87 protein-coding genes, 17 pseudogenes and 1 riboswitch are annotated in these 114,657 nt (G+C 69.3%); of the genes and pseudogenes, 51 read left to right on the top strand and 53 right to left on the bottom strand.

Annotated features, from left to right (window positions below; all coding sequences use genetic code 11):
* Positions 1-741 precede the first annotated feature (741 nt).
* Positions 742-903 (top strand): hypothetical protein, encoded by a 162-nt coding sequence (locus tag FHS34_RS36835; RefSeq protein WP_184973820.1) that lies wholly within the window; start codon positions 742-744, stop codon positions 901-903.
* 590 nt (positions 904-1,493) lie between these two features.
* Here the strand turns inward: FHS34_RS36835 and FHS34_RS36830 are convergent.
* The 3 genes from FHS34_RS36830 to FHS34_RS36820 all read right to left on the bottom strand — a co-directional run bounded on the left by FHS34_RS36830 (position 1,494) and on the right by FHS34_RS36820 (position 4,229).
* Positions 1,494-2,345 carry a lipase family protein gene (locus tag FHS34_RS36830; protein WP_184973817.1) on the bottom strand — a complete coding sequence of 284 codons (852 nt, stop codon included), beginning with the start codon at positions 2,343-2,345 and terminating at the stop codon, positions 1,494-1,496.
* A gap of 874 nt (positions 2,346-3,219) precedes the next feature.
* Positions 3,220-3,579, bottom strand: a complete 360-nt coding sequence (locus FHS34_RS36825; protein WP_184973815.1) for a DoxX family protein — start codon at positions 3,577-3,579, stop codon at positions 3,220-3,222.
* A gap of 167 nt (positions 3,580-3,746) precedes the next feature.
* Complete coding sequence (locus FHS34_RS36820; RefSeq protein ID WP_184973812.1) at positions 3,747-4,229, bottom strand: cupin domain-containing protein; 483 nt, start codon at positions 4,227-4,229, stop codon at positions 3,747-3,749.
* An 81-nt stretch (positions 4,230-4,310) separates the two neighbouring features.
* On the opposite strand from FHS34_RS36820, the gene FHS34_RS36815 reads away from it, so the two are divergent.
* Positions 4,311-5,162, top strand: a complete 852-nt coding sequence (locus FHS34_RS36815; RefSeq protein ID WP_225817798.1) for a LysR family transcriptional regulator — start codon at positions 4,311-4,313, stop codon at positions 5,160-5,162.
* 172 nt (positions 5,163-5,334) lie between these two features.
* Here FHS34_RS36815 and FHS34_RS36810 read toward each other — a convergent pair whose 3' ends face one another.
* A complete protein-coding gene (locus FHS34_RS36810; protein ID WP_184973810.1) occupies positions 5,335-5,916 on the bottom strand; it encodes a hypothetical protein in 582 nt (193 codons plus the stop codon).
* 789 nt (positions 5,917-6,705) lie between these two features.
* On the opposite strand from FHS34_RS36810, the gene FHS34_RS36805 reads away from it, so the two are divergent.
* On the top strand, positions 6,706-6,867 hold the full coding sequence (locus FHS34_RS36805; protein WP_184973808.1) for a hypothetical protein: 162 nt from the start codon (positions 6,706-6,708) through the stop codon (positions 6,865-6,867).
* Complete coding sequence (locus FHS34_RS36800; RefSeq protein ID WP_184973806.1) at positions 6,864-7,652, top strand: peptidoglycan-binding protein; 789 nt, start codon at positions 6,864-6,866, stop codon at positions 7,650-7,652. Before FHS34_RS36805 ends, FHS34_RS36800 begins: the two co-directional genes overlap by 4 nt.
* A gap of 23 nt (positions 7,653-7,675) precedes the next feature.
* Here FHS34_RS36800 and FHS34_RS36795 read toward each other — a convergent pair whose 3' ends face one another.
* Together FHS34_RS36795 and FHS34_RS36790 are read right to left on the bottom strand one after the other, a co-directional pair.
* Positions 7,676-10,618, bottom strand: coding sequence for a tetratricopeptide repeat protein (locus tag FHS34_RS36795; protein ID WP_184973804.1), 2,943 nt, complete (start codon positions 10,616-10,618; stop codon positions 7,676-7,678).
* Positions 10,619-10,626: 8 nt separating this feature from the next.
* Positions 10,627-11,049 (bottom strand): hypothetical protein, encoded by a 423-nt coding sequence (locus tag FHS34_RS36790; protein ID WP_184973802.1) that lies wholly within the window; start codon positions 11,047-11,049, stop codon positions 10,627-10,629.
* Between the two features lie 642 nt (positions 11,050-11,691).
* Positions 11,692-11,822: riboswitch (FMN riboswitch) on the top strand.
* A gap of 252 nt (positions 11,823-12,074) precedes the next feature.
* On the opposite strand from FHS34_RS36790, the gene ribB reads away from it, so the two are divergent.
* Both ribB and FHS34_RS36780 read left to right on the top strand, forming a co-directional pair.
* Complete coding sequence (gene ribB / locus FHS34_RS36785; protein ID WP_184973800.1) at positions 12,075-12,731, top strand: 3,4-dihydroxy-2-butanone-4-phosphate synthase; 657 nt, start codon at positions 12,075-12,077, stop codon at positions 12,729-12,731.
* Between the two features lie 233 nt (positions 12,732-12,964).
* Positions 12,965-13,433, top strand: a pseudogene (locus tag FHS34_RS36780) (glutaredoxin domain-containing protein).
* 389 nt (positions 13,434-13,822) lie between these two features.
* Here FHS34_RS36780 and FHS34_RS36775 read toward each other — a convergent pair.
* The 6 genes from FHS34_RS36775 to FHS34_RS36750 form a co-directional block, all read right to left on the bottom strand.
* Positions 13,823-14,371 (bottom strand): DUF4142 domain-containing protein, encoded by a 549-nt coding sequence (locus FHS34_RS36775; protein WP_184973798.1) that lies wholly within the window; start codon positions 14,369-14,371, stop codon positions 13,823-13,825.
* 394 nt (positions 14,372-14,765) lie between these two features.
* A complete protein-coding gene (locus tag FHS34_RS36770) occupies positions 14,766-15,836 on the bottom strand; it encodes a polyprenyl synthetase family protein (protein ID WP_184973796.1) in 1,071 nt (356 codons plus the stop codon).
* Positions 15,837-16,154: 318 nt separating this feature from the next.
* Positions 16,155-16,472, bottom strand: a complete 318-nt coding sequence (locus FHS34_RS36765; RefSeq protein ID WP_184973794.1) for a putative quinol monooxygenase — start codon at positions 16,470-16,472, stop codon at positions 16,155-16,157.
* 303 nt (positions 16,473-16,775) lie between these two features.
* Positions 16,776-17,534 carry an SDR family oxidoreductase gene (locus tag FHS34_RS36760; RefSeq protein WP_184973792.1) on the bottom strand — a complete coding sequence of 253 codons (759 nt, stop codon included), beginning with the start codon at positions 17,532-17,534 and terminating at the stop codon, positions 16,776-16,778.
* A 673-nt stretch (positions 17,535-18,207) separates the two neighbouring features.
* Positions 18,208-19,818, bottom strand: a complete 1,611-nt coding sequence (locus FHS34_RS36755) for a GMC family oxidoreductase (protein WP_184973790.1) — start codon at positions 19,816-19,818, stop codon at positions 18,208-18,210.
* 74 nt (positions 19,819-19,892) lie between these two features.
* A complete protein-coding gene (locus tag FHS34_RS36750; RefSeq protein WP_184973788.1) occupies positions 19,893-21,329 on the bottom strand; it encodes an aldehyde dehydrogenase in 1,437 nt (478 codons plus the stop codon).
* A gap of 295 nt (positions 21,330-21,624) precedes the next feature.
* On the opposite strand from FHS34_RS36750, the gene FHS34_RS36745 reads away from it, so the two are divergent.
* Positions 21,625-22,209: a TetR/AcrR family transcriptional regulator gene (locus FHS34_RS36745; protein ID WP_184973786.1), complete on the top strand. Its 585-nt coding sequence runs from the start codon at positions 21,625-21,627 to the stop codon at positions 22,207-22,209.
* A 34-nt stretch (positions 22,210-22,243) separates the two neighbouring features.
* On the opposite strand, the pseudogene FHS34_RS36740 reads toward FHS34_RS36745, so the two are convergent.
* The 3 genes and pseudogenes from FHS34_RS36740 to FHS34_RS36730 form a co-directional block, all read right to left on the bottom strand.
* Positions 22,244-22,374 (bottom strand): annotated as a pseudogene (locus FHS34_RS36740) (IS5/IS1182 family transposase); the annotation flags it as partial.
* A gap of 102 nt (positions 22,375-22,476) precedes the next feature.
* Positions 22,477-22,984 (bottom strand): annotated as a pseudogene (locus tag FHS34_RS36735) (DUF6584 family protein).
* A gap of 119 nt (positions 22,985-23,103) precedes the next feature.
* Positions 23,104-24,060: an ArsR/SmtB family transcription factor gene (locus FHS34_RS36730; protein WP_184973784.1), complete on the bottom strand. Its 957-nt coding sequence runs from the start codon at positions 24,058-24,060 to the stop codon at positions 23,104-23,106.
* 66 nt (positions 24,061-24,126) lie between these two features.
* Between FHS34_RS36730 and FHS34_RS36725 the strand changes: the two genes are divergently transcribed.
* The gene (locus FHS34_RS36725; RefSeq protein ID WP_184973781.1) at positions 24,127-25,692 is read left to right on the top strand and encodes an MFS transporter; all 1,566 of its coding nucleotides are present in this window, start codon (positions 24,127-24,129) and stop codon (positions 25,690-25,692) included.
* Between the two features lie 45 nt (positions 25,693-25,737).
* Here the strand turns inward: FHS34_RS36725 and FHS34_RS36720 are convergent, their stop codons facing one another.
* From FHS34_RS36720 to FHS34_RS36705, 4 genes are all read right to left on the bottom strand, one after another.
* Positions 25,738-26,190 (bottom strand): DUF6098 family protein, encoded by a 453-nt coding sequence (locus tag FHS34_RS36720; protein WP_184973778.1) that lies wholly within the window; start codon positions 26,188-26,190, stop codon positions 25,738-25,740.
* A 25-nt stretch (positions 26,191-26,215) separates the two neighbouring features.
* On the bottom strand, positions 26,216-26,443 hold the full coding sequence (locus FHS34_RS36715) for a DUF5133 domain-containing protein (RefSeq protein ID WP_184973776.1): 228 nt from the start codon (positions 26,441-26,443) through the stop codon (positions 26,216-26,218).
* 365 nt (positions 26,444-26,808) lie between these two features.
* Positions 26,809-27,618, bottom strand: coding sequence for an SDR family NAD(P)-dependent oxidoreductase (locus FHS34_RS36710; RefSeq protein WP_184973773.1), 810 nt, complete (start codon positions 27,616-27,618; stop codon positions 26,809-26,811).
* A gap of 35 nt (positions 27,619-27,653) precedes the next feature.
* Complete coding sequence (locus tag FHS34_RS36705) at positions 27,654-28,259, bottom strand: flavodoxin family protein (protein ID WP_184973771.1); 606 nt, start codon at positions 28,257-28,259, stop codon at positions 27,654-27,656.
* Positions 28,260-28,526: 267 nt separating this feature from the next.
* Between FHS34_RS36705 and FHS34_RS36700 the strand changes: the two genes are divergently transcribed.
* The 3 genes and pseudogenes from FHS34_RS36700 to FHS34_RS43580 form a co-directional block, all read left to right on the top strand.
* Entirely contained in the window at positions 28,527-28,853 is a 327-nt protein-coding gene (locus FHS34_RS36700; RefSeq protein ID WP_184973768.1) for a plasmid stabilization protein, read from the top strand.
* Positions 28,854-29,200: 347 nt separating this feature from the next.
* Positions 29,201-30,417, top strand: a pseudogene (locus FHS34_RS36695) (cytochrome P450).
* Positions 30,418-30,457: 40 nt separating this feature from the next.
* Positions 30,458-30,649 (top strand): annotated as a pseudogene (locus FHS34_RS43580) (Ku protein); the annotation flags it as partial.
* 128 nt (positions 30,650-30,777) lie between these two features.
* Here FHS34_RS43580 and FHS34_RS42945 read toward each other — a convergent pair.
* Positions 30,778-31,632 (bottom strand): 5'-methylthioadenosine/S-adenosylhomocysteine nucleosidase family protein, encoded by an 855-nt coding sequence (locus FHS34_RS42945; protein WP_225817801.1) that lies wholly within the window; start codon positions 31,630-31,632, stop codon positions 30,778-30,780.
* A gap of 969 nt (positions 31,633-32,601) precedes the next feature.
* Positions 32,602-32,676, bottom strand: a pseudogene (locus FHS34_RS43900) (Mobile element protein); the annotation flags it as partial.
* Here FHS34_RS43900 and FHS34_RS43895 point away from each other — a divergent pair.
* Positions 32,675-33,003: pseudogene (locus tag FHS34_RS43895) on the top strand (IS630 family transposase); the annotation flags it as partial. The pseudogenes FHS34_RS43900 and FHS34_RS43895 overlap by 2 nt on opposite strands.
* A gap of 42 nt (positions 33,004-33,045) precedes the next feature.
* Here FHS34_RS43895 and FHS34_RS36675 read toward each other — a convergent pair.
* The gene (locus FHS34_RS36675) at positions 33,046-33,840 is read right to left on the bottom strand and encodes a class I SAM-dependent methyltransferase (RefSeq protein ID WP_184973840.1); all 795 of its coding nucleotides are present in this window, start codon (positions 33,838-33,840) and stop codon (positions 33,046-33,048) included.
* Between the two features lie 729 nt (positions 33,841-34,569).
* Between FHS34_RS36675 and FHS34_RS36670 the strand changes: the two genes are divergently transcribed.
* The gene (locus tag FHS34_RS36670) at positions 34,570-34,776 is read left to right on the top strand and encodes a hypothetical protein (protein WP_184973766.1); all 207 of its coding nucleotides are present in this window, start codon (positions 34,570-34,572) and stop codon (positions 34,774-34,776) included.
* Between the two features lie 593 nt (positions 34,777-35,369).
* Here the strand turns inward: FHS34_RS36670 and FHS34_RS43575 are convergent.
* The gene (locus tag FHS34_RS43575) at positions 35,370-35,492 is read right to left on the bottom strand and encodes a hypothetical protein (protein ID WP_263978481.1); all 123 of its coding nucleotides are present in this window, start codon (positions 35,490-35,492) and stop codon (positions 35,370-35,372) included.
* Between the two features lie 9 nt (positions 35,493-35,501).
* Positions 35,502-38,732, bottom strand: coding sequence for an RHS repeat-associated core domain-containing protein (locus FHS34_RS36665; RefSeq protein WP_225817795.1), 3,231 nt, complete (start codon positions 38,730-38,732; stop codon positions 35,502-35,504).
* Between the two features lie 662 nt (positions 38,733-39,394).
* Here FHS34_RS36665 and FHS34_RS36660 point away from each other — a divergent pair.
* From FHS34_RS36660 to FHS34_RS36645, 4 genes are all read left to right on the top strand, one after another.
* The gene (locus FHS34_RS36660) at positions 39,395-41,074 is read left to right on the top strand and encodes a serine/threonine-protein kinase (RefSeq protein ID WP_184973764.1); all 1,680 of its coding nucleotides are present in this window, start codon (positions 39,395-39,397) and stop codon (positions 41,072-41,074) included.
* A gap of 242 nt (positions 41,075-41,316) precedes the next feature.
* Positions 41,317-41,703: a nuclear transport factor 2 family protein gene (locus FHS34_RS36655; RefSeq protein ID WP_184973761.1), complete on the top strand. Its 387-nt coding sequence runs from the start codon at positions 41,317-41,319 to the stop codon at positions 41,701-41,703.
* A 2-nt stretch (positions 41,704-41,705) separates the two neighbouring features.
* A complete protein-coding gene (locus FHS34_RS36650; protein ID WP_184973759.1) occupies positions 41,706-42,479 on the top strand; it encodes an alpha/beta fold hydrolase in 774 nt (257 codons plus the stop codon).
* 436 nt (positions 42,480-42,915) lie between these two features.
* Positions 42,916-44,496, top strand: a complete 1,581-nt coding sequence (locus FHS34_RS36645; protein WP_184973757.1) for a right-handed parallel beta-helix repeat-containing protein — start codon at positions 42,916-42,918, stop codon at positions 44,494-44,496.
* A 412-nt stretch (positions 44,497-44,908) separates the two neighbouring features.
* Here the strand turns inward: FHS34_RS36645 and FHS34_RS36640 are convergent, their stop codons facing one another.
* The gene (locus tag FHS34_RS36640; protein ID WP_184973754.1) at positions 44,909-45,055 is read right to left on the bottom strand and encodes a hypothetical protein; all 147 of its coding nucleotides are present in this window, start codon (positions 45,053-45,055) and stop codon (positions 44,909-44,911) included.
* An 8-nt stretch (positions 45,056-45,063) separates the two neighbouring features.
* Between FHS34_RS36640 and FHS34_RS36635 the strand changes: the two are divergent.
* Together FHS34_RS36635 and FHS34_RS36630 are read left to right on the top strand one after the other, a co-directional pair.
* A pseudogene (locus tag FHS34_RS36635) lies at positions 45,064-45,166 on the top strand (IS5/IS1182 family transposase); the annotation flags it as partial.
* A gap of 192 nt (positions 45,167-45,358) precedes the next feature.
* On the top strand, positions 45,359-45,862 hold the full coding sequence (locus FHS34_RS36630) for a DUF1062 domain-containing protein (RefSeq protein WP_372478637.1): 504 nt from the start codon (positions 45,359-45,361) through the stop codon (positions 45,860-45,862).
* A gap of 175 nt (positions 45,863-46,037) precedes the next feature.
* Here the strand turns inward: FHS34_RS36630 and FHS34_RS42925 are convergent.
* Positions 46,038-46,456: pseudogene (locus FHS34_RS42925) on the bottom strand (helix-turn-helix domain-containing protein); the annotation flags it as partial.
* Positions 46,457-46,568: 112 nt separating this feature from the next.
* Between FHS34_RS42925 and FHS34_RS36620 the strand changes: the two are divergent.
* The 7 genes and pseudogenes from FHS34_RS36620 to FHS34_RS36590 form a co-directional block, all read left to right on the top strand.
* Positions 46,569-46,683 (top strand): annotated as a pseudogene (locus FHS34_RS36620) (IS5/IS1182 family transposase); the annotation flags it as partial.
* A 326-nt stretch (positions 46,684-47,009) separates the two neighbouring features.
* The gene (locus FHS34_RS36615; RefSeq protein WP_184973752.1) at positions 47,010-47,339 is read left to right on the top strand and encodes a hypothetical protein; all 330 of its coding nucleotides are present in this window, start codon (positions 47,010-47,012) and stop codon (positions 47,337-47,339) included.
* Positions 47,336-50,158 (top strand): tetratricopeptide repeat protein, encoded by a 2,823-nt coding sequence (locus FHS34_RS36610; protein WP_184973750.1) that lies wholly within the window; start codon positions 47,336-47,338, stop codon positions 50,156-50,158. Before FHS34_RS36615 ends, FHS34_RS36610 begins: the two co-directional genes overlap by 4 nt.
* A gap of 31 nt (positions 50,159-50,189) precedes the next feature.
* Positions 50,190-50,642 (top strand): tetratricopeptide repeat protein, encoded by a 453-nt coding sequence (locus FHS34_RS36605; RefSeq protein WP_184973747.1) that lies wholly within the window; start codon positions 50,190-50,192, stop codon positions 50,640-50,642.
* A gap of 225 nt (positions 50,643-50,867) precedes the next feature.
* Positions 50,868-51,107 (top strand): TIR domain-containing protein, encoded by a 240-nt coding sequence (locus tag FHS34_RS36600; protein ID WP_184973845.1) that lies wholly within the window; start codon positions 50,868-50,870, stop codon positions 51,105-51,107.
* 222 nt (positions 51,108-51,329) lie between these two features.
* Positions 51,330-52,877: an MFS transporter gene (locus FHS34_RS36595; protein WP_184973745.1), complete on the top strand. Its 1,548-nt coding sequence runs from the start codon at positions 51,330-51,332 to the stop codon at positions 52,875-52,877.
* On the top strand, positions 52,874-53,482 hold the full coding sequence (locus tag FHS34_RS36590) for an acyl-CoA-like ligand-binding transcription factor (RefSeq protein WP_184973743.1): 609 nt from the start codon (positions 52,874-52,876) through the stop codon (positions 53,480-53,482). The genes FHS34_RS36595 and FHS34_RS36590 overlap by 4 nt, the downstream gene beginning before the upstream one ends.
* Before the next feature lie 244 nt (positions 53,483-53,726).
* On the opposite strand, the gene FHS34_RS36585 is transcribed toward FHS34_RS36590, so the two are convergent.
* The 3 genes from FHS34_RS36585 to FHS34_RS36575 form a co-directional block, all read right to left on the bottom strand.
* Complete coding sequence (locus tag FHS34_RS36585; RefSeq protein ID WP_184973835.1) at positions 53,727-54,524, bottom strand: hypothetical protein; 798 nt, start codon at positions 54,522-54,524, stop codon at positions 53,727-53,729.
* 514 nt (positions 54,525-55,038) lie between these two features.
* On the bottom strand, positions 55,039-55,803 hold the full coding sequence (locus FHS34_RS42920) for a ZIP family metal transporter (protein WP_225817793.1): 765 nt from the start codon (positions 55,801-55,803) through the stop codon (positions 55,039-55,041).
* Between the two features lie 88 nt (positions 55,804-55,891).
* Entirely contained in the window at positions 55,892-57,322 is a 1,431-nt protein-coding gene (locus tag FHS34_RS36575) for a selenium-binding protein SBP56-related protein (RefSeq protein ID WP_184973741.1), read from the bottom strand.
* A gap of 194 nt (positions 57,323-57,516) precedes the next feature.
* Here FHS34_RS36575 and FHS34_RS36570 point away from each other — a divergent pair, with 194 nt between their 5' ends.
* A complete protein-coding gene (locus FHS34_RS36570; protein ID WP_184973738.1) occupies positions 57,517-57,927 on the top strand; it encodes a Na+/H+ antiporter NhaA in 411 nt (136 codons plus the stop codon).
* 102 nt (positions 57,928-58,029) lie between these two features.
* On the opposite strand, the pseudogene FHS34_RS44240 reads toward FHS34_RS36570, so the two are convergent.
* Positions 58,030-58,216, bottom strand: a pseudogene (locus FHS34_RS44240) (SDR family NAD(P)-dependent oxidoreductase); the annotation flags it as partial.
* A gap of 1,091 nt (positions 58,217-59,307) precedes the next feature.
* Between FHS34_RS44240 and FHS34_RS44385 the strand changes: the two are divergent.
* The 4 genes from FHS34_RS44385 (at position 59,308) to FHS34_RS36545 (ending at position 65,316) form a co-directional block, all read left to right on the top strand.
* A complete protein-coding gene (locus FHS34_RS44385) occupies positions 59,308-60,651 on the top strand; it encodes an FUSC family protein (RefSeq protein ID WP_443732468.1) in 1,344 nt (447 codons plus the stop codon).
* A gap of 380 nt (positions 60,652-61,031) precedes the next feature.
* Positions 61,032-63,269, top strand: coding sequence for a telomere-associated protein Tap (gene tap / locus FHS34_RS36555; protein WP_184973733.1), 2,238 nt, complete (start codon positions 61,032-61,034; stop codon positions 63,267-63,269).
* Between the two features lie 12 nt (positions 63,270-63,281).
* Complete coding sequence (tpg, locus tag FHS34_RS36550) at positions 63,282-63,839, top strand: telomere-protecting terminal protein Tpg (RefSeq protein WP_184973731.1); 558 nt, start codon at positions 63,282-63,284, stop codon at positions 63,837-63,839.
* 148 nt (positions 63,840-63,987) lie between these two features.
* Entirely contained in the window at positions 63,988-65,316 is a 1,329-nt protein-coding gene (locus FHS34_RS36545) for a Fic family protein (protein WP_225817800.1), read from the top strand.
* Positions 65,317-65,506: 190 nt separating this feature from the next.
* Here the strand turns inward: FHS34_RS36545 and FHS34_RS43570 are convergent, their stop codons facing one another.
* Both FHS34_RS43570 and FHS34_RS36540 read right to left on the bottom strand, forming a co-directional pair.
* On the bottom strand, positions 65,507-65,641 hold the full coding sequence (locus FHS34_RS43570) for a hypothetical protein (RefSeq protein WP_263978480.1): 135 nt from the start codon (positions 65,639-65,641) through the stop codon (positions 65,507-65,509).
* Positions 65,642-66,700: 1,059 nt separating this feature from the next.
* On the bottom strand, positions 66,701-66,916 hold the full coding sequence (locus FHS34_RS36540) for a hypothetical protein (protein ID WP_184973727.1): 216 nt from the start codon (positions 66,914-66,916) through the stop codon (positions 66,701-66,703).
* 675 nt (positions 66,917-67,591) lie between these two features.
* On the opposite strand from FHS34_RS36540, the gene FHS34_RS36535 reads away from it, so the two are divergent.
* Positions 67,592-68,083 (top strand): hypothetical protein, encoded by a 492-nt coding sequence (locus FHS34_RS36535; protein ID WP_225817791.1) that lies wholly within the window; start codon positions 67,592-67,594, stop codon positions 68,081-68,083.
* Positions 68,084-68,241: 158 nt separating this feature from the next.
* A complete protein-coding gene (locus tag FHS34_RS36530; RefSeq protein WP_184973725.1) occupies positions 68,242-68,697 on the top strand; it encodes a hypothetical protein in 456 nt (151 codons plus the stop codon).
* A gap of 451 nt (positions 68,698-69,148) precedes the next feature.
* On the opposite strand, the gene FHS34_RS36525 is transcribed toward FHS34_RS36530, so the two are convergent.
* From FHS34_RS36525 to FHS34_RS36510, 4 genes are all read right to left on the bottom strand, one after another.
* The gene (locus FHS34_RS36525) at positions 69,149-70,318 is read right to left on the bottom strand and encodes a hypothetical protein (RefSeq protein ID WP_184973723.1); all 1,170 of its coding nucleotides are present in this window, start codon (positions 70,316-70,318) and stop codon (positions 69,149-69,151) included.
* Positions 70,315-71,451 carry a hypothetical protein gene (locus tag FHS34_RS36520; RefSeq protein ID WP_225817790.1) on the bottom strand — a complete coding sequence of 379 codons (1,137 nt, stop codon included), beginning with the start codon at positions 71,449-71,451 and terminating at the stop codon, positions 70,315-70,317. Before FHS34_RS36520 ends, FHS34_RS36525 begins: the two co-directional genes overlap by 4 nt.
* A gap of 724 nt (positions 71,452-72,175) precedes the next feature.
* Complete coding sequence (locus tag FHS34_RS36515; protein WP_184973721.1) at positions 72,176-73,660, bottom strand: alpha/beta hydrolase; 1,485 nt, start codon at positions 73,658-73,660, stop codon at positions 72,176-72,178.
* Positions 73,661-74,053: 393 nt separating this feature from the next.
* Positions 74,054-74,857, bottom strand: coding sequence for an alpha/beta fold hydrolase (locus tag FHS34_RS36510; protein ID WP_184973719.1), 804 nt, complete (start codon positions 74,855-74,857; stop codon positions 74,054-74,056).
* A gap of 93 nt (positions 74,858-74,950) precedes the next feature.
* Here FHS34_RS36510 and FHS34_RS36505 point away from each other — a divergent pair, with 93 nt between their 5' ends.
* Positions 74,951-75,796, top strand: a complete 846-nt coding sequence (locus FHS34_RS36505) for a helix-turn-helix domain-containing protein (protein ID WP_184973717.1) — start codon at positions 74,951-74,953, stop codon at positions 75,794-75,796.
* A 260-nt stretch (positions 75,797-76,056) separates the two neighbouring features.
* Here FHS34_RS36505 and FHS34_RS36500 read toward each other — a convergent pair whose 3' ends face one another.
* On the bottom strand, positions 76,057-79,494 hold the full coding sequence (locus tag FHS34_RS36500; protein WP_184973715.1) for an AfsR/SARP family transcriptional regulator: 3,438 nt from the start codon (positions 79,492-79,494) through the stop codon (positions 76,057-76,059).
* A 125-nt stretch (positions 79,495-79,619) separates the two neighbouring features.
* Here FHS34_RS36500 and FHS34_RS36495 point away from each other — a divergent pair, with 125 nt between their 5' ends.
* The 5 genes and pseudogenes from FHS34_RS36495 to FHS34_RS36470 all read left to right on the top strand — a co-directional run bounded on the left by FHS34_RS36495 (position 79,620) and on the right by FHS34_RS36470 (position 84,004).
* Positions 79,620-80,369 (top strand): SDR family NAD(P)-dependent oxidoreductase, encoded by a 750-nt coding sequence (locus FHS34_RS36495; protein ID WP_184973713.1) that lies wholly within the window; start codon positions 79,620-79,622, stop codon positions 80,367-80,369.
* Between the two features lie 121 nt (positions 80,370-80,490).
* On the top strand, positions 80,491-81,651 hold the full coding sequence (locus tag FHS34_RS36490; RefSeq protein ID WP_184973712.1) for an alkene reductase: 1,161 nt from the start codon (positions 80,491-80,493) through the stop codon (positions 81,649-81,651).
* Positions 81,652-81,698: 47 nt separating this feature from the next.
* A pseudogene (locus tag FHS34_RS36485) lies at positions 81,699-81,825 on the top strand (IS5/IS1182 family transposase); the annotation flags it as partial.
* A 609-nt stretch (positions 81,826-82,434) separates the two neighbouring features.
* Positions 82,435-82,854, top strand: a complete 420-nt coding sequence (locus FHS34_RS36475; protein WP_184973708.1) for an ankyrin repeat domain-containing protein — start codon at positions 82,435-82,437, stop codon at positions 82,852-82,854.
* 592 nt (positions 82,855-83,446) lie between these two features.
* Positions 83,447-84,004: a CAP domain-containing protein gene (locus FHS34_RS36470; RefSeq protein WP_221509954.1), complete on the top strand. Its 558-nt coding sequence runs from the start codon at positions 83,447-83,449 to the stop codon at positions 84,002-84,004.
* Positions 84,005-84,140: 136 nt separating this feature from the next.
* On the opposite strand, the gene FHS34_RS36465 is transcribed toward FHS34_RS36470, so the two are convergent.
* Positions 84,141-84,950 carry a M20/M25/M40 family metallo-hydrolase gene (locus FHS34_RS36465; RefSeq protein ID WP_225817789.1) on the bottom strand — a complete coding sequence of 270 codons (810 nt, stop codon included), beginning with the start codon at positions 84,948-84,950 and terminating at the stop codon, positions 84,141-84,143.
* Between the two features lie 112 nt (positions 84,951-85,062).
* On the opposite strand from FHS34_RS36465, the pseudogene FHS34_RS44235 reads away from it, so the two are divergent.
* Positions 85,063-85,337: pseudogene (locus FHS34_RS44235) on the top strand (helix-turn-helix domain-containing protein); the annotation flags it as partial.
* 70 nt (positions 85,338-85,407) lie between these two features.
* On the opposite strand, the gene FHS34_RS43890 reads toward FHS34_RS44235, so the two are convergent.
* From FHS34_RS43890 to FHS34_RS36440, 4 genes are all read right to left on the bottom strand, one after another.
* Entirely contained in the window at positions 85,408-86,409 is a 1,002-nt protein-coding gene (locus FHS34_RS43890) for a helix-turn-helix domain-containing protein (RefSeq protein ID WP_225817788.1), read from the bottom strand.
* 398 nt (positions 86,410-86,807) lie between these two features.
* Positions 86,808-87,404 (bottom strand): NADPH-dependent F420 reductase, encoded by a 597-nt coding sequence (locus tag FHS34_RS36450; protein ID WP_184973704.1) that lies wholly within the window; start codon positions 87,402-87,404, stop codon positions 86,808-86,810.
* Between the two features lie 40 nt (positions 87,405-87,444).
* Positions 87,445-88,263, bottom strand: coding sequence for an inositol monophosphatase family protein (locus FHS34_RS36445; protein ID WP_184973701.1), 819 nt, complete (start codon positions 88,261-88,263; stop codon positions 87,445-87,447).
* A gap of 185 nt (positions 88,264-88,448) precedes the next feature.
* Complete coding sequence (locus FHS34_RS36440) at positions 88,449-89,954, bottom strand: GMC family oxidoreductase (protein WP_184973825.1); 1,506 nt, start codon at positions 89,952-89,954, stop codon at positions 88,449-88,451.
* Positions 89,955-90,509: 555 nt separating this feature from the next.
* Here FHS34_RS36440 and FHS34_RS42900 point away from each other — a divergent pair.
* Positions 90,510-90,765, top strand: a pseudogene (locus tag FHS34_RS42900) (IS5/IS1182 family transposase); the annotation flags it as partial.
* A gap of 104 nt (positions 90,766-90,869) precedes the next feature.
* On the opposite strand, the gene FHS34_RS36435 reads toward FHS34_RS42900, so the two are convergent.
* Positions 90,870-91,607, bottom strand: a complete 738-nt coding sequence (locus FHS34_RS36435; protein WP_184973699.1) for an SDR family NAD(P)-dependent oxidoreductase — start codon at positions 91,605-91,607, stop codon at positions 90,870-90,872.
* An 84-nt stretch (positions 91,608-91,691) separates the two neighbouring features.
* Between FHS34_RS36435 and FHS34_RS36430 the strand changes: the two genes are divergently transcribed.
* Both FHS34_RS36430 and FHS34_RS36425 read left to right on the top strand, forming a co-directional pair.
* Positions 91,692-92,291, top strand: a complete 600-nt coding sequence (locus tag FHS34_RS36430) for a TetR/AcrR family transcriptional regulator (protein ID WP_184973697.1) — start codon at positions 91,692-91,694, stop codon at positions 92,289-92,291.
* A 92-nt stretch (positions 92,292-92,383) separates the two neighbouring features.
* A pseudogene (locus tag FHS34_RS36425) lies at positions 92,384-92,622 on the top strand (IS5/IS1182 family transposase); the annotation flags it as partial.
* Between the two features lie 525 nt (positions 92,623-93,147).
* Here the strand turns inward: FHS34_RS36425 and FHS34_RS36420 are convergent.
* The gene (locus FHS34_RS36420; protein WP_184973695.1) at positions 93,148-93,750 is read right to left on the bottom strand and encodes a helix-turn-helix domain-containing protein; all 603 of its coding nucleotides are present in this window, start codon (positions 93,748-93,750) and stop codon (positions 93,148-93,150) included.
* 273 nt (positions 93,751-94,023) lie between these two features.
* Between FHS34_RS36420 and FHS34_RS36415 the strand changes: the two genes are divergently transcribed.
* Both FHS34_RS36415 and FHS34_RS36410 read left to right on the top strand, forming a co-directional pair.
* Positions 94,024-94,248, top strand: a complete 225-nt coding sequence (locus FHS34_RS36415; protein ID WP_184973693.1) for a hypothetical protein — start codon at positions 94,024-94,026, stop codon at positions 94,246-94,248.
* A 200-nt stretch (positions 94,249-94,448) separates the two neighbouring features.
* Positions 94,449-94,685, top strand: coding sequence for a winged helix domain-containing protein (locus FHS34_RS36410; protein ID WP_372478638.1), 237 nt, complete (start codon positions 94,449-94,451; stop codon positions 94,683-94,685).
* Positions 94,686-95,059: 374 nt separating this feature from the next.
* On the opposite strand, the gene FHS34_RS36405 is transcribed toward FHS34_RS36410, so the two are convergent.
* Positions 95,060-98,851, bottom strand: coding sequence for an nSTAND1 domain-containing NTPase (locus tag FHS34_RS36405; RefSeq protein WP_225817787.1), 3,792 nt, complete (start codon positions 98,849-98,851; stop codon positions 95,060-95,062).
* 313 nt (positions 98,852-99,164) lie between these two features.
* On the opposite strand from FHS34_RS36405, the gene FHS34_RS36400 reads away from it, so the two are divergent.
* Positions 99,165-99,617 carry a hypothetical protein gene (locus FHS34_RS36400; RefSeq protein ID WP_184973689.1) on the top strand — a complete coding sequence of 151 codons (453 nt, stop codon included), beginning with the start codon at positions 99,165-99,167 and terminating at the stop codon, positions 99,615-99,617.
* Between the two features lie 1,289 nt (positions 99,618-100,906).
* Here FHS34_RS36400 and FHS34_RS36395 read toward each other — a convergent pair.
* Positions 100,907-102,232: a M64 family metallopeptidase gene (locus FHS34_RS36395; RefSeq protein WP_184973687.1), complete on the bottom strand. Its 1,326-nt coding sequence runs from the start codon at positions 102,230-102,232 to the stop codon at positions 100,907-100,909.
* Between the two features lie 814 nt (positions 102,233-103,046).
* Between FHS34_RS36395 and FHS34_RS36390 the strand changes: the two genes are divergently transcribed.
* Positions 103,047-103,460 carry a hypothetical protein gene (locus tag FHS34_RS36390; protein ID WP_184973685.1) on the top strand — a complete coding sequence of 138 codons (414 nt, stop codon included), beginning with the start codon at positions 103,047-103,049 and terminating at the stop codon, positions 103,458-103,460.
* A gap of 632 nt (positions 103,461-104,092) precedes the next feature.
* On the opposite strand, the gene FHS34_RS36385 is transcribed toward FHS34_RS36390, so the two are convergent.
* Positions 104,093-105,997, bottom strand: a complete 1,905-nt coding sequence (locus FHS34_RS36385; protein WP_184973683.1) for a serine hydrolase — start codon at positions 105,995-105,997, stop codon at positions 104,093-104,095.
* Between the two features lie 170 nt (positions 105,998-106,167).
* Here FHS34_RS36385 and FHS34_RS36380 point away from each other — a divergent pair, with 170 nt between their 5' ends.
* Positions 106,168-106,404, top strand: coding sequence for a hypothetical protein (locus FHS34_RS36380; protein WP_184973681.1), 237 nt, complete (start codon positions 106,168-106,170; stop codon positions 106,402-106,404).
* Between the two features lie 14 nt (positions 106,405-106,418).
* On the opposite strand, the pseudogene FHS34_RS36375 reads toward FHS34_RS36380, so the two are convergent.
* Positions 106,419-107,278: pseudogene (locus tag FHS34_RS36375) on the bottom strand (IS110 family RNA-guided transposase); the annotation flags it as partial.
* Between the two features lie 139 nt (positions 107,279-107,417).
* On the opposite strand from FHS34_RS36375, the pseudogene FHS34_RS36370 reads away from it, so the two are divergent.
* A pseudogene (locus FHS34_RS36370) lies at positions 107,418-107,567 on the top strand (IS110 family transposase); the annotation flags it as partial.
* A gap of 129 nt (positions 107,568-107,696) precedes the next feature.
* On the opposite strand, the gene FHS34_RS36365 reads toward FHS34_RS36370, so the two are convergent.
* The 3 genes from FHS34_RS36365 to FHS34_RS36355 all read right to left on the bottom strand — a co-directional run bounded on the left by FHS34_RS36365 (position 107,697) and on the right by FHS34_RS36355 (position 110,098).
* Positions 107,697-108,269, bottom strand: a complete 573-nt coding sequence (locus tag FHS34_RS36365; protein WP_184973679.1) for a hypothetical protein — start codon at positions 108,267-108,269, stop codon at positions 107,697-107,699.
* Positions 108,270-108,286: 17 nt separating this feature from the next.
* Positions 108,287-108,568, bottom strand: coding sequence for a transposase family protein (locus FHS34_RS36360; protein ID WP_372478636.1), 282 nt, complete (start codon positions 108,566-108,568; stop codon positions 108,287-108,289).
* Between the two features lie 543 nt (positions 108,569-109,111).
* The gene (locus tag FHS34_RS36355; RefSeq protein ID WP_184973676.1) at positions 109,112-110,098 is read right to left on the bottom strand and encodes an alpha/beta fold hydrolase; all 987 of its coding nucleotides are present in this window, start codon (positions 110,096-110,098) and stop codon (positions 109,112-109,114) included.
* A 145-nt stretch (positions 110,099-110,243) separates the two neighbouring features.
* Between FHS34_RS36355 and FHS34_RS36350 the strand changes: the two genes are divergently transcribed.
* Positions 110,244-110,873 carry a helix-turn-helix domain-containing protein gene (locus FHS34_RS36350; protein WP_184973674.1) on the top strand — a complete coding sequence of 210 codons (630 nt, stop codon included), beginning with the start codon at positions 110,244-110,246 and terminating at the stop codon, positions 110,871-110,873.
* Between the two features lie 167 nt (positions 110,874-111,040).
* Here the strand turns inward: FHS34_RS36350 and FHS34_RS36345 are convergent, their stop codons facing one another.
* Positions 111,041-111,418, bottom strand: coding sequence for a hypothetical protein (locus FHS34_RS36345; RefSeq protein WP_184973672.1), 378 nt, complete (start codon positions 111,416-111,418; stop codon positions 111,041-111,043).
* Between the two features lie 507 nt (positions 111,419-111,925).
* Between FHS34_RS36345 and FHS34_RS36340 the strand changes: the two genes are divergently transcribed.
* The gene (locus FHS34_RS36340; RefSeq protein WP_184973670.1) at positions 111,926-112,225 is read left to right on the top strand and encodes a hypothetical protein; all 300 of its coding nucleotides are present in this window, start codon (positions 111,926-111,928) and stop codon (positions 112,223-112,225) included.
* Between the two features lie 2,228 nt (positions 112,226-114,453).
* Here FHS34_RS36340 and FHS34_RS36335 read toward each other — a convergent pair.
* Positions 114,454-114,657 (bottom strand): hypothetical protein (locus FHS34_RS36335; protein WP_184973668.1); only part of this gene is annotated, 204 nt, incomplete at its 5' end.

Genomic DNA, 114,657 nt, shown 5'->3' with positions numbered 1-114,657 from the left:
AGCCCGTGGGGCTTGCTTGAGCCGGATGCCGGGATGACTGGCACGTCCGGTTCTGAGGGGGCCGGGTCACGGCGACGTGACCCGGCTACCCGACTAAGTAGCCGTTGTCTTTCCGACCTTGAGGTGGGGGAGTCGAACGAGGGCGTCGTTCTGGAGCGTGTCGCCGAGTACGGGACGGGCCATGCCGACGGCTCAGCGTGCCGTGTGCCTGGAACGGAGTTCGTCGGTGTCGACAGTCGTCAGCGCCACGCTCAGCGGCACGCCGGTGCCGGCCGCAGCGGCCAGCCGCTCGCGTACCTCGCGCGGTGTCCGAGGCCGCCAGCCGGGCCCATCACAGCAGCCGGAGTGGAACGTGACACCCGCGTTCAGTAGGACGGTCAGCGTCCGCCACCCAGCGGAGTCGCGCCGCTTCGGCACAGCGAGGTCCTGACCCGCGTCGATCAACTCTCCACCGCAGCGCGGGCATCCGCTTGCCCACGTGCCACGCTTCTTGAACGAAGAGCGGCAGGGCAAGCACACGTAATGCCGGTTGGGTGTCCCCCCACGGAAGCACATCGCACCAGTATGGCGAAGCCACTTCGCTCATCCCAGCGATTAAGGAGCGGCGCGCTTGCTGTCGTGTGCGATCTCGTGGAGTGTCGGTCAACGTCACTCCGATCTCACCCACCTCGGCGAGGCCGGGGTGAGCGTTTCGGTCCCCGTCTGCCCGCGAGCGCCGGCCTCCTCCTGGGGGCGGCCGGCATGGCCTTTCTCACCACCGTCACCTCGCCCTCGCCCTCTCCCACGCTGCTGCCCACCCTCATCGCCCTGGGAATCGGTCTCGGCCTGCTGACCACGTCGCCGGTCGCCGGCGCCGTCGCCGCCGTCCCCCACGACACCCGCCGTCACGAACCCGAGGCGTGAATCTGCCACGCCTCGTCGGTAGAGCCGGGAGCACGGGCCCGCAGACGACCGGGCAACTCGGAAGCTGAAGGAACAGCGGCCGGACATGTCGGTGCGATGGCGGACGTATGGAGAGAGCCGTCCGCGACGACCTCGTCACGGACGTCGAAGCTATCGCTACGGAGCCGGTCCACGACGGCTTTCCATCCAGCGGGTGCGGAAAAGAACGAGGGAGTTGAGGACCAGACCGAGCACGCCGATCTGGTCCGCCATGCCTCTGGTGGCGCCCACACGACGGCGAGAAGCGCACCGACGCCACGTTCTGGCGATCGGGCACCTGTCTCCGCGCGCACGCCACACGCCAGGCCGCCACCTGCAGCGGCATCACCATTTCGCGTCGGTGCGGCTTTTGCGCCGATCAGGCAGCAGTGACGACGGCCAACTGCCTCGCCTGGCCGTTCACCTGCCACGCGCCCACTCCCAGTACCCACCGCACGCGCCGAAGAGCAGCAGCCGTGCGTCAGAACGTCCGAGGCCTGGGCGACCGTGCTGCCCATGGGCGGATTCTTCCAGGCCGCGACAGGTGTATGGACGGCGTCGCTGTGCTGGGGTCAGGAGAGGTTCTTCTCCAGTGCGGTCAGGTAGCTGTGCATGAAGTGGTCGCGGACGCCGTCGCTGGCGGGTGCCAGGGGGTCGGCGAGCAGGCCGGCGGCATGGTCGGTGAGGCCGCCGATCAGCGGCATCGCTTCGCGGACCTTGCCGTGGGAGTCGATGTAGCGCAGGGCGTCGACGTGGGAGTAGGGCGGCGCGGGCGGCATCTGGGGAACGATGTCGTTGTTGTTGACGAACCGGTACATCCGGCCCTTGAGGCCCTTGTTGTAGGCCTTCGCCAGGATGGTGTCGCAGGTGCGGGGCTGGCCGTAGGTGTAGACGCCGTCCGCGGCCAGGCGCGGGTCCTCCAGATACATGCGGGCGCCTGCGAGCATGGCGAGCGCCCCGCCCAGGCTGTGCCCGGTGAGCCATACGGTCTGTCCGTTGGTGCGGAGCTCGGCGTGGGTGTTCTTCACGTCGGGCCAGATCGACTCGAGGGCCTCGCCGAAGCCGTCGTGGACGTAGCCGGTGTCGGCCGGGCCGGTCCGGGGCGGAGTCGTGGCGTCGGAGAGCCAGTCCTTGATCTGCTGCGGCTCGGTGCCGCGGAACGCGGTGACGATCATGTCGTCGCTGGCCATGGTGTAGGCCTGTGTGTCCTGCAGCGGGAACGGCGGGGTGAACCGGGTCTGATGGTGCCGGACACTGTCGAACCCCCACTGCCTGGACTGCGCCTCGATCGTGGCCTCGTCCTTGTACGCCAGATCCGAGGCCAGCGCGAGCCAGTAGGCGCGCTTGAGGCTGTAGTCGGTGGAACGGTGATCGATCTTCACAGGTACAGCCACAGCAGCATCCTCCTGGCCCGGGCCGGGCATCGACTGGCCGACCGCACCGGTCTCGGACGGCGTTCGGCCAAGCTTCGCTTCAGAGGCATTTGCCTCCGGCACTAAAGCCCTTCCACGTCGACACGCCGACGGCCTCACGGTTCACTCGGATGGAGAGCGCACCGGGGACAAGAGCAGGAGCGCTGCACTCACTGGCATGCGCCCCCGGTCAGGATCCGATCGACGCCCCGCCGCTCACTGCTGCTTCCAGGGCGCGCCGGTGATCAAATACCCGACGCCTGTCGTCATGGCTGTGTGTGAGTCCGGCTGGCTGAGGGCGGCCTGGTGCTCGGCCCTCACGGGCCCGTACAGGCGTCCATGGAAGGCATGGAAGGACTGCGTTCCGATGGCCGTCGTGCGGGACGGCTTCGACTGTGCCGGGCGGGAGCTGTCACCAGGCAGAGCCGGCAGTCCGCGGGCGCGCACATGCGCTACGACCGCTGACACCTGGCTCGTCATCGCCTCCCACTCTCAGCTCCGCCTGGCTCGCCCGCTCGGCACCGACCTCTGACGCCCCTGGGCAAGGCCGACCGAGCCGATCCAGCTGACACCAGCCCGCCTCCGCGGGAGCTTCAGGGACCTGTGAGCGAGGACCGGCTCCCCAGCCGGAAGCCGTCACTCCTGACCCGGCTCGAAGAACCAGCACTCCACCGACCGCCGATCGAGGAGAGCCTGTCGCTGTCCATGCCCCCACCTTGACGTCTCCCCCTACGGGAGACTCAAGCCCATCCTGCGGATCGCTCTGACAATGCTTCCAGTCAACGTGGCCAAACCACAGAGTCTGAGCCAGAGCCTGAGAGAGGACAGCGGCCGACCGTGGGGTGGTCGGCAGCCGGCACATCCACCGATCGTGAACCGTGCTCGATCACCGCCCGGTGGCCAGCCAGATGGTCACGGACGCGGTGGCAAGGAGTCCGAGGTTGAGTGTGATCCGGCGGTCGTCGCCGGTCAGGTGGACGGCGACCGCACCGATCTGCAGGAAGACGAAGCCGATGGCCGCGGCCGGCGCCAGCGAGGGAACGATGCCGGTCAGTGGCGGCAGGATCAGCCCGGTCGCGCCGAGTATTTCAACCGTCCCCAGCGCCCTGACGACGGGCAACGGCATGCGGTCGACCCAGGCCATCATGGGTCGGAGTTGATCGCGGCTGCGGATCACCTTCATCACGCCCGCGTACAGGTAGAAGAGGGCGAGGAGTCCCGCGACGATCCAATAGGCGATGTTCATGGTTCCCGTTCATGGGCCACCGGCGTGCCGGGGCCCCGTCGATTGCGTCGAGTGCCAGAAGAGCTCTGAACAAGGCCCAGTCCGAGGGGCCCGGACCGCGTAAAGCGAACAGCGCCGCGGCCCGGCCGGTCGGAAGGGAAGCCGCCGGGCCGTGCGGCCCGGCGGCTTCAGGCGGGCTCGGTCGCGTAGCGGTTCATGGTGTCGATGTTGACCTGAGGCGTCAGTCGCCGGCCGTCGGCGAGCACGTCCGCGAGGTCTCGGAAGTACTGCACATACAGGTCCGGGGTGAAGGTGCTGAGCATGACGGCGGGCTGGTCGGTCAGGTTGGCGAAGGTGTGCGGGGTACCGGGCGGGACCATCACCAGCGTGCCGCTGGTCGCGTCGTAGTCCTCGTCACCGACGGTGAACCGGACCGTGCCGGAGATGATGTAGAAGCCCTCGTCGTGGCGGGCGTGGCGGTGCTGGGGCGGTCCCTGGGTGTGCGGGGCGAGGACTGACTCCGCGATCGCGAGGCGGTGCTCGGTGTGGCTGCCGTCCTCCAGAACGCGCATGCGCGTGGTGCCCAGAACGATCGTCTCGCCGTCGCCGCGACCCACCACCGATACGGCGGGGTCGGCCTGCGGTTCGCTGGTCTCGGTTTCATCGGTCATGCTCACGAGTGCACCGCCCGGGTCTCGTCAGTGTCCAAGACCTATCCCGCGGTGCCGATACCTGGTGGGTATCGTTGCAGCGTGGAGCTACGATCCTTGCGTTACTTCGTGGCGGTCGCCGAGGAACTTCACTTCGGCCGGGCCGCCACCCGGCTGCACATGAGCCAGCCGCCGCTGAGCCGGGCGATCAAGCAGCTGGAGGCCGATGTCGGGGCCCTGCTGTTCACCCGCTCGCCTGCCGGCGTCGCGCTCACACCGGTGGGCACGGTGTTGCTCGAAGAGGCCCGGGCACTGCTCGACCATGCCGACCGCGTCCATGTACGCGTGAGCGCTGCGGCCGGCGCCACGACCCTCACCGTCGGCATCCTGGGCGACGGCACCGACCCGGGAGTGACCAGGCTGGCCGCCGCCTACCGTCGACGCCACCCCGGCATCGACGTCCGCATCCGCGACACCGATCTGACCGACCCGACGTGCGGGCTGCGGGCCGGACTGGTGGACGTCGCCTTGACCCGAGCGCCGTTCGACGAGACGGCCCTGACGGTGCGTGCGCTGCGGACCGATCCGGTCGGTGTGGTTCTGCGCGCCGATGACCCGCTGGCCCGCCGCGACCGGCTGCGGCTGGCAGAGCTGAGCGCCCGCCGCTGGTTCCAGTTCCCGCAGGGAACCGACCCCAGCTGGCAGTCGTACTGGAACGGCGGCAGACCGCGTGAAGGCCCCGTGGTGCGCGCCGTCCAGGAATGCCTGCAGGCCGTGCTGTGGAACGGCACGGTCGGCCTGGCCCCGCTCGGGCACGACCTGCCCGCGGAGTTGGCCGTGGTGCCGCTGCTCGACATGGCACCGAGCCGAGTGGTGGTGGTGTGGAACGAAGGTGACGCCAACCCCTTGATCCGATCCTTCGTCGAGATCGCGACAGCCGCGTACCGCCACTGAGCGCCGGTAACCGGTGCTGCCGCGGCTCATGAACACCGCGAACGCTGCCGCTCTCGGGCATCCCCCGAAGTGATGGACATCTGCTGTCCCTTGTCGGGTTCTGGCTCGCTTTCCGTGAGGCGTGCACGGTGGGTGATCTGCGCTGGGAGACCAGTGGGACCGAAGGTGGGGCTCAGGTGTAGACGATGGGGCAGCCACGTCGGATCGAGTGCTGGGCAGCGCGCAGGAACAGTGCGACGTAGAAGGCTGTGTCCAGGTCCCTGCTCCACGGTCCTGTTCGAGTAATGGCCAGTTCTTTTGCCTGGTGCCTGAACCATGTGCTCAGGTCGAGGTTGTCGCATGTTGCCGGGGTTTCGGCCGGCAGATCGATGGTTGCCGCCAGCTTCTCGGCGAGCGGTAGTACCTGAGGAGCGCCGGCCACCATGGAATCGTGGTCGGCGGAGTCGATGGGCAACCAGATCTCCTCATCGAGAGAGAAGGGCACGATCACCGTCCAGCCGCAGAGGATCTCCGTTTCCTCTCGTGACAGGTGCGTCTGACACAAGGCGAGGAACCCGGCCATAGAGGGTGCCAGCTTCTCCTCGAAGGCTTGCCCTGAGCCAGGTTCGAAGTCCGTCTCTGGTGGGAGGTCCTCGTAGGGCGGCAGGCCCCGCCGCCCGAGTTCCGCATTGAGCGCCGAAGCAACCTCACCCCATCCGTCCTCCCCGTCACCGAACCATTCCTCCGCGCCGACATTCACCAGATAAACACCCATGCCGGCAAGCTATCGCGCGCATCTGACATCGATCAGCGAGCCAACAGGACTCGCCTGCGGAGCAGTGCGAAGCCGGCCCGGCCGAACATCTGGCGCATCCAGGGGCACTCAGCGCCGCGTCCCACAGTTCGGTCCTCGCTGCGGTCTCGAGTCATGGTCGCCTGATTCCTGATCAAGGATCAATGCTTGCGTGAGAGCAGGGGTGTAGGTGCAGATCTCCAGAGTGGCGGCGGCTCGTCCCCACGGGTTCGCATCGCGCACGGGCAGCGCAGCCCGGCCAAGCCCGCTAGCTGCGCGGACAGCGCAGGGCGCATTCCTCGCGACGTATCCGGGAAGTCCCCGACATCTCACCGCCTATCGCGCACGAGCTCGTTAGCACTCTGTTTGCCCGATCCCTGACAGTGTCATATAGTGGCAATGAGTGATCTCTCGCATCTCGGAAAGCCGTCTCGCATCACGGAGGCGCGGCTAAGAGAAATCCATGACCTCCTATACGTATACGCGCCAATAGGAGAAGCTCGCAGTGGGAATTAGTCCCGCAGGCGCAGTGATCACACTTCGGCAGTACCTCCTCCCGGGTCGAGAATCCCGACTAATTCCCGGTCCTTGTCAGCGGCGTTGCCGCCAAGACCAGTTTGGGACGAGTCGCAGAGATCGTCCTTCGGATTCGGCTGCTGCATCGACCAGTAGTTCCACGACTCGACTCGGTGGCATCAGATTCGAAACCAGACTCATCGTTCGTGAAAACGAATTTGATCTTGATGTGGACGGCTGTGAGAGGACGGCGTCATGCGCCACAAGAACTTCGATGACGACGACGTGAGGGTGGCTCTCGAGAAGACAGACACCGGCGATGGACCCGGCACCGACAACCTGGACGACCTTCCTGAAAGCGACTTCGTCGCCTTCGCCGAGGACGGCGTCGAGAACGACGCGGAGGACCTCAAGTGACCGCCACCATCGCCTACGACCGTGCCGTGTTGAACCTCATCGACGAGCTGAGTGCGACGGGCCACGTCACCCACAAGTCGTACAAGAAGACGTCGGTCACTCTCCACCACAATGGCGGCCGACTTTCGCACCGGGGTGTGCTCGACGTCTGGAAGAAGCGTCCGGCTTCGGCCCACTTCGACGTGGACGCCACCGGTGCCGTCGCTCAGTACGTCAAGGTGAACGAGTACGCCTGGGCCGTCGGCAACATGGCCGGCAACCAGAGAACGATCAGCATCGAAATGGCGAACGCAACGCTCGAGCCGGGGTGGACGGTGGCCGAGGCGACCTGGAAGAACGCCGCACGTCTCGCTGGCTGGCACTTCGCCAAGGTGATCGGTGAACGCCCCAGCAGGAGCAACCTCTTCTACCACCATCACTGGTCCTCGACCGCCTGCGCCGGCCCGCACATGGACAAGATCTACGACAAGGTCCTCGCGGCGGCTCAGGAGGCGTACGACCACTTCAAGGGCTCGCACCCCGTCCCCAGAGCGGATACCGAGCCGTTCCCCGGGGCGTCGTTCTTCCACACCGGACGGAAATCGCGGATCATCGCCGCAATGCATGATCGGCTCGTCGCCGAAGGCTGCAACCGGTACGAGTCGAGCGCGAGCAGCGACGTATGGGGCCCAGGAGATGTGAAGTCCTACGCCGCCTGGCAGCGGAAGCTCGGCCTGAAAGGTGACCATGCCAACGGCATCCCCGGCAGATCCAGTTGGGACGAGCTGCAGGTCCCCAACGTCTGATCGCCCTCGCTCATGGCTTTTCATCATCCGTCTGACGGTTCGGGGGTGAACTGGCGGCGGATCATCTCGGCTTCGGCGGAAAAGCCGAGTCGGTCGAGCACGTCCACCAGCGTCTTCGACGTGCCGTACAGTTTTCCGACGAATCTCGCGGGCTGTTCAGCAGCCAGCTCGGCGTAGATTTCCATGGCTCTTGTTGACGCTGCCAGGGCCAGAGGCAGGTCGTGTTCTCCCTGTCCGTCGACCCGAGCCTGTGCGAACGCCCACAGTGCTCTGGCCAGGTTGGGCTCGAAGGCCGCACGGCTGGCCTTGGCCAGTCGCTCGTAGATCGCTACCGCGTCGGCCGTGGGGGACAGTGCCTCCTCCTGCCGCCCAGTCGCCAGCAGCCAGATGCCGAGGTTGGTCAGTGCGGCGGCAAGGTTGGGTTCGTGTGCGGCGGGGTTAGCGGCGACCAGCCGCCGATAGACAGCCACTGCGCTTTCGGCCGCGGACAGCGCTTTCTGGTCCTGACCCACTTCGATCAGGTGCATGCCGAGATTGGTCAGCGCAGCGGCAAGGTTGGGTTCGTGCGCCGCTGGGTTACGCTCGGCCAGCCGTCGGCTCAGAACCACCGCGTCCTCAGAGATGCTCACAGCATCCTCCCGCCGACCCACCTCCCACACGTAGACGCCGAGGTTGGTCAGTGCGGCGGCAAGGCTGGGTTCGTGCGCGGTGGGGTTGCCCTCGGCCAGCCGCCGGTAGACGCCCACCGCCTCCTCAGTGGCCCGCAGAGCATCCTCCCATCGGCCCACCTCCCACAGGTCGACGCCGAGATTGGACAGCGCCTGGGCAAGGTCGGGTTCGTGTGCGGCGGAGTTGCTCGCGGCCAGCCGCCGGTAGGCGTCCACCGCCTCCTCGGTGGCCCGCAGAGCGTCCTCCCGCCGCCCCACCTCCCACAGGCGGGCCCCGAGGTTGGACAGCGCCGCGGCAAGTTTCTCGGTCTCATAGGTTGCCGGGTTACCCTCGGCCAGCGGCCGGTAGAGAGCCACTGCCTGCTCCTGCGCGACCAACGCCTCGGTTCGACGACCCACTTCGGACAGGCGGTTGCTCAGGTTGGACCGGGCGTTGGCGAGCCCGGGTGCGAAGGCGGCGTTGTCCCAGAAAGCGGCGGAGTGGGTCTCGCTCAGCCGCCGCCACACCGTTTCGGCTTCCTCGGCGGTGGTCAAAGCCTCGGACCTACGCCCCGCCAGCGCCAGTTCGCTGCTGAGGTTGATCAGCGAGGTGGCGAGGGCAGGCCCGTGGTCCGGGGGGCTGACCCGGGCGAGCTGCCGCCACGCCGTGATGGCGCCCTCGGTTGCGGTCACAGCCTCGGCTGGTCGGCCGCCCCAGGACAGACGAACTCCGAGGCTCTGCTGGATGCGGGCGCGTTCGGCCAGGTCGTCGGTGTGGGCAAGGCGGTATGGGGCGAGGCGGGCGGTGACGGCGGCGATTCCGGGGTCGAGGTCGGCGTGGCGGTGGTCGGGGAAGTGGGCGGCGATGGCTTCAAGCAGGGCGGGATCGATGTCGTCGAGGCCGGCCAGGGCGGTGAGGGCGGTGCTGCCGGCCGTGAGGGCGAGCTGCGGGTCGGTGTGGAGCAGGGGGTAGAGGTGGCAAGGGCCGAGGTGGGGCCAGCGCTGTGCGGCACTGATGAGGAACGTGACAGTGCGAGGAACCCAAGTGGGCGGCGTGTGGCCGTTGTCGTGCGTGAGCAAAGCGGCAGTGGTGGGCGCTGCCCAGGGTTGGGCGGGGTAGTCGGCCTCGTGACCGGGCAGGGTGAGGGCGAGGAAGTCCTCGGCGAGGCGGTCGGGGTACAGCGGCTCCAGGACGGTCTCTCGGGCGGGGTCGGCCGGGGGATAGCAGACCGCGTGGTCGGCCAGAATCCGCCCGGGGGAAGGTCGCAGTTGCAGCGTCTCCACGACGGTGGTGCCTACGGAGGACTCCAGGGCGCCGGCCAGGGCGGCGGTGAACACCGTCTGGTTCATCACGTGTGGCGGAGTTGCATACGTCCGCTCGGCAGGGTTGAGGCCGTGGGCCGCGTCGCCGTACAAGGAGGCCCAGTGCAGGTGCTCGCGGTCCAAGAGGTAGATGGTCAGGCCGGCCATGTCACGCGGGGGACGCCGGCCGGTGACGTGGGCGTCGACGGCGACCAAGGCGGCGATGTGCACGGCCAGAGTGAGCCCGAAGTCCGGATGCTCCAGTGAGGCGGGCGGGCCGATCCCGTCCGGCGTGGTCAACCCGTAGCGGGCGGCGAAGCTGCCGCGGGCCACGGCAAACATCCGAGCGCGGGGCCCGGCCTCCTGCGCGGGTAGTGGCTCCAGTAATTGCGTGGACGTGTCCGCCTGGTGGTTTGCCAGCGCGGCGCGGACCGCTGGCCAGGGCTCCGCGGTCCGCGCCAGCAGCAGGATGCGCGTACGTACGGCGGTCTGGTGGAGCAGGGCGTTGCTGAGCAGCCAGGTCAGGTGAGTCAGAGGCCACCGGTCGGCGTAGTCGACGATCAGCAGCAGACCACTGGCGCCGTCCAGGCGGAGATCCTGGCTGCCAGGTGGCGGAAGGATGGTGCCTGGGCCGTGCGTAGCGGTGACGACCTTCCAGCCCTCGGTGGCCGTCTGGGCGGCGAAGTGGGCGGCCAGACGGGTCTTGCCCTGTCCGCCGGCACCGTACAGCCAGCGGACGCCCAGCCGCGGCCCCTCCGCACGCCACCGGTGCAAGGCGGCGAGCTCTGCCTCGCGGCCGGTGAAGGGCACCACCGCATGGCGGGCGTTGAGCATCCGGCTGGGCAACTGCCGCAGCCACTGCGGGTCCGTCTCCGCCGGGAGGCGCCAGTTCTCCAGCAGATACACCGGCGTGCCGTCGCCGAAGACATGGATGTCCGCCCCGATCACCCCGTAGGCGAAGCCCCCCTCCGCCCGCACCACCTGACGAGAACCGGGCGGTTCGTCCCCTTCGGCCATTGCCGCACTCACCCGGCCTGCCCGGAGCCCTCGTCAGAACCAGCAGCAGATGGGGGAGGTCGCAGTCGGCCAGAATCCGGACGGGTGTCCACCAAGACGTTGCCACCCTGGGAGGCGAATACCTGACCGTTGTCCCGGGCGATGTTGGTCTGCACGCCCTGCTGCTGAGCCGGGGGCAGCGCGGCTTGCATCTCGGCGATCAGAACCCGCAGGTCGTCCGCAGCGCCGGGGTACTGCCGCAGTAGCGTGGCCAGCCGCCGATGCCAGATCGGGACGAGGTCCCGGCGAGCGCCCTCGGCATCGTCGTCCTGGGCCACCAGGTCGGCGTCACTGTCCAACTGCGCTTCGATGGCTGTCTGCCGGTCCTGGCCTTCACGGCGGAACAAACCGGCCACGGCGGTGCGAGAGGTCCCCCAGGCGTCAGTGGCCATCGCCGCCCCCACAGTTGTCGCGCCTGTCAGAGCCAAGGTCGTCATCGCTTCCTCTAACACGAAGCCTCCAAGTGATCAGGAGCCAGCCCCGAAGGGTCAGTCAAAGGATCCTCCAAGGAGGGCAGCAGAGCCATGTCCTCGCCTTGAAGGGCTTACATGGTGGGACGCAGCCAGGGGAACTCCTGCATCAGAGGCATCGCTTACGCGCGCGCTCATCACGCTGAACACAGGGAAGTCGTCACTGACGACGCCGCGCAGGACGTCGAGCGAGAGAGCCTGGGGCCGGTTAGGTGGATCGTGGCGAGGCCGCGAGCGCCGACGTCGTCGGCGCTCAGGGCGTCCTGAACTTGCTACAGGGCGAGCCGGGAGACGCCGAGCGAGGCGCGCTCCCGGACCAGGCGCGTGTCGAGAACGGCCTCCGCAAGGCACCAATCCCCGGTGGCGGGACGCCCGATGCCGTTTCGAGCAGCTCAACAGACTGATCGGCGATCCTTCGTACCGTCCAGGGCCGCGTCACGAAGGCCGGATCCGCGGCGGGTCTTGACCGTCCAGCGGCGTAGGCGGTCGGCGCGTTGTGCCATAGCGAGTGATGCGGAGCACGCCACAGGGCGAGACCGCTGTGTCATGATCGGCGCTGAGTGTTCGCGCGCTCCGGGGTCGGTGTAATTCCGAGCCGGCGGTGAAAGTCCGCGACCCAGTCGAAGCCATCGGCTGGTTGACCTGGTGGAACTCCAGGACCGACGGTGAAAGTCCGGATGGAAGGCAGTGCGCGGCGACACATGGTTCCCCGGTCGGGCCTCTCGCGCCGGCCGCGGGGCCTGGTGCTCGCTATCCCCGGAACGGTGTCCGTGCACGGGGGCGAGCCGTCATCCGCCAGCTTTCCCCCCGCATGGCACGCCGTCCATCATGGCAGGCCGTCGTGTGCCCGTGCGCAGACGCGTGCCTGCCGTGTGGCCGCGTTCTCTCGCAGTTCAGTGCATCGCCCGGACATATCCGTCAGGGCGGTCCCGACCGCAGGAGAGCACATGGCAACCGCAGTTCACACCACGACCGGCCGTCTGAATCTCGTCAGGCAGGCCATCGAGGCCTTCAGTCGCGGGGCCTTCGTCATCGTCTTCGACGACGAATCCCGAGAGAACGAGGGCGACCTCATGGTGGCCGCCGAACACACCGACACGGCCGCGATGACGTACATGCTGGACCACACCTCGGGGGTGGTCTGTGCGGCGCTGGCGTACCAGCGCTGCACAGACCTCGACCTGCCGCAGATGGTCGACGACAACTCCGGGCTGCACGGCACGGCCTTCACCGTGTCCGTGGACCTCATCGCAGGCGGCACCACCGGCATTCCCGCCGACGAGCGCGCCCGCACCCTTCAGGCGCTCGCCGACCCGGCCGCACAGGCTGCGGACTTCGCGCGTCCGGGCCACGTTTACCCCGTCCGAGCCGCGCGTGGCGGGGTACTGGAACGTGACGGGCACACCGAGGCAGCCGTGGACCTCTCCCTGCTCGCGGGACTGTCCGGAGTCACCACGATGTGCGAGGTCGTGCGGCCCGACAGGGCCATGGCCCGCCTCGGCGACCTGCGAGAACTGGCCGAGCGTGAAGGGCTGCACCTGATCTCGGTGGGAGACGTCGCCGCCTACCGCCGTGCGCACGCCTCCACGTCGCAGTCCTCCTGACCCCTCTCCTCCTGACCCCTCTCGTGTTCCTGCATCAGCCCCCGCGGGGCTGATGCAGTCCCTGAACGCGGCCGCCGTCGGCTGAGCTCGCCCCGCTTCAAGATTGAACTCGGCGTTCCAGCTGCTGGGAACGATGTGTCCCGCATTCCGCGGCGCATGGTCCGACGCCCCACGGGCCCTGGCTGTGCGGGCGCGGACCACTTGCTGCCAACTCGCCGATAGTCTGCGTGATCGTGATGCGCGCTTGGATCTTGCCGATGCTGTTCGTGCTCTGCGGCTCAGCCGTAGCGGCCGCGCTGGCCTTCAGAGGGAGCCCCGGCGAGGCCGCGGCACTCCTGGTGGCGTTCGTGTTGGCGATCTATCGGCGCGTCGGAGGCGCAACGCCGCAGCGCGGCCGACGGCCGGCCGGTCGTCTACTGGCGGCCGGGCTGCAAGTACTGCCTGCGACTGCGCATCCGACTGGGCCGCGGCGCCCGCCAGTTGCATTGGGTCGACGTCTGGCGTGACCCGGCTGGAGCGGCGGCGGTGAGGGAAGCCAATGGTGGCGATGAGACCGTGCCGACCGTCGTCGTGGCGGGCCGGCCGCACACCAACCCCGACCCCGCGTGGGTGCGCGAACAGCTCCCGCCGTCAGCTGAAGCCGGCCATGGAGGAGTTCCGCCCCGTGGACATCAAGCAGCCGGAATGGGGTCAGCCGCCTGATGCGGGAGTACTTCCAGCCCTAAGGCACGGCGACAAAGACCGCTGACCGGCGTGCCGGAGACCGCGTCGAGGCCCACCACCGTCAGTTCGCGGCCGTGGACGGACTCGATGGCAGGGAGAACCCCTCCAGACCCTGGAGACAGGCCTCGCCGAACCGCTCGTCGATGGTGATGGTGCTGCGGACGGCACCCCGGTTGTCCGTGTGCTGGACGTCCGTCCGGTTGTTCCGGACCGTACCTATCGGTGTGATCTCGGCGTGGTGATGGCGAGGGCGACGGCAATCGCGACGAGGGTGTACGGCACTGATCCTGCCGAACGTGTAGGCGCGGAAAGAGGCGCCGACCGTCCAGGGGGAGGGACCGGCGCCTACAGGGGTCATCCTGACCGGGTCAACGGGCGGGCGGCGGGGTGTGACACTGGCCGCCGTTCACCATGTTCAGGTGAGCCTGGATGACGGGACGGGCCATTTCGGCGTAGGCCTTGACCTGGCTGTTCTGAGCACTCGCTATCTCCTGGTCGATCTTGGCCAGTACCGCCTTGTGGCCCTTGAACATCATGTTCAGCCAGGCCGTGTCGTAGGCCGGTGTGTGTGCCTTGTCCGATACGGGGGCGAACATCGCCTGGTCGGCTTTGGTGGGGCCGCTCGGAAGGTGAACCCCCAAGGACGCCGCGACCGGCTCCAGCTTCTTTTCGAGCTGCGTATGGTTGTCGTGCAGAACGCGGCCGGCCTGCTGGACGCACTCGGTGGTGGCGTTTTTCTGGGCATTGCCTCCCGCCGCGATCTCACTGACGTTGACGTTGCCCAGGAACTCCACGAAGTTCTTGTCGCTGCGGGTGGCCGACGGGGTCGCACTGTCCGCTGACGCGAGTCCAGCGGATACACCCACTACGGACACGGCGGCCAGAGCCACCAAAACCGAACGGTTTCCAAGCTTCATCTCATGCCCCTTCCAAAAGGTATGAACATGGACATGAACATCCCGGTTCACGCCCTGGAGGCCCCAGACTCTCCCGCCGGCCGTGGATGAACGGTCCTCCCGCTGGGGGATCCACTGGGGGAGCGAGCCCCCTACATTCGCCGGACGCACCCACCGGTGCCGCCCTGTCCCGTCGCCCGACGGCGCCATTGATCGAGCGGCCCAGTCGGCTGAACAGTCACGTCGGCTGGACGCCTCCCGTCGGCGAATGAGGGTCAGCGGGTCAGCGGCCACGACGCACACGGGTGGCGCGGCCGATGCCCGGTGGCGGCCGGATGGGAGTGGCCGGTGCGGACCAGTCCACCCTGGCCTACCCCTCCTGCCACGCCTGTCCCGCCCGTCCTGCGCGTGCTGCTCACATGGCTCGTTCAACGCTCCACAGCGGAAGCTGCTCGAAGAAAGTGACCGCTTCCTCCCGCCACCGTGACCGCCAGCCGGCAGCCACAGCGGACGCCTGCTGCGCAAAGCGGTGCATGTCAGCCTGCATGCTGCCCGGCACGCCGCGGCGCTCCCCGATCTCCCGGACGGCGGCAATGGTCTCCGGCGTGCAGGCCGGGTCACCGAGCGCGGATTGCACCACGCGACGTTCGGTGTCGTCGGCCGCCGCCAGCAGAGCACGGACGGTGTAGCTGTGCTTGCCGTCGCGGAGGTCAGTGCCGGTCTGCTTGCCCATGACCACCGCATCCCCGAACAAGTCCAGGTAGTCGTCGCGCATCTGCCCGCAGATCCCCACCAGCCGCGCGTACTCACGCAGCTCTCTCGCCACGAGTGCCGGCTGCTCGCCCGCGGCCAGGAGGCCGAGCTGCAGGGGCGCGAGGATCGAGTAGCGGGCCGACTTGTAGTCGGCGACGCAGTGGAGGATCTCCTCGTCCGGTGCGGCAGCGAAGTCGCGTTCCATGTCGATGATCTGGCCCACGAAGGTGTCGGCCGCCGCCCGGGTCTGCACCTCGACCATAGCCTGGCGCATGGCGACGGGTACTTTCGCCTCTAGGAGCACTTGGAGCGCCAGGGCGAGGGCGAGGTCGCCCGCGAGCACGGTCAGACCGAGGGCGGTCTGCGAGTGGCGGGGAAACCGCTCGCGGTAGGCGTAGTAGGTGGACGGCCCGCCGCGACGGACGGGACTGTCATCGATGAGGTCGTCGTGCACCAGTCCGTGGGTCTGCAGCAGCTCGATGCTCAGCGCGGCGGCGTCGAGTGCCTCGACTCGCTCGTCCGTGACCAGACGTGCCGCCTCATGCAGTACGACGACCCGCATGCGCTTGCCGCCCCGCAAGGACAACTCCCGCAGCAGCCGCAGGCACTCCGGGGTGAACCGGCTGAACGACGGCGCGTCGAGTCCGGCGCTCACGGTGTCGAAGTACTCCTCGAAGAGCGTGTTGAACCGTTCTTCGTATCCGGCGGCTCGCTGAAGGATCTTCTGGGTCATGACGCGTTCTTCCTGCTCGTGGGCTGTCGGATGAGACAGCTGTAGACCTGCGACGGTAGGGGTTTGTGGCCGTCTGGTCCTACACCGGCTTCAAAGTGTTCCGGCGGTGGCCGGCACAGGCCGAGGGGATCCCGATGATGACGGACCCGACTGACGCCGGCGGGCGATACCGGTCCACTGCGACCAGCAGTTGCGGGACAGTGCCTTACTGCCTGAAGGCGTCCGGGGGATGCGGTCGTCTGTGGCCAGGTCCTCGGTCAGGGAGTGGTGCGGGGGATCACCGTGATGGTGGCCAAGTCGTGCCGACCACGAGGCGTACTATGCGGACTGGGAGGGGTACTTGCCGGCGTACGGCTGGAGATGGTCGATCTCCATTCTCTCCGCGTACTTCTCGCTTTGGCTGAGGAAGTGACGGACGTGGGGCTGACGTCCGTGTTCGTCGAACGCGGCGCGGTCGGCGTACAGCTCGAAGAAGAGGCGCTGGTGAGGCGCTCCCTCGACCTCGCTGCAGGCGTACACCAGGGTGCCCGGCTCGTGTTCGAGGACCGCCGCGGCAGCCTCTCGGACCAACTCGTCGAACGCTTCGCCAGCACCGTCACGCAGCGTGAAGCGGACGCAAAGCGCCGTCTGGCTCATACCTGCCTCCTCCTGTCACTTCCAGTCTCACCACACAGTCGGCGGTCCGCGCGTCGACGGCGGATCGGTCCGATTGCGGAGCGCGGAACACGGCTGAGCATGAGGTTCGGCGAACGTGGGGATCTGCTCGTGGTGCGCTGTCACTCTTCGTAGCCATGGTGCCTAGCGGGCCGCCTGTCACTGCTTGCCACTGACATGCGCCCATCGGGGAGCGCCCAGGACCAGCAGCGCAACACGCGCCCGCTGACGCTGCCCGTCCTCGCGACCGCGGCGCCCGGCAAATGACCGCCATCGGCGTGCGGCTCAGCCGACGAACTGCTGGCCTCCGTCGACGTCATAGGTCGCACCTGTCAGTGCGGTGTTGGCCATGATGTGTACAGCGAGCGCCGCCACGTCCTCGGGCACGACCACGCGCCCGATCGGCAGTGTGGCTCGCAGCTCCTCGCGGCGGGCGTCGAGTCCAGCGCCGAGCAGCCGGGCCGACAACGGCGTGTCCACGAAGCCGGCGGCGAGCAGGTTCACCCGGACCGGTGCGAGCTCGAGCGCGAGACTGGCCGTGAACGCGGGCATCGCGGCAGTGACCGCAGGGGCGACACCGAGAGCAGCCCGGATCCGGCGGGCTCCCGTGCCGCCCATCAGCAGCAACGTGCCGCCCGCCCGCACGGCATCGGCGCAGTGGCGCGCGGCCTCGAGCGCGAGCACCATGTGGTCGCTCAACGCCCGGCGCGCCTGCTCGGCGTCCATGTCCAAAAGGCGGCCGTAGGAGGGACCACCCGCAGTTACCAGCACGTGATCGATCGGCCCTGGCAGCTGCTGGAAGAACCGCTCCAGCTGCACCGGGTCATAGGCGTCGAAGGCCGCGGTGCTGAGTGCATCGGCCTCCTGGGCCGCGGTCCGCAGCCGTTCAGGGTCGCGTCCGGTGAGGATCACGCGGGCGCCCTGGTGCCGGGCGAGCCGTGCGGTCGCGAGCCCGATACCCGCGCTCCCGCCGATGACAACTAGGGTCTGCCCGTGCAGGGCCTGATCGCGGGAGTCGACCCCCGCAGGTGGCTCAACAGCCATGATGAAACCTCCTGCTCTGCGGCCTTGCCGATATTTCGCGCCAGAACCGCGATAGGGCCCGGGACACGGCCCACGCCCCGGGGCAGCTGATCCCCAGCAGCGGCATCTGGCGCGGCGACCTCCTCCGGCACGCTGACGTCCACACGCAGCGGAACCAGGTTCTCGTCGCCCACCCTCGCCGGATCCCGGACACCGGCGTAGACCCTCGCTGCTCCTCGCGCGACGAGTGCGCGGGCGCATGCGTAGCCGATGTCGCGATCGGCTCCCGTCACCGGGGCAGTCGATCTCTTGATCTCCATCGTGCTTCCTTCCCGCTGCCGCCTGCCCATCAGCGAAGGACGACCCTGCGCGGGAGGCTCTGCCTCGGACCATGTACTGGCTCGCTCCAGGTCCATGCGCGACTCGCGGAGAGGGGAACTCACCACCCGTAGGCCGGCACTCGATCTCCACCTGATTTCGGGCCATGCCCGACGGCCGGGTCGTCGCGGCACGCAGGTTGCCCACGCAAGAGTCCTCTCCACCACCAGCGTGCATCGAACGTTGCAGCGACGCATGTGAGACGGCTCGTTTCGGAACTGGGCGCTGGGCAGCGAGGCAATGATCGCTTCGAGGCGGCTGAGGACAGGCAGGGCCATGGGGGTGCCGGGCAGGGTGGGCCGCGGCCGCTTGGGCTTCAGCCCAGGTGCGCGCCGATCCGTTCGGCCGCCATTTCTGCGATCATGATGGTGGGTGCGTTGGTGTTCCCGCTGGTGATCGTCGGCATCACCGAGGCATCGACGACACGGAGCCGCTCGACACCGTGGACCTGCAGGTCCGGATTGACGACGGAGTCCTCCCCCGTGCCCATGGCGCAGGTGCCCACCGGGTGATAGGCGGTTGCGCTCCATCTACGGACGTGCTCTTCGAGAGCCGCGTCGTCCAGGGCGTCCAGGTCGTCGGTGGCCGGCAGATAGGGCCGCGTCACGCATGCGGCGAACGGCGACTGGTCGGCGATGTCCATGCTCGCCCTGAGTCCGGCGATCAGCACCGAGATGTCCTCGGGCGCATCGAAGTAGCGCGGATCGATCAGCGGTGGGGCCTGCGGATCGGCTGACGCCAGACGGACGGTGCCGCGCGTCCGCGGGTGCAGGGCTACGGCGTTCATCGTGAACACGGCCCGGTCCGGCATCTCCTCGCCGCTGAGAATGAGCGCCGTGGCTCCGCCCACCAGTTGGACGTCGGGGCGGGTCTCCTCGGACCCGTCGGTCGTGTCGAGGAACGCGCCGACCTCTCCGTAGTTGGAGGCGAAGGGGCCGTCGCCGTGGGTCTGCCATCTGACGAGGTTGTCGGGGGTGAGCAGGTCCCGGACGATGTCAGTGGAATTCCGGGTCTCCCACACGAGGGGAGCCATCAGGTGGTCCTGAAGGTTCCGACCGACGCCCGGCAGGGGAACGCGCACCTCCACGCCCATGCCATGCAGCTCGTCCGGGTCGCCTATGCCGGACAGGAGCAGCAGTTGAGGGGAGTTGATGGCTCCGCCGCAGAGAAGAACCTCCGTGTCGGCGTGGACGGCCCGTTGTTGTCCGTCCCACAGATAGGTGATGCCGACGGCGCGCGATCCGTCGAGGATGATCCTCGTCGCCGTGGCACCGGTGCGTACGGTGAGATTGGGCCGTTCGAGGGCCGGCCGCAGATAGGCGTCGGCCGCGGACCAGCGGCGCCCGTGATGGCAGGTCACCTGGTACAGGCCGGTGCCGAACGGGGACGCTCCCGCGAAGTCATCGTTGTGGTCGAGGCCCGACGCCATGGCGGCTTCCAGCCAGGTCCGGGACAGTTCGTGGCTGTAGACGCGGTCCTCGACGTGCAGGGGGCCGTCCGATCCGTGGTAGGGCCCACCGAGGCGGTCGTTCGACTCGGACCTCACGAAAAAGGGCAGGACGTCGTCGTAGCCCCAGCCCTTCGCGCCGTACTCGTCGCGCCAGCTGTCGTAGTCGTGCCGGCTGCCGCGGATGTAGATCATGACGTTGGTCGACGACGAGCCGCCCAGTACCTTGCCTCGGGGCCAGGAGAAGGTGCGGCCCGATCCGGGCTGCTCGACCGTCCGGTAGCTCCAGTCGACGGTGGATCCGAAGAGCATGCCGAGCGCGGCCGGCGTGTGGATGAGCTCGTCGCTGTCGGGGCCGCCCGCCTCAAGCAGGAGTACGCGGGCACGGTGGTCGCGGCTGAGTCGGTCGGCGAGCACGCAGCCGGCGCTGCCGGCGCCGACGATGACGTAGTCGAATGCTTCTGTTCCGGTGGGGGTCATGACGGCTCCATTGCCCGGCGGGCGGCCGTCCCTTGACTCGTCCGAGCCACGAGGACGGATGCCGGGCTTCCCCGTCAGGGGTGGTAGATCGACTGGAGTTGCTGGTACGCCTGAAGGCCCTCGGGCCCCAGCTCGCGGCCGAGTCCGCTGGACTTCCTGCCTCCGTAGGGGGAGGTGAGCTCGGGCAGGTAGCCGTTGAGCCCGATGGTGCCGGTCTTGATACGGCGGGCCACCCGGGCACCGTGGTCGAGGTCCGTGGTCCAGACGGTGCCCCCTAGGCCGTACTGCGACTCGTTGGCCAGGCGCACGGCCTCGTCCTCCCCGTCGTAGGGCGTGACGGTGAGGACCGGGCCGAAGATCTCCTCCTGCGCGATGGTCGAGGTGTTGTCGACGTCGGCGAACACGGTGGGTTCGACGAACCAGCCCCGGTCGAGGGCGAGTGGCCGCCCTCCTCCCGTGGTGAGCCGGGCACCCTCGCTGAGACCGGTCTTGATGAAACCGAGCACTCGCTCTCGCTGCCGAGGGCTGACCAGCGGGCCGATCTGGGTGGCGGGATCGAGTGCGTCCCCCACGACGGCGTCTCTGGCCATGACGGTGCAGAACTCCACCACTTCGTGATATCTGCCGCGTGGAGCGAGGATCCTGGTGCTCGCGAAGCAGGTCTGACCGTTGTTCAGCAGACTGGCCATGAAGAACTGCTCGGCGGTCGAGGCGAGGTCGGCGTCGTCGAGGACGACGGCGGCGGACTTGCCTCCCAGTTCCAGGGTCACGGGCCTCAGCAACTCGGCGCATGCGGCGGCCACTTGACGTCCCGCTCGGGTGGATCCGGTGAACGCCACCTTGTCCACGCCGGGGTGGGAGACCAGGTACGCGCCGGTGTCCCGCCCGCCCGGGACGATATTGATCACACCGTCGGGGATGCCGGCCTCCTCGACCGCCTCTGCGAGCAGTAGCGAGTCGAGGACCGTCTCCGGCGCCGGTTTGAGGACGAGCGCGCAACCGGCCGCCAGGGCGGGGGCCGTCTTGAAGAAGGCGAGTGTCTGAGGGAAGTTCCAGGGCATGATGGCGGCCACGACGCCCGCGGGTTCCCGGCGGACCAAGGTCGTGCCGCGGGGCAGCCCGGTATGCATCTCCTCCGCTGCCGCGCTTTCGGCCATACCCGCGTAGTAGCGAAGAAGAGCCGATGGCACGGCGCCTTCGAAGAGGCGGGCGACACTGATCGGCATGCCGTTCTGCGCACTGACGGCGTGGGACGTGACCGCCTGCCTGGCATCAAGTGCGTCCGCGAGGCGGATCATGGCGGCCGCACGCTGGCCGGGCGCCCAGGTGGCCCAGCCGTCCGGCGCGTCGAAGGCAGCGCGGGCGGCCGCGACCGCCCGGTCGATGTCCTTCTCGGCGCCGTACGGCACGCTCCCTAGGTAGTCGCCGGTGCTCGCCGACACGGCGTTGATGACGCGATCGCCGGACGCGCGGACCCAGCGCCCGCCGATGAACAGATGGTTGGGATCCATGGTGACATCTCCCGCTGGGGCAGGACCTTGGAACCATCGGCGAACCTGCGGACCGGACACGTCCGCTCCGGTTTTCCCGGGCGACACCGGCCTCCGCAAGGGGTTCTTTCATGATCCGAGGCCTAATAAATGCGACATTACACCTATCTGGGGTAGTGTGTCACCAGATAGGTGAAATGCGTCTGAAGAATCTTGCGCGTCGCCCCAAAGGGCACCTCAGGAGAGGTGGCACATGGCGAGGACATACGGCGGAGCTACGGCCCAGCAGCGCGCGCAACTGAGACGCCGGCGCCTCATGGACAGCGGCCTCGAACTCTTCTCCAGCCACGGGTACGCGCACACCTCCATCAGCGCGGTGCTCCGCCATGCCGGACTGAAGGACAGATACTTCGCGGAGAGCTTCGCCTCCCTCGATGACCTCATGGCGGCGCTCATCAGGGACATCTACGAGGAGCAGATCACCCGCTGTGCAGAGGTGATCAGCACGGGCGAGCCGCTGCGCGACCGGGCCCGGAACATGATCGACGTCGTCGTCGGACTCCCTATGGAAGATCCGCGGAAGGGGCGCGTCAAGCTCGCGGAATCGCTGGGCGCCGGTCCTCTCACGGCACACGAACGGCGACTGGGCATGCGTCGCATGAGCGGCCTCGTCGAATCTCTTCTGCGGGAGAGGGTTGACGACCCCAGGATCGACACCGCAACCATGTCGGTGGCGCTCGTCGGCGCGATCAGCGAGATGCTGCTGAGCTGGTTCAACGGCGTTCTGCACGTCTCACGCACGGAACTGGTGGATCAGGGCCTCCTGCTCTTCGAGGCACTGACCGAGCACGTCTCGGCGGCATCGACGTCGGCGAGTTTCAGGCTCCGGCACGGATCTTGAGGAGCGGTCGCGGCCCGTCACACGGCGTTGGCTGCCTCAGAGGGCGGTGCGGGATGAGCAGGCCGGTGCCCCGGTAGCCGCCGTCCGCGATCACGGTCGTCCCGCCGACCGCGTCCTTCGCACCGGACAGTTTCACGCCTTGCAGTCGTTGCGGTTGCCGGGCAGGGCCGACCGGCGGCGACTTGCGGGACCGCTTGCCGGGTCACGGCAGTTCTGGGCAGTCCCACCGAACGTCGAGGGCGTTCCCGCAGGTCCAGGCGACCTGAGTCAGTCGAAGAGGGCAACGAGTCCGTTTACCCGGATCGCGAGGAACACAAGGACCGCCACCCAGGCATCCGGCACCGGCCAGGAAGCCGGCGAAGGCGCTTTCCCTGCTGTCTGCCTCCTCGTCAGATGGCCCCGTGTCCCAGTCGACGGGGCGTCCCATGGCATCGGAGCAGGCAACTCTTACTGCTGCCAGTTACTCTCTGGCGAAGGTTGTTCCGGCAAGCGACTCCGGGCCCCGCCAGGCAAGTGCCCGCATGCGCTGCGGAGCTGTGCGGTATGTCGCCTCGAAGGCGGCGGCCTCAGCCGTGTCCCGGTCCCGTTCGAGGTACATCCAGCGGCCCGCTTCTGCGGGCTCTCCGTACAGGCGGTACACCTCGGCCAGGCGTCGGCGAAGCATCAGGTCGTTCGGAAAGGACGACACCAGCCCGCGCAGGCGCTGGCGCGCGACGGGGACCCGGCCGGCGGTCAGGTCTGCATCGACTCGGGCAAGGGTGTCTGTCAGGGGCATGAGTGCATGATCGGGTACCGCAGTGACCACCGTCGACCTGGTTTTGTCGCTCAGCACTCGCTCGCCCGCAACGGCGGGAGTTAGGCCTCGCACTCGTCGCCGCCGGTTCCGCTCTCGCGTCAGTGTGGGGATGCCTCGGCCATGAGCGCCTCGGCCGTTTCGGTCCGGGCATACAGAATGCTGCGGCCGATCCGGGTGGGGCGCACCAGGCCCGCGTCCCGGAGCGCGGTGAGGTGCTGTGACGCGCCGCCGACCGTGAGCCGCGTGAGCGCGGCGAGTTGGGTGGTGGTCGCGGGTTCGTGGAGAAGGGCGAGCAGGCGCGCCTTGGGTCTGCCGATCACTCGGGCGAGTGCGTGCGGGGGAGTGGCGGGGCGTGACTCCCAGATGGTGGCGGTGCCGCGGGCCGGGTAGCGCAGGAGCGGCTGCCAGGGAGGTGTGGTGAGCAGTGACACTCGGGGCCAGGCGAAGGCGGACGGCGCGAGGACCAGGCCCCGCCCGTCCAACTCGACGGTACCGGTGCGGTTGCTGCGCAGCCTGACTCCGAGTCTGCCGTCCTCCCAGCGGAGGTTGGGGTCCAAGTCGGAGAAGAGCTGGCGGCTGCCGCCGGTGGACAGCAGATGTGCCCGGTGCCTTACATCGGCTTCGAGTACCGCGCGGATGCGCGGCCAGTACGGTGCCACCGCCAGCTCCCAGTAGGCCTCGATGGTGGTCGCCACCCGTTCCATCGCTGCGGCGGGTTCCGCGTACCGGGGCAGCCCCAGGACATCGAGGTCGGCCTGGACTTCTTCCACCGGGTGCGTACGCATCGCCGCGAGTTCGAGCCGGATGTCCGGGGCCGCGATCACCGGAGCAGGCGCGACGAACGCGGCCACCCTCGGCGTGACGAGTTCGGTGACCGGCCGCAGGTCCAGGCGCGCTCGTGCCAATCGAGGGCGTACGGCCGCGAGCCACGGGCCGTGCAGTGGGTGAGCCTCCGGCTGCGTCAGGACACGCAGGCTCGCGATCGCCTCCCACAGCGGCGAGATCGCCAAGCGGGTCAGCGCGAGGTCCTCGGTGGTGAACTTGAGCTCAAGCATCCACTGAGTTTAGGTATTTCTGAACCCATGGCGGGCCGTGCGGAACGTCCGCCAGCCTCTGGCGCCATGACTCGCGCACTCGTCACACCCACACCCACACCCGCCGCCGTGGACCGGCGGCACCGCAGCGTGCTCGCCGACCGTGACTTCCGGCTTCTGTACACCGCAGACGCGGCCGGCAGGCTCGGCGCACAGGTCAGCTTCCTGGCGCTCCCCGTCCTCGCGCAGACCGTGCTCCACGCAGGGCCGGGGCAAGTCGGCGTGCTGTCCGCGCTCGGCACCGTGGCCTTCCTGCTCATCGGCCTGCCCGCGGGGGCATGGGTGGACCGCATGCCCAAACGGACCGTGCTCGTCGCGGCCAACCTGAGCAGGGTCGTACTGACCGGCTCGATCCCCGTGGCCTGGGCCTGCGGAGCGCTCGCTCTTCCCCAGATGTACGTGGTCGTGTTCCTCACCGGGGTGGCGACAGTCTTCTTCGATGTCGCACATCTGGCGTACGTCCCCCACCTCGTCGGCGGGGACCGGCTCGTAGCCGCCAACTCCACCCTCTCCGGGCTGAATCAGGCCGCGGACGTCTCCGGACGCGGCATCGGCGGCCTGGTGGTGCAGTTCGTCGGACCGGCGGCAGCGATCGTCGCCGACGCGCTCGGCTTTCTCTGGTCGGCGTCGTCCATCGCGCGGATCCGGGCCGCCGAGCCGAGCCCGCAACGTACGGCCACGGCCAGACCCCGGCTCTGGCGGGAGACGGCCGCCGGGCTGCGCTTCGTGCTCGGTCATCCGATGCTGCGAGCACTGGCTGCCAAGGGGGCCGTGACCAACCTCGCGATCCAGCTGTGCCAGGTGTCGTTCGTGGTGCTGTTCACCGAGAAACTGCACCTGTCGGCCGGGATGTTGGGGCTGGTGCTGTCGACCGGTGGCATCGGCGGATTGCTCGGCGCGATCGTCGCGCCCGCCGTCGGCCGGCGCCTCGGGCACGGCCGGGCCTTGTGGATCGTCGGCGCGGTAACGGGCCCCTTCGCCCTGCTCACCGGTTTCATGGCCCCAGGCCCCCTGCTGTGGGTGGGCGCGGCCGGCTGGATGATCACCATCGTCCAGACCGGCCTGGCCAACGTCCTCGCGGTCAGCACCCGCCAAACGGTGACCCCTGCGGCGATGCTGGGCCGGATGAACGCCACCTTTCGGTTCCTGCTCACCGGGGCTCTGTCGGTCGGCGCCTTGTTGGCCGGGCTGATCGGCACGTGCGTCGGGATCCGGGCCGCGATCTTTACCGGCGCCGTCCTGATCGGCATCAGCTGGCTCGTCGTGTTCTGCTCACCGCTGCGGAACGTACGTCACCTACACGAACTCGGTGAGCGCGCCATCCCCGTCGGCCGGACCCCTTGCGGCAGAAGCACATGCCACCATCTTCGTGCGTGTCGTCGCCACTGGCACCGCTCAGGTCGCACCGGCCCAGCCGTCGTCGCCGAGCTCATTGCGGTCGGCTACTCCGTCGCGGGACTCGGGCGCTCGGACACGGACGGACCGCGCCGACATCCTGAGCTGGTCCCGCGGCCCCCTGCGCCGCTGGCTTCTCGGCCCCTCACAGGGCGAGTTGCCCCACTGCCCCGCGAAAGCCCCGAAGGCCTCGGCTGAACGAACAGCAGGCCAGACGCGTCGGGCGGGCGGATGGTGTGCCCCTCATCCCGCCAGGCCGCGGTCGAGGGGCCCCCACCTGCCGGGCTGGGCGGTCACGATGCGTGATGCCTCGGTGATGACGCAGTCGGCTATCCAGCCGATGGGTTCGATGTCCCGTACCAGAGGCTCGTTGTCCGGTCCGCGGGCTGCCTCGCGGCCGTGCAGAATCCACGGCCGCGTCCGTTCATCCTTGACCCGGGGCAGGTGGCAGTAGTCGTACAGCCGGCGGGCCACCCAGATGTCCGCCGGCCGCTCGCCCCACCAGTCCTCGAGGTCCAGGGAACTCGCTGACAGTCCTGGCAGCCTCACACCGGTCAGGTCGTCGGTGCTGCTGACGGCCGTCAGGTCGCGCTCGGGGCCGTGGGACCAGCGTGCGTAGAGGTGGCGGCGGCGGGTGACGAGCCTGGTCAGCTCACTGAGACTGGTGAAAGTCGGCAGACGGGCGACAGTACTCATGGCGGCGCTGCGTGATAGGGCGAGGTCAGGCGGTGAGCACGGAGTCGTCCTCGGGACGAGCGCCGGGCAGTTGGTAGCGGGCGGCGACGAGGGCGGTGTCTACATCGCGGGTGCCGGTCGACACGCACAAGGTGTAGGCGACGTCGTTCATCCGCTGCCGCACGGCCTCGGTGCCTTCCTCCGCGTGGAGTGCGCGCAGCGTCTCGTACTGTGCGATCAGATTCCTCAGTACAGCCGGGTGTGCCATGAGCATCGGGAGCCCCCTCAGCGCCGCTATTTGCGTAGTACACCGACCGTGTGCCCAAGGCCCGCATCATCAATCTCTTCTCCCGCTCACCACGATCAGCGGCGCGCTGGCGGGGAGGCCGGAGGGGCAGATGGAGGTTCACCGGGGCGGGGTGCGGGGAGGTCCACGGGCTCCTGGGGAGATGTCGCTTTTCCAGGAGCGGGGCGAAGATCTCGTACAGGCGCAGGTGGGATCGAGTCGACCAGTCGATCCGTACGTCGGCCTTGCCGCGCCACGACAGTGCCCTCGCGGTTTCTCCGCGCGTTCTGCGTGACGCTGGTTCGGCGCCCCGTACAGGCTCGGCCTGCGGTGACTGTCGGATTCGTGGTTTGTCAGTCGGTGTTGTCGTCCTCCGCCGATCCGGGTTCGGCCATCTTGCGGTGGGCCTCGGCCTTGGCCTTGTCGGGCAGGATCTTGTTCGCCATTTCCTGAGCCTTGGTCTTGGCGGAGCCTGCGACGACCTTTTCCTTGCCGGCGAGGAGCGCGTCGAGGCCTTGCCGGGCGACCTGCGCGGGGTCGTCCTTGTCCTGCTGGCCGACCTTGGTGTCGTCCATGTCCGCGCGGTGGAAGAAGTCGGTCTCGGTCGGGCCGGGCATCAGCGAGGTCAGGGTGACGCCGCTGTCCTTGAGCTCGTTCTGCAGCGCTTGCACGAAGGATTGCAGGAACGACTTGGACGCGTTGTAGACGGCCTGGAAGGAGCCGGGCATGGTCGATGCGATGGACGAGGTCACCAGGATGCGGCCCTCGTCGCGAGCGGCCATGTCGCGGACGACGCGTTTGGCCAGGTGCACGGTCGACCTGACGTTCAGGTCGATGACCTCCAGGTCGTCCGCCAGATCGATATCGACGAACGCGCCGCCCCTGCCGACGCCGGCGTTCAGCACCGCGACGTCCAGCGGCCGCCCGATGGCCTCGATGGTGTCGACGAGGTGCTCGGTCTGGTCGTACTCACGCAGGTCGGCCTGGATCACGTCCACCTGCGCGCCGGCCGCCCTGATCTGGGCGGCCGCGTGCAGGAGGCGAGTGTCGTCCTCGGCGTTGATGACGAGGTCGTAGCCGCGCTCGGCCAGCTGTCGGGCCAGTTCAAGTCCGATGCCGCTGGAAGCGCCGGTGACGAGGGCGAGAGGCTTGGCATCGTTCATGGCACGTTCTCTTCCGTCTCTTCCGTGTGATCGATTCAGGACGGCGGGGCGGGCAGAGGGTTCTCGGCCAGTGCGCGTGCGGCGTGGACGAGGTTGGAGGTCATGGCCCGGCCGGTGGACGCCGCCCAGTCGTGACCGCGGTCGTCGTCAAGGTAGTCGGGGCCGGCTCCGGGACCGAGATGCCAGTACGTCCACGCCTGGCCGGGGATGGTGAACCCGATGTCCCCGAGGGCGCCGCTGATCTCGCTGATCACGTGGTGGGCGCCGTCCTCGTTGCCCGTGACCAGCACACCGGCCACCCGGTTGTAGGCGACCGGCCGCTGCTGGTCGTCGGTCTCGCTGAGCATCGCGTCCAGACGCTCGAGCACACGCTGGGCGATCGACGACGGACGGCCGAGCCACGTGGGCGAGGCGATGATCAGGATTTCCGACGACAGCACCTTCTCGTGCACGGCGGGCCACTCGTCACCCTCGCCCATGTCCGTCTCCACGCCGGGCCTGATGTGCAGATCCACGGCGCGCACGATGTCCACCTCCACGCTGTGGCTCTTGAGGGCGCTGATGACGGTGTCGGCGAGAGCCTCCGTGTTGGAGGGCTGCGGGGACGGCTTCAGGGTGCAGTTGATGACGAGAGCGCGCATGAGCACCGGGGTTCCCCTCCCCGCGTGCTTTGAACAGTGCATCGGGCGCATGCCGTCCAGACGGCGGTGGACGCGTCCACAGTGCCCGGGCGGCGCACTGTGCGCATGTCCAGCCTGCTCGTCCGTTCGGCCGCCGTCTGCTCGCGCACCCCGTAGTGGACCGCGTGAGATGGGATCGATCCGGTCGCGAGTGAGAAGCCTCAGCCGAGGGGTACGCGAAGGTCATCTCGAAGCGGGTGCGGACGCACCGGTCTGGAGGAGGGCGTCATGCCACAGGGTTCGAACGCGAAACGTGAGCGTCAGTACGAGCACATCAAGGACGGTGCCGAGAAGCGCGGCAGCTCGAAGGGGCGCGCCAAGGAGATCGCGGCCCGCACGGTGAACAAGGAACGCGCCCGTGCCGGAGAGTCGAAGACGGCGAGCAAGACCTCGACGCAGGACAAGAAGTCCGCCTCCCGGCGGGGCGGCGAGCGTTCCCACAGCGGTGCCCAGGGGCCGACGAAGGACCAGCTGTACGCAGAGGCCAAGAAGCGCGGTATCGACGGTCGTTCGTCGATGAACAAGAAGGAACTGGCCCAGGCACTCGGCCGCTGACCCCGATCCTGCAAGAGGCGCTGACCCCAATCCTGTAAAGAGGCGCTGACCCCAATCCTGCAAGAGAAACGAGACATCCGCCGCCACCCGGTCGGGGAGTGGCAGTACTGCGGGGAGAGCGATCAATCGCCCGGCCCCCACCAGCCCGCCGACCACGACGAGGGCCCCAGGATCTGCGTCGGTGAATTGTTCCACGCGGTGGAGGGAGCCGAGAGGGTGTGGTGGACGACGGAGAACGCCGGGCCGGGACGGCGATGCGGCGGATGCGCTGACCCCGGACCAGGACGAGCAGGAAGACACCTCAAGGCGCCGGCCCTGACCTCGCCTGACCGTGAACGGAGACTCACGTGATCGACAGCACCCTGGCCTTGATGACGACCGGATACGCATGGTTGCCCGACCGTCGCCGCCGTAGCGGCGGGAAACCGGTGCGCACCCGTCTCATGGGCAAGGAGACCGTGGCTATTCACGGTCCGGAAGCGGTGCGCTTCTTCTACGACGAGGGCCACATTCACCGCCACGGGGCGCTGCCCGCGCCTGTCCTTGACACCTTGTTCGGGCGTGGGGCCGTGCACACGCTCGACGGCCCCGACCACCGGGTGCGCAAGGGCCTGTTCATGGCTCTGCTCAAGGACCGCGGCGGCCTCCACTCCCTGGCAGGGCACCTCAATACTCAGTGGGAGCGTGCCTGTGACCGATGGGCGCACCGCGACCAGGTCGTCCTCTTCGAGGAGTCGAGCCTTCTCCTCACCCGTGCGATCTATGACTGGTCCGGGATCCCGCTCACCGACGGCGCTGCCCAGGAGACCGCCCGCGACCTCGTCGCCATGGTCGACGGCTTCGCCTCGGCCGGACCCCGCCAGGCACGGGCCCGCCGTGCCCGCAGCCGTCAGGAGGCCCGGATCGCCGAGCTCGTCGTGGCAATCCGCAGCGGAACGCAATCGGCTCCCGACGGTTCGGTTCTACAGACGGTGGCGGACCACCGCGGCGCCGACGGCTGCCCCCTTGATCCGCATACAGCAGCGGTCGAGGTCTTGAACGTGATCCGGCCGACCGTCGCGGTCACCTGGTTCCTGACCTTCGCCGCTCACGCCCTGCACCGGTGGCCCGAGCACCGCAAGCTGCTCGCCGACGGTGACGCCCCCTTTGCCCGCGCCTTCGCCCATGAGATCCGCCGGTTCTATCCCTTCGCGCCGTTTGTCGGCGGTCTCGCCGCGACCGACCTGCATTGGGACGGTCAGGACATTCCCGCGGGCAGCATGGTTCTCCTCGACCTCTACGGACAGAACCACGACCCGCATCTGTGGCCGGAGCCGTCACCTTCGACCCCAGCCGCTTTCTGGGCCGCGAGCCCGACCGTGACACCCTCGTGCCGCAGGGAGGGGGCGATCCCGCGGTCCACCACCGCTGCCCCGGCGAGGACGTCACCCTGACAGTCCTCGAAACCCTTGCCCCCCGCCTGGCCGCGCTGCGCTACGACGTCCCCGCCCAGGACCTCAGCATCCCCCTGAAGCGCATCCCCACAGCGCCGCGCAGCGGGTTCGTCATGACCTGCGTGCGGTAGAGCCCAGCCGGTACGGCGCTGGAGACCGGCCGAATGCGGTGTGGTCTTAGCGGTTCTGACCTTCCAGCCCGCCGGGCAGGTCGCCGCGAAGCCGTACAAGCTGCTGGTCCAGGCTCTGTCACGGTCGTCGAAGGTGGCCGTGGCGAAGTACGCCTGGTCGGGCCGCGAGCGCCTCGGTGTGCTGCGCGTCCGCGACGACGTCCTGGTCCTGCACGCCATGCGCTGGCCTGATGAGATCCGCGACCCTGCGGAGCTGCTGCCGCCGCCGACCGAGGTGTCCGAGGCCGAGATCGAGGGGGCGCTGGCCCTGATGGACACCATGACCGTCGGCCAGCTTGTGGGGGAGGAGTTCCGCGACCGCTACACCGAGGCCATCGCGCAGATCATCGAGGCCAAGCGCGGGGAGAGGCCTCTGCCGGAGGTGCCTGAGCCGGAGCAGCCGGCCCCGGTGCTTGACCTCATGGCCGCACTGCAGGAGTCGGTGTCGAAGGCCAAGGCGTCCCGGAGCGAGGACGCCGGACCTGCTGAGGTGCACGAGTTGCCGAAGCCGAAAAGAAAGGCGGCCGCCAAGAGTCGGCGAGTTCGGCCCCGGTCGGGGGTCGGCCGGAGAGCATCCAGCAGTGCCACCACTTCCGCACTATGGCCGCTGAACGCGGAAGGCTCGGCGGGCAGTGACGATGTGGCGACAGGTACCGGGCCAGGGGAGCGGTAGCTCACGTCCTTGCCGGTGACGCCCTTCCTGGATTTGATTTCTGCAAGGACGGCCACAGCGGCCGCTGCCGCGTTCGCCGCGGCTCGCTGCTGGGAGCCGGAGGCGTCGGCTGTGTGCTTCTGGCCATCGGCTTTGTCGCTGATACCGCGGATGGTGAGCGTGTGCAGGGAGCCGGTCAGATGGGCGGCCTGCGCGACTCCGGCGCTCTCCATCTCTATGGCGACGGCGTCGTTGTAATGGTGCTTGAGCTGCTCAGACAGCGTCGAGGAACGAGAGTTGAGGACCACTTCACCAGCGGTCACCGGTTTGAAGTGCACCCGCCCCGACAGCTCGGGGCCGAACCGGGCACGCTGGGCGGCCTGTACCAGGGGATGCGAGGCGTCCCAGGCGCGAGGGCGGGCGTGGAAGCCGTCGTCGGTTACCTTGCCTCCGAGGTAGCCGTACACGCGGGTGGCAATCACGACATCCCCGAGTTCGATGTCGTCCCTCAGTCCGCACCACACCCACGAAGAGCAGGTAGTCGGGAGTGAGCCAGTTGTAGGCCCGCTCGGTAATCACGGCCGCCGCCGCGTTGCCCTCACCGGTCTGCGCCAGTGCGGCGGACCAGTCGGTGCCCGCCAGACGTCCGCGGTCGAAGCGAGTGCCAAGGGGGTGGGATACCACGTGACAGCGGGTTGGTTGAGGTCGTTGACGTGACAGACAGCGAAGGCGGCCCCACCGTCGGGATATTGACGGCGCTTCCGGTGGAATATGAGGCCGTGTGCGCCCATCTCACCGAGATCCCCCCAGCCGGGTCTTGAACTCAACGGTAGAGAAAGATCCGACGCAGAGGTACGGGTGGAAGCCATTTACGGCAGTCCGTAGGGACCCGAGCCCTTCGCATGGGCGGTGATCGACCTGCCGGAGCCAAGCACATCCCGGAGGGCACCGATCCGCGACACCGCGCCCAAGAGAGCATGAGCGCCCACGGTGCCAACTCACGCTCGACACCTTGGCAGACGCCGCAGCGCTGCGCTCTCATCCCAGCCTCAGACACCGATGTCGGCCGTGGTCTCTTGACCGCGCCAGCACGGGAACGCTGAGTCAGGAGCACCCAGGCCCGCCGTTGATTGTGGCCGCGGTCGGCGCACGTTACGTCCTCCAGGCGGCGGCGCTCCGGTGAAAGTCCTCCTTGTAGCAGCGGCGTTGAGTCAGATCAGATTCGGTCAGTTCCGGGTGCACTGGTGGTTCTTCTGGGGTGGCCCACAGTTGGATCAGGTGGCGCTCACCGCGGCCGCCGACGCCGAATTCGGGGGTGGCAGTACGGCAGTACAGGCGCATCCGCATCCAGGCCGGCAGCTGCCCGGTGGGCAGTGTGAGCGGGCCGTCGTCGGGTTCGGCTTCCGGTTGGCGTTCTTCTTAGCGTTGTTGATCATCCAGTGCAGGGGCTTACCGCCGTTCGGGTCACCGCAGTGGCCGCCTCGGGCCCGGCGGCCGAACTCATCCATGCAGAAGACAACTTCTGGCTCGCCCTCCTCGGGTATGACTTCGCCGTCGGCGATCGCGTACCTGCGCAGCCTCCACCCGCCCGAGGTCCGGATAGCGATCGTGCTCGACAACAACTTCTCCCCGCACCTGACCACGAAGAAGGACACCCGGGTCGGCGACTGGGCCGCGGCGAACGACGTCGAGCTCGCCTACACGCCGACCAACAGCTCCTGGCTGAACCGCATCGAGGCCCAGTTCACCGCCTTGCGCCACTTCGCTCTGGACGGCACCGACCACGCCAGCCACAAGGAACAGGGCAACATGACCGCCGCTACATCATCTGGCGGAACAAGCACGCCGCGGACGAACGACTTCGTAAAGTCGTCGACAGGGCCAACGTTGCCTGATGGGCATCAGACCTCCGCGGGACGCACCCCGTCGAGATCGACTCACACCCATCCTTGACAAGGGCGCGGGCTGCGGTTCAGGCCAGCGCGGAAGACATAGGCCGTCATCGGGGCGGTGACCGGCCCCGGGCCCAGCCGGGCCGTCATCTCCTCGATGACGGTGGCGCGGACGGCCGGTCCGTCGCCGCGCTCCTCAACGGCCGCGCGCACCGGTGTTCCGGTGAGGTACCCGGCGGCAAGGTCGGCGGTCGACGCGGCCCGGCCCTGAAGCGTCAGCTCCTGCTCGCCCTCAACGGCGAACCCGGCCCCCTCCAGATCAGTGGCCACGACAGCGGGGTCGGCGTAGCCGTGCGGAACCGTCCGGAAGAACTGCGGCGGGTCGACCGGAAAGGCCCGCTCCAGCCCGGCCTGGAGCGCGACTTCGAAGGCGTGCGCCTCAAGCGGGCCCCAGGTGTTGAACAGGAACCGGCCGCCCGGAGCGAGGACCCGGCGGACCTCGGTGAAGGCCCCGATCCGGTCGGGAAAGAACATCACGCCGAACTGGCAGGCCACCAGGTCGAAGCCTTCGTCCGGGAACGGCAGCCGCTGCGCGTCGGCCTGCCGCCATACTGCACCCGGGGACCGGGCCGACCCGAAAGCGACCATGGCATCGTTCAGGTCGGTGGCCGTCACCTCGGCCGACGGTACCGCCGCGAGCAGGGCAGACGTTAAGACTCCAGTACCTGCAGCCAGTTCGAGGATTCGCCAAGGGCGGAGTGCCGCCGCTCGGGCAGCCAGGTCCCCGGCGAAAGGCCGAAAGACAGCCGGTACGAGGTACTGCTCATAGGCCGCCGGCATGGACTCGGACCACCGCCGGTCGGCATTGATTCCAGTCACCCTCACGACGGTAGCGTCGCGTTAGGAAACCTCTTCCCCGCCGCGCCGCCGCGCCCTGGAGCTTGCCCCGCCTGACAACGCGGCAGGGCAAACGTTCTCTGACGCGGCACTAGGTGCTCCCCGCGTCCGCGGGGCTGGTCCCGTTAGCCGCGCGGGGCGTCGGCGGGGGTGGCGAGCCGGGCGCGGTCGGCCGCCGTGACATCCACGGCCCAGCCATGGATGAGCTGGGAGCGCGACACTTCGCGGAGACCCGGCGCCGTACCGGTGGCCGGCGCGGGCCGGTGGGGGCGTGCTCACCGGGCGAGGTGGCGGATCACCGTCCCGGCCCTGACCGAGGCGTCGCGTCCCACGCGTACGATCCCGCGGGGGCCGCGGACGCGTGAGTGAAACCAAGAGGGGCGCTCGCGCTGGGGGCTCGAGGTGCCAGTCAGCGGATAGGCCACTACTCTCTAAAAAGGATGAGGTCGCGGTTCAGGACACGTCCCGCAGCAGGCTCCCACGTCGGTGGGGGTGGGCCTGCTGGTGGGCGACTGCAGCCCTCGCTTTCACGAAGCGACCTCGACGACAGCGCTGCATCCCTCTCCGAGCGGCGCCAATCAGCCTTCGCCGGACCTCGCGCTTCGGCGTCAGGCTACGGCCATCCCTTTCGTGGCGGGGACAGCGCGAAAACGAGGAAGAAAGAGCAAGGCTATGCGAGCACATCGCGCCAAGCGCGCCTTCGTCTGCGCCGCGGCCGGCTTCCTGCTGGTTGGCGGCACCGCTATTGGGGTGGCGGGCACGGCCACAGCAGCCGCCCCCACCACGACGACCGCCTCGGTTCCCGAGGGCTGCTGGTGGCACAGTGGCTGGTACGACACATACCACCACTGGCACCAGGGCTATTGGGTTTGCCGCTGAACGGCAACGACCACAGGAACAACCGTTGACCTGCCCGTCGTCCGGGCGGTTTCGGCAGGCTGGTGCCGGTGAGGCAGCCGTCGAGGACGTCGTGGCGGTACTGGAGCTGGCGTAGGCCGCGTCGGACGGTGGTGATCAGGTCGCCGGGGTCGGCGAAGGCCTGTCGCTGGCTGGATCTGCCGGTAGATCTCGCGGGCGACCTAGCGTTTGAGGGGACTCGCGACCACCGTGTGGACCGTGGGCGAGGTGCTGTTCTTCAGCTGCATCGTGAGCGTAGTCGAACGCTCGTAGCGCCGGGCGGCGGCCGGGCCCTCCTCAGTCCCCGGTGACGGTGACGCCGTCGCACACGGCCCGGACCCGGCCGACAAGCCGGAGGTGCCGGAGCCGGCTTGGGCAACCGACGAAAATGCCGGTCACGAAGTGTGCGGCTCCGCACCGGGAATGGAGCGGGGCCGGAGGGGGTGATCCCGTCCGGCCCCGCTGTCACTGCGTCGGGGGTGCCGACGTGGTGCGGGCATGGTGCAAACGTGGCGCCGTACCGCGGAATGCCTGTCCGGTGAACGCACGGATTCACCGGTGGTGCCATGTGAGACCTATTTGCGTTTGGTGCGCCCTATCAGGGCTGCGACCGCGAGGACGGCAATGATGACGATCACCAGAACTGTGATCGGCGTTCCGGACGGCCATCCCTTGTAGGCCAGGGTTACGTGGTTCATTTCACCTCACTAGGTGGCTCGATCGTAGATTTCCTGGGTCGCATTTCCCGCTGCCGTCCCACCGAACGCGCAAACAGGGGCCGCGGTACCGCCGGTGATGTACAGGCAACCTGCCGTGAAGGCCTTGTCCGCGGCGAAAGAGAGCGCTGTGCCGGCCGCCTCCTTCCACTGGCCCTGGGAGACCTGACTGGCTATCTGTCCGATGCTGATGACGTCGGACGCGAAGCCGACCTTCTTGGACGCGGACTCCGCGAAACTCATGAAGGAGGTTCCGATGGGGTCGATGCGGTTGACGGGGTCGCCGCCGGCGTAGAGGTAGGGGTTCTGTTCCTGGCCAGAGGGGTCGGGTTGGGTGAAGCGGCCGATGTTGGCGTCGTAGTAGCGGGCCTGGAGGTGGTAGAGGCCGGTGGGGTCCTGGTAGTTGCCGGCGAAACGGTAGGGCTGGGCGACCGGTTCGGACGACTGGGCCAGGACGCGGACGCCTCGCGGGCTGTAGGCGTAGCTGTCAACCTTGTTGCCGGCGATGTCCGCGAGAGCGATGACCGAGCCGAGTGCATCGGTGAGGTAGTAGTAGCTCTTGCCCCCGGTCGTCATGGAATTCAGGGTGCCCCCGGGTTCCCGGTTGAAGCCCATGTCCGCGCCGGCCGTGGTCTTGGCGGACAGACCGAGGGGTCCGTTGTGGAAGTAGGTGTCACCGAGTTTGATGCGTTCGCTCTGGTCGGTGGAGCCGTATTGTCCCGCGTAGGCCTTGCCGTTGATGGTGATGGACGACATCTGGGAGTGGTCGGTCCACTGCCCGCCGGTCCGCAGGTAGTCGTCGGTGGAGGCGCCGGCGGTCTCGTTGCCGATCTGGTCGTAGGACCAGGTGCCGCTGGTGCTGGACTTGGCGGTCAGCTCCTGGGCGTCGTTGTAGCTGTAGGTGGTGCCGCGCGGGCAGCCGGGGTCGGTGCCCTGGGAGGTGAGGTTTCCGGCGAGGTCGTAGCAGTACTGCCAGGAGTCGGTGATGCTGCCGGCCTTCTCCTCCTTCGCGTAGGAGAAGCGGCCGGCGCCGTCGTAGGAGTACGTGCGCTTGAGCCCTCTCACGTTGTCCGTGCTGGTGCGGATCTTGCTGCCGTCACTCTCGCCGTCGGTGCCGTAGTTGTAGGTGTAGTCCAGGTTGACCAGGGTGCCCTGGGCGGAGGTCACCTTGATGTTCTTCGGGCGGCTGGAGGGGTCGACGTCGACCTTCTGGACCGTCCCGCCGGGGTAGGTGGTCGTGGTGCGGACGTCGTTCTTGTCGTAGTCGTACGTCGTGACGCGGCCCTGTGAGTCCCTGAGCTCTTTGAGCTTGTTGACCTCGTTCCAGGAGTAGTCGATCTTGCCGGCCGGGTCCTGGTAGTAGTCGACGTTCCCTGCCGGGGTGTAGGCCAGCAGGGTCTGGGAGGTGTCCTGGAGCGTGCGGACGGTCTCCCGCTGGAGCGGGTCGAACTCGTACTTGACCGTTCCGGTGCCGTCCGAGCGCTGGACGAGGTTGCCGTCGCCGTCGTACCAGTACTCGACCTTCACCGTGTTCGGTGAGGTGACGGTGCGGATGCGGTCGAGGTTGTCGTACGTGTAGCTGACGGTCACGCCGCGTGCGTCGGTGACGGACTTGGTGCGGCCCAGGTCGTCGTAGGTGTACGTCGTCTTGTCCAGCGGCGCAGGGGGCGAGACCTTGTCCAGGTTGCCCTTGGCGTCGTAGTGGAAGTCGGTGGTGACCGTCTTGGAGGCGGTCATCTTAGTCTTCGCTTTGCAGCGCTGGCCCTCGAAGCCGCCGCAGGTGGGCGTGGCGGGGTTGTAGTCGTAGGAGACGTTGCCGCCGCCGGTGCCTGTCTGCGCGACGGAGGTGGTGTTGCCCACAGTGTCGTACGTGAACTGCGTTTTCTCGCCGTCAGGGTTCGTGGAGTCTGACGGCACGTCCCCGCCTGCGATCGTCTGCCAGTGATTGACCGTCTCGCCGCCCGTGGGGGCTTTGACGGTCTCGAGGTTGTTGCGGTCGTCGAAGCCGTAGTCGGTGGCATTGCCCGGGGTGGTGCCCGAGCCCATGGCATCGGTGGCGGAGTCGATGTTGTGATTGGCGTCGAACTTCGTCGACCGGTGGTGCTGCAGTGCGTCGGTGACGTCGGTGACCTGGCCGTCGCTGTCGTGCTCGTACTTCGTGGCGTGCAGCTCCGGGTCCGTGGCCGTGGTGGTGCCGGCCGCGGTCGGGGAATCGGCACTGTAGCCGTATGTCCAGGTCGGGCCCGTGTCGCCAGAGCCGTTGAACCCGGTGGCGCGCAGCATCGACGTCACCCGGTTGCTGTCGTCGTAAGTGAAGACAGTCACCCGGCCTTCGGCGGTCGTGATCCTCTCGATGCGGCCGGAGGTGTCATGGCCGAAGGAGATGGTCTTGCCTTCGGTGTCGGTGGTGGCGGCCAGGTTGCCGTCCTCGTCGAGGTCGAAGACGGCGGTGCGGCCGGTGTTGTCCTTGGCCTGCCACTGCGACGCGTAGGTCTTGTAGAGGTCGATCCAGCGACCGGAGTGGCTGTCGGTGAGCTTGAATCCCTTGTTCTCGCCGTTTTCGTCGTGCTGTTCGACGGTGATCGTGCCGTGGTTGCGGTCGGTGACCTTGGTCAGGCAACCGTTCGCGTTGTACGTCTCCTTCGAGCCCGACTTCCAGTTCGTGAGGGTGTAGGTGCCGTCGGAGTTCTTCTTCAGGTCCTCCGAGTAGCCCTTCGGGGTGGTGAAGGAGCCGTCACTGTTCTTCTCGAAACGGACCGTCGCGCCCGAGGCGTCGTAGAAGATGACCTCGGAGGACGAGACCGACAGGTAGCGCTCGTACTGCTGCCACCAGCGCTGCGACACCCGGCCCCACGGAGCGTCCAGCGAGTTGTACGTCCGCGCCAGTCGCAGGCGCTGTCCGACACCGGCGATGTCGAAGTCCGTCGCCGTCAGCATCAAGTTGCCGGTTGAATAGTCGATCTTCGCCGTCAACGCGTCCGTGATTGCAAAACTCGTATAGCGGTGCCAGGGCACGTCGCCCTGCCCCTCGGGCACGAGGTTCCGCACCGATGCGGACGCCGCCATACCTGCCGCCTTCGGCTTCTTGGCGGACCCGCCAGAGGCGGGGTCCTTGGCGTGTGCGCGCTGCTCGCGCAGCCACGGCAGGTACACCGAGTCGTTGGGGTCCTTCGACGGCTGCGACTTCACCGGACGGTTCGCACCGACCCTCACCGGCGGCATCGTGAAATGGGGGCTGCCTTTGCCCCAGGCGGACGCCGGCGCCGGCACCGCGGCAGCAGGCTGAGCGAGGGGCAAGGCCGCCGCCGCCAATGTGGCGGAGGCCACAACAGCCAGCGCTGACAGACGCATTGATCTCTTTTGGGCATACCGGGACGGCATGCCCGAAGCACGCGAGTGCATGAGTGAATCCCCCATGAGAGGCCAAGAGGCCCGGCTACCTCGTTGGTCACCGAGCCCGCACAACCTGTCACAGGATTCGCACAAGGATGTGGGCGTGCCCTCGAAATCACGCCTCATGCGAGCTGGAATCAGCCCGTCCGCATGAGGTGGGCGAAGGGAATATCAAGCCCTCAAAACAGCCATAACAGCCGTGCTCTTTACGGCCATTGGAATGCTTTCAGAGCAGAACTGTCTGGAAACAGTTATCCACCAACTGCTCGCACTGGACGCGGCATCATCGTGGGCCGCCCCTACTCGGAGGCAGCCCACCCTCAGCCCGGACGCGGCGGACGTCCCCGCCAGTGCGTCCGCCCCTGGGCGCCCAGGTCGACCGTGCCGTCAGCGGCTCTTCCGTCATGCCGTCCGCGTATCCTGCTGGCCGCCCGCAAGATCCGCGCAGCGCAGTCGCCGCGGGGAGAGGGCAGGACCGGGGGAGGGGCCGCATGAGACCGGTGGAGGCGACGGATCCGGCTGCTGTCGGGGGATACCCGATCTTGGCACGGCTGGGCGCCGGAGGCATGGGCCAGGTCTATCTCTCCCGTACGACGGCCGGACGTCCGCTCGCGCTGAAGACCGTGCGCCCCGATCTGGCCGAGGCGCCGGACTTCGAGGCACGGTTCGCCCGGGAAGTCCGCAACAGCGACCTCGTCCGGTCGCCGTTCACCGTTTCCGTCATCGACTTCAGCCCGCCCGGCCACCGCCCCCAGTGGCTGGCGACCGAGTACGTCCCGGCGCCGGCCTTGGCCGAGTGGGTCGCAGCACATGGGCCGCTTCCGCCGGTCACCCTGCGCGCCCTGGCCGGTGAACTGGCTGCCGCCGTCGCGGCAGTGCACGCCTGCTCGCTGACGCACCGGGACATCAAGCCGTCCAACATCCTCCTGGGCCGCGAACAGCCCATGCTCATCGACTTCGGTATCGCGCGGGCAGCCGACGACTCACGGCACACCCACAGCGGAGGCGTCATCGGCTCTCCGGGCTACCTGGCGCCCGAGCAGATCTCCCGGGGCATCGTGACCGAGGCCGGTGACGTCTTCTCCCTCGGCTGCGTCCTCGTGTTCGCGGCGACCGGACGCAGCCCCTTCCAGCACCCGGGAGAGGAGGTCTCCGCAGCCTCGCTGCTGTACCGCATCGTGCACGAGCCGGCTCACCTCGGCGCCCTGCCCCCGGAGCTGCTGCCCGTGGTGAGGCGCTGCCTGGCCAAGCAGCCCGAGCAGCGACCCACCAGCAGGGAACTGACCGATCTGCTGCCCCGCCGGTCCGGCTCGGCCTGGAGCCAGACCCTGCCACCCGGCCTCCATGACGAACTCGCCACCCGCGAGGCGGAAGTGGCGCGCCTGGTCACAGCACCCACCGTCATGGCGCCCACCGCCGCGACGGTTCCACCACCGCCGGCCCGGACCGCCACCCCGCCACCCGTCGGCGGAACGGCTCCGCCACTCGCGGCCGCCGCCGGCCCTGGGGGCGCTTTCGGCCCCCCGCCTTCCCCTGGACCGAGACCGAGCGGTCCCATGGGCGTATCGTCCGCCGCCATCGGCACCCGGCAGCCCGCCACCTCGACATCGCGCACGTGGTGGATAGCTGCCGCGGCCGCAGCGACCGTCGTCGCGGCCCTGGTCGCCTTGCTGCACCCGTTCGACGGGCGTGAGGACCGGGGGAGAACGGACACGAAAGAGGGCGGACGCCCCACGCCCTCCATCTCGGCGACCGTATCGACGCTCCCCCCACGGTGGACGGGAGTCTGGATCGGCACCGGGCCGGGCAACCCACGTGCCGACGGACGACTCACGCCCCGCACCACTTCGTTCCGGGTCACGCTGACCCTGCACACCGCCGCGGTCGGAGAACTGGCCGGCAAGCAGGTCAGCAACGTGACAGAGGCCGACACAGAGCGCGAGGTGGGCTGCACCGAAGCGCTCGAACTACGGGGCGTACGCGGAACCACCGCCACTCTCGAGGCGGTCACAAGCCACCCCACCGACCGCGCAGCGTCCTTGCTGACCTGCGAGAAGGGGCACGTGTACGTCGTGGAGCTGTCAGACGACAACGTCATGAACCTCGGCGAGGAGGGCGCCCAGTCTGCGGGCGCACCCTCCCGCCTTCACCACCGCCCAGGCACCCGATGACGACCTCACCACACGCCGGTCGACGACGTCCTCGGTCCCCTGACCACCGCCGTACAGGTCCTTCCCACGAAGGCACACTGCTCACGACGCCGCCCGACGGGATCAAAGCCGCTGTCGGGCCGGACAGCGCGGGTCACCCGCCCCCACCCAACTAGCCCCTAGCGCGGACAGATCATGACTCAGGCACTGAGCACGGGTTATGAGGTTGCGATGAGCCCGGTGGGTTAGGCGATGATGCGGAGGTGCGTGCTGAAGCGAATGAAGTGGAAGAGGCGATCAAGGGCGAGCTGCGGCTCATAGATCCCAGCGTGCGAACGTCGCGGGCGGAGGCCAGGCAGCTGTTGGACCCGGAGTTCGTGGAGGTCGGCGCCTCGGGCCGGCGGTGGTCGTACGAGGAGATGCTGGCCGAGTTGCCGGAAATGCCGGGCAACTCGGACCAGGGCCCTCGCTACGTGCCCTCAGACATGACGGGTGTCGTGCTGGCTCCCGGCGTGGTGCACCTGACGTACGAGACCACGATCGAAGGACGGCGGGCGCGCCGGAGCTCGCTGTGGCGCAGGTCGGGGGAGGGGATGGGCTGGCGGATGTACTACCACCAGGCCACGCCCGTTCCGTCGCAGGGCGATTGACGGTGCGGGTCACCAGTGACGACGGAGTTCGGATCGCGTTCGAGGTGGTGGGCAGCGGACCGCCATTGGTGCTGCTGCACGGCTTCTTCGGGGATCGCACGACTTGGCGGTCCGCCGGCTACGTCGACGCGCTCGCGGAAGGCCATCGCCTCGTTCTCATCGATGCCCGTGGTCACGGCGGCAGCGATTCGCCCCATGACGTGGACAGCTACCGGATCGACCGTCAGGTCGGCGATGTCGTGGCCGTACTCGACGCACTCGACATCTCCCGGGCGGCCTTCTGGGGTGCGTCGATGGGTGGCATCATCGGCCTCAACCTGCTGGCGGGGCACCCCGAACGGCTGACCGCGCTGATTGCCGGCGGGGCACACGGCGGACCTGTCACGGCGGCTCCGGCGGAGATTCAGCAGGAGATCGGACTGTTCCGCTCTCGGGGAACGGCTCCCTTCATCGAGATGCTGGAACGTCAAGGACCACTCCCGGCATGGATGCGCGCGGCGATGCAGGCAGCCGACCCGTATGCGCTGGCAGCGCTGACTGCCGCCCTCGGCTTCCGCGAGGGCGTCCTGGAAAGGCTCGTACGCACCTCTACGCCGGTGCTTCTGCTCGCCGGCGACCGTGACTCCCGACTACAGTCGATCCAGGACACCGCTGCCCGGATTCCGGGTGCAACCTGCGCCGAAATGGCAGGTTGTGGCCACTTCGAGACGTTCTTGCGCCTCGATCTCGCCCTGCCCGTGGCACGTCCGTTTCTCGCCAGGAACGCGGCTGTGTGAGCCGCTCAAGAACCAGTGCAAGTGAGCGAAGGTGCGTTCCATGCCCCAGGGCCGGGGCGCGCCCAGCCCGGAGCCGTCCCCGGCGCCCAGGACCCCAGCACTTGGCTTCCGCCGGCTGCCGGCTACCGCTGCAAGTACCTCACCGACTGGGTGGCCGACAAGCTGCGCTGGAGTCTGAGCATCGACGCCGGCGAGCAGGCTGCGCCGGGGCCGAGATCCCACAGCACACCTCCCGGGCTGGCTCGGGCCTCTTCGTCACCCGCGACGAGAGCGAGAAGTGCTCGTCGTGCTGCGTCTCCTTCGCTGCCTCCGGCCGACCGCCGACCCTGACCCTCCGGCTGCGTCGCGCTCCGGTCGCTGACCCGGCCCGCCCCGTCCCGTGATGGGCCCCTGACGTACGCTCCTGCCGAACGTCACAAGATCGAGGGAGGGGCGCATGGAACGCCGTGCGTTGATGCTGGCCATGGGCGGATTCGTAGGGGCCTGGGGCGGCGCGTCCGTGCTGGGCGCGCCGTCCGCCGCGGCAGCCGGCGGCGGGGTCGTCGTGGACGTCACCGCCCACGGCGCGAAGGGTGACGGCACGACGGATGACACCGCCGCCTTCCAGAGCGCCCTCGCCGCGGTGAAGGCCGCGCCCGGCGGGGCCACCCTGCTGGTGCCGCCCGGCACGTACCCGGTCGGCGTGAGCCTCGTCCTCGGCTCCGGCACCACCGTGTCCGCCTACGGCGCACGCGTCGTGCGCATCAAGGACAGCGGCGCGCTGCTCAAGAACTTCGACTCGGTCACCCCCGCGTACGGCTACGGGGGCGCGGGGAACATCGCCGTCCTCGGCGGCATCTGGGACATGCGCGGGGCTCAGTTCAGCAAGCAGAGCGACGCCATAGGTTTCGCCCACTGCGAAGGCGTCCTGGTGAAGGACTGCACCTTCGTCGACACCCCTTCGGCGCACGCCGTCGAGCTGAACGCGGTCCGTAACGTGGCCATCGTGAACTGCGTCTTCGACGGCCACCACCCCGGCGACGGCGCGAGCCTCACCACCAAGGAGGCCGTCCAGATCACCTGCGCCACCGAGGGCAACCTGCCCGCCCCCGCCTACGACGCGACCCCCTGCGAGGACATCCTCATCACCGGCTGCACCCTGCGCGCCGGCACCACGACCGGGCCGTTCGGCGCCCTGTGCGGGGACCACTGGGGCGCCAAGGGCGTGTTCCACCGGCGGATCAGGGTCATCGGCAACACGGTCGAGAAGAGCGGCGCGTTCGGCATCCGCGCCGCCGACTGGCAGGACTCCGTCATCGCCGACAACACCGTCACCGACGTCGCCCTCCACGGCATCTACCTCAACTCGCCCCAGGGCAACGGCCTCAGCGGCATCACCGTCACCGGGAACACGGTGCGCGGAGTCGACGGCAGCGGCGGCATCTCCGCCACCGTCGCCGCCGGCGGCGCCCGCCACCGCGACATCACCGTCTCCGGCAACACCGTGGAGTCGGTGAAGGGCGAGGCCGGCATCTACGTCGCGCAGACCGATGGCCTCACCGTCACCCGCAACACCGTCACCACCACCCTGCGCCTCAGCGCCACCGGCAACTGCCAGGGCATCCACGTCCAGAGCTCCCCGAACGCCGTCATCGCCCGAAACAGCCTCACGGACATCCAGGGCGACGGCATCGGTGTCGACAGCGGCTCCACCGGTGCTCTCGTCACCGACAACACCGTCCTCACCACGACCGGTCCCGGCATCAATACGGGCGTGAACGGCGCCACCCTGCGCGGCAACCGGATCACCGGAGCCACCGGCTACGCCGTCCGGGTCGGTGGCAACGCGGTGGGCACCTTCGTCCAGTCCACCACCGTCGGCGCGGTCACCGGCGGCGCCTCGGGGGCCGCGATCGGCGTGATGGCCGGTTCCAGCGGCACCTGGCTGGTCGGCAACGACCTCACCGCCCGAGGCTCCGGCACCCCCGCGATCACGGACAACGGCACGGGCACCACCCCCGTACAGAACACGATCTGACCTCCGCCCCCGCACGCGCCGGCCTGTCCGGACAGGACCGGGCCGGTGTCGAAGAGGGGGCGGGCGGTGGACGACCCGGCGGCGTGGAAGATCTGTAACTCGCTGCCGGGACCGAACCGACAGATCACCGGCTACCCGGGGTCTTTGGCGTGGTGAGAGCTTCGGAGAACTGCACGGGTGCGGTGCCGAAGTGACCTGTCCGAGGGCCCCGGAGCTTCGCCGCCGACGCGTTGATCCGCATCAGCGACACAAGGCGCCAACCTCGACCGAACCGGTCACCGACCCGCAGCCCAGCCCGTACCACGTCGGCATCGAGACAATGCTGGACGGCGCCCAGGTGCTGCGCCTGAGCCGCGATCCCGGCCCGCTGCTGAGTGGGCCCTCCCGCTGACCGCGTGTCGGCCAGTGCGAGTCACTCGCCGAGCAGCAGTACCTGGGCCACCGGCGTCCACGCCCACGCGTTGGGCGCGGGCAGATGCCGCCACCGCCCTGCGCTGCCCCAGGCGACATCGACAACGACCCCCATCATGACGTCCGGCTGCACCACTTCATCTGTCACGGTCCCTACGCGGCCGGTGGGAGACGCTCTCCATCGGCCAACAGGCCGTCAACCGGTCGCATGTGAAGGGTCCGAACCCGTGTCGAGCGAGCCGTTGCCACGCTCAACTCCTGCACGCGCGCCGGAGCCGCAGGAGGGGCGACTCATGCACGAGACCGGGGCTGCCTGCCCGACCGGAAATCAGTGGTGCCGCACTCCCGTGTGCCGTTACCGTTCTCCCGCTCGCAGTTGCCCTGACAAGGACGTGCCGTTGTACACCAAGTGAGAACCCCCGAGCGCTGATCCGTCGCGCGTCGCACACGTGTGCCGCGCTGCTTTTCGCTGCCGTCTTCTCACTGGAACCGGTGTATTTCTGTGTCCAAAAACTGGGTTGCCGTGCCCACCTGCCTGCCGATCGTTCTCCGCTGTTGCAACAGGTGCGCCTCCGTGCGTTCCCGTGCACGCAGCAAACTCCGCATCCATGCGGACCACGAACTCCTCCACGCCTGGCCCCTCCCCCTGTGCAGCGGGTGCGGGGGCACCACCAACCTCAGTGGCCTGGAGCGGATATACGTGCGTTCCGCGCGGTCCGAGCTCCTGAACCTGCGGTACGACAGGGACCCCGGCCTGGCAGCCGAGCTGCTTAAAGACCCGGTCGCTGGGCGACGCGGCGTGGGTGGCTCGGTTCGAGCGGGGCGGCCGGCCTGGCAGTCGCCGTACGGTCCGCCGCCGCACCGGGCGCACCGCGGCCGGTGGGTGACTGTGCCGGTGCTGGCCAGGTCTCGGTCCGCTTTGCGGCGCGGACACCTGTCTCGCCGGTGCGACTGATTGCCAAAGGTCGGCTTCCCGCGAGCCGAGGGCCTGGTCGGAGAGGGGACCTCGTGTCGACAGTGCACCTGAGCGGCAGGCTCTCACGTGATTTCACCCTCACGCTCAAGCGCTGAGGTATTCCGGCCCGGGGCGTGTCCGGCAGCATCCGATCTGCTGGACACGCCCCGGGCCTGGCGTCCAAACGCAGCTCGACGCCTTCGGCCTGGGCATAGGCAAACACATTTGGCAGCGTCCGAAGCCGCAGGCCGGGACGGTCGGGAACCGCGCACCCCCGCTCCGCCAGGAGGGTGCGCACCTCTCCGATCGCCCAGGTGACGGTAGAACGGTCGACACCGAACAGCAGCCCCAGGCACCGAGTGCGGCAGGCCGTGCCGCAGATGGATCAGTGTGGCCACCAGCCGATCGACGAACACCAGCTGATGGCGGGCGCCGGCACCTTCGGCCCGCTTGCGGGGCCCCGCCTCGCGCAGCATGGCGACGACCCTCGACCCCGGCGTGCCACGGCTCGGCCAACTCTTGGACCAGGCACGCAAGATGATGCCGAGGGAGCCCCGTGAACAGCCGATGCGCCAGCACCGCCCGATTGACCATGATCGCCACAGCGGGATCATGCCATCCACCGGGCACGACATCTCACCCTTTATCACGAACCAACTCGTACGACGCCATTTCAGTTGGTGTGATATGGCCGCAGTTTGGGGTGATGACTGCTGTGCTTGTTGAGCGGATGGCGCCGGAAGATCTGTGGACCTTGTTCCAGCGGGTGGTCCCCCCGGGCACCGGTTCGCCTGCAGGGTGGAGGGCACCGCCCACTCGGCCCTGGAGGTGCTCACTTCAGGCGAGTTCGAACTATGGGAAAGCACCTGCAGCGGTAATCCAAACGATGTGACTCCGCCGGACTCGGGACACTCCGCTCTCACAGGTGTGGCCGGGTTGCGATCGTTGAGGTTTCGGGTTTGACCGTTCGGTCGTGAGGGGAGTCCCGGTCCGTACAGTGCGGGTACGGTCGGATCTGCTGTCACTGGAGACGGGCCGGGGGGCGTGATGACGGGCGTGGGGATTGCAGTCGGGTACGTGTGTGCGTGGCCGGTGGGTAAGGCCCGCCGGGTATGGGGACGGGTGGACGCCGAGGTCGACCCGGGGGATGGACCGGCTGCACGACCTGGTCAGTCTGGTCAGCCGCAAACTCGATCAGGACCCGGCACTGCAGCGGGCTGTTGTAGAGGAAGCCGAGACGGCGCGGGAGGAGCTCACGGAGCGTACGCGGCGTCGACTGACGGACTCGTTGGAGGACGCCGTTGAGCCGGATGAGCAGTTAGCTACGGCGCTTGATCAGCTCGTGGAGGAACTGCGGGCCAGGGAACCGGCAGCGGAAGCCGGGGCGGGGGACCACGTCGACTTCCGGCACAGTCCGCTCCATGGGCCGGTTGTGGGCAAGGGCACCCGGCACAATCACGGTGGCCGGTCGAGGTGAGTACTACTGAAGACCGCCCCGGTAGCGGCGACGGTGACTACATCGACTTTCGGCGCAGCACGTCCCACGGGCCGGTGCTAGGCAAAGGCACTCAGAACAACTACTTCGGGCCGGGGCCGGCCGCCTTGCCGTATCAGGTCGGGAGGATCCCGCCACAGGCCAACTGCTTCCAGACCCGGGCCGAAGCCGAACGGCTGGCTGCGACCCTGACCGGAGGCGGGACCACCGTCGTCGGCTCTGCGGCCGGGGTGCTCACAGGGATGGGCGGGGTGGGAAAGACCCAGCTGGCCGCCCACTACGCCCGCAGCGCCTGGGAGAGCGATGAGGTGGACCTGTTGGTGTGGATCACGGCCAACAACGCCACTGCGGCCGCGTCGGGTTGCGCACAGGCTGGCATTGAGGTTTACGGTGCCGACCCGAAGCACCCGCAGCAGGCGGCGCAGACCTTCCTAGCCCGGCTACAGCCCAAACCGCAGAAACAACCCTTGCGGTGGCTGGTCGTCTTCGACGACGTCACCGACCCGGCAGATCTGAACGGACTGTGGCCGCCGGTCAGCCCACACGGCCGCACTCTGGTCACCACCCGCCGCAAGGACGGCGCCCTCTCCGGCCACGGTCGCCGACTGATTGAGGTCGGCCTGTTCACCCCCGAAGAGTCCCTCGCCTACCTCACCGCCGCGCTGGCCGACCACCACCGTCACGAGAACGACGATCTACTCGCCGCCCTCGCCGAAGACCTGGGCCACTTGCCGCTCGCCCTCGCCCAGGCCGCCGCCTACATCGTCGACTCCGGTGAGACCGTAGCTGCCTACCGGGAACTGCTGGCCGACCGCACCAAGAAACTCATCGACGCCGCCCCCGACGTCCTGCCCGACGAGCAGACCCTGCCCCTGGCCGCCGCCTGGTCACTGTCCATCGAGCGCGCCGACACGCTGCGCCCCGTCGGGCTGGCCCGCCCCATGCTCCAGCTCACCGCCTTCCTCAACGCCAACGGCATCCCCCTGGATGTCCTGACCAGCCAGCCCGCGCTGGCGTGCCTCGCACACCGCACCTCAACCGGCGCGGAGCCCAGCGACGAACCGGTCACAGTCTCCCCTCAGGACGCGAGGCGCGCCCTGAGGGCCCTGCACCGGCTCAGTCTCATCGACCACACCCCCGACAGCCCTCAGCAGGCCGTCCGCGTGCACCAGCTCATCCAGCGCGCCACCCGCGATGCCCTGACTGCCCATCAGCACGACCAGACCGCCCTAGCTGCCGCCGACGCTCTCGTCGCCGCCTGGCCGACCACCGAACGCGATACCGCCTTTGCCCAGACCCTCCGGGCCAACGCACAAGCCCTGGCCCACCATGCCGGGTCGGTCCTATACAAGTCGGACGTGCATACGGTGCTGTACCGGATGGGCACCAGCCTTGGCGAGACAGGCCAAGCCACCGCGGCCCATGACCACTTCCGCCACGTCACTGAGGCCGTACTCCAACAGTTCGGTGCTGATCACCCCGCCACCCTCACTGCCCGGCGCCATCTTGTCCGCTGGGAAGGGGAAGCGGAGGGTACGACCGGGAAGGCTTACGCCGACCTGGTGACCGACCAGACCCGGGTGCTGGGTGCCGACCACCCCGACACTCTCGCCACCCGGGCCGACCTGGCCCGGGTGTGGGGCGAGTGGAGTCCGGCCGGGGGCCAACATGTCTATCGCGAGCTGCTGGCCGACCGGACCCGGGTGCTGGGTGCCGACCACCCCGACACTCTCGCCACCCGGGCGGGCCTCGCCGCCATGCTGGAGCGTGATCACGGCTTTGATGCCACGCATCTCTACCACGAGCTGCTGGCCGACCAGATCCGGGTCCTGGGGGCCGATCACCCTGACACCTTCAGCACCCGGGCCAGGCTCGCCCGACGGCGAGGGAAGGGGGGGAACGCAGCTGGGGCCGCGGAAGCCTATGCCGAGCTGCTGGCCGAGCAGACTCGGGTGCTGGGGGCCGATCACCCTGACACCCTCACCACCCGGGCCGACCTCGCCCGATGGCGGGGACAGGCAGGGGATGCGGCCGGAGCCGCGACGGCCTATGCCGAACTGTTGGAGCACATGATCCGGGTAGTGGGCGCTGATCACTCACACACCCTCACCACCCGCAACAGCCTCGCCCGATGGCGAGGCCGGGCGGGAGATGCGGTCGGGGCCGCGGAAGCTTACGCCGACCTACTGGAACACATGAAGCGGGTGCTGGACGCCGATCACCCCCACTTCCTCAAAGCCAGGTTCAATCTCGCTCGTTGGCAGGGGCAGGCGGGGGATGCGGCCGGAGCCGCGAGGACCTACGCTGACCTGTGGGAACACCGTGTGCGGGTAAATGGCCCTGATTCCCCGGACACCTTTCACAGCGGGGACCTCGCCGCCAAGTGGCGGGGCTTGGCGGGGGATGCGGCCGGGGCCGCGGAAGCCTATGCCGAGCTGCTGGAGCACAGGCTGCGCGTACAGGGCCCCGACCACCCTCACATCCTGACCGCCCGGCGCGATCTCGCCCAGTGGCGGGGCTTGGCAGGGGATGCGGTCGGGGCCGCGCGAGCCTACGCCGAGCTGCTGGAGCACACGCTGCGCGTACAGGGCCCCGACCACCCTGACATCCTCACCACCCGGAACAACCTCGCCGTCTGGCGGGAGGCTATGGGAGATGCGGCTGGGGCCGCGGAAGCTGCTGGCCGACCAGACCCGGGTGCTGGGCGCCGATCACCCTCACACCCTTTCCACTCAGGCCAAGCTTGCCGCGAAAATGGGGGAAGCAGGGGACGAGGCCGGGTCCATAGAGACTGGCCGTGACCTGCTGAAGCGCGTGACGCGGATGTTGGGCGTGGATCACCCCTACACTCTCACGATCCGGGCCAGCCTAGCCCGGATGCAGGAGGACGCAGCCGAGGCCGTGGAAGCCTACGCCAGGATGCTGGCCGTCCAGAAGCGGTTGTTGGGTGCCGATCACCCCGACACTCTCACAACCTTGAACAACCTCGCCGGCGTGCGGGCGTGGGCGGGGGACACAGCCGGGGCGACAGGTGCCTACGCCGAGCTGGTAGAGCACATGGTGCGCGTGCAGGGCCCTGATCACCCCGGGACCCTCGCCACCCAGGGCAACCTCGCCCGGTCCCACAGGGAGGCGGGGAACCTGGAGCATGCCATTTCCCTGTACGAGCAGACGCTCGCCGACTGCGTTCGGGCGTTGGGCGAGGACGACCCCCTCACGGGGGCGATCCGGATCGATCTCGCGGCAGTTGTCGCCCAACGCGAAGGCCGCGATGAGGCGTCGTGACCTCGGTGTCAGTAGACGGCAGCTTCGGGGCTTGAGTCGTCCGGGACTCGACTCCCTTCCGGCCTCAACGAGTCCGACGCATGGATGGCTGGACGCCCATGATGCCTCACAGCGGTACACCTCTGCGTCCACAACATGCGGATGGCAACGTCGGAAGTGATCCGACTCCATCGAATGGTGACGGCCCCGCCCGGGCAACAGGCAACTGGCAGCGGTAATTTCCGAGTGAAGACCACGTCTTCCTGCCCTTTTGCGACACCGGGCGAGGAGGACCTCGTCGCCGACGTCGAAGGCCGGCGGCTCTTTGAACTCGACCGGGAGCGCCTGCGCCGCATCCGCGCCCTGATCGACATCGTCCACGGGCTCAGCCCGGACGACGGCGTCTGCATGGAGATTGGCTATGCCGCCGCTCGCGGCGTGCCTCACGTGCAGAGTGGCGCACGACGTTGTCATCAGCTCGGCTGACACGGCCTCGGCCGCACGTCTCTGTACACCGGTACGGCGGGTGACTGCCCAGGCCAGGGGGATTCTTCGTCCAGCGGGGGCGGGGCGGCCAGGCGCTTGGTCGGATCGCCATCAGCACCTGAACGACATGTAGCCACCATCTCACTCATCCCAAATATTGACAGTGGACTTCCATTTGGGAGTAGTCTCTCATTTGAGATCGCTTCCTCGTCGGAGGTTCCCATGACCGAACTCGTGCCGCTCCCGTCCCCCCGTCGCTGGCTCGCCCTCGCCGCGCTCACACTGAGCGTGCTGATCGTCGGCCTGGACGGCACTGTCATCAACGTTGCTCTGCCCACCATGGCGAGCCAACTGCCCGCCACCAGTGCCCAGTTGCAGTGGATCGGCGGCGGCTATCTGCTCGCCCTGTCGGTTGCGATGCTCCCGGTCGGCCTGCTCGGCGACCGTTACGGTCACAAGCGGCTGCTGCTGTCCGGCATCACCCTCTTCGGGCTCGCCTCGCTCGGCGGCGCACTCGCCACCACTCCCGTCCAGGTCATCACCGCCCGCGCAGTCCTCGGCCTGGGCGCCGCCGCGATCCTGCCGTTGTCGATGGCGATCCTGCCGCGTGTCTTCGCCAAGGACGAGCTGCCGAAGGCGATCGCCGTATGGACCGCGGCCACTGCGCTCGGCATGCCGGTCGGCCCGGTCGTCGGCGGCTGGCTGCTGGACCACTTCTGGTGGGGCTCGGTGTTCCTGTTCAACCTGCCCGTGGCCGTCCTGGCCCTGCTGGCCGGCCTGTGGCTGCTGCCACACGACGAACCGCGTGCCACCACCGCGCCGTTCGACACCCTCGGCACGGTCCTCGGCGGCCTGGGTATCGTCTCACTCGTCTACGGCACGATCCTGATCCCGGGCGACGGCTGGACGTCCCCGCCCGTCGCCGCCTCGCTCGCCGCGGCCGTCGTCCTGCTGACGTGCTTCGTCCTGCGCGAGCGCCGCGCCGCGCACCCGATCGTCGACCTGAAGCTCTTCGCCGACCGCCGCTTCCTGTGGGGCTCACTGATCGCCGTCTTTGTCAACTTCGCGGTGATGGGCATCCTGTTCGTCGTCCCGCAGTACCTCGAAGCCGTCCTCGGCAACGACTCCTTCGGCACCGGCATCCGCGTACTGCCCCTGATCGGCGGGCTGATGGCGGCGGCCACGGCGAGCGAGTCCGTCGTACCGCGCCTGGGCGCCCGTACGGTCGTCCCGCTCGGCATGCTCATCATGGCCATCGGCACCCTGCTCGGCGCCACCACGGACACCTCCGACGGCTACGGCTTCACCGCCCTGTGGCTCGCCCTCACCGGCCTCGGCTTCGGCCTCGCGGTCGTCCCGGCGACCAGCCTGGTGATGGGCGCGCTCCCCGAGGGCAACACCGGCTCCGGCACCAGTCTCCTGGAGACGGTCCAGCAGCTCGGCTCGGTGCTCGGCGTCGCCGGTCTCGGCAGCCTGCTCGGTTACGGCTACCTGGGCCGCCTGCACACCGCTGGTCTGCCCGGCGCGGCGGCGGACGCGGCCCGAGACTCGGTCTCCGGCGCCGACGCGGTGGCCGCCCAGCTGCACGACCCAGCCCTCGCGGCCCAGGCCCACGAGGCCTTCGTGCACGGCATGAACCTGGTCCTGTTGGCTTGCGGTGCGATCGCCCTGCTGGCCGCCGTTCTCGCCGCGCTGTTCCTGCCGGGCCGCTCGACCTGCTCCCGCACAGTGGCCCGGTCCGCCGCCGAACACGCACAATCGGTCGCATGACGACGCACGAGACCTCCACCGCGCCACTCGGCCTGCGGGAGCGCAAGAAGCAGAAGACCCGTGAGCGTGTCCGGCGCGAGGCCTACCGCCTCTTCACCGAGCACGGGTACGAGGCGACAACGGTCGACCAGATCGCGGACGCCGCGGAGATCTCGTCGAGCACGTTCTTCAGGTACTTCCCCACCAAGGAGGACGTGGTCATCCAGGATGAGTACGACCCCGCCCTCGCGGAGGCCGTCCGCGCCCGCCCCACCGGCGAACCGATCGTCGACGCCATCCTCGGCTCCCTGAAGGGCTCCCTCGGCGCCATGCTCCAGCAGGACCGCGAAAGCCTGCTGCTGCGCACCCGGCTGACCCTCAACGACCCGGCGCTCCGGGCCCGCAACGTCGCCGAACAGGAACGCAGCGAGCGGGCGATGGCCGAGGTCATCGCCGAACGCACCGGCCGCGAGGCGACAGACCTGGAGGTCAGGTGCGCGGCCGCCGCCCTCATCGCCGTGTTCACCACTCTCGTACGGCACTGGGTGGAGGGCGACGGGAAGGAGGACCTGGCGGCGCTGTACGAGCGCCACCTGCCCTTGTTGTCGCGAGGGTTGGACTTCTGATTCAGGCGGGCTTCTCGTGCCCACCCGGGAGGAGTCCGAGGAGTTTCTGCAGCGAGCACCGGGCAACAGTGCATGGCACGGTCAGACAGACCTGCAGGTGGCGGCGTCCGCCCCGTGGCTGCTGCGTGCGCTGGAGGTGACCGGAGCCTTTCGCGGCATCGACGCGGACTATGGGCATCAGTCATTACAGACCCTCCAGCGACCGTGCACGCGGTCGTCGACCGGGCCGTCCGCACGCGGTCGCTCAGAGCGTGAGTACCGGTCGCGTGGAGAAGTCTTCGTACATGTCCTCTCCGTCCGGTCCGTACACGAACTCGGCCATCCCGGGGTTGCGGCTGGCGGTCGCCAAGGGGAGCCAGGCCAGCAGGTGGCCGTAGCCGCCGCACACTGACTCGCCCCCGTCGCCGCCGTGGATCGCGGTGGCATCACTGGTCAGCTCGGTGCGGTAGGTGCCGTAGGCGATGTGCAGGCCGAAGGCGTTCAGCTCGTTGTGCGGGCCGGTGTCGTCCCCGTAGGGGATGCGGTCGAGGGGACAGTCGTCGCCCCACCGGAACAGGGTGCCCGACCCGGCGCCACAGGCGTGTTCCCACTCGTCGGAGTTCGGCATCCGTAGACCACGGGCGGAGAGGGCAGCCGGCATGTCTGCCGGAGGTTCGGTCAGGCTCTCGTCCTCCACGGCCATGAGGACGGTGTCCAGGTGAACGCTGCGGCGAGCGCTGAGAGTCCGCGCGAGGTGGGTCCGCAGATCGGGCCCGTAACCGTAGCCCTGCTCCAGGCTCTCCGTGTAGTCGGCGGCCTGCTGCGCGGTCGGCTGCCAGGTGTCGACGTCGAAGCCCAGGGACACCCGGCCGCCGGGTATCAGGGCGAACTCCTGCCCGTCCCGCTCGACCCGGACTCGGTACAGCGGGGCACCGAGGTGTTCCGTGGCCTCGACGCGTGACACCCGGCCGCCTACGTGGTCAGCGGCATTCTGGGCGATCCGCCGGGCAGTGACCTCGTCGAAGGTCCGCCACAGCAACGCACCCGCGGTCGTGTGGTCCAGGACGACCGCGATCGCCGCCACTACGCGGCCGCCTTCGGGCTGTGCGCGGCGCCGCCCAGACGCACGAGCAGGGCCTTGGCCTTCGCCTCGGCCTCCGGGCTCGGCGCGCTGCCGAGAGCGGAGGCGAGTTCGGCACGGGCCAGCTCGGCCCGCTCGGCGTACTCGGCCTGCGTCGGGGTGCCCTGCGCATGCTTCGGCAGCCCATGAGCACGCCCGGAAGACCGCCCTCACAGACGTCTCGTGTCCGGGTGAGAACGCACTCTGCGCACATGGCTTACGAGCGCAGAACGGGGTGTGCACCGCGTGGTCCGAAGCCGAGTCTCTGCTCTTGCGGCGGCAGTGGCCCTCCATGCGCGCGTGGCAGTCGCTGCGTGTTGCTGAAGCGGTCGTGGAGCCTCGACCCACCAAGCGCCACACCCTGCGCGAAGATCCTGAAGCGCGGTGCCCCCTCCGGTACCCGAGCCGTGCTCGTGTCGGGATGCTCTCAGGTACCCGAGCCGTGCTCGTGTCGCGTTCAGCGGCCGGCCGTGATGAGCAGGGCGAGTGCGGTGGCGACCGCCGCGAGGGTCACTGCTGCGGTGACCGGGACCGTGCGCACGCGCCGTTCGGCGGGGCGCTGGCGGTGGGCGAGGCCGAGTGCCACCCGTGCGGCCTGGGTGAGGACGCCGGCGACGGCGGCGAGGAGGAAGGGCAGGAGGCCGTCCGGGAGGGGGACGGCGCTCGTGACGAGCACGCCGGCGAGCGGGCTGAGGCAGGCGAGGGTGAGCCAGCAAGCTGTGCGCCGTCCGGGCTGGGCGCCCAGGAGCGCGGCCAGGGCCAGGCCTTCGGCGGCGGCGTGTACGAGGAGCGCGGTCATCACGGCGATCGAGGTGGTCAGGGCGAGGGCCGCGCCTTCCACGAAGCGGTGCACGGCGAGTCCTGCTGCCGCGCCGATGCCGCCGGCACGGTCCCGCCTGCACGGGCAGCCGGTCCGGGCGAGGGCGCCCATGAGGGCGAACGAGGTGAGCGCGGCGAACGGCACCGCCCACGGCGGCAGGCCGGCCTCGGCGGCCTCGTCCCACGCGTCGGGCAGTAGGTCGAAAACGGCTATGACCAGCAGGATCCCGGACGCGGCGGCCGGCACGAGCATGGTAGGGCCCGGCGCCCGCCGCGCCGCCCAGGCTCCCGCCACCGTGGCCAGAGCCACCAGCGAGGCGGCCACCAGCGACGCGGCCGGAGGCAGCAGCCCGGCCGAATCGCCGACGAGGTGCGTGCCGGCCGCTTCGAAGGCGCAGAGCATGGTTTCTCCCGGGTCAGCGGCGGGCCGCGCGGGCGGCGCCCTGGCGCACCGGCGCCGCCCCCCCCCGACGTATTCACCGGCCCTGGGGTCAGCGGCGGTAGCAGTAGGAGTCGGAGGAGGCGTCGCCGCCCTGCAGGCGCGTCTGGTGCACGCGCAGGCCGGCGAAGTCCTCGCCGTGGGGGAAGAAACGGCCGTCCACCGACAGCCCGCCGCGTGAGGTATCGGCGTCCAGCTTGACCATCCACGGCTCGATGCCCGCGGGATAGAACTGCTCGTCCCAGGCGGCGTACAGGGAGTTCGTCAGGTAGACGCGCTGCCCGTCGCGGCTGACCTCGACCATCTGGGCCCCGCCCGTCAGAGGCACGCCGGGCGCGGCGGGGTGCGGCCGGCGGGCGGTGATGCCGCCGAGCCGCACGGCCGCGGTCCGCCTGGGGTGCCGCGGGTCGCTCACGTCGTACTGGATGAGGTCGCCGGTGCCCCACGCAGAGACGTACAGCCACCGGTCGTCCACCGAGAGGTCGATGTCGGTGATCAGCGGCGGCACGGCGCCGAACGGCTTGAGCGCCGGGGGCAGGTCCTCGGCCGGGGCGGGCTCGGCCGGGAGGGTGATCACCTTGGTGACGCGGAAGTCCTCGCCGTCGCGATGCCAAAGCCACACGGAGGCCGACAGGTCCTCGACGTCGACCACGGTGTTGGTGAACCCCCAGGTGGCCTCGGGGTCGTGCGCGGGACGCAGTTCCAGCACCATCTGGTGGGCGTCGCCCAGGTCGACCTGCTGCAGGTGCCGGCCGGTGCCGAGTTCCCAGAAGTGCAGGCAGTGGCCGTAACGGCGCCCCAGCAGCAGCTCGGGGACGAGACCGTCCTCGATCATGGAAGGGGTTCCCCACTCGCTGGTCACGGCGATGTTCTGGGCCAGGTGCCACCAGACGTCGTAGGCGAGGTGCTGCGGCCCGCGCTCGCTCTCCCAACCGCGCAGCACCTCGAAGCTCTCGTGGTCCAGCAGCGCCACGCCGCCGGGCCCGTCCGCGCCGTCCGCGCCGCCCAGGCAGGACAGGAAGACGCCGTCGGGACCGCAGTGCAGGGTGTGGGGGCGCGAGTACCCGGCCCGGGCGGCCAGTTCGCCGGGCTCCACCGTCTTGACCAGGCGGGGGCGGGCCGGATCGGGGACGGTGTCGAAGACGTGCAGCCTGGAGGAGCGCAGTCCGGGGACGATGAGATAGCGGCGCGCGGCGTGGTGGTGACCGGCATGGGCCAGCGCGCTCGAGCAGGCGTTCCAGCCAAAGTGGTGCAGTTCGTTGCCCACGCCGGGCACCTCGGCGCGGGCGATCACCCGGCCGTACGCCGAGGAGCCGGGTTCGGTGCCGACGGTGAACAGCGCGTCCGGGCGCGCTCCGGCCGGATCGAACCCGACGACGTAGGCGAGTTTCTCCCCGGGCGCGGCGACGGCGTCCGCCGGGGTGCGGTACAGGGTCGGATCCTGGTGGCCGTCGTGGCCGTGCGGGTGTTCGGTCGTCGTCATCGTGTGTTCCCCACTCGGCGAACACAGGGCCAGGGACCGGGTGAACCCCGTCACGGACGGGCCGGCCCTCTCGTCCGCCGTCGACGTGCGGTGAAGGACGGATATGCCACTGTTTCCGAGCGTTTCACAGTCCCCGGGTCCCTGCCACGGCACCCGGCCGCGACAGCGCTGCCGGCCACCGAAGACCAGGGCCGATGGTCCGAGTGCCGGTGCACCTCTGGGGTGGACGCGGTTGCCGTGCGCCCTCCTCGCGGCCGGCCACCTGGAGCATTTACCTTGCCGTCCCGCTGTTCGCCCTGGCCAACGCCGGCATCGAGATCAGCAGCGACCAGCTGGCACGCGCCTTCACCTCTCCCGTCACCCTGGGCATCCTCATCGCCTACGTCCTGGGCAAGCCACTGGGCATCGTCGGGTCCGGCGCGCTTGCCACGCTCGCCTCCGGCGGGCGGCTGCGCCCTCCGGTCTGCTGGGGAGCGGCAATCGCCGGCGGCGCGCTGTGCGGAGCGGGGTTCGCCGCGTCCCTGCTCATCGCGACCCTCGCCTTCCACGGTGCACGCCTGAACGAGGCCAAGCCCGGCATCCTCGCTGCAGAAGATCGCGCGTGACTACGGCACGGTGGCGCCGTAGCCAGTGAGCTACCGCCAGTCGCCCGCTATCACCTTCTCCACCGGCATCAGGCGCTGGTAGGTGAACACCACCTCGGCACGGACCCGGGGCAGCGCCCGCGCCACCTGCTCCGCGCCCTCCTCGCCGGACAGGCCGGCGGCCACCGGCACCGGATCGGCCACCGCCACCCGGGCCCCGGCCTGGGCGAGGCCGGCCGCGATCGCCGCGCCGATGCCCTGGTGTCGAGCCGGTGACCAGGGCGGTACGTCCGGAGAGATCGATGTGCATGGGTGAGCGGTTTCCTCTTTCCCCGGCCCGGGATGCCTGCCCTCGTCCGTCCGTGCGATCGCCCCCGTGGCCGAACGCGGCGGATACTCGGTACGTCGGTGGACGCGCGGGCACTCCGGGACGGAAGGGCACGGCGGATGCGGTCAGCAGCTTCCTTCACCCTGCTGGGCAAGGTCCCGGTATGGCTGCGAGCGCACGACCCCGGGCTCGCCGCCACCCGCCGCGCGGCACGCACCGCGCTGGTGATGCCGGCCCTGTTCGCCCTGTGCGGTCAGGTGTTCCACTCCCCGCCGATGGCGACGTACGCGGCGTTCGGTTCCTTCTCGATGCTGCTGCTGGTCGAGTTCACCGGACCGCTGGTGCAGCGGCTGCGCGCCCACCTGGGCCTCGCGGTGGCCTGGGCGGTGCTCATCTGCCTGGGCACCCTCGCCGCCCGGCAGAGCGCGGTCGCGGTCGCCGCCACGGTGGTGGTCGCCTTCGTGGTGCTGTTCTCCGGGGTCGTCAGCTCCGTGCTCGCCGGCGCCTCGACGGCGCTGCTGCTCGCCTTCGTACTGCCCGTGACCACACCCGCGCCGCTGTCGCAGCTGCCCGAGCGGCTCGCCGGCGCGGGCCTCGCCTCCGCCGCGGCGCTGCTCGCCGTCCCGCTGCTGTGGCCGCGGCCCACCGCCGACCCGCTGAGCGCGCCCGCCGCCCGGGTCTGCCGGGCGGCGGCGGCACAACTGCGCCTGGACACCTCGCACCTGACGGACGGCCCCGGCGCGCCGGGTCTGCCCGCGTGCCGGCGGGCCGCCGACGAGACCGCCGCCGCCACGGCCGGACTGCGCGGCGCCTTCCAGGACACCCCCTACCGGCCCACCGGTCTGTCCTCGGGCTCACGCGCCCTGGTGCGCCTGGTCGACGAGCTGACCTGGCTCAGCGCCATCGTGACGGACAGCGCTCCACCGCCGGACGGCCACCCGCGCTGCGACCCCGACGCCCGCACGGTGCGGCTGACGGCCGCGTCGGTGCTGGAGCTGACCGCCGGACTGCTGGAGGAACCGCACGGCTCCCCGCGGGCGCTGCGCGCCCGGACGGCGGAGCTGCGCGAGGCCATGAGCCGTATGGAGCGCGGTGCCACCACCCGGCTCCCGGTCCATCTGCCCGGTCCGGACAGCGAGCCGGAGGTGCTCGCCTTCCTCTCGACCCTGGACCTGTCGTTCCGCGCCCAGGAACTGGGCTTCGCCACCCTCCAGATCGCGGACAACGTGGATCTGGTGGCGGCGGCGGAGCGGCGCAGCTGGCCCGAGCGGCTGCTCGGCCTCGAGCCGGGTGGCCCTTCCCAGCCGCTGGCCGCGGCGCACGAGCGGGCCGTCGCGCACCTGCGGCCCAACTCGGTGTGGCTGCACAACAGTCTGCGCGGCGCGGCCGGTCTCGGCATCGCGGTGGCCCTGGTGCAGCTGACAGGCCTGCAGCACTCGTTCTGGGTGCTGCTGGGGACGCTGTCGGTACTGCGCTCGAACGCGCTCAGCACCGGGCAGAACGCGGTCCGCGCGCTCGGCGGGACCCTGGTCGGCTCGGTGGTCGGCGCCGCGCTGCTGCAGCTCATCGGCCATCACGGCACCGCGCTGTGGTTCCTGCTGCCCGTGGCGGTGCTGAACGCCGGCATCGCACCGGCCGCCGTGTCCTTCGCAGCGGGTCAGGCCGCCTTCACCCTCACGCTGGCGATCCTGTTCAACATCGGGCAGAACCCCGACTGGCACATCGTGCTGCTGCGCCTCCAGGACATCGGGCTCGGCTGCGCCGTCAGCGTGCTCGTGGGCCTGTTCTTCTGGCCGCGCGGTGCGGCAGCCGCCGTGGACCGGGCACTCGCCGAGGCGTACGCGGGCAGCGCCCGCTATCTCGCGCGGGCCGTCGCGTACGGGGTGCGCCGCTGCGGGGACCGGCCCTCGACGGCGGACGCCCCGCTGGCGGAGGGGCTCCAGGCGGCGGCCGCCGCGCGCCGGCTGGACGACGCCTTCCGCAGCTTCCTGGCGGAGCGCGGCGCCAAACCGGTACCGCTGGCGGACCTGACCACCCTGGTCACCGGCATCGTCGGGCTGCGGCTGGCCGCGGACGCGGTGCTCGGACTGTGGCAGCGCGCGGACGAACTGCACTCGGGTACGGACCGGGCCCAGGCGCGCCTGGTGCTGCTGAGCGTGGCGGGCCGGGTGTCCGGTTGGTACCGGGACCTCGCCCTGAGCCTGACCGCTCACACCGCCGTCCGTGAGCCCCTGCCGCGCAACCCGGCGGCCGAGGCGAGCCTGGTCGAGTCGGTCCGCAAGGACCTGCGCGACGACGAGGGCCGGGCCTCCGACACGGCCGTCCGTATCATCTGGACCGTCGACCACCTCAACGCGGCCCGCAGGCTCCAGCCCGGCCTGGCCGCCGCGGCCGGGCAGGGCGACGGCGCCGCGTGAGCCGTACGCGGCCACGCGTGTTGAGCGGCGGGCGCACGTCCTCCTCGTCCCAGGTACGGGTGTCGCGCGGTTCGGCCACTCGGTTGCCCTCGGAGTCGCCGGTCTGGTGCCGCCGGGAGCGCTCGTTGTTCCACGCCGTTCCGGTAGCACGCCAGCGGACGATCGGGACGGCACCGCCAGCGCACGCCGTTGTCACGCCGTGCCCGCCGAGCAGTGATGTACGCGTTGCCCGGCGTCGAGGGCAATCTCCTGGAAGGTTGCTTCGCAGGCGGTCACCGCGTCATCTTCGGGGACGATGCTGACAGGGAGGATAAATCCATGAATAAAGAGAACGCAAATCTGAGGATAAGTGATGCTAGTGTTTGGGATGGAGGTGCAGCATGCCGACGGAGAACGAGCTGTTCGCTGCCGTGGATGCCCTACTGGCTGGCGAGCCGGAGATGCCCGGGCCCGCCGAGCGCGCCCGCCTGCGCGAAGCGGCAGGGGTTACGCAGGCGCGGCTCGCGCAGGTGCTGCAGACGACGACGCAGACCGTGAAGAACTGGGAGGCCGGCCGCTCCGAACCGCGCCCCCCGCGCCGGCAGGCTTACCAGCGACTCCTCGATGGTTGGGCGGAGCGGTTCCCAGCCGATCGAGATTCCGCCACCCAGGACGCAGTGGCGCCCCAGACCTTGACCAACGGGGCCACCCCGGCGGAGCAGACTCCGCCCCCAGGTTCAGCCTCGGACGCTGCGGTCAGGACCTCGCGCGGAACCCCCTTGATCGCCCCCGCCACCCCTGCCGAGCGGGCCTCGCGTCCGGCTCCCACCGCCAGAAGCACCTCACCGTCACGCCGCCCGGCCGCGCCGAAGGCGGACCCCGCCAACACAGCGGCGAACCACACCCATCCGCGCTTCGAGAACGGACCGCTCGCGGTCATCGATGTCGACGCCGACGGGCAGATGCTGGCGTACTGCGTCGGCGGCCTGGTCCTGGACGTACCCGCCAAGACCATCCCGGCCCTGGTCGACTGGACACTCAAGGACGCGCAGCTCGGGCAGCCGAAACTGTCCGGGCCGGGCAAGAACGCCGACCCGCTGCTCGTGCTCACCGAGGCCGCCCTCGGGCGCTACGGCCTGCCCGTCACCCTGACAGATGAGGAGCGGCTCGCCGGGCGGATCCCGGAGGCCCACAAGGTCATCAAGCAGTTGACGCGCGCCGACTGGAAGCTGACCAAGCGCGGGTTCGGGCCGTGGGCGCGGATCTACCGCCCCGCCACCGGTTCGGAGCGGGCCTGCGTGCAGCTGTGCATCCCGTCCTGGCACGCCCTCGACTCCCGGCACTGGGGCGACGCCGCTCAGCTGCCGCCGGCCGAACTCGCCCGGATCCTGGGCCTGTACGCGTCTCGGGTGATGACGCCGCGCGGCTCGACCGCGGTCACCGGTCTGGAGCTCATGACCGCGCTGCACCCGCCGACCCGCGCCTCCGATCCCGACGCCGACGGTCGCCGGCACTCCGAGCACAACCCCGGCAGCCTCGGCAAGGACCCGGTCGACTGCGCCCCGTGCGAAGCCCCCGACGGGCACCCGCTCCTCAAGGACCTGCCCCGCTTCCACAGTCGTGGCCCGGCGGAGAAGCTGTTCGAGGAAGCGTACGACTGGGCGCGGCCGATGACGGATGACGAATGCACTCTGCGGCACCTGGTCGGCATCGACGTGAACATGGCCTTCGCGGCCGGCGCCAACGGCCTGACCGTCGGCCTCGGTGCGCCGACGCACGTCAAGGCGCCGGTGTTCGACCCCAAGCTGCCCGGCTCGTGGCTGGTGGACCTCTCCCACGTCGACCTGTCCCGGGTGAAGACCGGCAAGGACAAGTGGGCCGAGCTGAACGCCGACCTGCTGCCCAGCCCGTTCACGCCGAAGGGCGACCGGCCCGAGGGCCCGGCCTGGTACGCGACACCGACCGTCGCGTACGCGGTGGAACTCGGCTACGAGGTGCACCCGCTGGAGGCATGGGTGCGTTACGAGAACGGCCGCTACCTGGACGGCTGGTACAACCGGCTGCGTGACGCCTACCTCGCCACGATGGCCGACCTCGGCGTCGACGCCGCCCTCACACCGACCGACTTCCTTGCGGCGATGGACGCCCACAAGAGCCGTGACCCGGAGTTGGCGATCGTCGTCTCGGCGATCAAGGCGACGGTCAAGGGCGGCCTGGGCAAGCTGCGCGAGCGGCCCCGGGGCGAGGGCTGGCGGCCCGGCGAGCCGTGGCGCGCCCTGTCCCGGCCCACCTGGCGGCCGGACATCCGCGCGGCCGTCATCTCCCGCACCCGCATCAACCTGCACCGGAAGATCGTCAAGCACGCGGCGTTCACCGGGCAGTACCCGGTCGCGATTCTGTCCGACTGCGTGGTCTACGCGGCAGGCGGGCCCTCGCCGCTGGACTTCCTGCCGTACCGAGAGGGCAAGCCGCTGCCGGGCGGCTTCAAGCTCGGCGTCAACCCGGGCCTGGTCAAGCACGAGGGCACCCAGAGCGTGTTGTGGGGCGAGGAGGTCCGCGAGCGGTTCGACGCGCCGGAGCTCAACCTCGCCCGGTACATCAAGGACGGCACCGTCACGGACGTCGACAACGGAGAGTAGGAGAGGGCGACGATGAGCCTGTTCGGGGACGGCTTGGACGCCGCGGTGCAGAAGGCGTTCACCCGCCCCGCGCCCAAGAGCGCGGGCGCGCAGATGCGGTACCTGGTCACACAGCTCAAGGGCACCAAGGCGGTTGCTCAGTTGCTTCGGATCTCCCAGCGCACCGTGGAGCGGTACGTGAAGGGCCAGATCAAGAAGCCCCGCCCGGACCTCGCCGCCCGGATGGAACGCGAAGTGAAGAAGCGGTGGCAGCCGCAGATCCGAGCCAAGGCCCGGCAGAAAGCCGCGACGACTGGCGGCATCGTCATCGACACCCGCGCCCGCATCGGCTACACCGCGCCGATCGGCTCGACCGACGACGCCCGCATCCGACACCTGACCGTCGCGCTCCCACCGCAGTACGCCGCGCGTCTCTTCGACGCCCAGCAGGCCGGCGCCGGCGATCAGCAGCTCCAGCAGATCGCCGCCGAAGGCCTCAGGGAAATGTACTTCCAGGACGGCGGCCGACGCGCCGGATCGCTGGAGGAGGTCCGCTTCACCGACATCGAGCGCGTCGAGTTCGACCTGTAGCAACCGCGGCCGGAACAGCCCTGCCCAGATGTGTGAGCCGAAACAATATCCAGGCCCTGCGGTGCTCCGCTTGAACCACAGTCGGGTGGACGGGCAGGCTTGCGCGGTGATTGTGGAGCTGGCCCCAACTTTTCTGACCTGGGACGATGTGAGCCCTGCCCGGCATTTGTTCGATCGCACGTCGGCGCCGCAGGTGGTGCGGTCGCTCGGGCCTGCCCGAAGGGTGCCCAGCCGCCCCGACGTCGCCTTCGGCGACCCGGCGATGAGTGCCTGGAACCGGGGCGAGGGACGACCCTGGGCGGACGCCATGTCGCACGCCCTCGCCGAGCACTACGGCCGCTGGACCGTGGGCTGGCGCTGGGCTCACGACGAGGGCGACTTCGACGGAGGCCCCGTCGGGAACTGGTGCTGCCCGCGGGACTCGATCACCGCCCCTGAGGAGACGCTCGCCCGTGTCGTCGCGGCCCTGTGCGAGTGGCGAGAGTGGCTGGAAAGCCTCGCCGGGTGGTTCGACGCGTACCCGTTGGACCTGACCGAGGTCGAGGACCAGCGCATCCTGTGGGAGCGCGCCGCCCGGAACCTGATCCTGCAGGTGACCGACCGCACCGGCTGCGGAAGCGGCTGGTACGGGCACTGCCACCAAGTGCTCACCTGGTTCCTCAGCCGCTGGGGCGTTGCTTCCGAGGTCGCGGAGGAATTGGTCGACGAGGCGATCGGAGGCCGGTTCGAGAGCTGGACCGGCCCCGACCCGGTGCTGGTGGACGATGTCGCGGAGCGGCTCGCGCAGTCGCTGCGGCCGGACGACGGCGCACGATCCGCCGGGCCCGTGCCGGACCACCTCGAGCGCTGGATCGCGGTGCGCGCGACCGTGCCCTGGCACGAGGCCCCGGACGGCGGCGGGGACGAACCGGTGGCCCCCTCGCGCGACGGCGCGGCGGAGGACATACGCGCCTTCGACGGCGCCTTGGATCCCGCCCGCGCACGGGGCCTGCTCGCAGCCCTGGAACTGCTACGGGCCGACGCGGCGAGCGGCGCCTTGCTCGATTTCGAACTGCTCCAGCGCTGGCAACGGTACGTCCTGGGCACATCGCAGCCGCCGCCGTTCCGCGACCTGCCGGCCTTCGCCAAGGGGGGCCGGGAACGCTATGGCGTCAGCCCGGACACCCGCGCCCGCCTCGACGCCTGTCTGGCCGAGAGCGCGCGCCACACCGAGCGGCCCCTTCCCCTCACCGCCCGGGCTGCACGCGCCTATCTCGACGTGTGCTTCTTTCACCCCTTCGACGACGGCAACGCCCGGTCCGCCTTCCTCGCCCTTCTCTTCGTCCTCGCCCGCGAGGGCGTCGCGCTCGACGGGGTCAGCCTGCTGCGTCGCGTCGCCTTCCAGGCCGACGAGCCTCAGGACGCACTGATCCTGGCGCGGTACATCGACATCCACCTCGCCGAGACCCGACGCAACAGCGTCCCCCTCGACTCCTAGCGGTTGGGCAAGAAGGCTCTATGAGACAGCTGAGTCGCTCGGCCACGCGGACTCGTCGTGCAAGCCAGATGACGGCCGAGAACTCCAACCGGTGACAACTGCCGTGCCTTCCGTGCTGTTGGTGACAAGTGACGTGCCGACCTGGTGAGACCCACCATGCCCCGCCGCCGAAAGGAATCGAGCCATCGGGTCACACATGGCTGAGGATCACCAGCAGCGCCATGCACTCGCCAAGAATCTGGGCGGCGAGCGCCACCTGCCGCACCCGTGCGACGGACGTAACCAGGACGATGACACAGGCGACGGCACCGAGGCCGACGCCCACATTGAACAGCCAAGAAGGCAGTCCCGAGACGCACTGCTGACCGTATGTCAGGCAACGCGACGCTCGCTCGGAGGCCAGCGTCAACACACCGGCTGTGAGAGCCGCTGGCACGAAGAGGACGGCACACAGAATGGACCAGAAACCAGAGTGGTCCTTTCCCACAGTCGTCTGGGCCGGAGGAGTTGGGGAGTGGGCTGTTGCGTTCATGCCTCGATCCAACGCCGTTCAGCGGACCCGGCACAGTGGGCCAGGTACTCAATCGTGGGTGTGCATGGTACTCAGCCTGCGGCCCCTGGACGCCGTCACGAACGTGAGTGTGACCGCGACGGGAGCCGGCGCCTGCACAGGAGCGACAGCAGCCAGGGCTGCGCCGGTCGGACGGGGTCTGTCGATTGGATCAGTCTGCTCGGTGGCCGAACGGCAGGATGGCCGGTGTCGGCGTACACATGAAAGTGCTCACCGAGATACGGCGCTACGTACCCATGCCGCGCGGTAGGTCACCCGACGAATGCAGATCGGCCATCACCGGGAAGAAGCCGTCACCCCAAGTCGTCATTGAGCACAGCACTTGGGCACCACCGAGTTCCACGGATTCGGCTTCTACCTGCGAAGCACGCACCTCCCGCATGATCTGCCAGTGATGGGAGTGGGGCCGGAAGTCCACAGCCATCGGCCACTGAGGCTCTGCGTCGCACGACAGGGGTCGCACGTTTCCGCGTACCGCCCTGTGCACTTGCACGCGAACGCCGATAGCCGGGAACGGCCCGATCGGTGCGTGGACGAGGAAGGCCGATGGGTGAAGCCGCGCAGCTGAACATCCGTTGGAGGACCGGCCCAGGCTCAAGATCGGCTCAAGTCGCTGGAATCCGCCCCGGCCGCCGGTGCATTCTCCTCAACAAGACCACATTCACTAGGGGGAACGCCGATGAAGACCCTGTTCGGCCGAGTTGTGATGCGCGTTCGGGACGTCGTTTCCGGACGCCAGGCTCTCAAGGAGTATGGCGACCCGGAGGCTCGTCGTCAGGGTCCTCACAACCGCGACGCCGACCTCGCTCGCCACTACATCCCGACACCGCCGCCGATCCCCATGGACTTCTCCACCGGCATGTAGACGGCGCGCACACGAACGCCGGTGCGCCGTTGCAGTGGCGCGCTCAAGGTATTGCCAGGCAGGTCGGACAGCCAGAAGCGGGTCGGTTCGTCCTCGCTGGGGTGCCACTCGGCCAGTAGCCGGTGCTGCGGCAGGACACCGTCCCACTGGCCGTGCTCGGCCACCGCGGCTGCCTGGGCTTCGCGTGACGCCGGCCGTCCGCTTCTGGCGCGAGCTTGGGCGGATAATTGGCCTGGTCATGAGTGTGATGCCTGTTCAGTGATCAACGACATGCTGAAAGAGCCTTTCGTAGTCCCGCACATACCGACGAGCGTGCATGATCCAGGCCAGCTCGGGCATGACCCGTCGCCGGCGGTGGCTGGTTGAGCGTGGACTGAGACCGATGTGCGGCCTCGGCTGCACGAGGTCCTGCTGGACGCGCACCTGGACCAACTGGCCCGCGACCGCTGAACACAAGCGCCGCTGGCCACCGGAGCGCTGCCCGTACGCTGACGGCGTGACAGGCCGCCGCACCCTTGGCGCAGGACCCCAGGCCGCGCACAGCATCCGCGCTGCCCAGGCCGGCTCGCTCGACGTTCTCTCCGGCATCCGTTTTTTTGACCTCAAGCCGCGCCGGTGATCCGCAGTCTGCTCACGTCGTACTTCAGCTATCAACTTGCCGAAGCAGCACGGGCTCATGGCCGTGAAGGGACCTATCCAGGACGGCACCGACGCCGTGATCACTCCAGCCACACTGCGATCGTTTCAGTCGGGGCGAGGCCGCTGAGCAGTCGACCATGGTCCACGGATCAGCAACCAGCGTCGCCCCTTGGTCCGGGATCGGGCCCAGAATGATGCCCATGGCCGACAAAGAGCGATACGAGGCAGAAGCACCCACATTCCTGTCATCAGCAACCGAGGTTGCTCGGCTGCTCAACATCGACCACGCGGCCAGCGTGCCGGAAGACCGACAGGCGCGGCACCTGGCCCATGCGGTGCGCAAGCCGCTTCTCGAACGCGCCGGTCTGCCCGAAGAGATCTTCATGCCGTTGATGGCCGCAGCCGTCTACGACCCGGACCCCAGCTTCTGCCGCTGGTTCGTCGAGCCGGCGCTCTACGCATTCGGACGGCGCCGGGTCATGACGGCGTTGCTCAACTATCTACAGACCGGTACGGACGCAGAGCGAGCGGGCGCCAAGCGGGCCTGGTACTGCGCCCACCTGCCACTGCGCGCAGACCGGACTCCGGCATACGCACCTGATGGAACTCGTGATCCAGCCTTGGACGAGTCCCACGACGTGGTGGAAGAGTGGCTGGAGTGCGCAGCCTCACCGGACCGCAACCAAGCCTGATCCCACACAGGTTGCTACGGGACAAGCTTTGGTCGCGTTCACGGCGGTGCGGGATGAGCAGGCCGGTGCCACGGTAGCCGCCGTAGATTCGCTCCCAACCGGAGACTACGACTTTCAACCCTAACCATCGAAGATGACCTCGCACCTGGAGATAGTCGGTGACGTACATAGACCCCGAGACTCGGGCCAAAGCCGAGGCACACGGTCACCCGTTTGCTGCGGAGGAGGTCATTGCCGCTGGGCACGAGCTGGCAGGCCGGGTCTGCCGCGAACTCCACCGCGCCGGTCTTCCCGCGTATGTCCAGCGTCCCGAAGTAGTGAGTCAGCCCGGCGCGCTGGTGGAGGTCAACGACAGCCTGGGCGAGCACGCCGGTGGTCTCTACGTGCGCTGGAGTGCCCCAGAACTGGCGGAGGCTGCCAGGCAGGCAGTGATCGAACGGCAGGACCCGGCGGCGCCGGAGTGGAAGCGCCATGCCGAAGTCATTGTCCTCATGCAGCCAGCCTTGATCGGGATCCTGCGGCTGGCCGGCTTCTCCGCCGTGCGGGCCGAGGAGATCGACGACCTCGCCCAGGGCGATGCGTTCGTTCACGCCGATGCATCCTCGTTCTCCTGACCATCGCCCGCAAAGCGTCGAGCGCGGTGACGAGGTGGTGGACGACAACGCATTCAGCGGACGTGGAACTTGCACGGATCTACGACGTCTTGCCCTGCACCCGCCGCCCTACAGCCGGGAGGTCCTTCCGACCGGATGGGGCTCGGCCCTGTGCGACACGACCACGCCAGCCAGTTGCTCATCTTGGGTGCAGATTGATCGCCAGGGTGCTTGTCATGTGGCCCAAGGGACCAGTGCCTGACACTATCTGCGGATTGTTCAAGCGCGTACGGCATGTTCGTAACGTAGGAGCCGCCCCCCAACTTCTCCTCAGCGAAGCCAAAGTTGGATGGCCTGGTTTCGGTCGAAACAAGGCGGCGAATCGGGCGAGTGTGGCTGTGAAACGCCGTCGCCCCGCCTCACCCTGGCCGACAGACCTGCGGCAGCGGACGGCACGGCGGCCGGGTGGGAGTCAGCGCCCCCCGCCCGGCCGTGGCAGGTTCAGCTTCAGCGGGCCGCAGCCGAGGCGGGCGGCCTCGGTCTCGACGTAGCGGGGGAAGAGGGTGCGCAAGTCCGCGCTCATCTCACCCTTGTTGATCTGTACGAGGAACACTGTCTCACCCGTCTGACAACGGACCCGGAAGATACCAAGGTTGGAGCCGAGGCTGCCGTAGCCGACGGCAGAGCTCACCTGGTCGCCCTCGTGCAGCGCCATTCTTGTGAAGATCGCGGCCAGCCGCGGGTCCTCGACGGTCATCAGGCGCTCCTCCGGCTGCGAGCCGGTGATGTCGCGGTCGCAGGTGCGCACCGGGCCGTGTCCGTCGGTGATCATGGGGTAATGGGCCGGCTTGCGTTTCTTGCCCAGGGTCAGCCCCTTGATGCCGCAGAGCGCGTCCGGCTTCTCCGTGTGGGTGTAGCGGGCGGCCTTCGGCAGGCGTTCTACCGGATCGGCGATCGTGCCGGTGCAGCCCAGGTCCGCGCTGACCTTGTTGACGAGCTTCACGACCACGCGGGCCATCCAGTCCCGCTCCTCGGTACGCGGCTCCATGTCGCTGATCCAGCTGCCCCGGGCGATGTCCACGACGGTCGGCCCGTCGAAGTCAGAGGGGCGCCCCAGGCAGCCGTCCGGGAGGGCGAGCCACGCGCGGTTGTCCGAGGCCATGCCCAGCAGGCCGCCGCCGAGCGGGGTGAGACGGGCGGAGAGGAACTCGTCGGCCCACTGGCCGTCGTCGCCTTTGCGGTCATCCAGCCGGTGCACCCGGGCGGTGAGCGCCCATGCGTCGCCGTCGCTGTTCGTCAACTGGCAACTGCCGGTGGGACCGTCCATGGACTGCCCGCCGTCCAGCACGGGAGCCTCGACGGCCTTGACGTCGTCCGGCTCGCGGAACCTTGCGGCGAGGTCGTCGCGGGACAGCGCGCCCCAGCACACCTCGTCCGGCGCGAACGGCCCGGCCTGTGTCTGCCATGCCATGCCGCCGGCGCCGAGCAGCATCCCGGCGAGACTCGCGGCCAGCAGTGGCCGTATCCGACCGCGCAGCAGCCTGCGCCAGTGCCACCAGTGCAGGCGCCGTTGGCCGAGCAGTTCCCGCTCGGCGGGCGGGGGCTGCTCGGATCGGTTCGGCTCGTCCGCGGTGCTGCTCACCGGTCGGCTCCCTTGGGGGCGATGGGGGCGCAGCCCAGGCGGGCCGCGGCCGCGTTGGCGAAGACGGCCAGGTGGCCGGGGTCGGTGGACAGGCCCATCAAGAAGATGACGGGCCGGCCGGCGCAGTCGGCCCGTACGATTGCGTGCTCCTTGCCGAGGGTGCCCGTGCCGCGCCAGCCACGGGCAGCGGGCCGCTCGCCCGCGATGCCGTCGAACACCGCGGCCAGCCGGGGCTGCGCGACCATCGCCAGGTTCAGGTACGGCACGCCGTCGCGATTGCCACGGACACTGCATGTCTGCAGGTCGCGGGTGACCGCGCCGATCTGGTCCTCGGTGTCCGCCGTACCGAGGCGCAGGCCGCGGATGCCGCAGACGTCGTCGGAGGGGCTGAAGTGGCGCTCCTGCTTGCCCGGCAGGTCGTAGAGCGGCGAGCTGACCCTCAGCGGCTCGTCCGGCGCGCAACCGGCCGCCGTCATCGCTCGGTTGGCGGCCGCGACGAGCAGTACCGCCGCCTGCCGGGCGCCGCCCAGGTCGGCCGGATCATTCTTGGTGTACGAGGGGCCGCTGGTGTACGTGCCGGACGCGTGCATGGTGACGACGGTCGGCCGGCCATCCTGCGTATCGCAGGACTTCGGGAGCACCAGCAGGCCACCGCGCCCGTTCACCGTGCCCGGCAGGCCGTCCGGGAGCGGGACCATGTCACCGCCCAGGAAACCGTCCTGGACCATCGCGAGCCGGGCCTCCGCGGCCTTGGGGACCGGGCCGTACTCGACGGACACCTTCTGGTCGGTGGTGACCTTGTCGCCGTCGTAACTGCTCTTGTAGTCGCTGGCGATGGCGACCTCGCAGCTGCCGGTCGGACGCTCGCGCGTGGGCGCCGTCTCCCTGCCGGTGCGTGACCCGTCGTCATCATCGCCGAAGGCCTCGTCGCCGAGGAAGCCCGGACCGCTGTCCTCTTCCCAGGCGCCCCAGCAGTAGCGGTCATTCGGCCACGGCCACGTGTCCGCCGCCCATGTACCGAGCCCGGTACCCGCCAGCACGAGCACCAGCGCGGATATCAGCACCAACCGGCCGCGCCTGCTGTGCGGCAGCGTCCGGCGCAGCCAACCCGGCTCCGCGGGCGCCTCGTTCATGTCACTCACCCCGTGATCGCCTCCGGCGCAGGAGTGTATCCATCGTCATCCCTCAGGAGCGGCCCGCCCCGTCCATGGGGGAACTTGCCGTTCAGCAGGTAGTCGTACGCGGGGGGCGCAACGCAGCCGGGTTGGTCGTACGCGCCGTGATGCCGACCCCTGGGCGTCAGCTTCAGCGTGGTCTCGTCGCCCAGTTGTTCCGCCGTGCCCGCAGCCTCATTGCACGGGATCTCTCCGCGGCCCTCTGCGGCAGCCAGGCGGCAGGCTGCCACCTATACCGGGTCCGCGTCGAGACCCCTGCCCGCTTCGGGTGCACCGCCGTCCCCGGCTCCACCGACGACTGTCGGCTGCGCCGCCTGACCGTTCATTTCCCACCTGCCCACGTCCGGCGCCGGCTCGTGGCCCACAGCCGCGGGCGCCGGGGAACAGCAGCGGCGCGGCATCATTGCCAAGGCCTGGACGAGGTGTACTTCCACGACAGCGGCCGGCCTGGCGGTGCAGTTCACCCCCACCCTCGGCTGCACGAAGCCTGCACTCCACACTGGCCGACCACCGCCGCTCCGCCATCGCAACGACGTACGCCGTCGGCAGCTCCTTGGTCGTACACGCTGCGGCTGGCGAATCCCGGCGCCAGAACGACACAGGTCACCTCTGGTGGGGACCGGGATCGACCAGCCCCCTCCGCTCCGGATCCGCATTCCGGGCGGATCCGGGGCGGCAACTGTCAGGACGGCACGGCGGGGCAGCTGGTGCCCCGTGGTGGGACTGCCAGGTCGGTGAGGTAACTGTTCACGGCCTCCTCCATACACGGGCCGCTGGTGACGCTGCCGTGGCCGTGGCCTTCGTAGGTGAGGAGCACACCGCTGCGGCCGAGCTGCCGAGCCACCGAGACCGCCCACGGATAGCCGGTGGCGGGGTCGTGCAGCGCGTTGGACACCAGCACCGGCGGGGCACCGTGTGCGTCCAACCGGTGCTGCGGGTTGGCGGTCGGCGCGCCCAGACACGCCGCTGCCATATGTATCGGCAGCAGGTAAGGCAGGTCAGGCGCGGTCTTGTTCATCATGGCGACGAGCGAGGAGTACTCCCGGTAGTCGCGCACTGGCAGACGCCAGTCCGAGCAGAAGACCGGGGTAGCCGGATGCAGCGGCGCTATTGAAGTGGGCGCCGCGGGCAGCGGCTTGCTCGCGTCCATCCCCGCGACCGCCGTCGCCAGGCCCGCGTAGTCGGCACCGTAGAACCTCCGGAACGCGATCTTGTTGACCAGATCCGACGACGAAAGCGAGGTTCCCGGCTTCGCAGGGTCCTCCAGCTCGCCGCGCCCGGCCCGGGCCAACAAGCCCTGCCAGACGGCGCGGACGTCACGGCCGTGCAGCGCGCATTCCGAGGCACCCTCGCACCACTGCACGAACTCCTGGAATGAATCCTCTGCCGTGGCCGCCTCGGACCGCAGGAAGTCACGGGTGGTCGGGACACCGTGGTCCATGACGCTCTCCAGCACCATCGCACGCACGCGGTGAGGGAAGGTCTCGGCGTACTGCGCGCCGAGCAGAGTGCCGTACGAGCTTCCGTGGAAGGTCAGTTTTCGCTCGCCGAGGGCGGCCCGGAGAGCGTCTACGTCCCGGACCGTCTGGGCGGTGTCAAGGTGGTCGAACACCGGTCCGGTACGGGCCCGGCAGTCGGCACGGAGACGGCTGTTGTACGCCATCGTGGCGTCGAAGTCCGCCTGGCTCTTCAGCTCCGGTGACGGCCGCTCGGCGAGCACGTCACCGGAGCAGGTCACCGCGTTGCTGCCGCCCACGCCGCGCGGGTCGAAGCTGACGATGTCAAACCTGCGGCGGATCTCGGGGCTGAACCGGCTGATGCGGCGCACCACCGTTTCCACACCCGAGTCGCCGGGCCCGCCGGGACCGAACACCATCGAGCCGACGCGTGCGCCGGGGTCAGTGGCCTTGCGGCGGGCCACGGCCAGGTCGAGGCTCGGCCCGTCCGGGTGGGCCCAGTCGACCGGCACTGAAAGAGTCGCGCACTCGGCTCCCGGTTTTGTCGGGTCGTCACACGGTGCCCATCGGAGGACCCCGGTGAGAGACGGCGACGCGTGGACCGCGGGAGCGGCGGCGAGGCCGGTGATGGCGGCCATGGCGGCTCCCACGGCCAGGGCCGTGCCCCGCGCGACGACGCGCCGCAGTGCGGATCTACCCCTGAACGGCATGGATCCCCCTCGTGAAGAGAGCAGTTGTGTCTGACATGCGGACCCGGCCGGGGCACCGTCGTCACGTTAGACGCACTGCCGCCCATGTGCTGCCCGCGTCAGGGGCTTTTCCGGGTCCGTACAGGGACCGCTCAGGGACGGCCGGGGGCAGAACGGAAAAGGCCACGGTCGGCTAAGGAGAAGTACGCCGCCCCGGCCGCCGCCGCACCGGATATGAGCGCACCAGTTTCAAGCACTGCGGCCATGCCGAGTGAGTGGTCCGTAGCCGCCGCCTCTGGCGCGCCTGTCCGCGCCCGGCGCTGGTGGTGGACAGGTTCACGTAGTGCAAGTCCTGCGACGGGACAAGGGCATGGCCTGTCATGCGGGGAGTCAGGCGCGTGATCAGGGACGAAGTCAGTCGCCAGGCCGCGCGGATGGCCAGGATGCCGGCGGGAAGGCCGTGATGGCGTCGACGAGGTCGGCCGGGGCTTCCAGCGGGATCAGGTGACCGGTGTGCGGGATCACCATGAAGTCGGCGTGGGAAAGATAGGGCACCAGATTGCACCGGAGCACATCGACAGGCTCGACCTGATCGTTCTCCCCGGCGATCACGAGGGCGGGAACGCTGACCATGCGCGTGTGCTCGGTGATGTCCTCCGCGATGCCGCGCAGCGGCCACTCGGTGCGGGCCGCTTCGGTGACGTTCCGCGAGTCGGTCACGATCTGTGCCTCGACCGACGCGGGCAATTCGGTCGCGGTGAGGACGTGATCCCGTGCCCCGGCGACGGACTCTGCGGAGTCGTAGGCGTGAGAAAGGGTCTCCCGGTACTCGTCAGTGATCTGTGCGGCGGCGGGCTTCGCCGGAGCGGAGCCGACCAGGACGATGCCGCGCAGGCCGGCGGGCCTGGTGGCCGCGATCAGCTGTGCGACCTTGCCGCCCATCGAGTGCCCCACCAGGACGTAGTCGGTGACCCCCGCGTCGGCCAGCACGGCGAGCATGTCGTCGGCGAGCTGACCGAGCGTGTACGGGCCGGGCAGACCGCTCGACCGGCTCCACCCTCGGAAGTCGGCCGTGAGCGTGTCACGGTCCGCGAGGCGGTCGACGACGAGGTCCCAGGTGCGGCCGGAACCACCCCAGTAGTGCAGGAACACCAGGGTCGGCCCGGTCCCGGGCCGGTGGTCGTAAGCGGGCAGGTGCGTCTGCTGCGGCGTGTTCACAGTGGCTCTTCCGGTCGGCGTGCTGGGCGATCGCCCCTTGTGTTCATCGAACACTCCGTACCCGGCCGGGGCATCGGCGCGACTGGTCACCCCATGGTGAAAAATGGACTCGTGCGCGTGATCCGGCAGATGACCTACCAACCCTCGGGGCACCGCGCCGCCGCGGTCGAGACGATGACGTTCGACCGCCTCCGCGAGCTGAACGACGGCGGCACACAGCGCGCCGACTTCCATGTCCTCGCCGTCGTCGACGCCGGGCACGGCACAGTCACGGTGGACTTCCGCCACCACCCGCTCAAGGAACGGTCCGCAGTATGGATTCCACCCGGCGCGGTACACCGGTGGGACGACATCGCCGGTGTGGCGGGGCACCTCGTGCTGTACGTGCCGACCGCGCCGGTCACCCACGCCACCCGGGAGCTCGTTGCGTCCCCGGACCTCGTCGCGCACTGGAGCGTCCCCGACGCCGACTGGCCCTTCGTCGAAATGGCGCGCGACCATCTCCTCCTCGAGGCGTCCGCTGTCCCCGAGAACGCCCCGACGGAGCTGCCCCCGATTCTGCTCTCCGCGCTCATTGCCCGGCTGCGGCCACCGCAGGCCCAAGCCCTGTCCGCGCACCCGGTGTTCCAGGAGTTCCGCTCCAGCGTCGAAGCACACTTCAGGGAGCACCACGCCGCCGGCTACTACGCCCGTGCCTTGGGATACGCGCCGCGCACCCTTTCACGAGCGGTGCAACAGGTCACCGGCCGCACGGCGAAGGTGTACATCGTCGACCGGATCGTCCTGGAGGCCAAACGGCTCCTCGCGCACGACCGCCTCACCGCGGCTCGCTGCGCCGCCATGCTCGGTTTCCCCGACGCATCGAACTTCTCGGTGTTCTTCCGCAAGGCGACCGGCATGCGCCCGGGTGCGTGGCAGGCCGCGGCAGCCGTCGAGTAGAGGTGCACTCGGGGATGGCTGCGGGGCTGGGGTTGCGAGTTGGCAGGGGAGGCACGCGTGGCGGATCTCGTGTGCGGCGCCGGTTTGGCGGAGGACTCCTCGATGGTGGGACTCCGAGGAAGGACATGAGGCGCCAAGGTCGGGACAGACAAAGGCCGGCCGTTGCAGGGCAAGCGCCACGCTCAGGAAAGGGCGGGATTGATCGGGGTCTGGCGCAGCGCTGGGAGTCTGCATCAGAGCCGGCGCAGTGCCAGGTGCGCTCAGTCCGACGTCGGAGTGCGGGCGAGCCCGGCGGCCTCCTCCGGTGCCATGCCCGCGCCGCGTTCGAACGCCTCCCGGAAAGCCTTCTCGCCCAAGACGGCAGTCGTCCGGGCGGTGATCCGGTCGACGTCGGCGCGTTCCGCGGTGGGCAGCGGGGCGCCCACGCTGCGCCGCGCGGTGTCGGCAGCGCCGAGCAGCACCGCGGCGCGGGCCGGGCCGTCGGGGCCGGCCGCGAGCGACTCGGCTCCTGCCAGGCCTTCCAGCGACAGCGCGAACGCGCGCGGCTCGGCGAGATCGAACGCGTAGTCCAGACCGCGTAGATGGCGGGCGAGCGCCGTGCCGCGGTCGCCGCGCATCTCGGCGGTGAAGCCGAGCTCGGCATGCCGCAGGTGGTCGCCGGCCGGGGACGCGAAGCGCGCCAGCATGCTGAGCAGCCGTGCCTCGGCCTCGTCGAGCGCGCCGGAGCGGCGCGCGCCCAGCGCGAGGCCGGTCTCGGCGGCCGCCTCGCCGAACCGATAGCCTTGAGCGGCGGCCAACCTCCGTGCCCGTTCGTGGAGTTCGGCGGCGCGCGACCAGTCCTCGGCGAGCAGCGCGAGGCGGCCGAGCCCCGAAAGCCGTGCGGACACCTCGGCGTGCAGATCGAGCTCCTCAGCCAGCGTCAGGCCCTGCTGTTGGCGGCGCTCGGCCTTGTCGTAGTCGCCCATGATCTGCGCGTGCGCGGCCAGGGGCGAGACGGTCTGCAACTCGCCCCACCGGTCACCGAGTTCCTGAAAGGCCGTGGCAGCGCGCACGCCGTCGCGGTCGAGAGCGGCCAGGTCGCCGGTGAAGAGCCCGTGCATCGCGCGCAGCGCGAGCCCGGCGGCGACGCCCCAGCGGTCCCCGGCCGCCTCGAACAGTGCCACCGCGGCGTCGTTCAACTCTGCACTCGCCGCCAGGCCACCCGCGCTGAACTCTCCGTACGCACACAGCCACAGTGCCCGGCCGCGGCGCACCGGGTCCGGCACGGCGTCGGCGGTGCCGTCGACGGCCGCCGCGCCTTCTCCGGTCATGCGGGCGAACGCGTAGTGAAGCAGCAAGAGTTCGGCATCGCCCGGGGCGGCCTTCAAGGCGGCGTCGAGGCGGCGCCGGGCCTCGGTGAGGCGGCCGCGCAGAAGCCACCACCAGCACAGCGAGGCGGTGAGCCGGGCCGCATCGGACGGCTCCGGCCGGTCCAACGCCTCATCGAGGGCGGCGCGCAGGTTCGCCGCCTCGGCGTCGAGCACGGTCAGCCAGCGCTGCTGGTCCGCGCCGCGCAGCTTCGCTTCCGCGTCCTCGGCGAGCGCTTGGTAGTAGCGCAGATGCCGGTACCGGGTGTCGGCCGCGTCCGCCATCTCGTGCAACTGGTCAAGGGCATAGGCGGCGACCGTCTCCAGCAGCCGATAGCGCGTCCCTGTCGGGCCCGTGACGACCACGACCAACGACCGCTCGACCAGCCGGGTCAGCAGGTCCAGGACGTCCGTCCCGTCCACACCGTCGCCCGCGCACACCGCCTCGGCCGCGTCGAGCGTGCAGCCGTCGCGGTGCACGGCCAGTCGCCGCAGCACGATGCGTTCCGGCGCGCCGAGCAGTTCCCAGCTCCAGTCGATCACGGCGCGCAGCGTGCGCTGCCGCGCGGGCGCGTCACGGCGGCCGGACGTCAGAAGCCGGAACCGGTCACCGAGCCGGTCCGCCAGACCGCGGACGCCGAGCGCCCGAACCCGGGTCGCGGCCAGTTCGAGGGCGAGCGGGATGCCGTCCAGGCGCTTGCAGACCTCCGCCACCGCTTCCAGGTCGCCGTCGTCCTCGGACGGCCCGAACCCCGGTGCGGCGGCCGCCGCCCGTGCCATGAACAGCGCCTGTGCCTCCGCCGATTCGAGCGGCTCGATCAGCACGACGGCCTCGCCGGCGACCGCAATCGGCTCCTGACTTGTCGTCAGGATCCTTACTTCCGGCGCGGCGCGCAGCAGCAGGGCGGCCAACTCCGCGGCGGCTTCGACCACGTGCTCGCAGTTGTCCAGCACGAGCAGCACGGACCGGTCTCGCAACGCCTGGACCAGGCGTTCGGCGGGCGCTGACGGCATGCCGAGGCGCGGAGCGCCCGCGGGGGTGTCGTCGCGGATGCCGAGGACGGCGGCGACCTCGGCCGCCAGATCGGCGGCATCGCCGTGCCTCCCGGCGAGTTCGACGAACCTGACGCTGTCGGGAAGCCGCGGGCACGCCGGGGCCGCGGCACCGGCGGCGACGGGCGGACGCCCGTCCGGGGTGCCCGGTTCGAGGCCTGCCGACAAGGCCTGCGCCGACGTCCGTGATCGGTGCAGGTCGTCCGCGGCGGAGCGGCCGGCGCCCGTCAGGCGCCGTGCGGCGGCGATCGCCAGCCGCGTCTTGCCGACCCCGCCGGGGCCGGTCAATGTCACCAGACGCGACTCGTCCATGAGCCGTGCGACCTGTGCCAGCACCGCGTCGCGTCCGATCAGCGGGGTGAGGTCCGCCGGGAGGTTGGGGGGGACCGTAAGGGATGCGTCGCTGCCCGGGACCGCACCGAACTCCGCCGGCGACGCGCTGCCGTCGACGGGACCGTGTGCGTGGCCGATGCCAGTGGCCGCAGTGATGGACTGCCCGTGCGGTCGCGCCGCGCCCGCGGCGCCTTCCCTCCGCTGCGTCCGCGCCTCCAGCGAGGGGTCCTGCCGAAGGATCGCGTCGTGCAGCGCGGCCAGGCCGGGCCCTGGGTCGAGTCCCAGTTCGTCCGCCAGGCGGCTGCGCAGGTCGGCGTACGAGGCCAGCGCCTCGCTCTGCCGCCCCGCCCGGTACAGAGCCCGCAGTTGCACGGCACGCAGCCGTTCACGCAGCGGGTGCCGGGCCACCAGGCCGGCGAGTTCACCGGTGAGCAGCGGGTCGTCGCCCGCTTCGAGGCGGGCCTCGGCGTGCTCCTCCAGCACGGCGAGGCGCTGCTCGTCGAGCCGGTAGGCCGCGGCACGGGCGAACTCCTCGTCGGAGAAGTCCGCGTACGCCGGGCCGCGCCACAGCCCCAGCGCGGCTGCCAGCCGGGCGGCGCGTTCCTCGGGGTCGGTGACGGCGCGGGCGTCGGCGACCAGCGCCAGAAACCGCGAGGCGTCCACCTCGCCGGCATCGCCGCAGCCGTCGGCTGCCGCGAGGGCGAGCCGGTAGCCGGCGCCCTGCCGCACCACGCGGTCCCGGCCGATCGCGCGGCGCAGCTGGGACACCTTGGCCTGGAGGGCGTTGACCGCATTACCGGGCGGCTCGTCCCCCCACAGCTCGTCGACCAGCCGGTCCACGGAGGCCACCCGCCCCTCCTGGACGAGCAGCGCGGCCAGCAGCGCGCGGACCTTCGCCTCGGGGACCTTCACCGGGTCACCCGAGGCGTCCCACACGGCAAGCGGCCCAAGCACCCCGAAACGCATATCTGCACGTTACACAGTGCGTCCCGGGGCACCGTCAGCGGATCATCAGCCGATCCGAAGCACCCGCGGCCAGAGTCGTCCCTGTCGGAAGAACGGCACGTCGGAGCGACCGGAGGGAGCGGATCATGCCGAAGTACACAGGCCGCAAGGCGGTCGTAGTCGGCGGCACCACGGGGATCGGCCTCGCGATCACCAAGCGCCTCGTCGAAGGCGGCGCCCGCGTGCTGCTGACCGGCGGCGCGGGGAACGGGTTCACGGATGTCGCGGGCCAACTGGGCTCCGCGGCCTCCCTGGTCGCCTGCGACCTGTCCGCCGAGGGCGCCGTCGCGGCGTTCGCCTCGGCGGCGGAGAGCGCCTTCGGCACCGTCGACATGCTGTTCTTCAGCGCCGAGTCCGGCACCGTGGAGCGGCTCGCGGAGCCGGAGGCGAAGTCCGGGACTGAGCGTTACGACCGGCAGTCCACCGCCGCCGCGAAGGGCGCGTACATTCCCGTCCCGGCGCTGGCAGCACTGGTCGCCGACGACGGCGCCATCGTCTTCACCACGGTGACGGCGGACACCTGCCGGTCCGGCATGCCGGACGCGGGCGTGCACGCCTTCATCCGGGCACTCGCGGTCGAACTCGCCGACCGCGGTGTCCGCGTCAACGCCGTGTCGCCGGGCGCCATCGACACGCTTGCCGAAGTCGCTGCCCGAGGCCCCGGGCGCTACACAGCACCGCCCCTCGGGCGCCGCGGATCCGTCGACGAAGTCGCCCGCGCCGCGCTCTTCCTGGCCGCCGACGCGACGTTCACCACCGGCACCGTGCTCGCCGTCGACGGCGGCCTCAGCTCAAGCGGCGGCCGGCCGAGGCCGCATCCGGCGCCCCAGGACTGAGCGTCAACTCCACACGCGCCGACGCATCCGTACCTTCTCCGAAGCCGAAGCCGAAGCCGAAGCCGAGACCCGAAACCCGGATCTCGGATCTCAGATCTCGGATCCTGAAAGGACCCCTGCCATGACCGCGAACCCCATCCCCGCCGCCACCTCCGCCGCCCGTGACCTGTTCGAGCCCGCCCGGCTCGGCCCGCTCGACCTGCCGAACCGCCTCGTGATGGCCCCGATGACCCGCAACCGGGCCGCCGCCGACGGCACTCCACTGCCGATCATGGGCGAGTACTACGCACAGCGGGCCGGCGCCGGGCTGATCATCGCCGAGGCCACGACCCCGAGCGAAGTCGGCGCGACGTACCCGAACATCCCGGCCATCTACCGGGATGCGCACGTCAAGGGCTGGCGGGCGGTCACCGAATCCGTGCACGCCGCGGGCGGCCGGATGTTCCTGCAACTCCAGCACGGCGGCCGGATCGGCCACCCGGAGACCAGCGGACTCCAGCCCGTCGCGCCCTCCCCGGTGCCGTACCCCGACCCGATGCACACCCCCTCCGGTTCGCGTCCGTCGGTGGTGCCGCGCGAGATGACGGTCGACGAAATCCGGGCCACCGTAGAGGACTTCGCGAACGCCGCACGGAACGCGATAGCCGCGGGCTTCGCCGGAGTCGAGGTGCACTCCGCGAACGGCTACCTGCTTCACCAGTTCCTCGGCCAGGACACCAACCGGCGCACCGACGCCTACGGCGGACCGGTCGCCAACCGCATCCGGTTCACCGTCGAGGTCGTCCGCGCCGTAGTCGACGCGATCGGTGCCGAGCGGGTCGGCGTCCGCATCGCCCCCGGTGTCACCGCGAACGCCATGGCCGAAGGCGACACCGAGGCCATCTACCCGGAGCTGGTCGCCGCTCTCGCCGAGATCGGCCCGGCCTACCTGCACGTCGTGTTCGCCGACCCCGACCAGGCGCTGTTCCGCGAACTGCGCGCGGCCTGGCCCGGCACGCTCATCGCCAACCCCGTGCTGGGCTGGGGCGGCCCGCTGCCCGAGGACGGCGGAAAGGCCGCCGCCCGGCGGCTGCTCGCCGCGGGCGCCGACCTGATCGCGCTGGGCCGGCCATTCCTGGCCAACCCGGACCTGGTGCACCGGCTGCGCACCGGTGCCCCCGTCAACCAGGTGCGCGACTACGGCTTGATGTACACGGGCGGAGCCGAGGGCTACACCGACTATCCGACGCTGAGTGACTCGGATGCGGCAGACCGCGCCGGCCTCACCGCAGCGGGCGCGTGATCCGCTGTCCACCGCGATCGCCCTGCACATCCGAAGTGGTGCACGTTCTCGTGCTGGAAGCGTACGACCGGTTGATCGGCCTGGAACTGTCCGAGAGATCCGTGGATGGTTGCATCATTAAGGCCCCGGGCGGCGGCCAGAGGGCGGGCGGGTCCACCGGTGGACCGCGAAAAGCTGTGCAGGCCAGAGCTGCACGAGATAGCGCTCTACTGCCTCGATGCTCTGCTCGCTCTCGGCCAAAGCCCGGACCGCAGCCCGGCCCGAGGAACTGATGCGCACGCGCCACGATCCGCCCTGGTCCGCCAGCGTGATCAGGTCATCGAGCCGGCCCACGTTCATCGACCAGATCGCGACCTGGCCGCTGACCGACTCGAAGTCCGCTTCCGCCTGCTCCTCCCAGTCGGCCGGGTCCTGCGCCGGCGCAGGCCCGTCCCAGACTTCGACCGTGACGGAAGCGGTGTGGGTGTGCCCAGCGCTGGTGATGTCCAGGCGTCCCGGGTGCGTGCTCAGGAACGTGCCGACGTCGAAGTCGCCCGGGAACAGCAGATCGAGGAGGGCGTCGTCGGATTCCTGCAGCCCGAACGGGTAGTCACTCACGCACACGTCTACGTGCTGCTCGCGGACAAGCTGTGCCACGAGATTCCCCCCGAAGGCGCGGGCGACCGGTCATCACCTGCGATCGGAGGCCCACATCCGACTGGTCTTGCGCGCTTCCCAGGCAGTCACCGGCTTCGTCGGGATTTCGGGCGGTGCCCCCTGTCTGTTCGGTCGAGCCGGGTGAGGATGGTCGGCGTGACGGATCGGGATCGGTTGGGGCGGACGGCGGTGCACTATGTGGCTGCCGATGGGGACGCGGATGGTCTGAGGGTGCTCTTGGCCGGAGGTGCCGCCGCGGGGGTGGCCGATGATGCGGGCTGGACGCCGCTGCATTTCGCGGCTCAGGCTCAGGCCCCACCGGTCGTCGAGGTACTCCTGGCCGCGGGTGCGGCGGTTGATGCCGTGGACCGCCATGGCAATACGCCGTTGTGGAGGGCGGTGTTCTGTTCGCAGGGAGAGGGTGCGACGATCCGGCTGCTGCTGGAGGCCGCCGCCGACCCTGACCGGGACAACGGCCATGGCGTGAGCCCGCGGGTGTTGGCGGGACGCATCGCCAACCATGACGTGGCTGCCCACCTGGCGGCCGGGGACAGGACTTCCTCCTAGGCTCCACTGCCCATGGCGGCGGGCAGGGGTTCGTTTGTTCGAAGACTGGGGTGGGGCCGAGGAGTCGGTCGGCGGACTTCGTACGGGACGACCTCACGTCGCTGCTCCTCAACCCTTCGCAGGTCACAGCCGACCAGGTTGTGGCAGCCGGGTGACGACCTCCTGGGTACGGTGATCCGGGTCCTGCCGGCCCCGCACTGCTCGCCAAGCTCTTGCGGTGGCGTTCCTCGGGTCCCTGGTCGCCACAGGTCTGCCCCGCCTGGCCCGGGACGGTGTGCCGACCGAAGTCGAATTCCCCAGTCCGGCGCGACGCAGGTGGCGCGCTGAGCGGCGCTGTCTGCACGACAGCGAGCCGCGAAACTTCTCACCGCTTTGCGCTGGAGTGGGGGAGTACCGGGGTCCGGCGCCGGAGGGGGAGTACCGGGCTTTGCGCTGGCGGGAGGGGTAGCGGCCGGAGTGGGCTGGGTCGCCCTCTCGCACTGGATAGCGATCAGGGGAGCCGGGTGGCAGTCTGAGAGGTGGATCCAAGAATTGGGGAGCTCCTCACACCGACCGACACCTACTGTTTCGTGATCGCGGAGGTGGAACTTCCATGAGGAACCGGGTCTCCCTTACCGGAACCGCAGTGGGCGTCGTGGTGGCCGGAGCCCTGTCGACGACACTCGTGCCGTTCACCGCGTCGCCGGCCTGGGCTCAGGCGTGCGCGACCTCCGATGTCGTGTGCCTCATCAATGCCCAGCGCACACAACGCGGTCTTCCAGCCCTGACTCTCAATCAGAACCTGACCACAGCGGCTCAGCAGCACGCCTTCGCGGCCGTGCAGCAGAGGTGGTGGGGGCCGGGCAGAAACCCGCACGTCAACCCGCAGACCGGCTCGACGCCGCAGAGCCGTATCCTGGGGGCCGGCTACTGCCCAAACCCCGTGTCTTGGCGGGTCGCCGAGATCGCCTACACCGGCTGGGGCGGTTCGGGTACGCCGAACGCCGCCGCCAACTGGTGGATGAACTCACCGCCCCATCGGGCGAACATCCTCGATCCCGGACTGCGTGAGATCGGGCGCGGGGTACAGGCCGGAGCGGCCGACCCGGCCGGAGCTGGCGCGAGCGGAGCCGGTACGTACGTAGTCACCTTCGGAAGCTGCCAGCGTTGACGCACGAGCAGCGACGCCCCAGCACACCCGGGCCTGCACTCCTCTGTAGCCGGTCTGCGGGTCGTAGGCGGCACCAGAGTCGGCGGTGCAAGCACTGAACCGCTTGTCCGACATGCCCTGCGGCGGCCCGAAGGAGTCAGTAGCCGCTGATGCAGATGGAGCGGAAGCCCGGAACGTGGCTCAGTCCCTCCTGGCTGGGCACGAAGATCATGCCGAACGGTGCCGCACTCGCCATCACTTCCGCGTCGTGCCCGGCTCCGCTGGGCGTGGTGGTGTGCGTGAGTCCGAGCCGGGAGGCCGCCGTCGCGACGATGTCACGAATGCGCGGATCGGCGACCTCGGGGTCGATGCGCAGAGAGGCTTTCGCCTTCACCTCGTAGCCGTCTGCTTCCCCATCAGGGCGACCTCGCCCCGGAATTCCCGCTCCGCCGTGACGAGTCGCCACCGACTTCCGTCCCTCAGCTCGGCGGTCAACGACACGGCGCCGGGGATGACGTTCGTCAACCCTGGCTTCAGGGACAACCGGCCGACGGTCGCGGCTTTTGGCGTTCCGCTGCCTTAACGATGTGACCGGCGGCGACGAGGGCATCCCGGCGTCCCGGCATCGGAGTGGTACCGGCATGGCCGGCCTGGCCGGTGATGTCGACGTCGATGACGGTACGACCCACGATCGAGTCGACCACCCCGATGGGAAAGCCGGTCCGCTCCAGCACGGGCCCCTGCTCGATGTGCAGCTCAGGTAGGCCGCGATCGATCCCGGCGGCCAGGCTGCGGTCTCCAGGGCGTCCAGATCTCCCCCTGCCAGCCGCAGAGGCTCACGCAGCGACAGGCCGTTCAAGTCCCGCGGGTCCCGCGGCAAGTCGTCGATCCGGCCGGTCAGCGACAGTGACCCCCAGAAGGGCTGCTGGAACAACGCGCCCTCCTCGTTGCTGAACCCAACCGCCACGGGCGTCAGATCGGTCTAGGCCGGTTCGCCGGGCCGGGAGCGTTCGTAGCGGCGGACTGGTTTCGCCGGTGGCCCGGTCGCAGGCGGCCGCCCCGCTGGCCCGACCGGCAGGCTGCGTCTGGCCCGGTGTGTCGTGGACGACGGTCGACCGTCGCGGCGGGCCGCGGAACGCTTCCAGGTCAGCCACACCCACCGCGGCCCGGTGGGCCGGCCGCTACCGGCTGTCGGGCGCCGAGGGCATGCGCGACCGTTCCAGCCGCCCGCACCACCAGCCACGCCGCACAGCGCCCGCGATCGAGGCGCACGTCGTCCATCTGCGCCGCGGAACACCGGATCGGACCGGTGCGCCTGGCGGCCCGCTGCAACATCGCCGCGTCCACCGCCCATGACGGTGGGACACGAGGGCCTCCTGCGGTCGGTCGTAGATGTCGCAGTGCACACCGAACCCGGAAGGCCCTCACCTGTTCAAGCACCCAGCACGCGTGTCACCAACGTCCCGGGACAGCCCAGCTAGGTCAGGCGCTTTCGGCCGGCGCGTGGCTCGGCGGGGGCTGGTGCGGCGAGAGCGAGGCTGCTTCGGTAGCACGGGCGTACTCGGTGGGAGTCTGGCCGAAGTGCTTCTTGAAGGCACGCGTGAAGAGACGCTCAGTCGTGACGGGGCGGCAAGGGCGAGGCGGGCCTCGTGCAGGCGCCGGCGGCGGATGTAGGTGCCCACCGGCTCGCCCACCGCGGCGAATGCCCGGTGAAGGGTACGGACGGAGACGTTGAGTTCACGTGCGAGCATCGCCGGAGAGAGTTCCGGATCAGTGAGGCGGCGGTCCGCGAGGTCCTTGGCGGCCTGGGTGAGGGCGGGGGCCAGCCGGGGTTCCACATCGTCGAATCGGCCCTTCGCCACCGCCTTGGCCAACTCGATCAGGGTGCCCTGAGCGGCTGCCACACCGGCCGGGCCGAGGTCGGCCACGGTTGTGTGGATCATGTCGGTGAGGGCCGTCAGCAAGCGCACTTCGGCCGATTCCGCCGGCCCGGTGACGGCCCGGTTCCCGAGCAGGGGCTTGAGCTCGCCGGGTGGGAGGACGAGGAATTTCGCCGTGAGGTCCGCCGATGTCTCGAAGGCCGTCAGACGCCCGAGGTGGCGGACGAGGAACTGCCCGGCCGACACCGCCCGGTCGCCGTGTCCGGGCGCTCCGCCCAGAGTCCATGCGCCGCGCCGCACGATGTACATGGCCACCAGATCCTGATCGCCGCCCGGAACGTCGGCAGTCCGGGTGGCCGAGGCGGCGTGAAGGTCGGCGATCGCCGCGCCGTGCACCTTGGTCACGTTGCCCTTGACGCGGAAGTCGCCGATCGTCTCCGCGCTGAAGGCCGGTAGTTGGAAGACGTCGTCGCCGATCTGCGTCTGCCAGCCGCGCCGGAAGGCGTCGAGTCCCCGCGGTGCGGCACCCGGCGCGGTCGAGTCCACGGTGAAGACCCCGCGGGCGCCGTCGGCTCCCGCTCCGGTGCGACGTATCCCTCTGCGGTCCCTCGTATTCATTGCTTCAACGCCAACCTGTGGTGATCGTGTTCCGTAGGACGCCGGCATGGCTCATGTGGGCACTGGGCCCATCTTCCTACGGACGGCACAGGGGCAGGCGGTCGAGGGGCGGAGCTGAGGATTCCGTGCCGGACAGATCAGCTTCGGCAACGGGCGAGGCGGCCCCTGTTGTTCAGGCTTCTCCTGGCCTGCGCAGCAGGGGCCGCGGGTCGCTTTCGCGCTCGCTCCTGACGGTGCCGAAGTCGCCGTGATCGGTCGAGCACCCCTACGGGAACCGGTCGACACCGCGCCGGCTGCCGTTCCGTGCGGTCGGCACGGCCAGGCGGTCAGCGGGCGATCGAGATCGCGAAGGGGGTGAATCCGCTGGTGCGGATGACGTGCGGTACGAACAGGATCGCGGCCTCAGCGGCGCGGGCGGTCCGGATCCCGCCGAGGTCGGTGATCCACTCCTTCCTCCAGCCGAGGTCGGTGAGCAGTTCGCGGACGGTCTCCTTGGCCGGCGGGGCCTCGCCGGAGAGGAACACGGTGGGCGGCTGAGTGAGCGTGGCCGGCGCGGTCATCACCGGGAAGAGCATGGTGTTGAGGGTCTTGACGACGTGCGTTTCGGGGAGGGCTTCCTGGAGTTGCTCGGCGAGGCTTGAGCCGGGGTGGATCAGGTCGGCGGGCAGGCCGTCCGGTCCGTCTGTGGTGGCGTTGGAGACGTCCACGAGGATCTTGCCGTGCAGTTCGTCGCGCAGGGCGGCGAGGCGTTCCAGGGAGCCGGCGCCCGGCGTGGCATTGATGACGACCCGGGCTGTGCGGGCGGCGTCTGCGGCGGCGCCCGGCTCTCGGCCGGCCACCGTCACCTCGTGCCCTGCCCGGGTGAGGGCTGCGGCCAGGTTGCCGCCGACGCGGCCGTTTCCGAGTACTGCGATCGTGGTCATGGTGATCCGGTCTTTCCGTGCGTGGACTGTGTGGTGCGGGTCAGCGGGAGAGGGTGGCGACGGCCTCGGCGTGAACGCCGGGCGCGGCGGCCAGGAAGCTTTCGCTCTGCGGGGTCCATGGGCGGCCCTCGGCATCGGAGATGCGGCCGCCCGCCTCGGTGACGAGCAGCGCCCCGGGCAGCAGGTCCGCGCGGGCTCCGGCGAACTGCCAGAAGACGTCGAGCCGGCCGGCGGCCACGTTCACCAGGTGCAGGGTCGCGGGCACGGAGGTGCGCACGACGAGCGCGTCGAAGAGCATCGCAGTGACGGAGGACCCTATGAGGCGTACGACCTTCGCGTCCTCGTCCGGCCGGGCCTGGCTGGTGGCTACGATGCTCAGGCCGAGCTCCGCGGTCTCGGAGACGCACAGCGGGCGTCCGTCGAGGTGGGCGCCGGCTCCCGCGAGCGCCGTGCAGGTCTCGCCCGTCAACGGCAGGTGGACCACGGTCAGTACGGGCCGGTTCTCGCGTACGAGGGTGACGGTGACCGCCCACTCGGGCAGGGCGTGGAGGTGGTTGACGTTGCCTTCGGCCGGGTCCACGACCCACCACTCGCCGGGCGGCAGTGCTCCGCCGTCGAGCTCCTCCTCCACCCAGCCGGCGTCCGGGCGCAGCCGTGTGAGGCGGGGGCGCAGGACGTCGAGGGCCGTGTCGTCGTTGGCGGCGAGCGCGCTCATCAGCTCCTCGCGGGTCCCATAGCGGACCACCTGGCCGAAGCGCTCGCGCAGCGCCGAACCGGCCGTGCGCACGGCGACGGCAGTGTGGGCCAGCAATTCGGCGTCGGAGGTGGCGACGTCCATGCTCGGAAGGGTTGCGGACATGGTGGTACTCCTGTCTGAGGAGGGGTGAGGGGCAGGTCGAGGGGGCGACGCGATGCGCAGGGCAGATGGAAGCGGGTCTGCTCGTCGCGCTCGACGGGCTGCTGAGCCGAGGTCGGGCCACACGCCCCAGGACCGGGGGTGAGCGCGTGTTGAGGAGGCGGCGCCGTGGGCGAGCTGCAGGGGGCTCAGTCGAGCAGTTCGGCGGCCCGTTCGGCGATGGCGTAGACGGTCGCGTTGGTGTTGGCCGACGGGATGGACGGCATCACCGAGGCATCGGCGATGCGCAGTCCGCCCATTCCGTGGACGCGGAGGGTGGCCGGGTCGACGACGGCATCGGCGTCGGTTCCCATGCGGCAGGTGCCGGTGAAGTGGAAGTACGGTCCGGTGGCCTTGCGGAGGAACTCGTCCACGTCATCGCCGCCCGTGCCGGGGCCCGGTACCGACTCCTGCTTGCGCCAGGCGGCGAACGCGTCGGCCTCCCCGATGCGGCGTGCCAGGGCCAGACCCTTGCGCATGACCTCCAGGTCGCGGTCATCGCTCAGGTAGCCGGGGTCGACCACGGGAGCGCCGGCGGGGTTGGCGTCCGCCAGGCGCACGGTGCCGCTGCTGTGCGGCGCCATCGCCGAGAAGGCGATGGAGTAGCCGTTGGCCGGCGCCTGGCCCCCTGCCGAAGGGAGCGGTGCGGCGACGACGTAGACCTGGAGGTCCGGGCGCACCGCGGAGGCATCGCTGTAGAGGAGGCCCATCATCTCGGCCGGCGGGTTGGCGGGAACGAACGGTACGGGCCGGCTGGCCTCGTACACCACGGCCGCCAGCGGATGGTCCTGCAGATGGGAGCCCACTCCCGGTACATCGGCGACGACATCGACCCCGTGTTCGTGCAGGTGTCGTGCCGGGCCGATCCCGGACAGCATCAGGAGGTGTGCAGAACCTATGGCCCCCGCGGTCAGGACCACCTCGGCGCTCTCCACTGCCAGGTGCTCGCCGCGCTTGGTGTATTCGACGCCGGTGCAGCGGCCCGCGCGGGTGCGCAGCCGTAGCACGGTCGCGTCCGTGACGACGTCCAGGTTCGGCCGGTCGAAGAACGGACGGATGTAGGCGTCGGCCGCGCTCTGGCGGGCGCCGCCGGGCAGGTTCATGTCGCTCCACCCGAAGCCGGTCTCCAGCCCGCTGCCGATGTCAGCGGCGCGTGGAAGTCTCGCCTGCGCCGCGGCCTCGATGCCCGCCGCGGCCAGGGAGTGAGGTTCGGGGACCGGGGCGACCTGGACCGGCCCGTCCGTGCCCCGTACGGAGGCGTCACGACCGCGCGCGCTTTCGCTGCGGCGGAAGTAGGGCAGCAGATCGTCGAAGCCCCAGCCCGGAGCACCGAGCCCGGGCCATTCGTCGTAACCGGAGCGGTGCCCGCGCAGGTGGTAGAGGCCGTTGATGCTCGAGGATCCGCCGAGCGCCTTGCCCCGCAGCACGTCGGCGGTCCGGCCGGTACCGGCCTGTACGGTCGAGGCGCTCAGCCACAGGGATGACGGGGCGAACTCCAGGAATCCCCAGGGAGATGCCATCGCCTCGGTCGCGTCCCGGGCTCCCGCCTCCAACAACAGGACTCGCACGCCGGGGCGTTGCGAGAGCCGCGAGGCAATCACGCAGCCCGCTGTACCCGCCCCCACCACGACGTAGTCATAGAGTTGTCTGCCCATCATGTCTCCGCTTTCCCACGGCAGCGCTGTCCGACCACCGGGCTTCAGAAGGCAGCTCCTCGGTGATCGAAGAGCTGATGACGTTCACCTACGAGAGGGGACCGAAAGAGGGAGGGAGGGCGTTCTCACGCGGGTCGGTGCCCGGCCCGGCCCGGCCGCGGCCAGGCTCCACTCGCAGACGCACGTCGCGGGCGCTGACGGACGCCTGGCGACCCGGCGGCAGACAGGCGCCTCGATCCGACGGGCCAAGGCACGGCAAGCCTGGCCACGACCGTTCGCCCCGCTACGGATATTCCTTTCGGCCCCGCTACCCGCGTACGGCCACGCGGCTGGACTCCTCTTGGCTCACGCCTCTCTCATCCTCGGTGCGTACCGTCTGGTACGGCCCGCTTTCCCCCTCTGCCGTCGAAGCTTAGGAAGCTGACGTGCCACGCACTTGAACCACCGCGCCATTCGCCCGGAACCTCAGCGCCACACGACAACATCGAGCACACACCGCGTCCGCTTCCGGGCAACCGAGGTACCAGGCGATCGGCGTCGGGGTCCTGAGAAACCCCCGTGGCTTCCGGGAAGAGGCACACGCCCTTGCGGCACCGCCCCGATGAGGGCCTGGGGCGCTCACGGGGCGGCCTGACCTGCAAGATCCACCCTGCCGGTGAGGGCGGACGTCGCCCCCGCTCGCCTGCTGATCACCCCGGGCAGTGGGGCGACGCCCCGCAGCTCACCCCGGTCACGGAGTGTGTCCGCGGCCGGCCGCCGGGATGGCGGGCGGCCGCGGACTCGGCCTGGCCACCTCGGCGCAGGCAAGGCCACTCTCGTTGCTTCCTGCGCACTGGGCCTCGTACGACGCACACGCGCGGCCGGGAGGGCGCCCCATCGCTTCGAGGCGACCGGATGCGCACCGCCGGCCGTCGTTCAGGCCCGGGTGTAGCCGCCGTCGGCGAAGAGTTCGGCACCGGTGACGAACGACGAGGCGTCCGAAGCCAGGAAGAGGGCGGCCTCGGCGATCTCCTCGGCGTCGGCCAGCCGCCCCAGTGGCACGACAGCCTCGGCGAACCGGTCGGCGTCCTGGCCCGCGGCGCGCAGCAGGGCAGGGGTCCGGGTGGGTCCCGGGCTGAGGACGTTGACCCGGAATCGGCGCTCCCGCGACTGCCGGGCCCAGTTGTGCACGAGGTTGCTCACCGCCGCCTTCGAGGCGCTGTAGACCTCGAGTTGCTCATTGGGCCGCACGCTGTTGCTCGAACCGATGACCAGGACGGAGGCGTTCTCCGCCAGCAGCGGAAGCGCCTTCTGAACGGTGAACAGTGGGCCCTTGACGTTGACGGCGAGCGTCAGGTCGACGTTCGCCTCGGTGTGGCCGCCGAGCGCGGCGTCCGCGACGATTCCTGCGTTGGCCACCAGCACGTCGATGCGTCCGGTCTCCTCGCGTACTCGCGTGTAGAGCGCGTCCAGATCGGCCAGGACCGAGACGTCGGATCGTACGCCGGTGGCCGCAGGGCCCAGCTCCTTGACCGCCGCTTCGAGGCGGTCGATGTCCCGGCCGGTCACGAAGACCCGTGCGCCCTCCCGGACGAAGCGGTGGGCGATGGCCAGCCCGATCCCGCTGGTCCCTCCGGTGATCACGGCCACCTTCTCCTGCAGCACGCCTGGCATGTCGAACCCCTTCAGTTATGGAATCGATCGTCCATAACGTAGACAGTAATGGACGATCGAGTCAAGAATGGATAGGCTGAGACCATGCCGAGACCACGCGCATTCGACGAACGACAGGTCCTGGAGCGGGCCCGGGAACAGTTCTGGGCGACCGGCTATGCGGGAACCCGGATGGACGACATCGCCCAGGCGACCGGCCTGGGCAAGGGCAGCCTGTACGGCGCATTCGGCGACAAGGGCAAGCTGTTCCACCGCGTGTTCGGCGACTGGTGCACCGCAGTCGTCGAGGTGGCCGAGGGGCAGCTGGCAGGCGGCCCGGACGCCGAGGCCCTGACCCGGCTGTCGGGGTACGTGCACCTGATGGCGGAGAACACCGCCTCCGACACCGAGCGCCGCGGGTGCCTGCTGGCCAAGGGCGCGGCGGAACTGGCCCAGCACGATCCGACGGTCGCCGGGCGGTCGGCCGAGACCATGACGGCGCTGCTGACCCTGCTGCGGACGGAGATCAGCGCCGCCCAGCGCCACGGCGACATCGACAGCGCCGCGGATCCGGAGCGGCTGGCGGCACTTCTGCTGACGGTGGTCCGCGGTATCGAGGCGGTAGGCAAGGCCGGCCTGGACCCTGAGACGCTGCGGAACATTGCGGACACCGCACTGGCGGTCCTGCCCGTACGCGAGGCGTAGACACGCCTCACAAACGGGCGCAGGCCGGCCCGGGAGAACCAACGTGGTGCCTCACGGTCACATGATCCGCCGGACCGTGCCTGGTGCTCCGACGCCCCCTGGCTTTCTTCCTCACTGCGGGTCAGGCCGGCGACGCACCCGCATTCGCGGACGTGAGGGTACGCATACGCGTCCAGCGCCGCCGGGGACGGCCCCGCACCCGGCCCGGCATGGTCTTGGCCCACAAGGCGTACTCGTCGCGCGCCATCCGCGAGCACCTGCGGAAGCGCGTATGCGCGCAGTGATCCCCGTCCCCGCGGACCAGCGGGGTCACCGACTGCGTCGAGGCCGCCTCCGCTCGGGAGCCGCACGCGCTGATGGAGCCGAGTTCGGTGATCCAAACGAAACCGCCTGGCCCTGACTGCGCAGGACCCGTTGCCCGGCTAAGGCACGCGCCCCCTACCGTCCCCTCGCCCGCCCTGCCGGGCCCACCGGCGGCGGGCGACGACGAGGAACGCTGCCTGTCATCACTCGCGTCGACCAGATCCCCCCCATCCCGCGCGATGTTCCCGGCCGGCAGCCACCCTGACGTGCAACAACCCGGAGCCGTGCATCACGGCTGGAACACCGCCCCGCCAACTCCTGCTGCACGCAGTCGACAGCCCACTGGCCAAACCGCTTGGCCAACTTACGCCGCAAGAAAACCAGTTCACAGAAATATGCAGGTCAGCGATCTGAGTGGTTCGCTCCGGCGCTGAGGATCGTGTGGGGAGCTACCTGCCTCAGCTGGCTGTCGCCGCCGTGCGGCGGGCGGCTGCGGCGCGGGTGCGGGCGATGTCGGTGGGGTGAATGCCGTAGCCGGCCGGGTTGAGGTTGATCAGGTCGCGGTGCAGACGGCGTATCCGCAGGGCCAGCTCGAGGCGGAGGGGGGGCGTTTGTCGCGGACCTCGGCGACAGTGCGTGGGTTGACGTCCAAGCGGTGGGCGAGTGTGGTGGCGGGCCATCCGGCCCGTGCCAGGTCGCCCAGCAGCCGGGATGCTTCCCCCGAGTCGGTCAGGCCAGGGGCGCCGGGGTTGCGGCGGTGGGGGAGGGGGATGCCGAGGATGGCGTCCGCGGAAGTACGGGCGATATCCGGGACCGTGGTGTCGTGCGCGGGGGTCCGCAGGACGCGGCGGACCAGGGTCACGGACAGGCCGGCCCGGTCGGCGATGTCCTGCGCGGACATGCCCTGCCCGCGCAGCCGGACGGCCCACCGGGCGGCGGCATGCGGCGGGACACGGGCGGACAGCCCGCGCGCGCGGTCCTGGTCGCGCCGACGGCGGGCACGCAAGGCTGCCTGGCGGCACTCAGCGCGGGCGCAGCCGTAGTCGGCGCACGACGCCTGGCCGTGACGGACCGTCGACCGCCGCGGCCGCCGCGGCCGACGCTGCCGCGCGACCGGCACGGCGACGGAAGCGGACTGCTCCCCGGTGAGTGGCATGGTGATTCCTGCTGCGAGTTCGGTTGCCGGCCAACGCTACATGCCCCCCACCGACACAACACCCCTGCTACGCACCGCGTGCGAGGCCCACAGGCCCGGACAGCAGCGCATGCCGCGCCCCTCTCCCCAGGCCGGTCGAGACGACCTCGCCTCCCACGCAAGCCGACAGTTTCGACCCTGCTCAGTCCGGGCCCAGGGCCGCCTGTACGTCCCCCCCGGGGGGCGTCTTGCGAAGCTCTCTGGGCGGGCTTGGGCCGCTGCTAGTCTGCCGATATGGCCAGAGAGATTCAGGTACCGGTCGACGACGCGGCGTACGACGCCCTCGTCGAGGAGGCCGAGCGGACCGGCGTCACGGTGCCGGAACTGGCCGGACGGGTCCTCGAGCACGATGTCGCCCGGCGCCGGTTCGTGACGGCCGTGGGCGGCTTCGTCACCGCCTGGGGGCCGGCCTTCGACGAGGCGGTCGGCACGAGCGGTGCCGGCGGTGCCGCCGCGTGATCCTGCATGTCGACCGCGCCTGGCTCCTGGAGGCCGGGTCATCCGCCCCCGCCTCGGTGGCTACGCCAGGGCGTCATTCCCCTACTGGTCTCACCTGGACGAGGACGGAATCCGCGCCTGCATGAGCGGCGACACCCGCGCCGCCCGCATCCGCGTCCTGTCCGTGATCGCCATCGCCACGACGGCGGTCTGGGGTCCGGCTGACGACGGCCCGCGCGGTGCTGGACGTCGGCGAGGACACGGTGACGCCGTCCGCCGTCGGCACCGTGTACGAATGCGCGCCCGAGGCGGAAGCGGTGCTGCGCCCGCTGGCCGACGGCCGGACCGTGGACCTGGCCACGCTCGCGGAGACGGCCGGCCTCGCCCTGGAGGACGTCGCCGCCCTGGCCCAGGAGCTCGTTGCCGGGCAGGCTGCGCCCGTGGAGAGCCTACTGTGACCGCAGAACTCGCCCTCGGTACCTACCGGTGCCGGACGATCCCGGAGGCGGCCGTCTGCGCGGCCGCCTCCGGCGCGCAGTGGGTCGACACCGCCCGCACGGCGAATGACTGCGCCGCCGCGTTGCTCCGCCCACATACGAATGTGTCGTGGTACGGCCCGCGGCCCCCGACCTGAGAGCTGCCTGACTCCCTGAACGCAGGGCACGGCAACAGCGGCAGGTGGGGCGATTTCAGCTTTACCGTTGGGAAACTGTCTGCGTGACGGGTCCGCGAAGGGCAGCGTTGGCAGGGGTGCTCATCCTGCGCCTCCCGATCGGCCGTTGAGCAGGAAGCGGAACCGCTTCTGGTGCGTACCCGTACCGCAACGACCGGCTCAGTGCTCTTGGCACACGTTCCTGTACGGGGTGCGGGGAAGGGCGGCTTTCCATTCAGCGCGCGAGAGGGTTCGTCCGGCGCGTCGGCATGTCCGGTCGGCTGCCCAGTGGGGGTCTGTCACGTACGTGTACAGCGGCGTGAGGCCCCCTGCTGTGCTGAGCCTTCTTCCGTCCGGGGTGAAGGCCATGGACAAGGGCGTATCACCGGTGCTGGGCAGCGAGAAGCCGTACTGCTGAGGCGAGGCCGTGTCCCATAACTGGATGGTGTCGCGGGTACCCGCTGCCAGCGTGCGGCCGTCCGGAGAGAACGCCAGAGCCGAAACCGCCGTGGTGCTCTTTGCGGTGCCGCCCCTGGTGGCAGCGAAGAACGTCCGCCGCCTTACCCGGCTGTCCCAGACGGTGACGCGACCGGCTGCGTCACCGACCGCGAGATGTTTCCCGTCGCTGCTGAAGGACAGAGCCCGAACCGTGTCCTGACTCAGCACACGGCGCGTGACCCGTCCGGAGGGGAGATCGACCACTTGCCCGGAAGAGGTGACGAGCAATCTGCCGTCCGGGCGTAGCGCGAGTAGATCTCCTCCCACGCCGGGAAGGACTCGGACCCTTTTCCGGCGGTGTAGGTCCCAGATCTCAAGGCGCTGGTCATCGGCGATGAACTGGGCGTCGGTCACCCTGCGGTCGTCCTGGGAGCGCGGGAGGTAGAGAAGCCTCCCGTCTGGACTCACCTCGATGTCCCGGATGGGCTTCGTCTTCGTGCCGGAGACTGCAATGTCCAGCCGCCTGCCCTCCTGAGCGCCGCCGGCGACCAGGGTTGTTTGCTGACGGGAACCGGTCGCGCGGGTGACGCCGTACACGTGCATCCGTCCGTCCGGGGTCAGTGCGACAAGGCTATGACAGCGCCCACCGGCGTCCGGTCCCGCCGCGGCGGCGGGACAGTGCATGTCAGCGCGGTGCAGGCGGCCGCTGCGCAGGTCACGGAACCCGAAGAGGACGGTGTCACCGTCTGGGGAGGAGTGAGCAGTGGTCAGAACATTGCCGTCCTCGGTGAAAGCCACCTGCATGTGCGGTCGGCGGGACCAGACGAAGTCCACAACAGGGCCGAGTTGGAGAGTTCTGACCGTGGATGCGTGGAGGCCTGCGAGATAGCGGAGCGTGCGGCCGCCGGGAGCCCAGCGCAGTGAACTGGCCGTTTCACCGACGAGGGAGTGACGGAACACCGGACCGGCAGGGCCCCTGACCCGCCAGACGAGGATTTCGTCCGGGTCGATGGCCGCCAGGAACTGCCCGTCCGGGCTCAGGACCGCTTCGACGGTTCCCGGGTGCCCGACGGTATGGAGGAGCTTGCCCGAGGCCACTTCCCAGAACAGAATCTTGTCCGCGGTGAGGGTCAGCAGCGCCCTGCTGTCCCGGCTGAAGGAGAACTGCAGGCCGCGGCATCCGGATCGGGCTTTCGACAACTGCGCAGCGGTCAGCTCCCGCCGACTGTTCGTGTCATACACCTCCAGCCGGGCGGAACTGCCGCGGCACAACGCCAGCAAACGATCATCAGGGCTCGCCTTGCCCCGGACAGGGCCGTCGGCGGCACCGGCACGCCGCTCCAGGAGCAGACGGCCACTGGCGATTTCCCTCAGCTGCACGCTGTGGTCCGCACCGTAGACGATGACGGTCCGCCCGCTGGGGCTCATCTGTCCTACAGCCCCGCGGACCGGCGGCCGACCTGCCGGCCGGCCTTCGGCCAGGTTCCACAGTCGCACGCCGCTGTCGCTGTTCAGCACGGCAGTGTGCGACTCGGGACTCACCTCGGGATAGTCGTCGGCGTACGCTCCAAGGCCTGCGAAGGAGGCCAGTTGCCGATGCGTCGACACATCCCATTGCCTCACCCGTTTCCTTCCGGCACTGATCACGGTCCGCCCGTCCAAGTCGAGAAACTGGCCTGCGGCCGGATCACCGCCAGACACCGTGAAAGCGTCCGCCTCCTTCTGCCACGCCGCGGCGAGCAACGTCGATCGCGTCTCGGGAAGATCCGCCAACCGCCATGCGGCCACGCTCAGCAACATGGCTCTCTTCGGATCCTCGAAACGTATGCCGTCGGCCAGCGCTGCGATACGGCGTGCCTCGGCCCGCAGCTGCTCTCGCTTCCAGAACTGGCTCTGGCGAAAGGCGGTAAGACCGGCGATGAGGGACAGGACGAGCAGGACGGACAGAGCGACAGCGGACCGGCGCAGCTTCCGGGCAGTACGGGCCGCGCGGTGTTGTTCCTGCTCTCGTGCGGTGAGGCAGGCGACGAGGAAATCGTGTTCCAGAACGGTCAGGTCCTGCGCGGACCCGCCAGCGAAGTGTTCTTGCGCGGTGTCAAGGAGGGTGCCCCGGTACAGAGCCCCCGGATCGCGAGCGAGCTCTTCCCATACGCGGGCGGCTTCGGTCAGCTTCCGGTGCGCGCGAAGGCGCTCGCGGTCGGTCTCTATCCAGCCGCGCAGTCGTGGCCAGGCCGTCAGCAGGGTCTCATGAGCGAGATCAACGGTGTCGTTGTCAAAAGTGAGCAGGCGCGCGGCGGACAGAGCCTCCAGTACCTGGGCGGTTGCTTGACCGCTGGTAGTTTGCAGCTCGGCACGTTCTGCGGGCCGGCGGGTGTCGGGGGCTCCGTCGCCAGGGGTGACCAAACGCAGCAGGAGACGGCGCGCTGTGTGTGCCTCGCTTTCAGTGAAGCGGTTGTAGACGCCTTCGGCGGTCTTGGCGATGGCACCGTGCAGGGTGCCGGCGGCTTCGTAGGTGCTCTCGGTCAGCGTGCGGCCGGTGCGGTGGCGCCAGGTCTCCAGCAGCGCGTGCGACAGCATCGGAAGCGCGCCCGGCTCGCCCTCGACATCGTTCAGCAGCCGGGCGGTCAGAGCGCGCTCCACGACGAGCCCGGCTGCGGCGGCCGGTCCGACAATCGCCTCTCGTAGTTCTTCACGGCTCATCTGTCCGACCGGAACGGTGGCGTCCCGCAGCACCGCGGTGAGGCCAGGGTGTTCCAGGCAGTGGGCGTAAAAGTCGGCCCGGACCGCGGCGACCACGCGCAGCCGGCTGCCAGAAGTGAGGGAGGTGAGCAGCCGGTTGATGAAGTCGGTGCGTTCGGTCGCATCCCGGCACAGGGTGAAAAGCTCTTCGAACTGGTCCACGATCAGCCAGGTGTCCCCGTCAGTGTCCGGCACCGGAATCAGACGGGATGCGTGGGTGTCCACCGGGTGCTCACCGGGAGTCAGGACGCGGATCGCCGCTGGACGCAGTGCGGGGTCAATACCTTCACGTAATCGGGGAATCAGCCCGGCCCGCAACAGCGAGGATTTGCCGCTCCCGGAGGGGCCAAACACAGCGGTGAAGCGGCGGTCACGGGACAGGTTCAATAGCCGGCTGGTCAGCCTCTCACGGCCGAAGAACAGCTTGGCATCAACCGGCTCGAAGCGGGCCAGGCCGCGATAGGGCGGCGGCGTGCCGGAACCCTCGCCGGGCACAGCTGCCGCCAGCGCAGCCGCCTGCCGCCAGCGCTCCCGCCACTCATCCTCATCACCGCCGCAGGCGCGCACGTAGGCCAGCGTCACCTCCAAAGAAGGCAGCTTCTGGCCCGCCGCCGCCTGGGACAGCGTGGTGACCGAATACTCCACACGCTGAGCCATGACCCGATAGGTAAGGCCGCCGGTCTCCTGCCTCAGCTTGCGCAGCTCCTGCGCGAACCGCTGCGCCGGTCCTGCGGCAGGATCCACCGGCACTTCACGACGTCCCGCCACACTTCCCGCCCCCTCCAGCAGCCTCACGACCAGGTCAGTGGCGACGCTACGGAGCCTCACAACGCCCTCGCGAGATCGTGACCAGCCATTGTTTGGTCCGCAGAACAGGACCGCCAAACAATGCGAGAGCCGCTGAAATCAGTGATGCAAACCCGTCCAGCCCGCGACAGCCGGCCGGTCAAGGGAGCCTGCCGGGAGAGGGAGCCGGATCAGCTTCCGCCGTGCAGAGATGCCTGCGGAGGCCAACCGGAACCGTACGAGGAAGCCAGGCTCTTTTACCGAGTTCAGCTGTCCCGCCGGCAGTCGAAGCGTGTGACACCCGCCTCTGGAGGTGCTCCTCTTGAAGAACACAGGACAAAAGGTCTCTTTGGCCGCAGCCGCCAGTGCCCTGACTTTGGCGACGGTCTTCGCCATGGGCAGCAGTGCACAAGCCGCAGCCACCAGCTGGAACGCGACCGACACTCAGGCCGACGTCGTGGGGGCATGGGCCCACGGCGACTATGCGCTCACCGGCTATGACAAAGACACATGGACCGTGCACGCGACCGTCGAGGACACCAAGGGTGACTACGCAAGCGCGCGTATGTACTTCCGGTGGCGCCTAATCAGCGGGGGATTTAGCACCCCCTGGCAGCTCACCGCTTCAGGTAAGGGCAACAGCAAGTCCCGTAGTGACAGCTGGTACCGCTGGGAAGCCGACACAGAGCAGCCCTTCGAGGTCAAGGAGTGCATCGTCGACGACGGCGTTGAGACAGATTGCGGTGGATGGGACGTACCGCACCCCTTCAACTGATCTCTCGTCCGGCTCGCGTTCGTTCGGCTGCCGAAGAGACAGCTACCGGCGGCTGGGTCCTGCTCCACGTCCGATCCCGAGGACGTTCTATGCCCGGCTGCGTTGTCGGGCCAGGACGCCGCACGTATCGCAAGTCAGACCCGACGTAACGCCCAAACGAGCCGCAGACGCGATCCGACTCGGGGCGGACGACGACGCGCCCACCACTGGTCTCGAAGGGACCTTGATTCCCTCACCTGTTGCAGCTGAACACGATTCGGCTGTAACAGGTGGTATCGGCCCATTGCTCCCTAAACAGGTGAAACCGTACGCTCTGCGAGCGTCGCCATGGCCATGACTCAAGGAGGAGAAATGACCAAGCGAGTCTCCTGGAGCCTCGCCACCCTCACGGCGATCACTGCAACGATGGTGGTATCGAGTGCCACCTACGCGAGTGGGGATGCATACATCTCCGCCGCTACTTCCTGCTTCGCTTCGCCGGCACCCCCTGGTACCGATCGCCGAGCGTCCACGCGACCGGCCACATCTACTGCGCCACCGTCACGGACATCGAGATCGATGTGGTCCTGACACGAGACGGCGCAGAGGTCGATTCCGCCGAAACAGCTGCAGCTGCGCCCCAGCTGTCGGCCACTGCGATCGCCAACAACCAATCCGGGAACCAGAAGTGGTGCACACTAGTCACCGGCCGCTACTACAGCGGTGGCAACACTTACCCCCTGCACGACAGCGCATGTGAATCCGCTGCTTGGTGATGCGATACCTCAGGCGCATCGGTTTGGTTCCAGACCTGCAGGTCGCCCCGGCCGCTATCCGGGCCACCCTGGCTCGACCGCGTCATTCAGCTCGCGCTCATGCTGCGGCGCCGCGCAAACACTTACCCCGAATCTGCACTTCCCGGGCGGCACCACTAGCCTCTGTCGACACCTTCGACAGGCTGCCGGTGCGCCTGTGTCCTGCCTGCGAGCCCTGGCCCGGTCGACTGACGGGCAAGCGTACGCCTTCCGTACGAATCGCGTACGGAAGGCCTGCACATCGCGGCAGTCGTCAGGGCACCGCTTGCTCAGCTGCGCCCCCGACCGAGCCGCCGTGCCCCTGGCTGCATCAGAATTGGGCGCGGGCATCGGCCATGGCGCGTCGCCAGCTGTGTTCAGCGCCGCCGTGCTCGCGGGCCAGGCGGGCGGCCATGCCACGCCGGCGACAGAACGCTCGCTCGGCTGTGCCCACCGCCCTGATTGCCCCGGCCGTAGTGAAGGGGAAGCGCCCCCTGTCCCGCGGAGACGTGACTCCTAGCGGATCGTCCATGTCAGTGAGTTGGTCGCCCGGGCGAGGGCCACGGGGTTACGCAGGGCTGCCGAGCGGTCGGTCACGGTGGCCGTGACCCGGTGACCGTGCCCGTGGACGCCCAGCGCGTGCGGCGTCACCACGCGGGCGCCGGCCGCCCAGGGTACCTCCCTGCCGTCCACGTACCAGGTGAGGTGGAGGTCGGCGAGGCCGGTCAGCGGGGCGAGGCGCACCGGGATCGGCCGGTTCCCGCGGACCGGCTCGGTGGTGGGCACAGGGGAAGTCAGGGCGTCTGCGTAGGCGTAGAAGCCGGCGATCATCGCCTCGCGCCCGACGACGTTGAACTCGGGCGACGCCAGGCTGCGCATGAGGGATGTGTCGGTCGGACGGTGGATGCCGGTCTCGTAGTAGCCGCCGCCCTCGTAGGTGCCGACGATGGAGCCGGTCGGGTCCTGGACACCGGCCCAGCGGCTCCACTTGGCGGTGGCCGGGTCGCGCGTGAGGGTCAGGTTGGCCGTGGCCGGTTCCTCTGCGTAGGGGTAGGCGCCGTAGCCCGGGTACTGGTACTCGTCGGCCAGCTTGCCTATGGAGTGGCCCAGTTCATGGGCTCCTATGAGGTACGACCGTTCGTTGTCGGAGGACATCGTCGCCACGCCGTGGAACGGAGAGGTCGGCGGCAGGTCGGCGGTGGAGTAGCCGGCACCGCCGTACTTGGCGGAGTTGGCGACGACGAAGACGATGTCGGCGTCCGGGGCGAGGCGGGCGTACCGGGCGACCGCGTCGGTGTCGACGCACAGCAGGCGTTCGAGGCCGTCGCAGAAGAAGGCGGAACCGAGCGCGGTGTCCTTCCCGACGTCGGCGGTCGGGTCGCCGGAGACCCCGGACTCGGCGGAGACGGTGTCGACGAGCCAGACGTTGAACAGCCCCCGGTAGCTCCGGTACGGCTCGACGGCGAAGATCGCGTCCAGCTTCTCCTCGGCGTCGGCGGCGAAGTCGCCCTGCTCGTCGGCGGTGTAGCCGTCGCCCATCACGACCAGGTCGAGCCGCCCGGAGACCGGTCCGGTCCGCTCCAGCGGCCGCACCGCGGGGACGGCGGCCTGACGGGCCGGGCGGCGGGCCGCCTGGTCGTGCTCCGCCGGTCGTGCCGGGACGCTCACCTGGCGGGGCTCGGCCGCGGGGCCGGCGAAGTACTCGATGTGCTGGGTGCGTTGTCCCGGGGCGGCCGCCTCGGCCGTCCCCGAACCCGTACCCCCGGCCAGCGCCGCGACCGCGGCGAGGAGGGCCGTGGCGGCGGTGATCCAGCGTGTACGTGGTCTTGCGCGGTGCGTCACGGCGACCTCGCTAAGTGTTCAGTTAAATGGACTTAATGGCGCGCTTAACTTAGAGGCGTGGACACCAAGGGGCAAGAGACTTAGGGATGTTGCACTAGCCCGGCCCTCCACCGTCGCGGTGGTGTCCGCGCTGGCGCGCGTCGGGGAAGCGTTCGGCGCCGAAGGCCGCGAACGCCTGGCCGGGCGCGACCTCCTCGCCCGACGCCGACAAGCCGCCCGGTCTGCAGCCCGATGGCACATCCTGGCCACAGCCGTCATGCGCCGCCCGGTGGCTCGTCAGCGGCCGCTCCTAGGCTGGCGCCATGTCCAGGCACCGGGCCGAGCAGTACCGCCACGGGCCGCCGACAGCGGACCGGCAGTTCGGCACCGCCCCCGGGCGCACGGCGGTGCCGCCCGCCGGCCGCCTGCCGTCTCCTGAGGCAACGTTACGGGTGCTCAGGAGATCCTCCCAGGCGCCCGTCCCGCTATTGGCACCTCACGACGCCCCGCCACGCCCCACCCCCGCTATGTCGCTCTAGACATACCGGCGGCAAAGCTATGTGCCCTCCCCGCTCCCAGAAGGATCACGCCCGGCCATTGTTCGGTTGGCAGAACAGCCTGCCGAACAATTCGCCAACTGCTGAACTCGGTGATGCGAGCAGTGAACCAGACCGCTCCAGGGTCGCCAACGACTACGGGTACCCGTTCTCAGCGCACCGAGTGGGGCGCGAGGTACCGATGACATTCGAGGGAAAGGAATGTCGTACAGATGAGATTGCATCGCATCGCGCGGACAGTTGCGGTAGCTGTTGCTTCGTGCGTTCTACCGGCGACAGTGGCCACGTCTGCGCAAGCCGTTGAGCTGGAGGAAGACTACGGGAGCTTAACAACTGAGATCTGCGACGACACCTGGAGAGGCGGCACGGCGCCGCCCTTCCACGAGCCGGGCTGGGCCTGCTTCGAGCGGTCCGGGGACAAGTTCCTGGTGAACGTCGGTGACACGGTCGACGGCAGCCCGCGCGTCGAGTGGTGGAACGAACTGAAGAACGCGCGAGGCGACTGGAAGATCTACCGGCAGGGCTACTGCTACGGCGAGTGGTATCGGCACTCGACCGTGGTGTGCAACAAGAACTTCTACGAAGACAGCACGTCCCCCAATGCCCTCGGTGGCAAAGGTAGCCGGATTGTGTTCCTGTACCGGGACTCCCACGGCCCGTCGGCCAAGGCGGTCGTACTCAACGACGGCTGAAAGAGAGGGCGGGGCCGGGCATGAAACTCATGCCCGGCCCCGCCCTCGGAGTGACGGCGTCCCGCGTGGTGGTTTAGACGGTCACCGGGCGGGCCGCCGGAGTTCGCCAAGCAGCCGGGCCCACTGCGCCAAACCCGGACCAGCACATGAGGCCAGCGCGTGGACAACCGCATCACCACCGCCCGCGGCCGTGTCCAGGACACGCTCGACTGGTCCTTGCAGCAGAAGGTCGGCCGGTCGACTCCCTGCCGCGAATCCAGCATGTCCGCCTGGCCTGCCCTCCGAAGGCGGCAATGGAAGACACCGGGAACGCCTGGAACCGTTCCAGCAGGCACAAGGAGAACCACAGGACCCCAAATGGCACCGGCCCCGCTTTCGGCTAGCTCCTGACCGGCCTGCGGATTACTCACCGCCGCAGCGATCCACCTTGCCACGATGGCGTTCGCAGCTTGACTGGGGAACTTCCCACAGCATCAAGCGGTCACCCGCCTCGCGGCGCCCTTCGCCGTCCTTGCTGCCCACGGCGCGGTCACCTTTGTGACCGAGACCGACAAGGACCGCAAATAGACCCTCACCTGCTCGTCGTCCAGGACGTGGTCCCCCTTTGAGTGCTCGGATGTGTGAGCCGTCCTTCACAGCGACCCGTCGAACAGCCAGACATCGACCCGGTCGTGGATTTTCCACATCAGTTCATCGAGACCCGACCAGGTGCTTGCGTCGTTCCCGCGCCCCGTGTTAGTCACTGCCGTCCAGCAGTAGCCATCCTTTGTCCGTACGAGGATCGATGCTGTCCCATCAAGGTTGCCTGGGTGATACCAAGTTTGGAGCCAGGTGCCATTGCTGTTCACGTACCAGCCCCTCGCGTAGCCATTAGATCCAGGCAGTCCGGTGGGGTAGGTCATGTGGGCAATCTGCCTCCCTGGCAAGATGTCGGGAGGGGCCGGGAACCCGTCGACACGTACAGCCAGGCGCAATAGGTCGGTCGGTGTGGCCAGCCATCCTCCGTGCGCATCCATCCGGCGGACCGGGAGGCTGTAAGGGTCGAGGCCGTCAAGGCCGTAATAAGTCACTTCTTCCGGCCGTCTTTCCATTGCGGTGTTTCCCGCGATGAACATGTTCTCTACTCCGCAGGGCGCCAGGATATGCTGCCGCACGTACTGTTCGTAGGTCTGACCGGTGACTTGCTCGATGACTCGGCCGAGTACGCAGTAACCGAAGTTGGAGTAGGCGAAAGCTGTCCCCGGAGCATTCTCCAGGGCCCGGCTGGTCACTACATCGGTGATGAGAGCGCGAGCACTGAGTTCGGGCTTTGTGTACATCGGGTCTGGTGGGTCGTGGGACCAGCCTCCGCAGGAGTGCTCCAGGAGATGGCGCACGCTGATCTTCACGGCGCGTGAGTCCACGGGAGTCCCGAGCCCACTGAGAAGGTTGCCGGGTCCGAAGACTCGTTGCTCGATATCGAGCCGGCCGTCGGCAACCAGTCTGTACACGGCCGCCGCCGTAATTGGCTTTGAGATACTGGCGACTCGGAACTGGCTGGACGCGGTCACCCTTTTTCCAGTGATCTTGTCTGCGACTCCGAACCCCTCTGCGTAGACCAGTCGGCCGTCTTTCGCCACGGCGAGCGACAGACCGGGGGCCTTGAAATCCCGCAGAAAGGCATTCGCTAGCCCAGGGATGATATTGTTCGAGTCTCGGCGTACCCAGACGGGATTGAACCGCTGCACTGCTCCGGTCCCGTGGCCGACGGAAAATCCGCCTACCGCAGTCTGTCGAAAGCTTTCGTTCTCGAACTGTAGGCGGTCCGTCCCGTAGTCAACAGGCGATCTGTCGTGGCGAGCTCCCCAGTCGATTCCCGAAATCCCTTCGAAAAGGGTGACGAATCTCTGCTTGCCGAATTGGGTGAAACCGCTGACTCTCGTCGGGACACGACCGAGGCTGACCTGACGGTCGAAGATCGTTTGGTACGTAGCGCTGTCCGCTGGGAGGCTCACGTCCCAGTCCCGCCCGTCAGAGCGGGTCCAGATCGTCGCGAAACGAGTGACCCAGACAAGCGGCGCGGGCCCAGGCCCCATATAATCCGGGTTGGGCTCGTACGCCGCATAGCAATTGATGTCGACGATGCGATTCCCTTGTGCCCGGACCTCACGGAGGTGTTGTGGCAGGTTGAGGATGTTGGGATGGCTGATATTGGTGCTGTTGTCCGACCCTCCGCCCTTCGCCCAGATGGTGGCAATGAACGTTTTTTCGCCGACGCTGTATCCGTTTACCCGTACTGGCCTGTACCCCTGAACGATCCACAGATCGTTACTTAGGAAGTAATCAGTGGGATTCATTGCATAGTAGTAGATATAGTCATGGACGGGGTCCGACGCCTTCGAAGGCTCCCAGATGGCAGAGTAGAGCGCCTGTCCGTTCACTTCATAGCCGCAGAGATCGACCAGACGCATTGCTTTATCATTGGTCAACTCTTTGAACGCGGCCTCCAACTGGGCGCCAGTGAGGTCGGTTCTGCATTCAACCAGGCCCATGTTCATCCTGTTCTTTGCTGACTCGCATTCCGATGTCTATATCATTGCATCATGCAGGGTTGAATGCCGCGAAGCGATCCATGACCCGCCATCCGGGGGCCCCTATGTGTTTGGTCAAGGTCGAAGGCCAGTAGGTTCGTGTGACTGAGGGTGGGGGCCAAGCCGTAGGGGTGCGCATGGGCGATAGCCAGGTCACGATCAAGCTCACGAGTGACGAGGCACTGGTGCTGTCGCGCTGGCTGGAGAAGCTGCAGATGACGGACCTCAGTCGCGTCGTCGACGACCCGGCGGTGTGGGCACCGATCCATCGGATTGCCGGAACGCTGGACAAAGCGGTTCCTGAGCTGTTCGCGCCTGACTATGACCAGCGGCTGAGGCCGCTCGTCGGCGGCTTCGGCCGGAGGACTGACTGATCGGTCGGAACTCCTCACCTGGCCGTGGCGGGTTGAGGTTCGTAGAAGGTTCCGTCGCGGAGCATCGCGATGAGGACGTCGGCCCGGCGCCTGGCGAGGCAGAGCAGGGCCTGGGTGTGGTGCTTGCCCTGGGCGATCTTCTTGTCGTAGTAGGCCTGGACGCCGGGTCACCCAGGGCGGCGAACGCGGAGAGGAAGAACGCCCGTTTGAGCTGCTTGTTTCCCCGTCTGGAGGAGCCCGAGCTCCGGGTCGCTGGGGCGAGACCCGCGTAGGCGGCGAGATGGCCGGCCGTCGGGAAGGTGCTGCCGTCGCCGACCTCGATCAGGATTCTGGCTCCGGTCCTGACGCCGATCCCGGGCATTGACGTCAGGACTTTGGAAAGAGGGTGGGCCTCCAGCAGTTCTTCGATCCGCCCGGCCAGCAGTCTGCGCTGGTCAAGCACGGCTGTCAGGGAGGCGGCCAGGCTTGGGACGATCAGTGCGGCCGCGTCGGTGCCGGGAACAGTCACGGTCTGCTCGTCCAGGGCGTCGAAGATCTCGTCGACCAGCCGCTCGGCCATCCTCGGCGCTTTCGGCCGTAACAGCGTGACCAGCCGTCGTCGGCCGGCCTTGCGGATTTGGGCCGGAGACCCGAAACGCTCCAGCAGCGCAAGGACGGCCGGGTGCTGCAACCGCGGCCCCAGCACCCGTTCCAGCGACGGATGAATCTGAGTGAGCAGGCCATGCAGCCGGTTGGCGACCCGGGTTGCCTCGCCGGCCAGGTCGTCGTCGAAGCCGACGATCATCTCCAGCTCGGCGATCGTCTCGTCCTCGCTGTCGATGGCCCGCAGCGTGTGGGGCATCGCGCGGGGGGCGTCGGCGATGATGAACGCGTCGGGTTTTCGAAGGGGTCGAGTGCTCAGGTGACTGAGTCTGGTGGTTCTGAACGGTTCGCTCGCTTCGTAGAGCGTGCCCCACAAGCCAAAGGGCGTGAATGGCCCCGGGTGCACATCGCAGCCGATTTCACACGCCCCGACGGTGCTGGTCGTGGTCGACCAGCCGGCCTCGATCGGGGCCCTGCCGCTGGCGGTGGCGAGGGACATGGGCTGCCCGGTCGCCTACCTGACCGGGCTGACGATGCGGCGGATCGCCGACCTCTACCCCGGTGAGGCCAAGACGGACGCGACCGTCCATCCTGGCATTTCGATTACCTGCTCCGAGGGGGGCGGGCTCACCTTTCGGTAGACGGCGTCCTGGGACCAGGCTGCTGCCCCGGCGTTGGCCTTGGCGGCGATTTTGCGGGTGAGGCCCTGATCAGGGCGGTAGTGCGCGCGGGGTGTGGAGATCAGCAGACACGTCGGTGACAGCGGAGCGAAGACCTCGATCGTCTCGGTCAGCAGCGGGGGAGTGAGGCTGAAGGTGCCGTCCTTGCGGCGCAGGGCCACTCCGCTGTCGGCCAGGACCAGCCGAGGCCGACCGCAGCAGCACCAGGCGCCGGCCCGGGGCAGCGAGATGGTCGCGGGTGCGCTCGAAGGCGCGGATCATGGCGCGCAGCACCGAGCGCGGGTCAGCGATCAACGAGGGGTCGGGAGCCGTCCGTACCGCCGTCCAGAACACGTCCAGCCGCTCCGCCTCCGACAGCGGCCGGCCCAGCCGTTCCTCGCAGTACCCGACTGCCTCCTGCGCCCACAGGGCCGGGAAGAGATGCCGGCCCACCTGTTCATCGAAGGACCTGAACGCCTGGGTGCGCACCACTTGCCAGGCCAGCGCGTCCAGCGCGACCGCGTATCGTGCCTCGTCCAGCGGCCACTGTCCCTCACGCAAGGCCCGCAGAACCGGCGCACACGGGTCGTCGACGTGCCGGTCCAGATAGATCTCCAAAGCCACGCGTCGTTCGCCCTCGGCTAGCCGAGATGGTCCACGACCGGGTCCAAGGTCTGGAGACGAACCCCCGGGCTGACGGAGCATCCCCGCTCGGCAAGCAGGGGTCGCACCTCGCTGATGGCCCGGGTGATGGTGGAGCGGTCCACGCCGAACCAGCAGGCCAGCTCGTCATGCGTGGCACCCGTGGCGGAGATGCACGAGGGTGGCGAGTTGCCGGTCGACGAACACCAGCTGGTGCTTCGCGCCGGCTCCCACAGCCCGCTTGCTCGGCCGGTACACAGGCCTTGCCTGCTGCCGCTCATGCCACAACGGTCCTATATCCGCGACGGGTTCTGCAATCACGTCGGCCGACAGACCCGTGATCCTCCAGTCGCTGATGATCGCTGCACGAGTCGCATTCCCCACCCCACACACCCATGATCAGCGATCAAGAGCTCGACGTCTCACCGCCTACCGTGCACGAGCTCGTTGGACGCCCCATACCCACAGCCCCTGTTCACCGCCCAACACGACGACGTTGCAGAGGCAGAACTGCATGACGTCCTCAGCGACGCACTCGGCGCCTGCTACTTGTACCGCGACCGACCCCGACACACGAAGGGAAAAGTCACGCTGGGACGCACCGACTTCCTGGAGTTCTACCACTGACACCCTTCTCCTGCTTTGCCCGGCTGCGCTCTTCTGAGCCGACGCACGGTAGTTGTCACGTAGGCACGCGTGTTGTCACCGGCGTAGTGAAGTACTTGCGGTGCGACTGTTCGGCATCACCGAGCAGACCGGCATGCGCTGCCTCGGCGCGGCCCATCCGAAAAGCACCGCCAGGCTGCTCAGGTAGCCCGTCTGGTTCAGTTCTGAAGCGTGGCGAGCCAGTCGGTCAGCAGGCTGTTGACCTCGTCGGGGCGTTCCTGCTGTATCCAGTGGCCGCAGCCTGCCAGGAGGTGGGAGGCCGACAGGCGGGGGAGGGTGGTGGGGAAGGCGCCGATGGCGTCGGACATCCAGATGGTGGAGGGGTCCAGGGCGCCGCCGATGAACAGGGATGGCTGCTTGATGGGAGCTCCGCGGTGCGGGGCGAGGTCTTCCCAGTCGCGGTCCATGTTGCGGTAGCGGTTGAGGGCGCCGGTCAGACCGGTGCGCTCGAACTCCCCGGCGTAGACGTCGAGGTCTTCCTCGCTCAACCATGCCGGGAGCGGGCCGGCGGGGAAACGGTCGCGCAGCCGTCCGCCCAGGGCCACGAAGTGCGGGTCGGGCTCGTCATGGGCGGGCATGGTGTCAGCGGACAACGCGGCGTAGAAGCCGGCGAGCCAGCTCCGGACGTCGGGCTCGATCTCCGCCTCGGCGCGGCCGGGTTCCTGGAAGTAGGAGACGTAGAACTCCTGCTCCGGACCGCCGATCTGGCCGAAGACGTCGGTGGGGCGGGGGCCGCCGGGCGGCGCGTACGGGACGCTCAGCAAGCCGACCGCGCGAAAGACTGCGGGGTGGAGCAGGGCGGAGGCAGCGGCGATGTTGGAGCCCCAGTCGTGGCCGACGATCACCGAGCTCTCCTCGCCGAGGGCGCGCACGACGGCGACGTTGTCCTCCACCAGGTCGAGCATTCGGTAGGCGTCGGTTGCGGCGGGCTTGGAGGAGCGGCCATAGCCGCGCACGTCGATCGCCACTGCCCGGTACCCGGCCGCGGCGAGGGCCGGGAGCTGGTGGCGCCAGGAGTACCAGGACTCGGGGAAGCCGTGCACGAGCAGGATCAACGGGCCGGTGCCCTGCTCTACCAGGTGCAGGCGCCCGGCTGGGGCCTGGACGATGCGGTGGCACAGTGACGCGGTCGACTCGGATCGCATGGGGGCCTTCTCCTCGGTTCATGGGCGGCCGGCGGGAACCCATCGATCATGCGGCGCTGCGGCCACTCGGCGCGATCAGCGTTGCCATTCTGGCAAGGTTGCAGGATAAGAGCGGTGAAGCGGCACGGCGGAAGGAACGAGGACGGTGGCAGGTGACGACGTGACCCGGACGCTGGCGGAGATGGGGCCGCGGCTGCGGGCCGTGCGCGAGCGCCGTGGCGTCACCCTCGCCGCTGTCAGCTGCGCGACCGGCATCTCGCCCAGTACCCTGTCGCGGATCGAGACCGGCCGACGCAAGCCCACCTTGGAGGTGGTGCTGCATCTGGCCAAGGAATACGGAGTCGCCCTGGACGAGCTGGCCGGCACCGCACCCGCCCCCGCGGCCGAGCCCCGCAGCGCGGCGCCGCACAGCTTCGGCGACGACAAGGCGGTGTTGCCGCTGACCCGGTACGTCGGCGGCCTGCACGCCCACAAGCACGTGCTGCCGGCCGTCGCGCAGCAGCCCGGGCGGCCCCGCCAGGTGTCCCACGAAGGCTACGAGTGGCTGTGTGTCCTGTACGGGCGGTTGTGGATCGCACTCGGCAACCAGGACCTCGTCCTGACTGCCGGGGACGTCGTCGAGTTCGAAACCCGCATCCCCCACGGAGTCGCAAACGCCGGATCCACCGGACCGGTCGAGTATCTGATCATGTTCGGGCCTCAAGGAGAACGTCTACGGCTGCGCACCCCTCCAGCCGCTGGACGCCGGACTGGTGACAGAAAGGCTGCTGAATGAGCAGTGGTGACAAGCCGCGTGCCTCGTCGGTGACAACCACACTGCTTCGGACGGCCGCATTCGCCACGCCACCCGGCTCTACCGGTGACCACGATCCTGCTTCGGCTCAATTCGCGAGCCCAAGCGCGATGGTTGTCACATAGGCAGGCTTGTTGTCACCTGCGAGGTTAGGCGCCGGACTCGGAGGAGACGGCCCACTCCATGGTGGTGGCTCGCCGTCCGCCGCAGCAGGCCACCACTGCTGTCGCCATGGAGTTCAGGAAGATCGTGAACCAGGATGACTTGTCCACCGCGTCGATGGATCCGGTACGAAGCGGCTCTTCCCCGGCTCGCAGAAGGATGTCGACACTTTCGGCCAGGCCATAGATCGTGCGGCCACGCTTCAAGGAGCGGTGCATTCGACCCCGGAAGACGCCCGCGTGCCGGTTGGCCGGGACCAGGCCGTCCCAGACGACGAAGTCAGCCCCGGCGATCAAGGCGTTACGTGCAGGTCCGCACGCGGGAGTCTGCTCGCCGAGCATGGCAATGAGGTCGTCGCGAGTCACACTGCGCCCCGGCGACAGGAAGGCCAGTGACCGGCGATGTGTGGCAACTCCAGCGCCTCCCTGGTGACAGCCCGGCTGCTTCGACCTGGTTTCTGTGCAGGCTATGCGGTGCCGTTGGTGACAACTACCGAGTCTCGGCACATTCGCTGAGCCGAAGCACGACACATGTCACGTAGGCGGACTTGTTGTCGCATAGGACTCCAGAGGTGATCTTCGCTTCCTCAAGTTGACGCGGCGTCCATCTGCAAAGCCCTGCTCTGCTGCCTGCCAGACCGAGGCCGCCGCGGCCCCCGCTTCGTGCTGGGGCAGCAGCGGGTCATCGGACTCCAGGGCGGACGCGTCGGCATCGAGCAGCGCGTGATCGTGCCCCTGCCCACGCTTTCTGTCAGGAGGAGACCTCGCTACGAGCGTGGTCGGACCGTGAGGGATGCGCTCCACTGGGTATGCGCTGCCTGAACAGGACAGGCCCGGAAGGGCGGCTCCCTTCGACGACAGGAGACATGGGGCATGGCCACCGATACGAACTCCCTCAGGATCACAGGCAAGGTCCAGGGCAGAGACATCGTCCTGAAAGGCCCCCTCTCCAAGGACGAGATCCGGAACCAGGTGTGGTGGTGGCAAAACCTCCACCCCGAAACCTCCAAGGAGCGGGAAGACCGTCTCCACGAGTACGACAACTCCGAGAAGGACGTGATCACCACCCTGGGCGGATACTACGAAGTTCCCGACGACTCCCGAACGCCAGAGGCGGACGAGTTGGTCGAGATGGTCTATGCGGAGCTCAACCAGGACCAGGACCAGCGGTAACTCACGCAACCGTCCCGCTGCGGTTCTGCTCAGCGTATGGAGCCGAACTGGCAAGGGCACGGGCCGGCAGGTTCACGGCGCTGACATCACGGTGACCGGGGCGAACGACAGGGGCACCGGCCGGTGTTGTGGCCTTCGCCAAGCACCAACGACTGCACGTGTGCGCGCTCCTGCACTGGGGGTCTCCGGTGCGCGGTCCGGATGGGAGCTGCTCCGGGCCTTCCATCGCCTCGCAAACCGACCGCCCTTTCCTGGGCAGCCCGGGGGCAGCCCGCGCCATCGGGCTCGACCCCGCGCTGGACGACGACCAAGCCGACGCCGGCTCTGGGCCGCCTGTGAGGCGTTCGACGCCCTGAGGCGACTGGCGGACGCCCTTGTCCTCGGCGAGAGCAGCAGCGAGATGCAGGCCATACTCGCTGGCAGCACGTGCGCGGATGGCCGCCGCCTGCTGTCGCCCTCTGAGGACGGGCGCCCGGAACTCCGATTCACTCCACGGTCTGACCGGGACCGCGCTGTACGGGGTGCTCCGGCGGCTGACTTGCATACCGGAATGTGCGGAGGACGCGGAGCAGCTAGCCGTTACGTGCGGCACAGCGCACGCAACAGGAACTGAGGGCGTCGCGAGCCTGCCGGGCCAGTGAGCCGCCAGTCGGAGGCTCAGGCGCCACGTCCGGGTCGGCGGGCGGTGCCGGTACCGACGCCCGCTGTGCCGCGGCCACCTTGCCGATTAGGTCCTGTACGCCCCCCCAGCCGGTCTTCACTCCCGAAGCGATCGAGGCACCGGAGCCCAGCAACAGGGCATACCCACTGTCTCTGCCCTCGCCCTCTACCCCATCGACAAAACCTGCGCACCGCCCCATCCCCGCCCCCCGGCTTTCGTGGACGGGGCTTTAGCCAAGGCGAGCGCTAACGGGCCCGCCGAGAAGGTCCTCGAGCCGACGGCATCAGACATGCCTGCCGCTTTGTTGTCCGGCTGCGTGTGACTGTGTGTTTCGGTGGGGTGGTTGTTCGTTGGGGGGGGTCCCGGTGTGTGTGCTTTGGGTTTGTGGTTCGTGTCGGGAGTGTGTGCGGTGTGTTCTGTGGGCTGGTTGGGTGTGGGGTGCCTTTTCGTGGGGTGGGGGTGGGGGGGTAGAGGGGGGTGAGGCAGGTGTGGTCGGTGCTGTGGAGGAGGAATCCGTTGTCGAGTTTGACGCGGATTGTTGTGGGTGTGTCGCGCTGCTGGTGGGTGGTCCAGTGTGGTTCGAGGGTGGCGATTTCTTCCTTGAGGCGGTTTTTGCTGGCTTGGGGCATGGTGTGGCCGTAGTCGTGGAGGAGTGAGGTCAGCCGTTCGTATTCGCGGGTTTCGTGGGTTTCGTGGTTGTCGGGTGGCTGGTGGTCGATGTGTTCCACGGTGCCTGTGGTGCCGGCCGGCAGGGACAGGGATCCGATGATGGTCTGTGAGGGGCCTGTGACGGCGTCGGCGAGTGCGATGTCCTGCGTCAGTTTCACGCGTTGGCCTTGCGTCAATCCCATGGGTTTTGTGGTCTTTCGGTGCGTTGTGCGGCGTGGCCTGTGCGGCCGTGGCGGTTCCATTGTCGGCTCCTGCCGCCTGTTTGCGGGAATTGCCGGTGCGGTGCCGGCCCTGGGTGGTGCTGCGGGGCTGGTGTGGGTGGCGGCCGGTGTCCGGGGGCTGTGATGTGCGGTCAGGGGTGCGGGTCGTTGTGCCCGGTCGGCTCTCGGGCGGCCTGGGGGGTGTGGGTCGTTGCGGACCGTAGAAGGCGGCGCGTGCGCGTCTTGCGAGGGTTTCTCCTCGCGGTACTGATGCGTCTGTGGAGGGGGCGCGGCGGGTGCGGGGCGCGCCTGTTGCTGCAGCGGGATGGGTCATGTGTGGGGGTGGTGGCTTGGCGGGCCGGTGTGGGACGCGGCCGGGTGGCGGGTTTTTGAGTCCGGCCGGCTTGAGGGTGCACACCGTGAATGCCGCGGTGTGCGCCCGTGCAGGAGCCGGAAGACCTTGTGTGGTTGTCGCGGGGTGAGTCCGGTGCGCGGTTTGTCGTGGTGTCGGGGTGGCTGGTGGGGGTGTGTGCCGTGAGGGGGTGGTCGCGGGGGGTGGGGGCGCGGGGGTGGGGGGCGGTGTGTGTGGTGGTGGTCTTCCGTTGTCCGGGCTGGGTCTTGTGGTGTGGACGTGGCAGGGCGGCGCCTCGTGGAGAGTGTCTCCGCGAGGCGCCGCCCTCTCTTTTCCCCTTTACTGTTCAGCCCTGGGTGCCGCCCTGGGTGTTGCCGCCTCCGCCGCCCTGGGTGCCGCCCTGGGTGTTGCCGCCTCCGCCGCCCTGGGTGCCGCCCTGGGTGTTGCCGTTGCCGCCGCCCTGGGTGCCGCCCTGGGTGTTGCCGTTGCCGCCGCCCTGGGTGCCGCCCTGGGTGTTGCCGTTGCCGCCGCCCTGGGTGCCGCCCTGGGG

This window comes from Streptomyces echinatus (genome assembly GCF_014203595.1).
GTDB lineage: Bacteria > Actinomycetota > Actinomycetes > Streptomycetales > Streptomycetaceae > Streptomyces > Streptomyces echinatus.
Note: the sequence above shows the minus strand (reverse complement) of the source record. Positions and strands in the feature narration are given on the sequence as shown.

Excerpts from the sequence above, each read along its gene's own strand:
- FHS34_RS36720 (WP_184973778.1), bottom strand. The coding sequence starts at position 26,190 with ATGAGTACTGTCGCCCGTCTGCCGACTTTCACCAGTCTCAGTGAGCTG.
- FHS34_RS36795 (WP_184973804.1), bottom strand. The coding sequence starts at position 10,618 with ATGGCCGAAGGGGACGAACCGCCCGGTTCTCGTCAGGTGGTGCGGGCG.
- FHS34_RS36515 (WP_184973721.1), bottom strand. The coding sequence starts at position 73,660 with ATGCCGTTCAGGGGTAGATCCGCACTGCGGCGCGTCGTCGCGCGGGGC.
- FHS34_RS36725 (WP_184973781.1), top strand. The coding sequence starts at position 24,127 with ATGACTCGCGCACTCGTCACACCCACACCCACACCCGCCGCCGTGGAC.
- FHS34_RS36570 (WP_184973738.1), top strand. The coding sequence starts at position 57,517 with ATGGTCCGAGTGCCGGTGCACCTCTGGGGTGGACGCGGTTGCCGTGCG.
- tpg (WP_184973731.1), top strand. The coding sequence starts at position 63,282 with ATGAGCCTGTTCGGGGACGGCTTGGACGCCGCGGTGCAGAAGGCGTTC.
- FHS34_RS36665 (WP_225817795.1), bottom strand. The coding sequence starts at position 38,732 with ATGCCGCCGGTGAGGGTCGGTGCGAACCGTCCGGTGAAGTCGCAGCCG.
- FHS34_RS36450 (WP_184973704.1), bottom strand. The coding sequence starts at position 87,404 with ATGACCACGATCGCAGTACTCGGAAACGGCCGCGTCGGCGGCAACCTG.
- FHS34_RS36775 (WP_184973798.1), bottom strand. The coding sequence starts at position 14,371 with ATGAAGCTTGGAAACCGTTCGGTTTTGGTGGCTCTGGCCGCCGTGTCC.
- FHS34_RS36745 (WP_184973786.1), top strand. The coding sequence starts at position 21,625 with ATGGACAGCGGCCTCGAACTCTTCTCCAGCCACGGGTACGCGCACACC.
- FHS34_RS36715 (WP_184973776.1), bottom strand. The coding sequence starts at position 26,443 with ATGCTCATGGCACACCCGGCTGTACTGAGGAATCTGATCGCACAGTAC.
- FHS34_RS36520 (WP_225817790.1), bottom strand. The coding sequence starts at position 71,451 with ATGAACGAGGCGCCCGCGGAGCCGGGTTGGCTGCGCCGGACGCTGCCG.
- FHS34_RS36430 (WP_184973697.1), top strand. The coding sequence starts at position 91,692 with ATGCCGAGACCACGCGCATTCGACGAACGACAGGTCCTGGAGCGGGCC.
- FHS34_RS44385 (WP_443732468.1), top strand. The coding sequence starts at position 59,308 with ATGAGCCGTATGGAGCGCGGTGCCACCACCCGGCTCCCGGTCCATCTG.
- FHS34_RS36590 (WP_184973743.1), top strand. The coding sequence starts at position 52,874 with ATGACGACGCACGAGACCTCCACCGCGCCACTCGGCCTGCGGGAGCGC.
- FHS34_RS36730 (WP_184973784.1), bottom strand. The coding sequence starts at position 24,060 with ATGCTTGAGCTCAAGTTCACCACCGAGGACCTCGCGCTGACCCGCTTG.
- FHS34_RS36750 (WP_184973788.1), bottom strand. The coding sequence starts at position 21,329 with ATGGATCCCAACCATCTGTTCATCGGCGGGCGCTGGGTCCGCGCGTCC.
- FHS34_RS36615 (WP_184973752.1), top strand. The coding sequence starts at position 47,010 with ATGGACCGGCTGCACGACCTGGTCAGTCTGGTCAGCCGCAAACTCGAT.
- FHS34_RS36765 (WP_184973794.1), bottom strand. The coding sequence starts at position 16,472 with ATGAGCCAGACGGCGCTTTGCGTCCGCTTCACGCTGCGTGACGGTGCT.
- FHS34_RS36360 (WP_372478636.1), bottom strand. The coding sequence starts at position 108,568 with ATGAGCGGCAGCAGGCAAGGCCTGTGTACCGGCCGAGCAAGCGGGCTG.
- FHS34_RS36660 (WP_184973764.1), top strand. The coding sequence starts at position 39,395 with ATGAGACCGGTGGAGGCGACGGATCCGGCTGCTGTCGGGGGATACCCG.
- FHS34_RS36490 (WP_184973712.1), top strand. The coding sequence starts at position 80,491 with ATGACCGCGAACCCCATCCCCGCCGCCACCTCCGCCGCCCGTGACCTG.
- FHS34_RS36770 (WP_184973796.1), bottom strand. The coding sequence starts at position 15,836 with ATGACCCAGAAGATCCTTCAGCGAGCCGCCGGATACGAAGAACGGTTC.
- FHS34_RS36810 (WP_184973810.1), bottom strand. The coding sequence starts at position 5,916 with ATGGGTGTTTATCTGGTGAATGTCGGCGCGGAGGAATGGTTCGGTGAC.
- FHS34_RS42920 (WP_225817793.1), bottom strand. The coding sequence starts at position 55,803 with ATGCTCTGCGCCTTCGAAGCGGCCGGCACGCACCTCGTCGGCGATTCG.
- FHS34_RS36445 (WP_184973701.1), bottom strand. The coding sequence starts at position 88,263 with ATGTCCGCAACCCTTCCGAGCATGGACGTCGCCACCTCCGACGCCGAA.
- FHS34_RS36380 (WP_184973681.1), top strand. The coding sequence starts at position 106,168 with ATGGGCGATAGCCAGGTCACGATCAAGCTCACGAGTGACGAGGCACTG.
- FHS34_RS36645 (WP_184973757.1), top strand. The coding sequence starts at position 42,916 with ATGGAACGCCGTGCGTTGATGCTGGCCATGGGCGGATTCGTAGGGGCC.
- FHS34_RS36415 (WP_184973693.1), top strand. The coding sequence starts at position 94,024 with ATGGCCAGAGAGATTCAGGTACCGGTCGACGACGCGGCGTACGACGCC.
- FHS34_RS36790 (WP_184973802.1), bottom strand. The coding sequence starts at position 11,049 with ATGGCCACTGACGCCTGGGGGACCTCTCGCACCGCCGTGGCCGGTTTG.
- FHS34_RS36755 (WP_184973790.1), bottom strand. The coding sequence starts at position 19,818 with ATGACCCCCACCGGAACAGAAGCATTCGACTACGTCATCGTCGGCGCC.
- FHS34_RS36340 (WP_184973670.1), top strand. The coding sequence starts at position 111,926 with ATGGCCACCGATACGAACTCCCTCAGGATCACAGGCAAGGTCCAGGGC.
- FHS34_RS36760 (WP_184973792.1), bottom strand. The coding sequence starts at position 17,534 with ATGGCTGTTGAGCCACCTGCGGGGGTCGACTCCCGCGATCAGGCCCTG.
- FHS34_RS36805 (WP_184973808.1), top strand. The coding sequence starts at position 6,706 with ATGCGCCACAAGAACTTCGATGACGACGACGTGAGGGTGGCTCTCGAG.
- FHS34_RS36710 (WP_184973773.1), bottom strand. The coding sequence starts at position 27,618 with ATGAACGATGCCAAGCCTCTCGCCCTCGTCACCGGCGCTTCCAGCGGC.
- FHS34_RS36475 (WP_184973708.1), top strand. The coding sequence starts at position 82,435 with ATGGTCGGCGTGACGGATCGGGATCGGTTGGGGCGGACGGCGGTGCAC.
- FHS34_RS36825 (WP_184973815.1), bottom strand. The coding sequence starts at position 3,579 with ATGAACATCGCCTATTGGATCGTCGCGGGACTCCTCGCCCTCTTCTAC.
- FHS34_RS36385 (WP_184973683.1), bottom strand. The coding sequence starts at position 105,997 with ATGAACATGGGCCTGGTTGAATGCAGAACCGACCTCACTGGCGCCCAG.
- ribB (WP_184973800.1), top strand. The coding sequence starts at position 12,075 with ATGGCAACCGCAGTTCACACCACGACCGGCCGTCTGAATCTCGTCAGG.
- FHS34_RS43575 (WP_263978481.1), bottom strand. The coding sequence starts at position 35,492 with ATGAACCACGTAACCCTGGCCTACAAGGGATGGCCGTCCGGAACGCCG.
- FHS34_RS36470 (WP_221509954.1), top strand. The coding sequence starts at position 83,447 with ATGAGGAACCGGGTCTCCCTTACCGGAACCGCAGTGGGCGTCGTGGTG.
- FHS34_RS36675 (WP_184973840.1), bottom strand. The coding sequence starts at position 33,840 with ATGCCGGCGGCCTATGAGCAGTACCTCGTACCGGCTGTCTTTCGGCCT.
- FHS34_RS36500 (WP_184973715.1), bottom strand. The coding sequence starts at position 79,494 with ATGCGTTTCGGGGTGCTTGGGCCGCTTGCCGTGTGGGACGCCTCGGGT.
- FHS34_RS36435 (WP_184973699.1), bottom strand. The coding sequence starts at position 91,607 with ATGCCAGGCGTGCTGCAGGAGAAGGTGGCCGTGATCACCGGAGGGACC.
- FHS34_RS36670 (WP_184973766.1), top strand. The coding sequence starts at position 34,570 with ATGCGAGCACATCGCGCCAAGCGCGCCTTCGTCTGCGCCGCGGCCGGC.
- FHS34_RS36830 (WP_184973817.1), bottom strand. The coding sequence starts at position 2,345 with ATGCCCGGCCCGGGCCAGGAGGATGCTGCTGTGGCTGTACCTGTGAAG.
- FHS34_RS36495 (WP_184973713.1), top strand. The coding sequence starts at position 79,620 with ATGCCGAAGTACACAGGCCGCAAGGCGGTCGTAGTCGGCGGCACCACG.
- FHS34_RS36700 (WP_184973768.1), top strand. The coding sequence starts at position 28,527 with ATGCCACAGGGTTCGAACGCGAAACGTGAGCGTCAGTACGAGCACATC.
- FHS34_RS36420 (WP_184973695.1), bottom strand. The coding sequence starts at position 93,750 with ATGCCACTCACCGGGGAGCAGTCCGCTTCCGTCGCCGTGCCGGTCGCG.
- FHS34_RS36820 (WP_184973812.1), bottom strand. The coding sequence starts at position 4,229 with ATGACCGATGAAACCGAGACCAGCGAACCGCAGGCCGACCCCGCCGTA.
- tap (WP_184973733.1), top strand. The coding sequence starts at position 61,032 with ATGCCGACGGAGAACGAGCTGTTCGCTGCCGTGGATGCCCTACTGGCT.
- FHS34_RS36440 (WP_184973825.1), bottom strand. The coding sequence starts at position 89,954 with ATGGGCAGACAACTCTATGACTACGTCGTGGTGGGGGCGGGTACAGCG.
- FHS34_RS36355 (WP_184973676.1), bottom strand. The coding sequence starts at position 110,098 with ATGCGATCCGAGTCGACCGCGTCACTGTGCCACCGCATCGTCCAGGCC.
- FHS34_RS36705 (WP_184973771.1), bottom strand. The coding sequence starts at position 28,259 with ATGCGCGCTCTCGTCATCAACTGCACCCTGAAGCCGTCCCCGCAGCCC.
- FHS34_RS36595 (WP_184973745.1), top strand. The coding sequence starts at position 51,330 with ATGACCGAACTCGTGCCGCTCCCGTCCCCCCGTCGCTGGCTCGCCCTC.
- FHS34_RS36835 (WP_184973820.1), top strand. The coding sequence starts at position 742 with ATGGCCTTTCTCACCACCGTCACCTCGCCCTCGCCCTCTCCCACGCTG.
- FHS34_RS36575 (WP_184973741.1), bottom strand. The coding sequence starts at position 57,322 with ATGACGACGACCGAACACCCGCACGGCCACGACGGCCACCAGGATCCG.
- FHS34_RS36505 (WP_184973717.1), top strand. The coding sequence starts at position 74,951 with ATGGTGAAAAATGGACTCGTGCGCGTGATCCGGCAGATGACCTACCAA.
- FHS34_RS36535 (WP_225817791.1), top strand. The coding sequence starts at position 67,592 with ATGGCCGACAAAGAGCGATACGAGGCAGAAGCACCCACATTCCTGTCA.